The sequence below is a fragment of the Micromonospora sp. M61 genome, assembly GCF_018070245.1.
In the GTDB taxonomy this organism is placed as follows: domain Bacteria; phylum Actinomycetota; class Actinomycetes; order Mycobacteriales; family Micromonosporaceae; genus Micromonospora; species Micromonospora zamorensis.
Genome location: NZ_JAGPYA010000018.1, coordinates 7125 through 113935, shown reverse-complemented (window position 1 = coordinate 113935; position 106811 = coordinate 7125). Strand labels below are relative to the sequence as shown.

Below are 106811 nucleotides of genomic sequence, written 5' to 3'. Positions count from 1 at the left end.
GCTCTACTTGAGCTGGCCTGCGGTTAGGCCGGCCTGCACCTGTCGTTGGAACGCCACGTAGATCGCGAGGACCGGCAGCACCGCGATGCTCAGCCCGGCGAACAGCCGCGCGTAGTCGCCGGCATACCCCTGGCTGACCGAGAGCGCGAACAACCCCTGCGCCAGCATCCACTTGGAGTCGTCGCCCTGCATCAGCACCTGCGGCAACAGGAACTGATTCCAGTGGCTCAGGAAATTGAAGATCGCCACACTAATCATTCCCGGACGCGCCATCGGCAGCATCACCCGGAAGAAGAGCCGGAAGTGACCGCAGCCGTCGACCATCGCGGCCTCCGCCACAGTGGTCGGCAGGGTCCGGAAGAACGCGGTCAGGAAGAACACCGTGAACGGCAGCGAGTAGGCCGCGTACACCAGGATCAGGCCCTTCCAGGTGCCGAAGAGGCCGGCGTTGCGGACCACGAAGAAGAGCGGCACCAGGGCGAGGAACACCGGGAACATCAGGCCGCCGACGAACAGGTAGTAGACGACCTGACGGCCGCGGAACTCGTACCGCGCGAAGACGTACGCGGCGGTCGCGCCCATCAGCATGGTGAGGCTGACCGAGCCGGCCACCACCACGAGGCTGTTGAGGAAGTACCGGCCGATGTGCGCGCCCGTCCAGGCCCGCGCCCAGTTGTCCCAGTGCAGCGCGCCGGGGAGACCCCAGGGGTCGGACAGGATCTCACCGTTCGTCTTGAACGAGCTGATGAACATCCACAGCAGCGGCAGTACGGTGAGCAGGCCCCAGAAGACGAGGAAGCCGTGCGAGAGGACGTTGGCCAGGCCGAGTTCCCGCCGTACCGGGCGGTCCCGTGTGGCGACCGGGGTCGGGGCGTTCACGGTGGGCTGATCCAGAGTGGTCACGAGTACTCGATCCGTTCGCGCCGGCCGACCCGCAGCGACAGCACCGCCACCGTGAGGGTCAGGAAGAACATCACCACGCCGATCGCCGAGGCGTAGCCGAACTTGGTCTCGCTGCCGAAGGCGGTGTCGTACATCCGTACACCGATCACGTCGGTGGAGAAGTTCGGCCCGCCGTTGGTCATCAGCTGCACGAGGATGAACCCGTCCAGGGCGAAGATGGCGAGGTAGACCCAGGCGACCTGGATGGTGTCCCAGAGCAGCGGCAGCGTGACCCGGCGCAGGGTGGTGAACCGGGACGCGCCGTCGAGCAGCACGGCCTCGTAGATCTCCTTCGGCACTGCCGACATGGCGGCCCCGAACAGCACGACGTAGAAGCCGACGTTGCTCCAGACCATCACCGCCAGCACGCACCAGAACGCTGTCGCCGGGTCGCCGAGCCAGGTCGGCGCGGGCAGGCCGACCGCGCGTACGGCGCCGCTGAGCAGACCCTGGTTGGGGTGGTACACCTCTTTCCAGAGCAGCGCGATGATCACCACGGAGAGCACCTGCGGGAAGAAGTACACGGTGCGGTAGAGCGCCCCGCCGCGTACCCCGGTCACCCCGGCTCGGCCCTTGCGCCCGCCGAGGGCGAGCATGCTGGCGAAGAAGAGCCCGAGCACGATGGTCAGCACCGGCACCAGGCCCAGCAGGATCGCGTTGTTCTTCAGCGCGTTCCACACGTAGTCGTCGTGCCAGAGGGTCCTGAAGTTCGCCAGGCCGACCTGGTTGGCGTCGGCGGAGTAGCCGAGCCAGTCGGTGGTGGAGATCTGGAACGCCTGCAGGTACGGCGAGACGACGAAGAACACGTACAGCAGCACCGGCGGCACCAGGAACGTGACGATCAGCGGCCACTTGCCATGTCTCACGAGGGGACCTTTCCGAAGGGGGTGCGGCCGGTGGGGGCGGAGAGCTCCCCCACCGGCCGGGCGGTCAGGCCGCTCGCTTGTACTTCTTGATCGAGCTGTCCTGGGCGATCGAGTCGGCGCCCTTCTGACACTGGTCGAGGAACTCGGCGGGGCCGATCCGGCCGCTGAAGAACTCGCCGCAGGCCGCGTCGACGAGGTTGCGCTCCAGCTTCCGGTAGTAGTTGTTGTAGACCCAGTTGAAGCCGTTGGCGCCGGACGCGTCGAGCGCCTTGACCACGGTGGTCAGCCCGTACGGCAGCTCGACGCCCTCGGTGGCGCCGGCGACCACGGTGAGGCTGGCGACCTTCTTCGTGAAGTCCTGGGCGCCCTTCTTGGAGAGCATGGTGCGGAAGTACTCCAGGCCGCCGGCGAGGTTGCGGGCCTTGGCCGGCACCATGAACGGCTCACCGGCGGTGCCCCGGATCGCCTCGAACGGCAGTTTGTCGCCGCTGCCCAGGCTCGGCGTCGGCGCGATGGTCATGTTGAACCCGGCCGGGGTGACGTCCTTCTGCTCGCTCTCCAGCCAGGAGCCGCAGGAGATGAAGGCGGCCTTGCCCTGGCACCAGGCGGTCTGCGACTGCTTGTGATCCAGACCGGACGAGCCGTCCAGGATGTACTTGTCCTTGACGATCTGGTGCCAGGCGTCCGCGGCGGTCCGCATCGACTCGGACTTCCACGCGTTCGGTTCCAGGTTGTCGATGGCGGTCGCCACCGAGGGGCCACCGAGCTTGATCGCGGTGGCGATCACCGGCCAGCTCATGTAGCGCGGGTGCAGACCGGCGTACGTCCACGGGGCGATGCCGGCGGCCTTGATCTCCTTGCAGAGCGCGATGTGCTGGTCCCAGGTCTTCGCGTACTCCCAGGAGCGCTCGGTGAACAGCTTGCTGGAGTGCCAGATGCCGTACGCGGTGTACGTGTAGTTGAGCACCAGGAACTTGCCGTCGTACGAGCCGACCTCGACCGCGCCGGGCAGCAGGGTGTCCCGGACCGTCTTGCCGGGGACGTCGAGGCTCGGCGCGGCGAGCAGCTCGCCGAGGTCGGCGATGGCGTTCTGACTGACCAGGCCGTTGAAGTCGATCTGGCCCGCACCGGAGTTGTTGACCACGTCCGGCGGGGTGCCGTCGACGAAACGCGGCTGGAGGGTCTTGCTGATCTCCTGCGTGACGGAGTGCTTGACCTTGGCCTTCGGGTACTTCTCGGTGTACATGGCCTCGTGGGCCTTTGCGTACTCCTCGCCGAACCCGCCGCCGAAGATCACCACCTCGAGTGGGGCGTCCTCCTTCACGCCGAGCGGGTTCTGGGCGCTCTTGGTGCCCTGGTAGGTGCTGGTGTCCTTCTTGTCACCACCGCCTCCGGTGGCGCAGCCGGTCAGCAGACCGGCGGCGGGGGTGGCCAGCAGGCCGGCGGCAGCGGTGCGCCGCAGAATGTCACGCCTGTTCATCGAGTCTCCTCGGGTCGGGTCGGGCGGACCGCCGATGTCAGGGGGACGGCGGCCGCCGCGCGAGGCACGTTGATTCTCTTCAGTTCATGCTCTGTTACTGAAGAATTTCTACGACAGCCGGCCCCGGACTTCAAGTCCTGACGGTCGAACCGTTATCGCCACCGGCGGCGGTCGGGTCGCCTAGCCTGGGGCGATGCGCCGTCTGCGCGAGCTGGCCGAGCGCACCCCGGCCGGGCGGGAACGGTACGTCGACCTGCTTCGCGCACTCGCGATCGCCATGGTCATTATCGGACACTGGGCCGTCACGGTCATCGAGCGCGACGCCGACGGACAGACCACCGGGCACTCCGCGCTCGGCGATCTGCGGTGGGCGTACCCGTTGACCTGGCTGGCCCAGGTGATGCCCGTCTTCTTCCTGGTCGGTGGCTATGCCAATGCGGCCTCACTGACCAGGCTGCGGGCCCGCGGCGGCGACGCCGCCGGCTGGCTGCTCGACCGCAGCGCCCGGCTGGTCCGCCCCACCAGCGTGCTGCTGCTGGTCCTCACCGCCGCGGCGGCGGTCGCCTGGCTGGTCGGCACCGACCCGACCCGGATCCGCGAGGTGTTCTGGTTCGCCACCATCCCGCTGTGGTTCCTGGTCGCCTACCTGGCGGTGGTCGCGCTCACCCCACCGATGTACGCGCTGCACCGCCGCTTCGGCCTGGTCGTCCCGCTGGTGCTGGTCGCCCTGGTCGGCCTCGGCGACCTCGGCCGGCTGACCGGGCCGGAGGAGTGGAGCTACGGCAACTACCTCTTCGGATGGCTGGCCGTCCACCAGCTCGGCTTCGCCTGGCACGACACCCGCGTCGCGCCGCCGACCGCCGGTCAGACCGGGCCGCCGTCCACCGACGCAGCCGGGCCGTCGACACACGAGCATCCGGGGGTACGCCGAACACTGCCCGTCTCCCACCGGGCCGGCCTGATGTTCCTCGTCGGCGGGCTGGGCGCGCTGGTGCTGCTCACCGTGCTCGGCCCGTGGCCGGTGGCCATGCTCAAGGTGCCCGGCGAACGGCTCGACAACGCCTCGCCACCCAGCCTCGCGCTGCTGGCCGTCGCCGCCGGTCAGCTGGGCCTGATCCTGCTGCTCCGAAACCCGGCGGAACGACTGCTGCACCGGACCCGCCCCTGGCAGGTGGTGATCGGGGTCAACCTGGTGGTGCTGACCGTCTTCCTCTGGCACCTCACCGCCGTGATCCTGCTGATCGGGGTGCTCGACGCGACCGGGACGCTGCCCACCCCGGCGGTCGACTCCGCCGGCTGGTGGGCGTGGCGGCTGCCCTGGCTGCTGCTGCTCACCGTCGTCCTGTCGGTGCTGGTCGTCATCTTCGGGCCGGTGGAGGCGCGCAGTGGCCGGCACCGCACCGCTGGGCGGGCCGGCCGGTTCCGGGCCGCGTTGACCGTCGCCGGATACGCCGCAGTGGTGGCCGGGCTGCTGATCAACAGCACGACGGCGGCCCGCGCCCCGGAGCCGCTCGGCACCCCCGTCCCGGCGCTCCTGGCGTACGCGGCCGGGGCGGGCGTGCTGCGACTGCTCAGGTCGGGGTGGGGACCCCGAGGTTGACCCCGTCCGCCGCTCGACCGGCGGCCTCGCCTGGTGACCAACTTGCCCGGGTGTAAAGCGCACCCCGTCCTCGCCGTGGGCGTGCGGGATCACCGAAGAGCGAGGATTCCGACCGCCCAGGCCGACGGGTCAGGCTGGCTCGGGCCCTGCGCTCCGATCGGTACGATCCGACGGTGCCCGAATTCCCCGACCCGCCACGATCAGGGCCGGTGCGCACCCGGCCCGTGCTCATCGGGCCAAGTGTTCCGCTGCCCGCCGGGGCCCCGGACACGTCCGCGGTGATCGACGGGATCGAGGGATGGGTGGGCGCCGACCCGCTGCGCCAGCTGATCGACCGCTTCGGCGGCAGGTGGCCGGCCGGTGACCTCACCGACATGCTCCGGTTCCTCGACGACTTCTCCGCCGAACACTGGGACTTCCGGGGTGGCCAGGAGAGGCCCGACGCCCGGGAGCCGGATCTCGATTCCGGCACCGTCGAGCTGGTGCACGCCGCCGCCGCCGCGCTCGGGCTCGTCCGACCCGTGCCACCAGCCCGGCCCGCGTACGCCCACCTGGTGGTGCTGGGTGGTCTGGCGCACGCCTGCCTGCGCCGCGTCGCGTACGCCGCGCGCCTGCTGGACGGTGGGCTGGGGGTGACCGGCGAAGTGGCGGTGCTGGGCAGCTTCCGACCGCTCTCCGACCGGGAACACCGAATGTTGGCCGAGGCGGGGGTGCCTGGCTGCCTGACCGAGGTGGACGCCCTGGACGCGGCGGTCCGGCTGGCGTTCGGGGTGAGCACCCCGGCAGTCGAGGACGGGGTCGACGCGGATCACCCGCACCATTCCTGGTCGTCGCGCACCTATCTCCCGGCGGGTCTGCCACCGGTGCGGGTGCTCGCCGCGCCCTCCAGCGAACCGCACCGACGGCGTGCCCACACCGCGGACACCCAGCGGTTCTGGGCCGGGCACGTCCGCCTCGCCCCCGACGACGCGGTGCTGCTGGTGACCGCGCCGATCTACGTGCCGTTCCAGCACTGCGACGCGCTGCGCACCCTGGCCGTGCCGTACGGCTGCGGCATCGACACGGTCGGGGTGGACCCCGGTCTGGTCGACCTTGATCTGCTGCCGGAGCCGACGCTCAGCCCCGGCCGCTACCTTCAGGAGATCCGCTCGGCGATCCGCTCGATGCGCGCCCTGCACCAGGAGCTGACCGCCGGCTGACCGCCGTGGAGGGCCGGCGCACGGCGGGTCGCCGCGCACCGGCCCCGTGGACCGTGGTCAGTTCACGTAGACAGCGGCGTTGCCCTTGGTGCTGTCGCGCACCGGGGAGTAGGTCGCCGAGAAGTACGCAGTGCCGAAGCAGAGGGACGGACCGGAGAACTTGGTGAACGGCTGGTTGGTGAAGGTGATCGAGTTGGTCGTGTTGACCGCCGCGCCGGTGAGGCTGTTGGTGCTGGTCCGGTAGACGCAGGTGATCGTGCCGAGCAGGGAGCTCAGCACGACGGTGCTCTGGACCGGCGCAGCCGTGGTGCCGGTGATCTTGACGACGCCGGCGCTGGTGACGGAGGTGGCGTACGGCAGGTTGTTGAGAGCAATGCTCTGCACCCCGGTGGTGCCGAACACGTTGGTGGTGCAGCTGCCGAAGCTCTGGGCGGTGAGGCTCTCGGTGGCGGTGCCCGGGGCGGTCGGGTTGGTCAGCACCTTCGCGCTGAAGCTGGACGCGGCGCACCTGATCCCGGTGGTGCCGGAGGTGGAGTTGTAGAAGGTGGCGTTGGTGCCGGTCTTGAGGCTGGCCTGGATGACGTCGTTGACGGCGACGGCGGTGCCGCCGGCCGTGGGGTAGGTCAGCACGTTGCCGGCGAGCGCGGCCGACGGGTCGGCGGAGGCTGGCGTGGCGGCGACGAGACCGGTCAGCAGCGCGAGGGCCACGAGGCCCCCGCCGATTCTTCCGTACCTGAGCATGGTTTTTCCTTCCGCGGTGGGACGGGAATGAGCGGACCGCACGGGCGGTCACCGCCGGGCGGGGACGCCCGGGCGGGGATTGGGGCCGTCCGTAACGGACGGCGGTGGTGGAGGGTGCCGGGCGGCCGTCGGGACCGGCCGGCGGTGGTGGCGGAGGCCGGGCGGCGGTCAGGGCCGGCCGACGGTGGTGGAGGTGCCGCCGTTCAGGTGGCGGGCCAGCGTGGCGCACTGCGACGAAATCGCTTCACCTGCGCCTTTTCGGCCTTGGGAGGGCGCTCGTGTTCGGCGATAATGACAGCCATCGAGCCCTCCTTCGACGAGTCAGGGCGATCATCCGGGGAGATCACCATAGGTGACGGGACAACAACTGAGCGTGGAGAAAGTTATAAACCCCGGAGGGTCGTAAAGTCAACGCATCAAAGGCGGTCAATGAGTTGACCACGCAGAGCCAGCCGCACCCGGCGCCGGTGCCCCTCCCGGGCGCGCGTCCCGGCCGCGACCCCGACCGCGCGATCAAGCGCGGCCCGCGCCGGGTCTCCGCCGAGGCGGTGGCCGCGACCCAGCGCGACCGCCTCTTCGACGGGCTCGTGCACGAGGTGGCGACGAAGGGCTACGACAACGCCCGGGTCAGCGACATCTGCCACGCCGCCGGAGTGACGCGGCCCGCCTTCTACGCCCTCTTCACGGGCAAGGAGGACGCCTTCCTCGCCGCGTACCGACACGGCATCGCCGTGGTGTCACAGCTGATGGACAGCGCCTACCACGAGGCGGGCCCGGCCTGGCCGGACGCCGCCCGCGGTGCACTGCGCACCCTGCTGGAGGTGCTGGCGAGCGTGCCCGCGTTCGCCCGGATGGCGCTCGTCGAGGTGGACGCCGCCGGCCCGGACGCCCGCCGGGAACGGGACGCGCTGCTCGGCAGCTTCCGCCGGTTCTTCGCCGAGGCCGGCCCGGGACCGGCGGTCAGCGGGGTGGACCGCGACGCGCTGGTGTCCACAGTGGTCGGCGGTGTCTACGCCACCATCCGCGGCCGCGTGGCGCAGGGTCGGGCGAACGAACTGCCGCAGTTGTTGCCGGTGCTCACCTACGCCTCCATCGCGCCGTTCCTTGGCACCGAAGGTGCGGCTCGGGCGACCCGGCCAATACGCCCGGACGACGGCCCGAGCACGGCCGCGCCCTGCGTGCCGACCCTCCAGCCCTGATCACACGGTCGGAAACCGCAGCGGTTTTTCACTTTAGACGCATTTCACAGATACCGCGTAACCGGCTGCCGCTACACGCTGTTGACCCGCCCTTTACTCGGCGGTAACTTCGGCTCTGCGCCTCGATACGCAGCACCCCGGGTCGCAATTCCCATTGTCACCGATGAATGATCTCTAAGGAGAGCCCCATGTCGGAGGAGACCGCACACATCGAACCCGGTCCGCCGCGCAGCGGTGTGCGCTGGCGCCGGTTCGCCGCCGCGTTCGGCACCGTCGCGGCGGGCGCCGCCGGCATGATCGTGCTCACCGCCCAGGGCGTGCTGGCCGCGCAGTTCGCCATCTCGGGCATGCCGTTCACCGTCACCGCCGACAAGCTCACCGGCACCGGGTTCGAGCAGTTCGCCACCCTCGACCAGATGATCCCGGACAGCCCCAACCAGGGCGACACCGGCGGGCAGGTCCTGGTGATGGTCTCGGCGATCGACAAGGCGGAGCTGACGAACCTCTGCCAGAGCATCAACCTGGGTGGCGTCTTCCTGAAGATCACTGCCGGCAACGGCGACAAGCCGGTCAGCGCCCGCACCCTGGTGGTCGACGGTGACGAGATCGCCGGCAACGCCGCCTTCAAGAACATCGACATCGGCCAGGATGCCAGCACCCTGGACAAAGTGCCCGGCGTGAAGGGCAACCCCGGCGTCTTCTCCCAGCAGGCGGACTCGATCGTCATCGAAAACCTGCGGCAGAACAACTACGCCACCACGGCCGCCGTCTTCAACCTGCCCAACCTGCGCATGGCGTTCACCCAAGACGGGTGCTGACGTGAGCGCAAAACGACACCAGGCTGCGCCGGCCGCCCGCGGATCCCGCGGGCGGTGGCGCCGCTGGCGGCGGGGCCGTCCCTTCACCGCCGCGGTGCTGATCGCCCTCGGCGGCGCGGAGATGCTGGTGACCCTGCGCGCGCCGCTCGGGGTGCTGCTGCACGTCGGGCCGCAAGGGCTCGCCGCGTACCTGGTGCCCACCGTCCTGGTGCTCTGCGGGGTGCTGCTGATCGCCAACCCGCAGCAGAGGGTCTTCTACTCACTTGTCACGCTGGTGCTCGGGCTGGTCTCCTGGTTGACCTCGAACCTGGGCGGCTTCGTCATCGGGATGCTGCTGGCCCTGCTCGGCGGAGCGCTCGCATTCGCCTGGACCCCGGACAAGAATCGCCCGCCGGTCGTCGCGGCGGAGCCCGAGGCACCGGAGCCGAGGGAGCCCGACAACGACGCCGACACCGTGCTGCTGCCCGGCATGCAGACGCCGGACCCGACCCCGGCCGACCGGGGCTGACTCAGCGGGCGGTGTCGGCGACCGCCTGCGCGAAAACCTCGGAGCGGTGCTCGAAGTTGCGGAACCGGCCGTAGCTCGGCGCCGCCGGGGACAGCAGCACGACCCCGCCGGCCGGGGTCACCTCGCGGGACAGCCTTACCGCGTCCACCAGGTCGTCGACCAGTTCGGTACGCACCTTGGGCAGGCCGGCGAGCGCCTCGACGATCCGGGTGCCGCTGTCCGGGATGCCGATCACCGTCAGCTCCCGCTCGACCAGGTGCTCGGCCAGCGGCGTGTAGTCCAGACCTCGGTCGGTGCCCCCGACGATCACCGTCAGCGGCCGTCCGTCGTACGCGTCGATCGCGTGCATCGCCGCGTACGGGCTGGTGGCAAGGGTGTCATCGACGAAGGTCAGCCCGGACGGGTCGGTGATCTCGGTGAGCCTGTGGGCCAGCCCCTGGAACTCGGCGACCGCGACGGCGAGGTGGTCCTTGCCGGCCACCACGTCCATGCCGAGCGCGTCGAGCACGGCGAGCGCGACACACAGGTTGCCCTCGTTGTGCCGTCCGACCAGCGGCAGTACGGCGCGCGGGAACAGCGCCTGGTCCCCGAGATGGAACCAGGGCATGCCGTCGAGGCCGGGGGCGACGTGGGTGGTGTCGGGGTGACCGGCCCGGACCGCCGGCAGCTCACCCAGCTCGGCGGCGAGCCGGGGGTCGCCGCCGTTGACCACGATCGTCTGCGGGTTGTGGGCCAGCAGATTGAGCTTGTCGCGGTAGTACTCCCGCTCACCACCGTGCGCGTCCAGGTGCTCGGGGAAGAGCGCGGTGACCACCGCCACCCGGGGCGAGTCGGTGAGATCGCTGCACTGGTAGCTGGACAGCTCCAGCACGTACAGCTCCGCGTCCGGCAGGTCCAGGGTCGGCACCCCGATGTTGCCGCCGAAGACGTTCGGCCGGCCCATCGCGGTGAGCAGGTGGCTGATCAGGCTGGAGGTGGTGCTCTTGCCCTTGCTGCCGGTGACCCCGACGGTGCGCGCGGCGTGGTCGGCCATCCACAGCGCGGTGCCCTGGGTGACCATGACCCCGCGTCGGCGCAGCTCGACCAGCCACGGGTGGGTCTGAGGCACGCCCGGGGAGCGGACCACCACGTCGGCGGCGGCCAGCCGTTCAAAGCCCGCTTCACCGGTGACCAGCGGCGCCGCCTCGGCCAGGGGGCCGTCCCAGGGCAGCGACAGGAAGTTCGCGCTGTCGTCGACGGCGACCAGCTCGGCCGGGCCGTGCGCCGCGATGGCGGTCACAGCGGCCCGGCCCTCCCGACCGGTGCCCCAGACGGCGACGGTACGTCCGCGCAGGTCAGACAGGCGCACAGGGCTCTCCTCGGGGGTCGCGGCGGCGGCAGGGCGGGCCCGGTCCGGACACGGCCGGACGAACCAGGGCCTAGTATGGCGTGTGCCCAACGAGCAGCTCCGGCGGATGGACGCCTTCACCTTTCCGTCCTACTCGATCGACTTCGCCACCGGCGAGGTGTTGTTCGACTACGCCCTGACCGGCCCGACCGGCGAGCAGCGATTCACCGAGGTGATCACTCTCCCGCTGCCGGCCGAGCCACCCTCGGACGAGACGGTGGCGACCCTCGGTCGGGTGCTGGAGGTGCTGCACCTCGTCGCCGGCGTCAGTTACTACAAGGCTGCCGCGCCGCCCCGACTCGTGCTGCCGGCGCCGCTGGGCGCGGCCACCGTCGACTACGTCACGGCCGTCTACACCAAGGGCCTCGCGGAGTACGCGTACCGCAACCAGCTGCCGCACGTGCTCCAGCTGCGCCCGGAGGTGCCGGCCGGCTCACCGGAGCCCCCGCGCGTGTACGACGACTCCGACCGTCGCCCCCTCTCGGCGGTGGGTGGCGGCAAGGACTCGATCGTCAGCCTGGAGGCGCTGCGCCGCGCCGAGCTGGACCCGGTGCCGTTCTCGGTCAACCCGAACCACGTGATCGTCGCGGTGAACGAGGCCTCCGGGCTGACCCCGCTGGCCGCCCGACGGCGGCTCGACCCGGTGCTCTTCGACCTGAACGCGGCCGGCGCGCTGAACGGGCACATCCCGGTCACCGCCATCAACTCGCTGATCGCGGTCGCCACCGCGGTGCTGCACGGGCTGGGCCCGGTGGTGATGTCCAACGAGCGCTCGGCGTCCGACCCCAACCTGGTCTGGGACGGCCACGAGATCAACCACCAGTGGTCCAAGGGCGTCGAGGCGGAGGGGCTGCTGCGGGCGGCGCTGGCCGAGCACGCCGGCCTGACCGAACCGTACTTCTCGCTGCTGCGCTCACTGTCGGAGCTGCACATCGCCCGGCTGTTCGCCGAGATCACCCGGTACGACGACGTGGTGACCAGCTGCAACGCCGCCTTCAAGCTGCACGACGCGAGCGAGCGCTGGTGCCGTAACTGCCCGAAGTGCCGGTTCGTCTTCCTCGCCATGGCGCCGTTCATGTCCCGCGAGCGGGTCACCCACATCTTCGGCGGCGACCTGCTGGCCGACCCGCAGCAGATCCCCGGCTACCGCGAGTTGCTGGGTGTGGACGGGCACAAGCCGTTCGAGTGCGTGGGCGAGGTCGAGGAGTCGGTGGTGGCTCTCGGCCTGCTCGCCGAGCAGGACCAGTGGCGCGACGCCCCGGTGATCCGAGCCCTGGTCGACGCCGTCCCGGCGACAGCCTGGTCGGCGGTGGCCCACTCGGACGTCTTCACTCCCGGTGGCCCCAACCACATCCCCCCAACCTACGCAGAAACCCTGATCCCCCTCCCCTAACCCCACCCCTCGCCCCGCTTCACCCCGCCCCGCCCCGGTGATCAAGAAGTTTGCGTCAGCAGGACTGGGATTTCTGACGCGAATCTCTTGATCAACATGGCTGGTCAGGGGGTTCGGACTGCTTCGAGGGCCAGTAGGGCTACGTGTAGGGACAGGCTGGCCTCTACCGAATCCAGGTCGACGTCGAGGATGCGGGCGATGCGGGCCAGGCGCTCGTAGAACGCCGGCCGGGACAGGTGGGCGGCGGCTGCGCCCGCGGTCTTGTTGCGGCCCTGCTCCAGGTACGCGCGCAGGGTGTCGAGCAACTGCTCCCGGGGGTGGCGGGCGTCGTATTCCAGCAGGGCGCCGAGTTCACGTTCCACGAAGGTCTGCAACCGGGGCTCGTCGCGGAGCAGGTGCAGCAGCCCGGCCAGCCCGACGTGCGGCAGGCGGAAGATCGGCAGGTCCCGCCGGTCCTGCCGGGCCGCCTCGGCGATCTGCCGCGCCTCGACCAACGACCGTCGGGCCTCGCGCAGGCTCCCCACCCCGGACCCGGCGGCCACGATCACGGCACCCGGACCAGCACCGCGGTGCACATCGACAGCGAACGGCGTAGCTGACGATTCGGTGCCGGCCGTCGACCGGGGCACGTCGCCACCGGAGGTCGCCCGGCTGGCGGCGGAGTCGAGGCGTACCCGACGGAGTGCGCCGGCGAACGCGGACAGCGCGCGGTCCTCGGCGGCCGGGTCGGTCAAAGCCAGCAGCACGCCCACCGAGTTGTCGTCGACCGCGCTGGTCAGCGCGGTCAGTTTCGCCTCCCGCAGTGCCTGGCCGACGGCCTCGGACAGGTCCCGCAGCCGGGCCTGACCCGCCTCCGGGCCGCTCTCCCCGACCGGGTCCTCGACCCGGTGTCGGACCATCACGCCGACCAGGTGCCGGCGGTCGAGCACCACACCGAGCGCCTTGGCCCGCAGCGCGACCTCGTCCACCGGCCGGGAGTGGTCGAGCAGCGCGGTGAGCAGGGTGCGGTGGATCTGCCGTTCCAGCCCTTCGGCGTCGCGGCGGATCAGCCGGCCCAGCGCGAGGGTGGACGCGGCCCGCTCGATCAGGATGGTGAGGCGGGTGGGCGGGCCGGCGGCCGGCTCACTGGACCGGGCGCCGGGAACGTCGCCGCTGGCCGGCCAGCGCAGCAGCAGGCGACCCCAGTCCTGCCCCCGCGCGCCGACGGCCGTGACCAGCCAGCCGTTGTCCGGGTCGTACGCGGTGCGCCCGGTCGGCCGGATGCGCCGGGAATGCTGCTCCCAACTGTCCAGCAGCAGCTCGGCGCTCTCGCCCGCCGGGTCGTACCCGAGCACCTGCCGGGACAGGTTCTCCAGGACCACGGGGCAACCGGACAGCTCGGCGGCCTGCCGGATGACCTCGGCGGCGTCCGCGCCCTCGACGGACAGGTCGTTGAAGCGCTGGTGGATCTCCTCGGTGGCGCGCAACTCGGTGAGCTGCGCGTCGACGATCAGCGCGTGCACCGCCTCGGTGATCCGTACGAACGGGGTGGCCCGGCGCAGCTCCACCAGGGGCAGCCCGCGCCGCTCGGCGGCGGCGACCATCACCCGGGGAACCCCGCTGACGTAGCGACGGCCCAACTCGACGACGAGCCCGGAGACTCCGACGTCGGCGAGGTCGCCGATGAACGCGCGCAGCCCCGCGTCGTCCCCGGGCAGGCCGATGCCGGTGGTGAGCACCAGCTCACCACCACCGAGCAGGGTGGCGATGTCCGGCACCTCGGCGACGTGCACCCAGCGGACGGGACGGTCCAGCCCCGCGTCTCCGGCCACCACGCGCGGCGCGAAGTGGCGGACGGGGTCCAGGGCCAGGACCTCACGGACGGTAGGGAACACGGCCGACACGCTACCGTCCGTGACGCCGGATCTCGACTCGCCGCAGCCGAGGCCGGTCCGCGGCTCAGCCGCCGAGGCCGGTCCGCGGGCTCAGCCGCTGAAGCCGGTCAGCGGCTCAGTCGACGCCGAACTCCATCGCGGCGCGGTCGAGCGCCTCGTCCTCGGGGGAGGCGACGCCCCGCGAGGCGATGGCTTCCGCGCCGCCCTCCGGCATGGCACCGATCAGCCCGGTGGAGGCTGCCTGCGCGGCGCCGATCATCCGCTGTGGGGCCCCACCGCCGACCATGCCGAGGGAGGCGTACTGCTCCAGCTTCGCCCGCGAGTCGGCGATGTCCAGGTTGCGCATGGTGAGCTGGCCGATCCGGTCCGACGGGCCGAACGCCGAGTCCTCGGTACGCTCCATCGACAGCTTGTCCGGGTGGTAGCTGAACGCGGGGCCGGTGGTGTCCAGGATCGAGTAGTCCTCGCCCCGGCGCAGCCGCAACGTCACCTCGCCGGTGACCGCCGTGCCGACCCAGCGCTGCAACGACTCGCGCAGCATCAGCGCCTGCGGGTCCAGCCAGCGGCCCTCGTACATCAGCCGGCCGAGGCGGCGGCCCTCGTTGTGGTAGTTCGCCAGGGTGTCCTCGTTGTGGATGGCGTTGACAAGCCGCTCGTACGCGGCGAAGAGCAGCGCCATGCCGGGTGCCTCGTAGATGCCCCGGCTCTTGGCCTCGATGATCCGGTTCTCGATCTGGTCGGACATGCCCAGGCCGTGCCGGCCGCCGATGGCATTGGCCTCCAGAACCAGGTCGACGGGGCTGCCGAACTCCTTGCCGTTGATCGTCACCGGGCGGCCCTGGTCGAAGCCGATGGTGACGTCCTCGGTCGGGATCTCCACCGACGGGTCCCAGAACCGGACGCCCATGATCGGGTTGACCGTCTCGATGCCGGTGTCGAGGTGTTCGAGGGTCTTCGCCTCGTGCGTGGCGCCCCAGATGTTGGCGTCGGTCGAGTAGGCCTTCTCGGTGCTGTCCCGATACGGCAGGTCGCGTTCGAGCAGCCACTCCGACATCTCCTTACGCCCACCCAACTCGGTGACGAAGGCGGTGTCGAGCCACGGCTTGTAGATGCGCAGCTGCGGGTTGGCCAGCAGGCCGTACCGGTAGAAGCGCTCGATGTCGTTGCCCTTGAACGTCGAGCCGTCGCCCCAGATCTGGACGTCGTCGGAGATCATCGCCCGCACCAGCAGGGTCCCGGTCACGGCCCGGCCGAGCGGCGTGGTGTTGAAGTACGCCCGCCCGCCCGAGCGGATGTGGAAGGCGCCGCAGGTCAGCGCTGCCAGGCCCTCCTCGACCAGGGCGGCGCGGCAGTCGACGAGTCGGGCGACCTCGGCGCCGTAGCTGAGCGCACGACCGGGCACCGAACCAATGTCGGGCTCGTCGTACTGGCCGATGTCGGCGGTGTAGGCGCAGGGGATCGCGCCCTTGTCGCGCATCCACGCGACCGCGACCGAGGTGTCGAGGCCGCCGGAGAAGGCGATGCCGACACGTTCGCCGGTGGGCAGGGAGGTGAGAACCTTGGACACAGGGAAGATTATGCGTCAAGACGCATGGCCATGCAAATAGAAGCGGATTACGCCCCGCCGAAAGGTGGGTCGTCGCGGCCCAGCTCCCAGAACGCCACGGCCGCGGCGGCTGCCACGTTGAGCGAGTCCACCCCGCGTCGCATGGGGATGACCACCCGCACGTCGCTGGCCGACTGGGCCGCCGCGGTGAGGCCGGGGCCCTCCGCTCCGAGGAGCAGCGCCGCCCGCTCCCGCTGCGCCGGGGTCAACCGCTGGATGGGTACGGCGTCCGGGGCCGGCGTCATGGCGAGCACCGTGAATCCGGCGTCCCGCACCTGATCCAGGCCCGTGGGCCAGGGATCGAGCTTCGCGTACGGCATCGCGAAGACCTCGCCCATACTGACCCGCACGCTGCGGCGGTAGAGCGGATCGGCGCAGGACGGCGACAGCAGCACCGCATCGATGCCGAGCGCGGCGGCTCCCCGGAATATCGCCCCGAGGTTGGTGTGGTTGTTGACGTCCTCCAGGATCAGGACACGGCGCGCGGCGGCGAGCACCTCGGCCGCCGTCGGCAGCGGCCGGCGGTGGAACGACGCCAGCACCCCCCGGTGTACGTGGAAACCGGTGGCTCGTTGCAGCACGTCCTGCGTCGCGGCGTAGACCGGCGCGTCGCCGGTGTCCAGGTCGGCGAGTTGGTCGACCCGCTTGGCGTCGACCAGGTACGACCGGGCCGGGTAGCCCGCGCGCAGCGCCCGGCGCAGCACCAGCTCCCCCTCGGCGATGAACAGGCCGTGCGGCGGCTCCCAGCGGGTGCGCAGTTCGACGTCGGTGAGCGCGCGGTAGTCGGCGATCCGGTCGTCGTCGGGGTCGGTGATCTGGTGGACGGGCACCCGACGATTCTGCCGGACGGCCAGCCCCGCCCTCCGACGCCCGCCCGGCGGGGTGGTTTGTCCCTAGAAGAAGGGAAATGACCGGCGGAGCATCCGACCGGACGGGAAGGATCAGCCGGGTGAGCGCAGACCACACCGCCCCGGGCGAGGCCGGTGCCCTGCCCCGGCGCCCGACCGTCGCGGACCACATCGTGTCCCGGCTGGCCAGCTGGGGTGTGCACCGCTACTTCGGCTATCCCGGTGACGGCATCAACGGCATGACCTCCGCGCTGCAACGCACCAACGAGCGGGCCCAGTTCATCCAGGTACGGCACGAGGAGACCGCCGGTTTCGCCGCCTCCGCCCACGTCAAGTACGGCGGCGGACCGCTGGGGTGCGCCCTCGTCACCAGCGGGCCGGGCGCCATCCACCTGCTCAACGGCCTGTACGACGCCAAGCTCGACCACCAACCGGTGGTCGCCCTGGTCGGGCACACCGCGACCACCGCCGAGGGCGGCGGCTACTACCAGGAAGTCGACCTGCTCGCCCTCTACAAGGACGTGGCGGCGGCGTTCCTGGCCCAGCTCGACCACCCCGCGCAGGTGCGCCACCTGGTCGACAGGGCATGTCGTACAGCGTTGGCCCGGCGTACCGTCACCGCCCTGATCCTCCCCCTGGACCTCCAGGACGAGCCGGCCGTCCCGGACCCGCCGCACGCGCACGGCTACTACCAGACCAGCAACGCGCCGAGCAGCACGCCGACCGTACCTCCGGCGGCGGACGTGCGCCGGGCGGCCGAGGTGCTGCGTGGCGGGCAGCGGGTGGCCATGCTGGTCGGGCAGGGCGCTCTGGGCGCGCGCGACGAGGTCCGCGAGATCGCCAACCGACTCGGGGCCGGTGTGGCCACGGCACTACTCGGCTTCACCGCCGTCGACCACCGCGAGTCGTGGGTGACCGGCGCGATCGGGCTGCTCGGCACCCGACCGAGCTGGCAGCTGATGACCGGCTGCGACCGGCTGCTGATCGTGGGCAGCAACATGCCGTACTCGGAGTTCTACCCGCCGCCCGGGCAGGCCCGCGCGGTGCAGATCGACCTGGACGGCACCCAGCTCGGGTTGCGGTACCCGACCGAGGTGAACCTGACCGGCGACGCCCGCCCCACAGTGCGGGCCCTGCTGGACGAGCTGGGCCCCGGCCCCGGGCCGACCGCCTGGCGGGCGGAGATCGCCGACAACACCTCGGCGTGGCGGCGGGTGCAACGCGACCTGGCCGAGCAGACCGCCGACCCGGTCAACCCGCAGTTGCTCTTCCACACCCTCAATGAACGCCTGCCCGACGACGTGATGCTCGCCGTCGACTGCGGCACCACCACCGCCTGGTACGCCCGACACATCCAGGTCCGCCCCGGGATGCTGGCCAGCCTGTCCGGAACGCTGCTGTCCATGGGCGGCGCCATGCCGTACTCGCTGAGCGCCAAGTTCGCCCACCCGGACCGGCCGCTCGTCGCGCTGATCGGCGACGGCGCCATGCAGATGAACGGCGTCAACGAGCTGATCACCGTGGCCAAGTACTGGCGGAGCTGGGCCGACCCACGGTTCGTGGTGCTGGTGCTCAACAACCGGGACCTGGCGTTCGTCAGCTGGGAACAGCGCTCCAGCGAGGGGACGCCGATGTTCCCGGACAGCCAGCAGTTGCCGGACATCGCCTACCACCAGTGGGCGGAGGTGCTCGGGCTGCGCGGCGAGCTGATCGACTCGCCGGAGCAGATCCCCGGCGTCTGGGACCGGGCGCTGTCCGCCGACCGGCCGGTGGTCATCAACGCCCTGGTCGACCCGGCCGAGCTGATGCTCCCGCCGCACTTCACCGCCGAGCAGGCCCGCAAGACCGCGGCGGCGGTGCTGCGCGGCGACACCGACTGGGCCGGGATCGTCCGACGCGGCCTACCGGCCACCCTCGCCAGCTACCGCCCCCGCCGCCGCGAGCGCTGAGACCGTCAGCCGCGACGATCGAGCCAGCGTTGCAGGGCCGAGCGGGGGTCCTGGGTCGGCTGCTGCTGACGCTCCGGGACCACGGGGCGCTGCACGGGGCGGCGCGCGTCGCCGGCCAACTCGCGGCTGGGTGCGGCGAACGCCTTCTCCGGCTGGCCCTTCACAGCGGTGGCGATGACCCGGGCGACCGCGTCGATCACCTTGCTCTGCACCGCGGAGCCCACCGAGTCGGCCGGGTCGTCCGGGTTGGCGGCGATGCCGGCCACCGCGACCTGCGGGGTGAAACCGACGAACGTCTCGGTCGAGTTCTGCTCCGAGCTGCCCGTCTTACCGGCCACCGGCCGGCCGTCGAGGATGTCGTTCACACCGGTCGCGGTGCCGCCGTTGCACTGCCCGAACGCCGACTGCTGGCCCACCGGGCAGCGAGCGGCATCGGTCGCGGCACGGGCGACGTCGACGTCGATGACCCGCTTGCAGGACGGCTGACCGACCGGCACCTTCGCACCGTCCGCGTCGGTCACCGAGACCACCGGCACCGGTGTGCAGTAGGTGCCCTCGGCGGCCACCGTGGCGTACGCGTTGGCCAGGTCCAGCGGGGTGGTGGCGGCGACGCCGAGGGTGAACGACCCCCAGTTCGCGGCGTTGTCCTTGGCGAAGGCGGCGTCCGTGTCGGCCCGGAAGGTGATGCCGAGGCGCTGCGCCATCTCGACCACCTTGTCCTGGCCGACCTGCTCGGCCAACCACACGAAGTAGGTGTTCACCGAGCGGCCGAAGCCGTCCCACATCATCCGGTACCCGTCCATCCAGTCCGGGTTGGCGTTCGCCGGGCACCAGCGGCCCTCACAGCTGCCCGGCCCCTCGGCCGCGTACCGGGTGGGCAGCTTGGCGGGCGCGTCGAAGCCGGTGGAGAGGGTACGGCCCGACTCCAGCGCGGCGAGCATGGTGAACAGCTTGAACGTCGAGCCCGCCTGGTACCCGTCGACGCTGGCGCCGCCGGAGATCAACGGGTTGACGGTGTTCGGGTGGTTCGCCTGCCCGGCCGGGTTGTCGGCCAGGCTGTAGTGCCGGTTGACCGCCATCGCCAGCACCTGCCCGGTGCCCGGCTGGACCGCCGCGATCGGCAGGGCGCGCTTGTTGTCGTATCCGTAGACCTTGGTGGCCTGCTGCTGCGCGGTGGCCTGGATCTTCGGGTCCAGCGAGGTGACCACGGTGTAGCCCCCCGACCGCAGGGCCTGCTCGCGCTCCGCGACGGTGGCGCCGAACGCCGGCTGGGTCAGCCACCACTGCCGCAGGTAGTCGCAGAAGTAGCCCCAGTCGTCGTGGCCCTGGGAGACCGCCGTGCAGCCGTTGGGCTGGGCGGTGGGGTGCAGGGTCAGCGGCTCGGCCTTGGCCTGGGCGGCCTGCGCGGCGGTGATCGCGTTGGTGGCGACCATCGAGTCCAGCACGTACGACCGGCGGGCCAGCGCCTCGGCCTTGTCGCCGCTGATCGGGCTGTACGCGTCCGGGGACTGCACCAGGCCGGCGAGCAGGGCCGACTCGGCGAGGGTCAACTGCGCCGGCGGTTTGCCGAAGTAACGCTGGCTGGCCGCCGCGATCCCGTACGCGCCGGAGCCGAAGTAGGCGATGTTCAGGTACCGGTCGAGGATCTCGTCCTTGCCGAGGCTCTTGTCCAGCGCACTCGCGTACCGGATCTCCTGGATCTTGCGCCCGAAGGTGGGGTCGGTGGCGGCGGCGCGCTCCTCGGCGGTGCGGGTGGGGTCGGTCTTGAGGACGTTACGGACGTACTGCATGGTCAGCGTCGAGCCGCCCTGCTCGGTGCCGCCGCCCTTGACGTTGGCCACCAGTGCCCGGGCGAGGCCGCGCAGGTCCGCGCCGCCGTGGTCGTAGAAGCGCCGGTCCTCGGCCGCCACGATCGCCTGCCGCATCACCGGGGCGATCTCCGACAACGGCACGTCGGTGCGGTTCACGTCGTAGAACGTGGTGATCAGCGTCTTGCCGTCGTTGGCGTACAGGTACGAGCGCTGCGGCGTGGCGGGGGTCTTCAGCGAGGCGGGCAACGCGGCGTACGACCCGAGCGCGGCGCGGGCGCCGAGCCCGAGCAGCAGGTTGCCGGGCAGCGCGGCGACTGCCAGGACAAGCCCGGCCAACACGCCGGCGAGCAGCACGGTGAACAGCCGCGACAGCGGCGAGCGGGGGGCGGCCATGCTCCCCAGGATTGCCACGAAAGCCGCCAACCGACCACCCCCACCCCGCGATTGTCACCAACTTCACGCCCCCCAACCAGCCAACCCCCACCCCTCTGCCCGGTGATCAAGAGGTTTGCGTCAGCCGAGGCACCATTTCTGACGCAAACCTCTTGATCACCGCAGCTGGGCGAGGGCCGAGGGCCCGCTGGGTGCGTTAGGGGTTTGGAGTGCTCAGGCTGGCGCTGGCGGCATCTCTCGCGGTTTCACGGGGCATCAGGCGGCCGGAGCGGTAGCCGATGCCGATGCCGGCGATCAGCACGAAGATCGCGCCGAACGTCTGCAGCGAACCGATCAGGGCGCCACCGAGGCCGAGCAGCGGCGCGGCGATGATCAACATGACGCCGTCGCCGAGGCTGAAGGTGCCCGAGCGGGCCACCGCCCATCCGGTGAGGAACCAGCCGACGCTGTAGAACGTCGCGCCGAGCAGGACCAGCGACCGCGCGGTGGTGCCGAAGACCGGCGTCTGCTCGGCGAGCCCGGCGAACGGCAGCATCAGCACGGTGCCGGCGATGCTGACCAGCAGCCCAGCGGCGGCCACCCGGCGGCTGCGGGTCGCGGCCAGCAGACCGGTGAGGGCCAGCAGCGCGAGCAGGCCGAGCCAGACCGCGGCCACCCAACCGATCAGGTACACGGCCTGGCCGTCGGCCGGATAGGGGTCGTTGCCCACCCCTCCGTCACTGGCCATCGCCACCGCGCCGTAGAGGATGGCGTACGCGGGCAGCAGCCACACCGCGGCCCGCGCGAACCGACGTATCGACCAGGCCCAGGTGGCGTTCGTGGCCGGGGCGCCCGGGCTGGGCTCGCCCACGAACGGCAGTACGCCGAACCCGCCTCCGCTGCGCCTGGAGCCCAGCGGGGCGACCGGGTCGTGCGCGCCGGGCACCGGGGCCGAGGACCACATCCGATTCGCCGGATCCTTCATGCGTCACCTCGCTCGTCCACGAGCGGTGCGAGACGCGCCGGGGCGCCCCGATTGCCTGGTCACCACCCGTCCTAGGACCGATCGTGGCAGGCGTCGGAGCGCCCCATGAGACTTTCTCGTATTAAGGCCGTGATCAGCCGCGTTCCCGCTGGTCGGCCGGGTCCTCGGTCAGGCTGGCCGGGGACCCCGGCTCCGGGGCGGGCAGCCCCTGCGGCTTGTTGCCGCCGGTGGCCTGCGCCTCGGCGACGCGTACCTCGTCGTGGATCTGCTGGGCGGCGTCCGCAGCGGCCTGCGCCGCCTCCGCGGCCTCGCGCTGGACCTGGCTCGCGTGTTCGGCCGCCTCCGGTGCGGGCAGGTCCCCCACCATCTGGCTCAGCCCGCCGAGCGCGCCACCCATGCCCTCCAGGGCCTTGGTCAGCTCGGCCGGGACGATCCAGACCTTGTTGGCGCTGCCCTGGGCGATCTGCGGCAGGGCCTGCAGGTACTGGTAGGCGAGCACCTTCTGGCTCGGGTTCGCCTGGTGGATCGCGTCGAAGACCGTCCGGATCGCCTTCGCCTGACCCTCGGCCTTCAGGATCTGGGCCTGCCGGTCACCGTCGGCCCGCAGGACCGCCGACTGCTTGTCACCCTCGGCGGTGAGGATCACCGACTGCTTGTGGCCCTCGGCGGTGAGGATCGCCGCGCGACGGTCACGCTCAGCGCGCATCTGCTTCTCCATGGAGTCGCGGATGCTGGCCGGCGGCTCGATCGCCTTGATCTCGACCCGGGTCACCTTGATGCCCCAGCGGCCGGTGGTCTCGTCCAGCACGCCGGAGAGGTGCCGGTTGATCTCGTCCCGGCTGGTCAGCGCGCGCTCCAGGTCCAGCGAGCCGATCACGTTACGCAGCGTGGTGACGGTCAGCTGCTCGATGGCCTGGAGGAAGCTGGAGATCTCGTAGGTCGCCCGGACCGAGTCGACCACCTTGAAGTAGAGAACGGTGTCGATCGAGACCACCAGGTTGTCCGAGGTGATCACCGGCTGCGGCGGGAAGCTGACCACCTGCTCGCGCATGTCGACCTTGGTGCGCACCGCGTCGACGAACGGCACCAGCAGGTTGAGGCCGGGGCTGAGGGTGCGCTTGTACTTGCCGAGCCGTTCCACCACGTCCTGGCGCTGCTGCGGCACGATCCGCACCGCCTTCGCCAGCGTTATCACGGCGATCAGCGCCACCGCGATCACCAGCACCCCGATTATGGTCATTCAGTTCACCCTCTCGCTTCCGGCAGCTCGCCGGCGGAAGAAACGTCGTCCTGCCAGACCAGGGCGGTCGCGCCCCGAACCTTGATCACTCGAACCCGTTGACCAGGTTCGTAAAATTGCGTCGTGTCATATGAGCGGGCGGTCCACAGCTCGCCGTCGATCTTGACGAGGCCGTGCTCAGCGTCGACCCGTTCCAGCACCAGCGCCGTGGAGCCCTCGATCGCCTCCACGCCGAACGGCTGCTCGCCGCTGTCGAGCGCGGAACGGCTGTGCCGCCGGATGACCGGCCGGACCACCACCACGCTCAACGCCGACACCACAGCGAAGACCAGCGCCTGCACCGCAACCGGCGCACCCAGGGCGGCGGCACCGGCGGCGGCGAACGCCCCGGCCCCGAACATGATGAGAAAGAGCGTCGTCGTGAAGATCTCGGCGACCGCCAGCACCACACCTAATACGATCCACACCACCGCGTCCACCCCCTGATCGTGACACGCGAATGCACGAACAGCCCACCTCTCATGATCAGCAGGCTCGCCGAAATGGACTGGCCGGCCGAAACACCCCCGGCTAGGGTCCGCTCCGAGCCACCGATCGAGGAGAGATTCCCTTGACCCTGCTGCCCGCGACCGGCCGACAGATCGACACCCAGGTCACCCAGGCGCAGATCGACGGTCGCACCCCGTCACTGGTGCTGGGCGTGGTCCGTGACGGCGCGCTCGTCCACCTGGCCGCCGCAGGCGAGCACCCCCGCCCGGACGCCAACCTGCAGTACCGGGTCGGCTCGATCAGCAAGACGATGACCGCGTCCCTGATCATGCAGCTGCGCGACGCCGGCCGGCTCAGCGTCGACGACGAGTTGGAGAAGCACCTGCCGGGCACCGTTGTCGGCTCGCTCACCCTGCGTCAGCTGCTCGGGCACGCGAGCGGCATGCAACGCGAACCTGAGGGCGAATGGTGGGAACGGGCAGCGGGCACCGACCTGGCCACGCTGCTCGCCGGCCTGACCGCCGACAAGATCGCCTATCCGCCGCACACCGCGTACCACTACTCCAACCTGGCGTACGCGCTGCTCGGCGGGGTGCTCGAACGGCTCACCGGAACGCCCTGGGCCGACCTGCTCAACGACCGGCTGCTCGGCCCGCTCGGAATGCGCCGCACCACGTACGCGGCCACCGAGCCGTACGCCCGCGGCTACGTCGTACACCCCTGGCACGGCACGCTGCGGGAAGAGCCCCGCACCGACACCGGCGCGATGGCCCCCGCCGGGCAGCTCTGGTCGACGATCGAGGACCTCGGCCGCTGGGCCGCCTTCCTCGCCGACCCCGACCCGTCGGTGCTGGCTGCCGGGACGCTCACCGAGATGTGCGCGCCCGTGGTGATCAGCGATCTCGACTCCTGGACCGGCGGGCACGGCCTGGGGCTGGAGCTCTACCGGGACGGCGAGCGCGTGTACGTCGGGCACGGCGGCTCGATGCCCGGGTACGTGGCCGCCCTCGTGGTGCACCGGCCGACCCGTACCGCCGTGGTCGGCTTCGCCAACTCGTACGGCTTCCCGATCACCGGGCTCGGCCGCCGAATGCTGACCACAGTGCTGGACGCCGAGCCGGCGTTCCCGCAGCCGTGGCGGCCGGCCACCGCCACGGCTGGTGCCGAGTTGACCGAGCTGACCGGCCGCTGGTGGTGGATGGGCACCTCGCTGGACCTGAGCTGGGACGCGGGTGACCTGGTGGCCCACGTCCGCGGTGAGCGGGTGAGCCGGTTCACCGCCGAGGGAACGGACCGCTGGCGGGGACGCTCCGGCCCGGAGAACGGCGAGATCCTCACGGTGCGGCGCGACGACAGCGGGCGGGCGGTGGCCGTCGACATCGCCACGTTCGTCTTCACGCGCAGCCCCGACGAGATTCCCTGACCCACCGGACGGGTCAGCCGGCTCAGGGGGCTTCGGTGACGAAGTCGATGAGGCGTTCCATGGCGTTGATCAGGGGGGTCTCCACGTCGGCGAAGCTGTTCACCCGGGACAGGATGTGCCGCCACATGTCCGCCGGCTCGGCCACGCCGAGGGCCGCGCAGACCCCCTCCTTCCACGGCCGCCCCGGCGGCACGACCGGCCACGCCGCGATACCCAACGCCGCCGGTTTGACCGCCTGCCAGACGTCCACGTACGGGTGGCCGGTCACCAGCACGTAGGGCGAGTTCACCCGGGCCACGATCCGGCTCTCCTTGCTGCCCGGCACGAGGTGGTCGACGAGCACGCCGAGTCGTCGGGTCGGGCCGGGGCCGAAGTCGCGTACGTCGGCGTCGAGGGCGTCGATGCCGTCCAGCGGCTCCACGACGACACCCTCGATCCGCAGGTCGTCGCCCCAGATCCGTTCGACCAGCGCGGCGTCGTGGATGCCCTCCACCCAGATCCGGCTCGCCTTGGCCACCTGCGCGCGGACGTTGTCCACCGCCACCGAACCGGACGCGGTGCGTCGACGGGCCGCCGGCACCGGCGCGCGGGTGGGGCGGCGCAGCGTCACCGGGCGGCCGTCGAGCAGGAACGCCGCCGGCAGCAGCGGGAAGTTGCGCCGTCGGCCATGCCGGTCCTCCAGCACGACCGCGCCGGCCTCGAAGCCCACCACCGCTCCGCAGAACCCGGAGTCGGCGTCCTCGACCACGAGATCCGTTTCGGCGTCCACCTCGGGGGTGACCTTCCGCCGCCGCCAGTCCCCCGCCAACACGTCCTCGCCGTATCGCCCCGCCATGTCGATCACGCTAAACCCCGAACCCCCGCCCGCACCCGTCCGACACACCGCCCAACCCAGCCCTCGCCGATCATGGAGTTGTGGTGCCTGACAAAACGGTTCCAATCACCAGCTACCGCCCACCACAACTCCTTGATCGACGCGGAGGAGGGAGGCAGGCCGGGCGGCGGGAGCGGCAGCCGAGACAGAGCCGGTCGTGACCACGTACCCTTTCGGCATGTCCACCCCCGCAACGGGCGCGGCCACAGTCGCGCCGCGCCGGTCGAGCCGGTTCGTTGCCTGGGTGCGCGCGTGGCGCGCCGGGCTGGTGCCGTACGACGAGGTCGCCGACGCCATCGCCGGCAACGAGGAACATCTCGTTGCGGACGCCCCGGGCACCTGGACCGACGTCCCGCTGAGCGCCGCGCTTCCCACTCTGGCCAAGCTCTCACCGGACGAGATCCGCCTGGTGCTGCCCGCGCCGGGCGACCCCCGAGGGCTGCCCGGCCCCGGTGACTTCGCCGGCGCGGCGCTGGTCACGGGTGAGGCGGTGGTGGCCGGCGGGCTCGGGTTGATCCCGGAGGTCCGCTCGCACACCTCCGGCTCCGGGGACTGCTTCGAGACGGTGCTGTGGCGGGTCTACCCGCTGCCGGCCAACGCGCCCGCCGCGTCACTCTCATTGCCCGGCGCCGCCGAGGCGGAGGCCGAGCTGGCCGCCGCGCTGGCCGAGACGACCGCCGCGCTGACCCGCCTCGACGTGGCCCAGTGGCGGCCCGAGCTGGCCGGTGCGCTGGCCGCGCTGCGCCGGCCCGACGGCGCCACCGACCTGCCACCGGGCTTCGACCCGCGGGCCCGGCGGCTCTTCGCCCGGGCCGCGGTGCTCGACCGGGTGCTCGCGCTGGCCGGGCACGCCGCCCCGGGCGGGGCGATCAACAACTACGAGGCGCAGCAACGGGACGCGGCTCTTCGCCCGTTGACCGCGGCCTGCCGGCAGGCGCTGGTGGCCGCCTGCAACGCCCCCCTGCGCCCCTGACCGGAGCCTCGCAACACCGGTTGGGGTTTGGTCAGACCTCGTCGAGCAGGTCCGCGACCGAGTTGATGATCCGGGACGGGCGGTACGGGTAGCGCTCCGCCTCAGTGCGGCTGCTGATGCCGGTGAGCACCAGGATGGTCTCCAGCCCGGCCTCCAGGCCGCACAGGATGTCGGTGTCCATCCGGTCACCGATCATCGCGGTGCTCTCCGAGTGTGCGTTGATCGTGTTGAGCGCCGAGCGCATCATCATCGGGTTCGGCTTGCCGACGAAGTACGGCTCCACCCCCGTCGCCTTGGAGATCATGGCGGCGACCGAGCCGGCGGCGGGCAGGGCGCCCTCCACGGAAGGACCGGTCACGTCGGGGTTGGTGCAGATGAACCGGGCTCCGTCGTTGATCAGTCGGACGGCCTTGGTGATCGCCTCGAAGCTGTAGGTGCGGGTCTCGCCGAGCACCACGTAGTCGGGGGCGAAGTCGGTGAGCACGTAGCCGACCGCGTGCAGCGCCGTGGTCAGCCCGGCCTCACCGATGACGTACGCGGTGCCCCCCGGCCGCTGGTCGGCGAGGAACTGCCCGGTGGCCAGCGCCGACGACCAGATCGACTCTTCCGGCACGTCCAGTCCCATCCGGCTCAGCCGGGCCGTCAGGTCGCGCGGGGTGTAGATCGAGTTGTTGGTCAGCACCAGGAACGGCTTGCCGGAGGTGCGCAGCCGGTTGATGAACTCCGGTGCGCCGGGCACCGGCTGGCCCTCGTGCACCAGCACGCCGTCCATGTCGGTCAGCCAACTCTGCACGGGCTTGCGGTCATGCATGATGATCCTCAGAGGTCAGGGGCGGCGGGTCGGCACGCAACAGACGGTGGCGCAGGTGTCCCACATCGGCAGCTCGCCCAGGCGGCGGCGCAGCTGCGCACCGTCCGGGTCCGTCCGCTCGGTGACCAGCTCACGCACCATGGTCACGAAACGCGGGTCGGTGCCGGGGGTGTCGGCCCGGACGAAGTCCAGGCCGAGCTGCTTGGCCGTCTCCAGTGCCTCGGTGTCCAGGTCCCACACGACCTCCAGGTGATCGGAGACGAACCCGATCGGGCTGACCACCACGCTGGTGGTGCCGCTCTGGGCGAGGGTGGCCAGGTGGTCGTTGATGTCCGGTTCCAGCCACGGCACCTGCGGGGGGCCGGAGCGGCTCTGCCAGACCAGGTCGTACTCCAGCTCGGGCGCGGCGGCAGCGGCGACAAGGCGGGCGGTCTCGCGCAGCTGCGCCTCGTACCGGCCGCCGTGCGGGCCGGCGTTGGCAGCCATCGAACTGGGGATGGAGTGGGCGGTGAAGACCAGCCGGGTGGTGTCCCGCTTCGCCGGGTCGAGCTGGCCCACGGCCGCCCGGACCGCGTCGGTGTGCGGCTCGACGAAGCCGGGGTGGTCCCAGAACTGGCGCAGTTTCTCGATCACCGGCGCGTCCGCGCCGACAGCGGCCCGGGCGGCGGCGATGTCCTCCTGGTACTGCCGGCAGGACGAGTAGCCGCCGTACGCGCTGGTGACGAAGGCCAGCGCCCGGGTGACCCCGTCGTCGCGCATCTGGGTCACCGTGTCGGCGAGCATCGGGTCCCAGTTGCGGTTGCCCCAGTAGACGGGCAGGTCGAGACCGTGCGCGGCGAAGTCGGCGCGGACGGCGGCCAGCAGGTCACGACACTGCTGGTTGATCGGGGACACCCCACCGAAGTGCTGGTAGTGCTCGGCGACCTCGGCCAGCCGCTCGGGCGGCACGCCTCGGCCGCGGGTCACGTTCTGCAGGAACGGCATCACGTCCTCGGGCCGCTCCGGCCCACCGAAGGACACCAGCACCACCGCGTCGTAGGACATGGGGTCATTCTCACCCCTCGGCCTGGACCGCCCGGCGACGCCCCCTGGTCCGGCCGCGCAGATCACGCGAACGGCTGTCGGGAGCGTCGCCGGGGAGAAGCGTCAGGGACCGTCAGGAGCCGATGGCGTGGTATCCGCCGTCGACGTGGACGATCTCGCCCGTGGTGGCCGGGAACCAGTCGGAGAGCAGCGCCAGGCAGGCCTTGGCGGCGGGCTCCTGGTCGGTGAGGCTCCAGCCCAGCGGGGCCCGGTCGGCCCAGGCGTCCTCGAACTGGTCGAAGCCGGGGATCGACTTGGCGGCGATGGTCCGCAGCGGCCCGGCGGCGACCAGGTTGCTGCGGATGCCCTGCTTGCCCAGGTGCATGGCCAGGTAGCGCGACGCCGACTCCAGGCCGGCCTTGGCCACGCCCATCCAGTCGTAGACCGGCCACGCCTTCGTCGCGTCGAAGGTCAGACCGACCACCGCGCCGCCGGGCGACATCAGCGGCAGCGCGGCCATGGCCAGCGACTTGTACGAGAAGGTGGAGACGTGCAGGGCGGTCGCCACGTCCTCCCACGGAGCGTCGAGGAAGCCGCCGCCGAGGCAGCTCTGCGGGGCGAAGCCGATCGAGTGCACCACACCGTCGAGGCCGTCGACGTGCTCGCGTACCCGGTCGGCGAGGCCGGCCAGGTGCTCGGTGTTGGTGACGTCCACCTCGATGACCGGGGCGGGCTCGGGCAGCCGCTTGGCGATCCGCTCGACCAGGGAAAGCCGGCCGTAGCCGGTGAGCACGACCTGCGCGCCGTTCTCCTGGGCGAGCTTCGCCACCGAGAAGGCGATCGAGGCGTCGGTGATGACACCGGTGACGAGCAGCCGCTTACCGGCGAGCAGTCCGGACATGCAGTGTTTCCTCCGTACGTTGTCGAGGAGCGCTGATCAGTGGCCCATGCCGAGGCCGCCGTCGACCGGGATGACGGCGCCGGAGACGTACCCGGCGCTGTCGGAGGCCAGCCAGGTGACCACCCCGGCGACCTCGTCCGGGCTGGCCATCCGGCCGGCCGGGATCGACTTGCGGATCTCCGCCTTGCGGTCGTCGGACAGACCCGCGGTCATGTCGGTGTCGATGAAGCCGGGCGCCACCACGTTCGCGGTGATGTTGCGGCTGCCCAGCTCCCGGGTGATCGAGCGGGCCACGCCGACCAGACCGGCCTTGCTGGCGGCGTAGTTGACCTGCCCGGCGCCGCCGGCGAGGCCGACCACCGAGGAGATGAAGATCATGCGGCCCCACTTGGCGCGGAGCATCTTGCCGGAGGCCCGCTTGGCGACCCGGAACGCGCCGGTGAGGTTGGTGTCCACCACGTCGGTGAACTGCTCCTCGGTCATCCGCAGCAGCAGCGTGTCGGCGGTCATGCCGGCGTTGGCGACCAGCACCTCGACCGGGCCCAGCTCGGCCTCGACGGCGGTGAACGCGGCGTCGATGGAGGCGGCGTCGGTGACGTCGGCGCGGACGGCGAACAGGCTGCCATGCTGGCCGGCTCCGCCTGCGCCAAACCCCGGCTCGGCTCCGCCGGCGCCGGGCACTCCCCCACCCCGGTGGGTGACCGCCACCCGGTCGCCCTGCTTGGCGAAGGCCTGCGCGATGGCCAGGCCGATTCCCCGGTTGCCGCCGGTCACCAGCACGGTACGGGCCACTGTTCCCCCTTGCGAATGGTCAGCACGGACGCGTCGGAGCCTAGGCGTTACCGGCAGGTAAGCGCTAACGGGAGTCGCGTCACACCGGGGTACGACACCGGGATCAACCCCTGGTGGCACGCCCTGGAGGCAGCCGAACCGTAGCCTTCCGGTGGTGAACCGGCAACCGATCGCCGTGGCCCTGCGGGCCCTGCGGCACACAGTGCTGGGCCGCGACGTCCCGCCCGGCCGACGGCTGCTGGCCCGCTGGCCCGGGCTGGACCGGTACGCCACCCCGGTCGGGTTGCTCGCCGTGCTCGGTCTCTTCCTGATCACGCTGACGGTGGAGAGCGAGTGGGGCCTGTCGACGCCGATCGCCCTGCTGTTCGCGGCGATGACCGTGGCGCCGCTGCTGGCGTTGCCTCGGCGTCCGCTGCTGGCCTGGCGACTGACCGTGCTGGCCCTGTCGATATGCACGTTCAACGCGCCGGCCGACCAGGCCTGGCCGTGGACCCCGCCGCTGGCGCTCGGGTCGATCGCGGTGCTTGCGGTGGTCGTCGCACGGGTCGACCGGCCGGTGCTGGTCTGGGTGGTGGCGATCAGCACGGTGCCGGTGCTCGGCCTGGTCGACCCGGACAACCGGGTGCCCGTCCTGCTCCTGCTCGGCGCGCTGGCGATCGTCGGCGACCTGATCCGACGCAACCGGTTGTCCCGGCACGCCCTGGCCGCGCAGACCGAGCAGAGCGAGCGGGAGCAGGAGCGCCGCGCGGTGCTGGAGGAACGCACCCGGATCGCCCGGGAGATGCACGACGTGGTGGCCCACCACATGTCGCTGATCGCGGTGCAGGCGGAGACCGCCCCGTACCGGCTCACGGACGTGCCCGCGCCGGCCGCCGCGGAGTTCGTCGCCATCGCCGCCTCGGCCCGCGACGCGCTGACCGACATGCGACGGTTGCTGGGGGTGTTGCGCAGCGAGTCGTCCGGGCCGCAGACCGCGCCGCAGCCGGACCTGGCCGACCTGGACGCCATGGTGGACGCGGCACGCCGGGCCGGGCTGCCGGTGACCCTGGACGCCGGGCCGGTGGACGAAGGGCAGGTGCCCGCGCCGGTCGGGTTGGCCGCGTACCGCATCGTGCAGGAAGGTCTCGCCAACGCGGCCCGGCACGCAAGCGGCGCCGCGGTGCGGGTCACCGTCCGCGCCGGTCGCTCCGGTCTGGAGGTACGCGTCGAGAACTCCCCGGCCGACGTCCGACCGACCGCCGACGGCAGCCCCGGGCACGGGCTGACCGGCATGCGGGAGCGGGCCACCTCGCTGGGCGGTACGTTCACCGCCGGGCCGCTGCCCGACGGGGGTTACGCGGTGGCAGCCGAACTGCCGTACGACGGGGAGGGCGGGGACGCGTGATCAAGGTGCTGATCGCCGACGACCAGGCGATGGTCCGGCAGGGCTTCGGCGCGCTGCTCGCCGCCCAACCGGACCTGCTGGTGGTGGGTGACGCCGCCGACGGCGCGCAGGCCGTGGCGGCCGCCCGCCGGCTCGACCCGGACGTGGTGCTGATGGACGTGCGGATGCCGGTCATGGACGGGCTGGAGGCCACCCGCAAGCTGCTCGGTGACCGTTCGGCGCAGCGGCCCCGGGTGCTCATCCTCACCACCTTCGACCTGGACGACTACGTGTACGAGGCGCTGCGCGCCGGGGCCAGCGGCTTCCTGCTCAAGGACGCGCCGGCGGCCGATCTGGTGCAGGCGGTGCGGGTCGTGGCGGCCGGGGACGCGCTGCTCGCCCCCGCGGTGACCCGCCGGCTGATCGCCGAGTTCGCGGCCCGCCCGGACCGCCACCGTCCGCGCCCCACCGACCTGGCCGGGCTCACCCCACGGGAGACCGAGGTGCTGCGGTTGATCGCCCGGGGTCGCAACAACGCGGAGATCGCCGGTGACCTGGTGGTGGCCGAGCAGACAGTGAAGACGCACATCGGGCGGATCCTGGCCAAGCTGGGGCTGCGCGACCGGGCCCAGGCCGTGGTGCTGGCGTACGAGACGGGTCTGGTGGCCGCCGGCGAGTAGCCCCGCGGAGCCAGCCCGCAGACGGCTCCCCGGGACGACGACCGAGCCCCACCCACCCGCGCACTCTCCCTCCGGACGACATTCCGGAGGGAGAACGTGATGCGACGACGAGGTGCCAGCCGGGTGGCGGTGGCCGCGCTGCTCGGCGTGAACCTGGTCCTGCCGACCCGACCCGAGCCGGTTGCTACGGCGGGGTTCGTCGAGGCGTACCCGGTCATGGCGGCGGCGATGCGCGCGGCCGGGCCGCCGTACGCGGACTGGGTGGCCGACGGACGCCGGTTCCTGACGTTCGACCCACGCGGCGACGGCCGGGCGGTCGAGGTGCTCGGCGACCTGGCCGGTGCGGACCGGATCGCGGTGCTGGTGCCGGGGGTGGGGAGCACCCTGGCCGACTTCGACCGGGGGTTGGGCGGGGTGGCCCGCCGGGCGCCAGCGGTGCAGGCCGGGCAGCTCTACCAGGAGCTGCGGGCGACCGAGCCGGCGGCGCGGGTCGCGGTGCTGGCCTGGCTCGGCTACGACCCGCCCGACGGGGTGCTGACCGCCGCCGGTGGCGTCAGCGCCCGGCGCGGTGCGGACGGGCTGGCCACGCTGCTGCGGGAGCTGGCCGTACGGCGTCCGGCGGCGACGATCACGCTGGTCGGGCACAGCTACGGGGCGTTGGTGGTGTCGCTGGCAGCGGCGGACGCTCCGGCCCAGATCACCGACGTGGTCAGCCTCGGTGGCGTGGGCGCCGGGGTGCAGCGCGCCGACGACCTGCCTGGCGGGCGGCGGTTCTGGGCGGCCGAGGCGCCCAGCGACTGGGTTCGTCGGGTGCCGTCGGTGCGACTGCTCGGCCTGGGCTTCGGCCGTCGCCCCGGCGACCCGGCGTTCGGTGCCCGCCTCCTACCGGCGGGTGGGGTGGACGGGCACGACGGCTACCTGGTGCCGGGCAGCGCCGCGCTGGTCGCGGTGGCGGCGGTGGTGCTGGGCGGCGTCGGGGTCGGGGACGCCCGATGAGCCGGGACCGTGCCGTCGACGCGTTGCGGGCGTACGCCATCGGCGGGGTGGTGCTGGGGCACTGGCTGGTCACCGGGCTGGTTCTGACCGGCGACGGTGGGCTGCATCAGGCCAGCCCGCTGACCGCCCTGCCCGGTCTGGCGCCGCTGACGTGGGCGTTGCAGACGCTCGGATTGTTCTTCTTCACCGCCGGGTTCGGCTCGACCCGGTCCCTCGCGCACCACCGGGGAGGCGCGGGCGGTTGGCTGGCCCGTCGGCTGCGTCGGCTGCTCCTGCCCACTGTGGCGCTGTTGGGGGTGGGCGCCGCCGTGCTGCTCGCCGCCACCGTCGCCGGCACCTCGGACGACACGCTCACCGTGGCGTTGCGGCTGGCGATCAGTCCACTGTGGTTCCTGGTGCCGTTGGTGTTCCTGGTCGCGGTGACCAGCCCACTGCGCGCCGCCGTACGCCGCTGGGGTGTGGCCCGGTGCGTCGCGCCGGCTGTCGCCGCGGTCGCGGCTGTCGACCTGGCCGTCCGCCTGCTTCCGGCCGGCACCGAGGTGCCACCGGTCACCGTGCTGGCGGCCTGGGCGGTGCCGTACCTGCTGGGCGTGGCGCACGCCGACGGGCAGCTGGACGGTCGTCGGGCGGCGGGCATGGTGGCGGGCGGGGGAGCCGTCGCGCTGGGGGCGCTGCTGGCGCTGGGCTACCCGGTGAGCGCGGTCGGCGTGCCCGGGGCCGGTGTGTCCAACCTGAACCCGCCGTCGCTGCTGGCAGTGGCGCTGGCGGTCACCCAGGTCGGGCTGGGGCTGCTTGCCCGGCCGGCGCTGGAACGGCTGCTGGACCGGCCACTGCCGGGCCGGGCGGCGACCGAGGTGAACCGGCAGGCGGTCCGGATCTATCTGTGGCACCAGCCGGTGCTGGTGGCGGTGACCGCGCTCACCGCTCGCAGCGGGCTGACCCTGCCGGGTCTGCACACCGTTCCGGACGGCCCGGGCTGGGTGCTGGCGCGGCTCTGCTGGTTGCCGCTGCTGGCTGCGGTGCTGGTCACGGTGGTGCGGACCGGCCAGCCGCGGGCGCGGCGCCACCCGGGAGGTGGAGGGGTCGCCGGCCGGTCGGCCGAGTGCGTCCGGGCGACACCGCGGGTGTACGATCATCGACGTTCCGGCCCGCCCGACCTGCAGGAGGTGATCGCTGTGCGAGATAGCGATCCTCCCAGTCGTGGCCGGGCCGATGGTCAGCCCCGCTGAGCCACGACTCAGTCTGGTGAGCTGACCCAGCTCCGCTCCCCCACCGCTTCGGCCGACGCCGAGGCGCGTGTGCCGCGCCGTCCGATTCGCCGACGGTCGCCGGGAGCCGCCCGGTCACGACTTCGTGTGCGCGTCCCCACCCCCTGCGGTCCGCCCCCGCACGCGGACCGTCCAGCCGCCACCCGGAGCCGTCCATGAGCCGCTACGTCGCCCCGCTGGGCTTCACCCTCGCCGCCGTATGGGTGGCCATCGTCTTCGTGCTCGCCGGTGGCGGTCACTGACCGCTCCGGATCGGCGACGGCTGGAGCTGCCCCGTGCTGGTGCCGGCGGCGGTCGCTGACCACCGCCGGCCCGTCGTTCAGAGCATCCGGGACGACCACAGCAGGCTGAGCGCGCCCGCGCAGAGCGCCAACAGCAGCGCGAACCCCGCGTACCACTGGGTCACCTCACGCGGCTCGGTGCGGAACCCGATCGAGCTGCCCATGTCCTGGTAGACCTGCTTCAGCTCGCTCACCGAGGCCGCCTCGTAGAAGTAGCCCTCGGTGGTCTCGGCAAGCTCGGCGAGCGCCATCCGGTCCACCGGCACCCGCTGCAACTGCCCGCCGATGTCGACCTGGCCCGTGTCGGTGCCGAAGGCGATGGTGGAGACCGGGACGTTGGCCGCCTGCGCGGCGGCCGCCGCCTCCTCCACCGCGCGACCGGAGGTGCGGAAACCGTCGGAGAGCAGCACGATCCGTGCCGGTGGGATGCCCGCCGCGCCATCGGCCGGCACCGACCGGATCGCCTCCAGGCAGGTGAACACCGCCTCGCCGGTCGCGGTCGCCTCGGCCAGCACCAGCCCGTCGATGGCACTGGTCACCGCGTCCCGGTCCTTGCCCGGCGGCACCAGCACGTTGGCCGCCTTGGCGAACGACACGAGGCCCAGGTTGTAGCTCTCCGGCAGCTCACCGACGAACTGCTTGGCCGCCTCCTGGGCCGCCTCCAACCGGTTCGGCGCCACGTCGTCGGCCTGCATCGACAACGACACGTCGATGGCGAGCATCACCGTGGCCCGCTCCAGCGGCTCCTTGGTGTCCACCGCCGGCCGGGCCAGCGCGGTGGCCAGCACCAGCAGGCAGAGCAGGAACGCGGTCGCCGGGACGTGCCGTCGCCAGCCGAGCCCCTTCGGCGCCACCGTACGCAGCAGGTCCACGTTGGTGAACCGCATCGCGTACGCCCGGCGGTGCAGCTGCCGCCAGATGTAGAACGCGGCGAGCGCGAACACCGGCAGCACAGCCAGCAGCCACCACGGTTGCATGAAACGGATCATCGTGTCGTCCCCCGGGTGCGGGCGTGCCGCTGCGCGGCCACGAATCGCACCATGTCCAGCAGCCAGTCTCGGTCGGTACGCAGACGCAGGTGGGCCGCGCCGGCGCCACGCAGTGCGGCGGCGATCGTGGCCCGTTGGGCGGCGGCGGCATCAGCGTAGCGCTGCCGCAGTCGAGGGTCGGCGGTCTGCACCTCGTGCAGCTCGCCGGTCTCCGGGTCGACCACCGGCAGCACGCCCACGTCGGGCAACTCCAGCTCCCGAGGGTCGATCACCTCGATCGCCAGCACGTCGTGGCGGACCCGGAGCTTGCGCAACGGACGGGCCCACTGCTCGGCCGGCGAGAGGAAGTCCGACACCACCACGGCCACCCCGCGTCGACGGGGCGGACGGTTGAGCATCTCGATCAGGGCGCCCAGATCACCACGACCGGGCTGGATGGTGGTGCCGGCGACCGTACGCAACAGGCCCTGCGCCTCCTTGCGACCGGAACGGGCCGGCAGGCGGGTGAGCACCCCCGGCCCGGCCGGTGGCGGCGTGCCCCGCCAGCGTCGGGCCGGGGCGGACGCGCCGCCGCCGGTGCCGATCACGGCGCCGATCCGGTTGCCGCCGCGCACCGTCAGGTGGGTGATGGCGGCCGCGGCGGCGACCACCACCTCGCGCTTGAGCCACTGCCCGGTGCCGAAGTCCAGGCTGGCGGACAGGTCGAGGGCCAGCCAGGTTTCCAGCTCCCGGTCGGCGACCGTACGCCGGACGTGCGGAGTCGTGGTGCGTGCGGTGACCGGCCAGTCCATCCGGCGCACGTCGTCGCCGGGGCGGTACTCCCGTGACTCCCCCGCCTCGCTGCCCGGTCCGGGCAGCAGGCCGGCGTAGTCGCCCTGGAGCAGACCGTCGAGCTTGCGGGTGACGAGCAGTTGCAGCCGGGACAGCACGGCCTCACTGCGGTCGGCGAGGGGGGCGGGACGAGGGGTGGGTGAGGTCACGGCCGCTGCCCGGGCCAGCCAGCGCCCGGCGGCGGCGCGGTCGACGACGGGGTGGCCTGCTGGCGGGGAGCGACCGCCGGGAGAGGGATCGTCGACATCACCCGGTGCACGATGTGGTCGGCGGGCACGTCGTCGGCCAGCGCGTCGTAGCTGAGCACCAACCTGTGCCGCAGGATGTCCGGTGCGATGTCCTGCACGTCCTGCGGCAGGGCGTAGTCGCGTCCCCGCAGCAGCGCCAGGGCGCGGGTGGCCCGGACCAGGCCCAGTGAGGCGCGCGGGCTGGCCCCGTACTGGATCAGTTGCGCGACGTCGGGCATCCCGTGCTCGGCCGGGGCGCGGGTGGCCAACACCAACCGGACCGCGTAGTCGACCAGGGCGTTGTGCACGAAGACCTGGTCCGCCTTGCGTTGCAGGGCGATCAGCTCGGGGGTGTCGAACACCGCGGTCGGCTCCGGCGGGGACACGCCCATCCGGTAGACGATCTCCCGTTCCTCCGCGTCGGTCGGGTAGCCCACCACGATCTTCATGAGGAACCGGTCCCGCTGCGCCTCCGGCAGCGGATAGACGCCCTCCTGCTCGATCGGGTTCTGGGTGGCCATCACCAGGAACGGCTCGGGCACCCGGTGGGTCTCCCCACCGATGGACACCTGCCGCTCGCTCATCACCTCCAGCAGCGCCGACTGCACCTTCGCCGGAGCGCGGTTGATCTCGTCGGCGAGCAGGAAGTTGACGAAGACCGGGCCCAGCTCGACGTCGAACTTCTCACTCGACTGCCGGTAGATCCGGGTGCCCATGATGTCGGCCGGCACCAGGTCCGGGGTGAACTGCACCCGGGCGAAGGACCCGCCGACGACCTTGGCGAGCGTCTCCACGGCGAGCGTCTTGGCGACCCCGGGCACCCCTTCGATCAGGCAGTGGCCCCGGGCGAGCAACGCGACGAACATCCGCTCCACCATCCGGTCCTGCCCGACGATCACGCGTTTGATCTCGAACAGCGCCTTCTCCAGCAGAGTGGCGTCCTGCGCGGGCGTGGTCACCGGCGCAGGCGTCTGCGGTGCCGCCCCGTTCGGCGTCGGGGCGTCGGGCATGGTCGGCTGGGCCACCGGTCCTCCACAGCGTTGGTCGTCGTCGCGGCTCGTGCGGTATCAAGACTCGCACGCCTTGCTGAGTGTCGAGGTGGGGAGAAGCCGATTTTTGCCGCGCCGTCCCCGGCGGCCGAATCGTGCGTCGCGGGCGTGCACGGACCGGCCCGCCGCGTGTACGATTCACCCCGTCGCCGGGCGGCTCCCCCCGTGGTCGCCCGGCGATCAAACTTCCTCTCCCGCCGCCCTAGACTGGCCGGGATGAGCATCCCCTCCCCCGCCGACGAGGCCCTGGTCTGCTCGGCCCGGGGCTGCCGCGCCGCTGCCATCTGGGCCCTTGAGTGGAACAATCCGCGGCTGCACGACGCCGATCGGCGCAAGACCTGGCTGGCCTGCGACGAGCACCGGAGCACTCTCGGGGGGTTCCTGGACGCTCGCGGCTTCCTGCGTGCCGTCACTCCGGTGCCCGGATCGCCTACGCTCGACGTGTGAGCGGCGACCCACCGGCTTCCCCCGGCCCCACCTCCCCGTCCTGGCCGCCCACCCCGGCCCCCGAACCCGGCGTCGAGCCGCCGCCCGGTGCGTTCCCCGCACCCGGCACGCTCGGCCCGGAGCCCGCCGCGCCCGACGTCTCCTGGCCCGCCCCACTGCCACCGGCGGCTCTGCCACCACCCGACCACCGGCCGCAGCCCGGCGCCGACCAGCGGGCGCCCGACCTGCCGGCACCCGGCCTCCTGCCACCCGCCCCCTCCGGCCCGCTGTCCACTGGCGCGCCGGTGGGGCGAGGGCCGCTGGAGCCCTGGCCGGACACGGTCAACTGGCAGCCGATCTGCACCGACCTGATCTGGGTGGAGCTGATCCGGCTGGGGGTCGTGGTCGCCATCGGGCTGGCGGTGACGGGAGTGGGCTGGGCGTTGAGCGGCCACTGGCTGTTCGGGCTCGCCGTCGCCGTCGTCGTGCTGCTCGGCGTGTGGCGGGCCATCGCGATCGTCCGGGCGGTGCGAGCCTGGGGGTACGCCGAGCGGGAGAACGACCTGCTGGTCCGGCACGGGCTGCTGGTCCGGCGGCTCTCCATCGTCCCGTACTCGCGGATGCAGTTCGTCGACGTCAGCGCCGGGCCGTTGGAACGCGCCTTCGACCTGGCCACCGTGCAACTGCACACCGCAGCGGCGGCGAGCGACGCCCGGGTGCCCGGGCTGCGCCCGGCGGAGGCGTCCCGGCTGCGCGACCGGCTCACCGCGCTCGGCGAGGACCGGGCCGAGGGCCTGTGAGCGGGAGGAGTGAGCCGGGGTTGCGAGCCCCGCAGTCGCGAACGAAAGGCGACTCTGTGAGCGCGAGGAGTGAGCCGGGGTTGCGAGCCCCGCAGTCGCGAACGAAAGGCGACTCTGTGAGCGCCCGCGCCAGCAGCCGCCGACCGCGCCGAGGGCCGCTCCGATGAGTGACGGGCCCGCCGAGCCGAGCACCGTGCCACCCACCGGCCCGACGCCACCGGGTCCGGTGCTGCCCGCTGGCGCGCCAACTACTGGCGCGGCACCGCCGGGGTCGATGCCGCCGGGGGCGCCCGCGCCGTGGCCGGCACCGGCTGGCGGTGCCGAGGGTGAGCCCCGGCAGCGACTGCACCCGCTCAGCCCGGTCCTGCACGGCGCCAAGTCACTGGTCGTGGTGATCGCCGGGTTGTCCTGGTCGACGCTGTCCCGGGTGGGCTTCGGCTGGTTCGCCGCCATGGTGGCGGTGCTGGCTCTCGGCGCGACAGTGCTGTCGGTGGTGAGCTGGTACAACACCGGCTACCACGTGGTCGGCCGCGAACTACGGGTGTACGAGGGGCTGCTCTGGCGGCGTACCCGGGCCATCCCGTTGGAACGACTGCAGGCCGTGGAGGTGGTCCGACCGCTGCTCGCCCAGCTCACCGGTCTGGCCGAGCTGCGCCTGGAGGTGGTCGGCGGGGGCAAGACGGAGGCGCCGCTGGCGTACCTCGGGGTGGCCGACGCGGCCCGGCTGCGCGAGCGGCTGCTGGCATTGGCCGGGCGGGTCGCGCAGGCACCCGCCCCGGAGCACGCGGGCGCCGTGGTGCTCCCGGGAGCGGCGGCGCCGACGGCGGCCGCGCCGGGCCGGCCACTGCACGCGGTACGCAACCAGAGTCTGCTGATCAGCCAACTGCTCACCCCGCAGGCGTTCCTGCTCCCGTTCGGTGTGGCCTTCGTCGTGGTGCAGTTCCTCACCGCGGGGTCGTGGTCGTTCGTCGCGGTGGCGAGCACGCTGACCGCGATGGCCGGCGTGCTGCTGCAACCGGTGCGGCGGGTGCTCGACGACTGGAACTTCCGGCTGGCCCGCGACGGCGGCACGCTGCGGGTGCACAACGGCCTGCTGGAGACGCGGGCGCAGACCGTGCCGCTGGCGCGGGTGCAGACCGTACGGGCCACCTGGCCGCTGCTCTGGCGGATGAAGGGCTGGCTGCGGCTGCGCCTGGAGGTCGCCGGCTACTCCGTCGCGGAGGCTGACGATCGCAACCGGCCCGACCGGCTGCTGCCGGTTGGTGACCTGCCGACCGCGACGATGATCGTCGCGGAGGTGCTTCCGGGGGTACGCCTCGACGCGCTGGCGCTGAGCCCTCCGCCGACCCGGACCCGGTGGCTGCACCCGCTGGGCCGTCGCGCGTTCGGCGCGGGGCTCTTCGACGAGGTCTTCGTCACCCGTTCCGGGCGGCTCACCCGGCAGGTGGTGATCGTGCCGTACGCCCGCATCCAGAGCGTGCGGGTGGTGCAGGGGCCGATCCAACGCCGACTCGGGTTGGCCTCCGTGCACGCCGACACCGCGGGCGGTTCCGGTGCCACCGCCCAGGACCGCGACCTGGCAGAGGCCTGGGCCCTGGCCGCAGACCTGACCACAAGAGCCCACCAGGCCCGCAACCCCACCTGACCTCAACCCCGCACTCCACCTCACCCCCGCTCCACCTCGGTTGATCATGAAGTTATAGCCGCGACACGCCGTCGGGGCGGGCGCTAACTTCATGATCGACGGGAGCTGGCGGGGCCGTACGCCGACCCGGGGCGGGCCGGGGTGGGTCAGTGGTCGGTCTTTGTGGGTTCGCGTGGGGGGCGCTGGGTGGTGGGTGGGTGTTCGGCGTCGTCGTCGGGGGCGGTGGCCTGCCTTGGTGGTTCCGTGCGGGGCGGTGGGGGTCCGGCCTTCGGGTGGCGGACGCGCCAAGCCGCCCAACCACGCTCGGCCAGACCGACCACCAGGAAGGTCAGCCCCACGTACGCCCAGCCGACCAGCACGTCGATCACGTAGTGCTCACCCGAGTAGACCAGGGTGAAGGTCATCGCCAGCGGGTACGCGAGCAGCAGCGGCCACCAGCGACGGCGGGTGCTGGTCAGGAAGAACAGCACCACGAACAGCGCCCACGCGGTGTGCAGCGACGGCATCGCGGCAACCGGGTTGGAGGCGATCTGGCCGGCGTTGAGGACGTTGCCGGCACCGTGCATGCCGAACGCCTTCCAGCCCCGGGTGGAGATCCGGGCGACCTCGGTGAGCAGCCCGTTCTGTGCTGCCCACCACGGCGGGGCGGCCGGGTAGATGAAGTAGGTGACCAGGCCGGCGGCGCAGAGGAAGCCCCAACGCCGCATGTATGCAGCCCAGCGGTGCCGGTCGCGTAGCCAGAGCACCGCGGCGGCGGCCAACGCCACCACGAAGTGCGAGAAGTACACCCAGCTCGCCGCGACGTCCCACCAGTGCACCTGCGGGTGGTAGAGGTGCTGCTGCAACCAGACGGTCGGCACCTCGCCGCCGGTGGCCCAGCCGAACATGAACCGGTCGGCGACGATCAGCTCCATCGCGTGCGGGGTGGCCCCGTTGTCGGCGAACCCGCGTGACAGGTTGTACACGACGAACAGCAGCACCACCGGCACCCAGTCCCGGGCGAAGCGCAGGTGGCTGCGCCACGGCCGGTCGCTGTTCCAGGCGATGGTCGCGAGCCAGATCCAGACGAAGGCGTACGCGGGGTCGGTGGGCAGCCCGATGGCCAGCCACGCGGCCACGAAGGTGACCGCCCAGACGGTCATCGCGACGACACGACGACGACCCCCGTCCGGGGACGCGGGCGGGTCGGTCCGGGCGGGGGGCTGGGGGTCAGTCACGACGGCCATCGTCGTCAAGGTTAACGACGGTCGCGGCATCGACCGACGGGGACCACCCGGCGAAGCCGTGCACAGGTGGGCGGCGGTCGACGCCGGATGCCCGGGCAGGGGCCCGGCGGGATATCCGGGCGGGTGCTCGGCGGGCTCGGCGAGCACCTAGGCTGACGACCATGCAGGAGCAGCCCGAGCCGGCCTTCGCGCCGGGTCTGACCGCCCAGGTCGAGTTGACCGTCACCGACGCGGACACCGCCCAGGCGGTCGGTTCCGGGGACGTGCCGGTGCTGGGCACTCCCCGGGTGCTCGCGCTGGCCGAGGCGGCCACCGTCGCGGCGACGGCTGTCGAGATGCCCCCCGGGTCGACGACAGTGGGCACCCGGGTCGAGCTGGAGCATCTGGCGCCGACCGTGGTCGGTCGGACGGTCCGGGCGCAGGCGCTGTTGGCGACCGTCGACGGTCGCCGGTTGTCGTTCGAGGTCACGGTCAGCGACGGTGACCAGACGGTGGCCCGGGGCCGGGTGGACCGGATCATGGTGGACCGGCAACGTTTCGTCGAGCGCGCCGGGCGTGCGTCGTGAACGCCGGTTTCGTCGAGGTCGCCGACCGGGTGCACGTGCTGGCCGAGCCGCTGCTGCGGGTCAACGTCACCCTGGTCGTGGGCGACGACGAGGCCCTCCTGGTGGACACTCTGTCGTCGGCCGCCCAGGCCACCGACCTGGCCGCCGCCGTCCGGGCGGTCACTGACCGCCCGTTGACGCTGGTCAACACCCACCACCACTACGACCACTGCTTCGGCAACGCCGTCCTGGCCGGCGACCCACCCCGTCCGGTGTACGCGCACGAGCTGGCCGCCGCCGCCCTGCGCCAGGACCCGGAGCGGCTGCGTCGGGAGGCGTACGAAGAGGTGCGCACGGAGCACCCGGCGCTGGCCGCCGAGCTGGCCGAAACCCCGCTGCTCGCCCCGACGCACACCGTGCAGACGGAGACGGCACTCGACCTGGGTGGCCGGCGGGTGCTGCTGCGGCACCCGGGGCGGGGGCACACCGAGGCCGACCTGGTGGTGCACGTGCCGGACGCCGACGTGTTGATCGCCGGGGACCTGGTGGAGCAGAGTGGCCCGCCCGCCTTCGAGGACTCGTACCCTCTGCGGTGGCCGGACGCGGTCGCGGACCTGCTGCGGCTGACGACCGCGCGCACGGTGGTGGTGCCGGGCCACGGCGACCCGGTGGACGTCGATTTCGTCCGCGCCCAGCACGCCGAGCTGGCGAAGCTGGCCTGGCTGATCCGGGCCGCGCACACCGGCAGCGCGCCTCCGGAGCGGGTGGCCGCCGAGGCTCCCTTCGGTGCGCGCGCCGCCCTGATCGCCGCCCGGCGCGGCTACCGCGAGCTCGACGGCGAGGCCTAGCTCAAAAAATCGACGGCGAGGCCCGGCTCGGGAAGCGGCGTTCGACGTCGGCGCGGGTGGGCATGGCGGTGGCGCCGCCGGGTGATTCGCAGACCAGGCCCGCCACCCGCAGTGCGAACGCGACCCGTTCGACCCAGCCTGCCGGGGAGTCCGGTTCGCCGCCGACGAGCAGGTCGGCGATCAGCGCGGCCATCACCGAGTCACCGGCACCGGTGGCGTCGATCGCGTCGACCTTGGGGGCCGGCACCCTCACCGGGTCGGCGTCGGCAGCGGCCAGCACCGCGCCGGCCGCGCCGAGGGTCACCACCACCGTGGCGGCGCCCAACTCACGCAGGTACGCCGCCACCCCCTCGACCGGTTCACCCGGGTAGAGCAGCCCGGCGTCGGCGGCACTCAGCTTGACCAGGTGCGCGCCGGCGGCGAACTCGGCCACCACCTCGCGCAACCCTTCCAGCGCGGCCGGCCCGTCCAACAGCCGGGGACGCACGTTCGGATCGAGGACCCGCAGACCGGTGGCGAGCGACCAGGCGTGTCGGGCGGCGGCGAGCGTGCGGGGTTGCAGCAGCACGATGGAGCCGCAGTAGAGCACGTCCGCGCCCTCCAACTGCGCGAGATCCAGGTCGTCGGGGCCGAGCAGACCGTAGGAGACCGGCTCGCCGTAGAAGCGGAAGTCGGGTTCCGGTCCGGCGTACGTGACCACCGCGAGAGTGGTCGGCGCCGCCACCGTGACCGCGCCGGCCACCCCGACGTCGACAGCGTTCAGGAAGGTGCGGATCCGACCGCCCAGCACGTCGTCGCCGAGCGAGCCGACGAACTGCGCCGCGCCACCGAGGCGGGCCACGCCCACTGCGACGTTGAGCGGCCCACCGCCGATCGCCTGCCGGTAGACGCGCTCCCCGTCACACTCGCTGTCGAGCAGGTCGACGAGCGCCTCGCCGAGCACCACCGCGTATCCCATGCCGATCCTCTCGTCGTCGCCAACCGCCACCGGGCGTCGTCCGCCGGGCCGACCGCCGTGGCATCAGGCTGGCACAGCGGGCCACCCGGCGGGCGGCGAAGGCGACGCAACGGCTACCCCGGCCGGTGGATCGGCCCGTCGAGCGCCGCCAGTGGGCGGCCGGTGCCGCCCCACCGGGCCGCGACGATCTGCGCGGCCACACTCACCGCGGTCTCCTCGGGTGTACGACCACCGAGGTCCAACCCGATCGGCGAGGCGAGCCGGGCGAGCTGCGCCTCGGTGAGCCCTGCCTCGCCCAGCAGCTTGAGCCGGTCGTCGTGGGTGCGGCGCGAGCCCATCGCGCCGACGTACGCCAGCGGGTGGCGCAGCGCCAACTCCAGCAGCGGCACGTCGAACCTCGGGTCGTGGGTGAGCACGCACACCACCGTCCGCTCGTCGACCCGACCGGCGTCCACCTCGGTACGCAGGTAGCGGTGCGGCCACTGCACCACCACCTCGTCCGCCTCGGGGAAGCGTCGCACGGTGGTGAAGACCGGCCGGGCGTCGCAGACGGTGACCCGGTAGCCGAGGAACGCGCCGATCCGGGCGACGGCAGCGGCGAAGTCGATGGCCCCGAAGACGATCATCCGAGGCGGGGTGGCGTACGCGGTCACGAAGAGGCTGACGCCGGAGCCCCGGCGCTGCCCGGAGTATCCGTACCGGAGCATCCCGCTGTGCCCGGCGGCGAGCAGTCCGAGGGCGTCGGCGCTGGCGGCGTCGTCGAGCCGATCGTCGCCGAGCGAACCGATCGGGTGCTGGCCGCCGGCCAGCACCAGCCGCCGGCCAAGTCGCCGGGCCGGATCGGTTGGCTGCGTGCCCGGAGAGTTGCCGCCCAGTGGGTTCTCGGCATCGGCCAGTGCGCCGCCGGCATCGGCCGCCACGCAGGTGACCACCGCCGCCGGTTGGGCGGCCCGGCGGGCGGCGGCGACCGCGTCCAGCCCGGGCAGGGCACCGGGGTCGACGCGCTCCACGAACACGTCGAGGACACCGCCGCAGGTCAGGCCCACCGCGTACGCGTCGTCGTCGCTGATTCCGTACCGGATCAGCTCGGGTGCTCCGGTGGCGAGCACCCGGCGGGCCCGTTCGTAGAGATCCGCCTCGACGCAGCCGCCGGACACGCTGCCGGTGACAGTGCCGTCGGCCGCGACCAGCATGGTCGCGCCGGGCGGCTGCGGCGCGGAGTGCCAGGTGGCCACGACGGTGGCCAGGGCGACCGGCTCGCCGGCGTGGCAACGGCGGTGTGCCTCGTCGAACACGTCCGGCACCCGCTGCCGCCTCTCCGTCACGTCGTTTCCGTACGCAGGATATGGCGTGCACCGACCGCCGACGGGTCTTTTGATGCATCGAGGAACGACTATTGCATTGTGGCGGCGGGGCGTGATGGGATGACGCGTACCGGGCGGTGCGAGGGCTGCGGCACCACCGGTTGCCGGGTTCGTCAGACGCGAGGGCAACGGTCCAGGACAGGACCGTCGACGGCGCACGTCCACCGGCCGATTCCCGCCGGGGCAGGTCGCCGTGACCGTCGCACCGCGCACGACAGCGGTGCGATCACGCCACATCCCACCCGATTTCGGCGGGGCGGCCTGGGCTGCGCGCCTCGCGAGTCAGGAGAACCCGTGAACCGTTCCCGTACGGCCGCACTGCTCACCGCGGCCCTGACCCTCGCGCTGGGCGCCGTCGCCCTGGCGTCCAGTCCACAACCGGCCGCCGCGCACGGCACGGCGATGACCCCGGGCAGCCGGACCTACCTGTGCTGGCAGGACGGCCTCAGTTCGACCGGTCAGATCACGCCGACCAACCCCGCGTGTTCCGCTGCCGTGGCGCAGAGCGGGGCGAACTCGCTCTACAACTGGTTCAGCGTGCTGCGCTCCGACGCCGGTGGCCGGACCACCGGCTTCATCCCGGACGGGCAGCTCTGCAGCGGCGGCAACTCCGGTTACCGCGGCTTCGACCTGGCCCGCACCGACTGGCCGCTGACCCACCTGACCGCCGGGGCACGGCTGGACTTCCGCTACAGCAACTGGGCACACCACCCGGGCACGTTCTACTTCTACGTGACCAAGAACAGCTGGAGCCCGACCAGGGCGCTGGCCTGGAGTGACCTGGAGGAGCCGTTCCTCACGGTGACCAACCCGCCGCAGCGCGGGTCGGTCGGCACCAACGAGGGGCACTACTACTTCAGCGGCAACCTGCCGTCGGGCAAGAGCGGCCAGCACATCATCTACTCCCGCTGGGTCCGCTCGGACTCGCAGGAGAACTTCTTCGGCTGCTCCGACGTCGTCTTCGACGGCGGCAACGGCCAGGTGACCGGCGTGAAGGGCGGCGGCTCGACGCCGACCCCGACGCCGACCACCCCGACGCCCGGGCCGACCGACCCGCCGCCGACGACCACCCCGCCGCCGGCGGGTGGCGACTGCATGGCCGTCTACAAGGTGAGCAGCGCCTGGCAGGGTGGCTTCCAGGGCGAAGTCACGATCATGAACCACGGCAGTACGCCGTTCAACGGCTGGACCGCGAGCTGGACCTGGCCCAACGGGCAGTCGATCAGTCAGATCTGGGGCGCGACACAGACGTCGTCCGGCTCGTCGGTGACGGCGACAAATGTGGCCTACAACGGCACTGTCGCACCGGAAGGCACCACGACGTTCGGCTTCCTGGGCAGCACCACAGGAACGAACGGCCTCCCCACAGTCACCTGCGCCCGCCGCTAACCCCCAAACCCACTACCACCACCCCCTGAAATGATCAAGAGGTTTGCGTCACCGGAACCGCTCCGGATGACGCAAACCTCTTGATCAACAGGGTCGGGCCAGGGTCAGCGGACCATGGAGCCCACCACCGGCTTCGTGAGCAGGGCGGACTGGTTTCGCTGGATGCCCGGGTCGAGGGTCTTCGCCACGAAGATCGCATGCCAGATGCAGAAGATCAGCACCGTCCACACCTTGCGGGAGTGGTCGGCCTCCTCCCGCTTGTGCTCGTCGAGCAACCGCAGCGCGTACGACAGGTCGAGCAGGTCGCCCGCGCCCGAGGTGCTCAGCACGTGCCGGGCCCACTCGTACATCTCGCCGCGCAGCCACACCCGGGTCGGGGTCGGGAAGCCCAGCTTCTTGCGGTTGACGATGGCCGGCGGCACAACACCCTGCAACGCCTGGCGCATCGCGTACTTCGTCGCGTCGGAACGCGGCGGCAGCTTCAGGTCCACCGGGATCTTCGCCGCGACGTCGAACACCTCGCGGTCGAGGAACGGCACCCGCACCTCCAGCGAGTGCGACATCGAGATCCGGTCGGCCTTGACCAGGATGTCGCCGCGCAGCCAGGTGTAGAGGTCGACGTACTGCATCTTGGTGACGTCGTCCAGCTCGGTGCACTCGGCGTAGATCGGGGCGGTGACGTCGGTGTAGCGCACCGAGGGGTCGTAGCGGCGCATCAGGTGCTGCTTCTCCTCCTCGGTGAACATCCGGGCGTTGCCGTAGTAGCGCTCCTCGATCGGGGTGGTGCCACGCTCCAGGAAGCTCTTGCCCTTGACGCCCTGCGGGATCGCCTTGGAGACCGCGCGCAGGCCCTTCTGCACCCCGCCGGGCAGGCCGTTGACGGTCCCCAGCGACAGCGGCTCGCGGTAGATCGTGTAGCCGCCGAAGAACTCGTCGGCGCCCTCACCGGAGAGCACCACAGTGACGTGCTCGGCGGCCTTCTTGGCCACGAAGTAGAGCGGCACCAGCGCCGGGTCGGCCACCGGGTCGTCCAGGTGCCAGACGATCTTCGGCAGCGCGTCGATCATGTCCTGCGGACCGATCTTGGTGGGGATGGTGGTGACGTCCAGGTGCCGCGCCGACTCCTGGGCGACGTCGATCTCCGAATACCCCGGTACGTCGTAGCCGACGGTGAACGTGAGGATGTTCGGGTTGAACTCCCGAGCCAGCGCCACCACCGCTGTCGAGTCGATGCCACTGGACAGGAACGAGCCGACCGGCACGTCGGAGCGCATGTGCATGCGCACGCTCTCCCGCAGCGTCTCCCGGATCTCGTGGTAGAGCTTCTGCTCGTCGTCGACCGGCGCCGGCCGGAACACCGGCCTGTACCACCTACGCACGTCGATGCGCCCACCCGGCGTCCAGTTCAGGTATTCCCCCGAGCCGATCCGGCTGATGCCCTTGTGCAGGGTGCCGGGCTCCGGGACGTACTGCAGCGTCAGGTAATGGCTCAGGTTGGCCGTGTCGACGCCCGCATCGCCCTGGTAGTTGCTGTGCGCGAACGGCAGCAGCGCCTTCTTCTCCGACGCCAGGTAGAGGCCGTCGGCGGTCTCCAGGTAGTGCATGGGCTTGATGCCGAAGTAGTCGCGGGCACCGAACGCGCGCCGCTCCTGCCGGTCCCAGATGACGAAGGCGAACATCCCCCGCAGCCGGGTGAGCACCTGCTCGCCCCAGAAGTGGTAGCCCGCCACGATCACCTCGCCGTCGCCGGCGGTGGCGAACTGCGCGCCGAAGTTCCTGATCAACTCCTCGCGCAGCTCGATGTAGTTGTAGATCTCACCATTGAAGGTGAGCAGGTAACGGCCGTTCGCGTAGGGCAGCGGCTCGTGACTCGACGCGACGTCGATGATGGCCAGCCGCTTGTGGGCGAACACGCCGTCCGCGTACCGGCCGGAAGCGTCGCCGACCACCTCGACCCCGGTCTCGTCGGGGCCGCGGTGGTGCAGGCATTCCAACGCTCCGGCGATGTGGTCGCGATGCGCGGCGGCGTTACCGTTCGCGCTGAAGAAGGCCAGAAGTCCGCACATGGTGGTCATCTTTCCACGCGCGCTGTCGGCCCGTCGCAGCCGTCCGTCGATCCGCCCGCCGGGGGCGTCGCCACGAACCGGGCGCGCGGTACCGTCGGGATCAGCAACGAAGCGGAGGGAGCGGCGCAATGACCGAGGGACAAACCGACGGTACGCCGACGGACGGCACGGAATCGCACGATCCGGACTTCCCGGAGGCCTTCCTGTCCTTCATGCGGCAGGGCTGGAGCGACACCGCGCTCCCCGTGGCGCCCCGGCCGGAGACGCCCAACTACGCCAAGAGGCGTGCCGCGCTCTCCGCGGCCTTCCCCGGCGAGACACTGGTCATCCCCACCGGCACCGAAAAGGTCCGCGCCAATGACACGGACCACCCGTTCCGGCCGGGCAGTGACTTCGCCTACCTGACCGGCGACCACGACGCCGACAGCGTGCTGGTGCTGCGCCCGAACGGCTCAGGGCACGACGCGACGCTGTACATGCGACCCCGATCGTCCCGGGAGACCGACGAGTTCTTCCGCAGCCGCAACGGCGAGCTGTGGGTGGGCCGGCGGCACACGCTCAGCGAGAAGTCGACCGAGCTGGGCCTGCCCACCGCCGACCTGACCGGCCTGGAGGCGACTCTCGCCGACCTGGCGCCGGGGCGTACCCGGGTGTTGCGCGGCTTCGACGCCCAGGTGGACGCGGCCGTCCGCGCCTACGACGGCCCGCGCGCCCAGGGGCAGCCGGCCCGCGACCGGGAGCTGGCGATCGCCATCTCGGAGATGAAGCTGGTCAAGGACGAGTGGGAGATCAGCCAACTCCAGGACGCTATCGACGCCACCGTACGCGGCTTCGAGGACGTCGCCCGGATCCTCCCGGCGGACCGCGCGGTCTCCGAGCGCCTCCTGGAAGGTGTCTTCGCGCTGCGGGCCCGGCACGACGGCAACGACGTCGGGTACAGCTCGATCGTCGGCGCCGGCGAGCACGCCACGATCCTGCACTGGGTGCACAACCACGGCGCCACCCGACCGGGTGACCTGCTGCTGATGGACATGGGTGTCGAGGGCCGAAACCTCTACACCGCCGACGTGACCCGGGTGCTGCCGGTGAGCGGGCGGTTCACCGCCCTGCAACGCCAGGTCTACGACATCGTGTACGCCTCGCAGCAGGCCGGCATCGAGGCCATCCGCCCCGGGGTGAAGTTCAAGGACGTCCACCTGACCTGCATGCGGGTGCTCGCCGAGGGCCTGTCCGAGCTGGGTCTGCTGCCGGTGAGCGTGGACGAGGCGATGGACGAGAAGTCGACGGTCTACCGGCGGTGGACGCTGCACGGCTTCGGCCACATGCTCGGCATCGACGTGCACGACTGCTCGAACGCCCGCAAGGAGACGTACCGCGACGGCGCGCTCGGCGAGGGCTACGTCCTCACCGTCGAGCCGGGGCTGTACTTCCAGCCGGAGGACGAGCTGGTCCCCGCCGAGCTGCGCGGCGTGGGCATCCGGATCGAGGACGACGTGCTGGTCACCTCGACCGGCGCGGTGAACCTCTCCGCCGGGCTGCCGCGCACCTCCGACGAGGTGGAGACCTGGCTGGCCGAGCAGCGCGAGGCGGGCCCCCGCCTGCCCGGCTGACCACCGCACCAGCCCTCACGCACCAGCCCTCACGCACCGGCGTCGCCGCCAGCCGACCAACGGCCCGGCGGCGCCGGTGTGCCGTCGTCGACCAGGCCCTCCGGCCCGGGCGCGCCGGTGTGCCCTTGTCGACCAGGCCCTCCGGCCCGGGCCGAGCGCCGGTCCCGGCGCCGCCCGACCCAGACTCACCTCTCGTGATCCACTCGCCTTCACGGAAACCGGGCTGTCCAGGGCACACGGACCCCGCGTCTTCCGTGAACCCGAGTGGATCAACCCCTCGGCGCGCCTGCCGCATGGACGGCGGGCGGCACGCAGGCCAGGTGGGCAACGTCCGTTCCCGCGACGGTGGTGACATTCACCCGCCCGAGTCGGCGTTTGCGCTGCTCACACCCTTTTCACCAACCCGGACCGCTTGCCCGCCGTCATCCGACCTGCGCCGAATGCGGGGTTATCTCGGATACGTCCGCATCGCGAAGATGGTTCTCATACGGTGGGGATCAGAGGCTGCAACCGATTTGTAGCTGGTCGTGGCGCCTCAGGCGGTGCGACCCCGTCTGGTAGCAGGAAAGGGCGGAAGGCTCTGATGTCCAACGACGTAACGAGTACCGACGGCGGGGCCTCGACAGCTCCGCCGGCACGACGACGGCGGGCGCTGTGGGTCGCCGGCGTGGCCGGGCTGACCGGTGTGGTCGGTCTGGCGGCCCTGGGCGGCGTGGCCGCCAGGGATGACAAGCCCAAATCCGACCAGGTCTCCGACGCGCAGCCGTCGACCAACCGGCAGAACGTCAGCGACGCTGGCGGCGCGGACGAAGGCGGCACCAAGGAAGCCGACGCTCGGGACGACGAGTGGAGCGGCGACGACTGGAGCGGCTTCGACGACCGGTCCGGCAAGGACGACAAGCGCCAGGACGACAAGCGCGACGAGAAGGACCGCACCAAGCAGGTCCCCTGCGACACGGACAAGCTGATCCAGGCCATCACGTTCGCGAACAACGAAGATGGCGGCGTACTGGAGTTGGCCAAGGGCTGCACCTACACCCTGACCCGCAACCAGGACGGCAACGGCCTGCCGGTGATCACCCAGCCCATCACCCTGAAGGGCGAGCACACGACCATCGGCCGTGAGGCCACCGCCGACTACTTCCGGATCCTCAACGTCGGCCCCGGGGGGCACCTCACCCTCAAGGGTCTGAGCATCAGGGGTGGTCAGACCCTTCAGTCCTCGATGGCCGCCGACCCCGCGACGGTCTGGGCGCCGTACTCGGCCCTGGTCCGGTCCACCGTGGCCGGCCCGGCAGCGAAGCCGGCAGCCACAACGGCGGCGAAGCCGGCAGCGACAACGGCAGCCAAGCCCGCGGCAACAACGGCGGCCAAGGCCGGAGCCAAGCCCGGAGCGACAGCGGCAGCGAAGCCCGCAGCCAAGCCCGCAGCGAAAGCGACGGCGAAGGCGGCAGCCGCCAAGCCGATCGCCGCGGAGGCAAAGCCGGCGGGGGCCGGGACTGCGGTGCCTCTGGTCGAGCAGCCAGGGTTCACCGACGGCGCGGGGGTGCTGGTGCAGCCCGGTGGTCGCGCGGAGATCCTGGACAGCGAGTTGCTCTACAACCAGTCCGGTGGCAACGGCGGCGGCCTGGCCAACTTCGGCAGCACCAGGCTCAGCAAGACGACGGTGGCGCACAACACGGCCTTCTTCTTCGGCGGCGGCATCTTCAACGCCGGGGTGCTCCAGGTCGACGAGTCGAAGGTGAAGGACAACACCGGGATCATCGGCGGCGGCGGTATCGCCAACGGCGCGGCCGGGATCTTCACCGACAGCGTCGACGGTGGCTCGGTCTGGGTCTACAAGAGCGAGATCACCGACAACGAGACGCTCGGCTTCGGCGGTGGCGTGCTGGACGTCGAAGGCACCACGACCCTGCACTACACGACGGTCAGCGGGAACACCGCGGTCCTCGCGGGCGGCGGCGTGGCCGTGGCCGACAGCCAGCTCACCCTCAAGGACGCCACGGTGGTCAGCAACAGCACCGCCGGTGTGGGTGGCGGTGTGGCGGTCACCTTCGACAGCGTCGCGACGATCGAGAACAGCAGGATCAACGACAACACCGCCGGGTTCTTCGGCGCCGGCCTCTACAACGAGGACAGCGTCACCACGTTGCGCGACAGCGAGGTGGTGGGTAACCGGGCCGTCGGTCCGTTCGCCCGCGGCGGCGGCATCTTCAACACCGAGGGGAGCGAGGTGACGCTCCACCGGACCAAGGTGGCGCACAACTTCTCCACCCTCGCGCCGGGGGGAATCTTCAACAGCCTCGGCGGCACGGTGACGCTGGACGACGAGTCGGCGGTCACCGCCAACCGCCCGACCAACTGCTTCAACGTTCCGGACTGCTTCGCCTGATCGGGTGGGGCTGAACCACATAGAGGGCGCGCCCCTCCGAGCCGGTCACGGTTCGGAGGGGCGTACCCATTTGGGCAGGTCACGGGCCCGTCGGTCGGCTTGGGCGGTGGTGTGTCCGTACGGACCCCTCCCGACGCAACATGAACCTAATGTGGGCTTCTTTCGGATAAGCCCGCGAGGCGAGGAACCTTCTCATACGGTGGTTTTGGGAGCTACAACCGATTTGTAGCAGGGGACGCCCGTCTGACGGCGGCGACCCTGTCTGGTACGAGGAGAGGGCAGAGAGCTCCGATGTCCAACTACCTAACGAACAACGAAGCCTCCGGGCGGGCGACGGCCAAGCGCCGCCGCAAGCTCTGGCTCGCCAGTGGCGTAGCCGGTTTGACGGGCGTGATCAGTCTCGCGGCGGTTGGCGTCGCGGGCAGCGCCGGAGCCGTCGGCCTGAACTGGAACACCGCGCAGGTCAGCAAGGACGGTGACCAGCGGGGTGACGAGGCGCGCGACTGGGACAAGGACAAGGACCGAGACAAGGACAAGGACAAAGACAAGGACCACGAGCGCGGGAAGGAGGTGCCCTGCGACACCGACAAGCTGATCCAGGCCATCGTGTTCGCCAACAACAAGCACGGCGGCGTGCTGGAGCTGGCCAAGGGCTGCACCTACAACCTGACCCGCAACGACTACGAGGGCAACGGCCTGCCGGTGATCACCGAGCGGATCACGCTCAAGGGCGAGCACACCACGATCGTCCGCGACGCCACGGCCGACTACTTCCGGATCCTCAACGTCGGCAGCGGCGGGCACCTCACCATCAAGGGCCTGACCATCAAGGGCGGCCAGACCCTCGAGCGGTACCTGCCCATCGAGCCGGCGGCGGTCTGGGCGGCCTACTCGGACTCCGAGGCGCTCGCCGCGCAGGTGAAGGCCGGCGTCCCGCTGAACCAGGCGCTCACCACGCGGCAGGCCAACCCGAAGGCGGCGCTCAAGGCCGCGCCGAAGGCCACGCTCAAGGCCGCGCCGGCCGCTCAGGGGGGCGTTGTCACGCCGCTCGTCGAGCAGCCGGAAGACACCGACGGTGCCGGCATCCTGGTCCAGCCGGGCGGCACCGCCGAGATCCTGGAGTCCGAGGTCGTCCTCAACCAGTCGGGCAACAACGGCGGCGGCGTGGCCAACTTCGGTACCACGAAGATCTGGCACAGCACCGTCGCCCGTAACACCGCCTTCTTCTTCGGTGGTGGTGTCTTCAACGCCGGCCTGCTCAAGGTCGAAGAGTCGAAGATCACCGACAACACCGCCGTCATCGGTGGTGGCGGTATCTCGAACGGCGCCGCGCGGATCTTCACCGACGACGTCGACGGCGGGACGGTCGAGCTCAAGAAGGCCGAGATCAAGGACAACGAGACGCTCGGCTTCGGCGGTGGCCTCCTCGACATCGAGGGCAACACCACGGCGTACGAGACCAAGTTCGTCTCGAACACCGCGGTTCTCGCCGGTGGCGGTATCGCGGCGGCGGACAGCCAGCTGAACCTGCACAACGTCTCGGTCGAGAAGAACAGCACCGCCGGCGTCGGTGGCGGTGTGGCCATCGCCTTCGACAGCGCGGTCACGTTCGAGAAGAGCAGCATCAAGGACAACACCGCCGGCTTCTTCGGCGGCGGGTTGTTCAACGCCGACAGCGTCACCACGCTGCGCGACAGCGAGGTCGTCGGCAACCGGGCCATCGGCCCGATCGGGGTCGGCGGCGGCATCTTCAACATCTTCGGCCAGGTCAACCTGTCGAAGACGAAGGTCGCCCACAACTTCTCCACCTTCGAGCCGGGCGGTGTCTTCAGCTTCTTCGGAGAGGTGAACGTGGACGAGAAGTCCGCCATCACCGCCAACCGTCCGACCAACTGCCTGGCCATCCCGGGCGGCACCATCGAGAACTGCTTCGCCTGATCACCCTCGGGTGACGAGGGCACAGCACCCTCGGGTGACAGCACAACTCCAGCACAACGGACCGGACCGGCCCCCTTCCGCACCACGCGGAAGGGGGCCGTTTCACGTTCACGTCACTACTTCTGAACGAACACCGCCACGCTGCGCGCCGGGACGCTGAACGTGCCGGCCGTCCGGTCGAACGAGGCGGTACGCAGCACCGGATCGGCCGAGTCGACCAGCACCGGGTGCAGTGCCACGTTCGCACCGCGCAGGTCGGTCACCGTCTGCTTCGCCGTCTCCGGGGTGCTGTTGAAGACGACGGTCAGCGACTTCCACGACCCGCCCAGCCCCCGGGCGTCGAGCGTCATGGTCAGCACGCCGGGCGTCTCCTGCTCCCCGGACAACGGGAATGCCACCCGCCGCTGCACCTGCTCGGCGGTGGCCAGCCCGAACACCGGCGACGACGCCCGGATGCGCAGCAGCTCGGCGTACCGGGCGTCGGTGGTGTTGATGGCCGCGCAGTCCGGCACCAGCGCCGGGTCCGCCAGCAGGGGCTTGGCGTACGACCACTTGTCCTCGTTGTCCTGCGCGGGCGGCAGACCGGCGCCGAACCCGTTGCCCCGCTCGCAGCCCCACCGGATCTGGTTGAACCAGTCTCCGGAGTTGTACGAGTTGCGGTCCAGTGACTTCGACCGCAGCCGTTCGGTGCCCGCGGTGACGAACCCGATGCCCTGCCCCAGCACCACGGTGCCCAGCGCCAGCACCTGCATGCGGGAGCGGTCGGTCGCCGAGGTGGCCTGCGGCAGTTTGTAGGCCAGCGCGTCGTACAGGATCTCGTTGTCGTGCGCGTCGACGTAGGTGACGGCCTCCCCCGGAGCGGCGGTGTAGCCGGCCGGGGAGCCGTTGTAGTCCACCTGCGCGCCGGTGACCTGCCGTCCGGCGGTGTCGGTGAACCGGTACCCGCGCAGGTTGCCGGTGAGCCCCACCTTGATCAGGTCATGGGCGTGCAGCAGGCGCGCCTTCTGCTCCGCCGCCGACCCGTTGACCGCGTCGCCGTTCGGGTCGGTGTAGAGCCCGGACGCGAAGCCCTGCACGCGGGGGTTGGTGTCGAACGGTCCGCCGCCGCGTACCGCGTCGCGCAGCCGGTCGTTGAAGGTGCCGATGCCGGTGCCGGCCATGTTGGCCTGGGTGGCCTGGACGAAACGGGCGTCGCCCGCGACCTCGCCGAAGTTCCAGCCCTCGCCGTAGAGCATGATCGCCTTGCCGTCGACGCCGTCGCGGGCGACGGTCAGCCGGTCCAGGGCGCTGCGGACGGCGAGGATGTTCGCCTTCGGGTGGTGACCCATCAGGTCGAACCGGAAACCGTCCACCTTGTACTGCTTTGCCCAGGTCACCAGTGAGTCGACGACCAGCTTGCCCATCATGGCGTGCTCGGGCGCGGTGTTGGCGCAGCAGGTCGAATTGGCAACCGTGCCGTCCTCCAACAACCGGTGGTAGTAGCCGGGCACGACCTGGTCGAGCACCGACTTGTCGTCGACACCGGCGGCCGAGGTGTGGTTGTAGACCACGTCCATCACCACCCGCAGCCCGGCGCCGTTCACCCCGGCGACCATCCGCCGGAACTCGGTGGTCCGCGCCGCACCGGCCGGGTCGACGGCGTAGCCGCCCTCCGGGACGGTGTAGTGCAGCGGGTCGTACCCCCAGTTGTAGCCGTCGGTTTCGGCGACCGCCGCCACGCACTTCTGCTGTTCCGCGGAGTCCGGCGGGAGCGCCGCCAGGTCGCAGGCGGGCTGCCGCTGGTCGGCCCGCTTCTCCGGGATCGTCGCGAAGTCGAACGCCGGCAGCAGGTGCAGGTGGGTGACACCGGCGTCACCAAGCGCCTTCAGGTGGGTCATCCCGGCGGTCTTCGGGTCGGTGAAGGCGAGGAACGTTCCCCGCCGCTCGGCCGGCACGGTCTCGTCGGCGATGGAGAAGTCGCGTACCGACAGTTCGGAGATCTGCGCCTTCGCCGGGGGCACCGGCGCCGGTTTGCGCAGCGTCCGCCAACCCGCCGGGGCCAGCGCCGCATCGTTCAGGTCGACCAGCAGGCTGTGCGTGGAGTCCGCGGCGAGAGCCACCGAGTACGGGTCGGTCACCGACGCGGTGACCATCTTCTGCACCGCCGGCTGCCACGCCCGCACCTGGTACCGGTAGTACTTGCCGACCCAACTCTGGTTGCCGCGCGCCGACCAGACACCGGTGCGGTCGTCGCGGCGCATCGGCACGGTCCTCGGCGCGGCGGTGGGCGAGTCGAACACCTGCAACGCCACGGTGCGCGCGGTCGGCGCCCACAGCGCGACGCTCGGCGTCCGGCCCGCGAACGTCGGCCCGAGGGTGGCGTCGGTGGCCCGCGCGTACACGTCGTCGAGAACGCCGGGGATCTGCACGCCGGTCGCCGCGAGCAGGGCACCCTCCGCGTCGCGCTCGGTCACCAGCACCTGCCCCCGCAGCGCCGCCGGGACCTTGGCCAGGTCGCCCCGGTCCAGCGCGAAGCTACGGTACGACCACAGGTGCGGGAACGTCGTGCGCTGGGCCTCGGTGAGCCCGTTGCGCTGCGCCCGCAACGGCAACGTGGTGTACGTCCCGGTCAGTTCCCCGTCGACCACGCCGACCCCGCCCTCGGGCGCGACGACGAGCGCGTACGTCCTGCCGTCGGTCGGCGGGGTCTGCCACGCCACCGTGGACCGGTCGATCCAGTGCGCCTTCTGCTTGCTGATGTCGGTGTCCGCGTTGACGCTGGTCGCCGTGGACGGCAGTAACCGGCCCGGCGTGGCGGCGAGCAGCCACACCTCCCGGCCCGCGCTGGCGAAGTCGAGCCGCTGGTCGTCGGGCAGATCCTTGGTGTCGCCCTGGTGGATGACGTAGTTCAGCCCGGTCGCGCCGGGGGCCAGCGGCACCCGGAACACCGCCCCGAACGCGTCAGTGCTTGTGGGCTTCAGCGGCGCGGACCACTCGGTCGGGTTGGCCGCGCCGTCCCACAGGTGCAGGCCCCAGCCGTCGTAGTTGCCGTCGGCCCTCCGATAGTGGATCACCGCGGTGCCGTCCTCGACCGCCGGATCCGGTTCACCGGTGGCCGCCTGCCTGCTCGGGTAGACCACCGGGTCACCCTGTTTGAGCCAGACCTCGCCGGTTGCCGTGACGTCGACGCTGCGGTCCTGGGCGACGTCCTTGTTGCCGTCGGAGTCGACCACCACGAAACCCACGGACTTCGCGCCCGGCTTGAGTTTCACCCAGGCGAACCGGCCGTAGGCGTCCTCCCCGGCGAACGGCTGCCCCTTGGGCCACTCGGTGACGTACGCCGGGTCGATGTCCCCCCAGGCGTACAAACTCCAGTCGTCGTACCCACCGGCGGGGCGTTGGTAGTGCACCACCGCCCACTCCCGGGACTTGCCCTGTGCCGGCGTACCCACGATGGCCGTGGACCGGGCGGTCGCGGTGCGGCCCCGACCGTCGCGGACCACCGCCTTGTACTCGACGCGGGTGCCGCCGGCCAGGCCGGTCAGGTCGTGCTGCACGGTGTACGGCGCGTGGTCGGCGCTGCCCAGCAACGTCCACCGACCACCCGCGACCCGGGCGGCGACGGTGACGGTGGCGAGCGGGTCACCGGTCACCTGGGCGGTGACGGCGGCCCGGGTGGCGACCAGCGCGTCCGGAGCCGGGCTGGTGATGGTGATGCGCGGCGCGGCGACCGGGCGCGCGACGGGCGTGCCGGCCCGGTGCACCACCGCCGACAGCGGGGGCACGGTCAGGCTCAGCTTGCCGTCGGCGCCGGCCGTGGCGGTCTGGCTGCCGCCGTAGATGCCGGTGAAGGTGGCGCCGGCCGACCAGGTGTCCACTGTGACAGTCTGCGCGGTGTCGGCGTTGTTCACCGCCACGACGTACTCGGTCCGGTCCGCGGGGGCGATCCGGGAGGCGGCGAAGACGCCGGGGCCGTCGGCGGCGTACCTGGTGACCTGCACACCGTCGCGCAGCGCGGGGTGCGCCTGGCGCAGCCGGCCCAGCTCGGCGATCGTCCGGTACAGCGGGTGGCTGGTGTCGAACTGGTCGCTGGCGTGGGTGCGGTCGGTGCCGAGCAGGTCGTCGTCGAGATAATCGGGGGTCTTCGAGGCGAACATGTCCTGCCGGGCGTCCTTGTCCCCACCGGGGCCGGTGAAGCCCTGCTCGTCGCCGGAGTAGACGACCGGTTGTCCACGGGTCAGGAACATCAGCTGGTGCGCGAGCTGGTCGCGGCGCAGGTGACTGGCCGGGTCGGTGCCACCACCGGCGACGAACGACCCGATCCGGCCCATGTCGTGGTTGCCGAGGAACGTGGTGAGCCGGCCTGCGTCGGTGTCCCGGGCGGCGTAGAGGTCGTCGCGGGCGTACACGTCGGCGAGCGCCTTCGCCGAGCCGGCACCGGCGGTGTAACCGCGCGCGGCCTCCTGGAAGGCGAAGTCGAGGGTCGCCGGCAGGCCACCCTGCCGCACGTAGCTGGAGCTGATCTCCGGGTCGGCGCTGTAGACCTCGCCGAACATGAAGAAGTCCTTCTTGCCGGCCTTCTCGGCGGCCCGCTCGATGCCCTGGCTGAACTGCGGCCAGAAGTCCATGTTGACGTGCTTCACGGTGTCCAGCCGGAACCCGTCGACGCCGGTCGCGCCGATCCAGTCCCCGTACGCCCTGGTCAGCCCCTGGACCACCTCGGGACGCTCGGTCCACAGGTCGTCGAGGCCGAAGAAGTCGCCGTACTCGCTGTTCTCACCGGCGAACGTGGAGTCGCCCCGGTTGTGGTACATGGTGGCGTCGTTCAGCCAGGCCGGGACCTTGACTGTCGCGTCCTTCGGCTCGGCGAAGGTCGGGGTGTACGGGAACGACTCCTGGTCGACCGGCGGAAACGCGCGGCTGCCGTCAGCGTAGTTGCGGTCCTCGAACGCCCGCCCCTGCGCGTCGGTGTACGGCGAGGTCGCCTTGTCCACGTACGCGTACTTGTCCTCGGCGTACTTGATGACGTCGGCGGTGTGGTTGACGATCACGTCGAGGTAGATCTTGATGCCGCGCTGGTGGGCGAGCTTGACCAGGCGCTTCATCTCCTCGTTGGTGCCGAAGTGCGGGTCCACCTGGGTGAAGTCGGTGATCCAGTAGCCGTGGTAACCGGCCGAGACGTCGTCGCCGGAGCCCTGCACCGGCCGGTTCTTGAAGATCGGGGCGAGCCAGATGGCCGTGGTGCCCATCCCCTGGATGTAGTCCAACTTGTCGATGACGCCCTTGAGGTCACCGCCGTGGTAGAAGCCCTTGTCGGCCGGGTCGAGCCCGGTCCGCAGCCGGTCACCGGTGAGGCCGCCCCGGTCGTTGCGGGGGTCGCCGTTGGCGAACCGGTCCGGCAGGACGAAGTAGAACTGCTCGGCCCGGGCGAAGTTGTCGCCGGCCTTCAGCAATGCCTCGGCGGAGGGTTCGTTGCTCCACTGGGCGGCGCCGCCGACGGCGACGGGGACACCGGCGGACGTCCGAGGGGCCGCGGCGGCGGCCGGGGGCACGGCGATCGAGGTGCCGACGAGCGTCAAGGTGAGCAGGGAGACGAGGGCCAGGGTGGTGCGCGGTTTCGGCGGGGGTGTCATCGACGCCTTCCTCTGGTCGCTGATTGGCCGCACGCTAACCCTTGCCGAAACATTCTGCAATACCTTGCAAACACTGTCGCAACACAGCAGAGTCTTTGCGGAAACGCGGCTCAGAGCCCGCCGCAGCGCACCCCGTCGACAGTGCACAGCCGCGGCGTACCCGACGTCCGCTCCATGTGGAACCGCAACGACACCGACCCACCGGGCCGCACGTCCACCCCACTGACGTACGTGAAGCCGTCGCCGGACTGCCGCACCGTCCCCTGCGGAACGCCCTCCACCCAGGCGGTCACGAACCGTCCACCGGAGAACTCAAGCCGCACCGTCCAACCACGGCTCTGGGGCGACGCGTTGACCATCGACACCTCGCCGATGAATCCCCCGTCGAAGCTCTGCACCACCCGGTACCGGCCAGTCACCGCCGGCTGCACCTGCGCCGCCCGACTCGGCGACCGCGTCACCGTCGGCCGACCCGTCGACCCGACAGACGGGGCGACCGACGGCGACGGCGTCGCGGCCCTCGGGGGCAACCCGCTCGCACGCGCGGACAACCCCGGCAACGCACCTGCCGGCGACGACGCCGGTGCGGGTTCGCTCGGCGCGGCCTCCGCCGACGGCAGCGGCAACGCCGGCGGCGCCGACGCGCCGTCCGGGGCCGGATCAGGCCCCCGGTACGTGCCCAGGGCCACGAAGAGCAGGACCACCATCACGACGACACCAGCGCCCACGACGATCCAGGGCGACGACACGATGGCGACCGGACCGGGCGACAGTCGCGGGAAGCGACGCATGCCGGACATGTACCTCCCTCAGCGGACCGTCCGGGCAGCGTAGCGACCGGCGGGCGGGCCGGGAAGCGCCGCCGCCGCACCCACGGCCCGAAACCAGCTCAGCCGAGCCGGCAGTCGATCCCGTTGATCGTGCACCGGCGCGGCCGCTCCGCGGACTCACCCCACCCGAGGCGCAGCCGCAGCGTCCGCGAACCACCCGGGTCCAGCGAACGGGTCCCCTGCAACACGAACTCGCCGTTGCCGCGCCCCCGCACCGAGATCCCCTCGTCGTCAGAAATGCGCAGTGCCCACAGGTCGTCGTCGAACGTCAACTCCACCACCCAGTCCACCGACCGGCTCGACTCGTTCGCGATCGACAGCACCGCCGCGTCCCCGTCCCGGCCGTTCGTGCCGACCTCGTACCGGGCGCTGACCGTCTTCGCCACCAGGGGCGTCGACACCGCCGGGGCGCTCGTCCGCCCCGGCGTCGGGGAGCCGGTCACGCTGGCTCGTGGCGACGGCGTCCGACTGCTGCGCGACGGCCGAGGCGACACCGAACGCCGCTCCACACCAGCCGGACTCGGCCCACCGGTCGCCGACGCCGCAGCCGGCACGGTCGGCAGGAACACCGGAGGCGCGGCCTGCGGTCTGGCGTCGCGCTCCCTGGTCCGGAACGACAGCAGCGCGATCACCAGGAGCACCACCAGCGCACACACACCGAGCAGCACCACGATCCACGGCACCGATGCCAACACCCGAGCCGCCCGCGTCCCCGTCGCACCGTCCGGCCGCACCGCCATCAGGTCTCCCCTCGTCCCCCACCGACGCGACAGCGTAGCCAGCACCAGCCAGACCGGAAACCAGGCGGGTACGGATCCGGCCGACCGGCCGACGCGCCACGGAAAACGGCCCGCCCCGGCGGACGTTCCCGCTCGGTCAGGCCGTCCGGACGACAGTGCAGATGAGCGGCCCCTCGTCCGAGGTCCGCAGCAGATAGCGATACCGCTCCCCCGGCACCGACTGCCCCCGGCTGTCCAGGAACTCCCACTCCACCGCCACCATCGTCAACAGCGCGGACAGCGGCTGCACGTCCTCGATCCGCGCATGCGCCGCGATCAGCTCCCGCTCCTGGTAGTCGGGTGCGGCGCCCACGAAGGACAACGCCACCGCCGCCGGTGACGTGAACGAGAAGCTGTAGGTGTCGGCCACCACCAACCCCGGCAGGGCATAACAGCCGGCGAGAACCGGCAGGTCGCCGGAGGTCAGCGCCACGCCGTACCGGTCGAAGAAGTCGGCCAACGTGTCGAGATTCGTGGGAGCGTTCACGGCAAGGGCAATTGCCGGTCACCGGCCAGGTCAAACCTCAACGAGGCGGTACACGTACCTCAATCTCCGAACCCAGCCTGGCATCGTTGGCCAGACCCAGGTCGTCCCCACTCCAGAACCGCCCCGGGTCGTACCAGTTCGGACGCCGCCCCGCCGGCAACAACCCCATTGCCTCGTAGGTCACCGCGACCACCTCGGCGCAGTACGCAGTCTCCAGTGCCCGATCCCGCTCCGCCGGGGTGGACGGGGTCGATCCGGTCGACGTTGACTGTGGTGCCGGCCGGCCAAGGTGCGACAACGCCAGGCGGCCGAGCTGCGGCAGCGCAAGCTTGCCGGGGTGCGGCAGAGCCGGCACCCGACCACGCACCCACCGCCACGCCAACTGGGCCGTCGACGGGAACGGCGTGCCGTCCAACCGCGCGATCGTCCGCAGCACCGCCCGCTCCATCTCCCCGTCGGCCGGCGGGTCGAGCTGCCGCAGCCAGGCCCGCTGACCGTACCGGTTGGCCCACACGCCGACCGCGTCCCGCAGGTCGTGCAACTGGACCCCACGCTGGTGGGTGCCCGACCACAGATCGGGCAGCGACCTGCCCAGCTCCGCGTGCCACATCAACGGCGGCATGTCGTCGAGCACCACCGCCATCCCGACGTGGTTGACCGGGCTGTTGGTGGTGAACTGGATCGCCCGGTCCGGCACGCTGCGACCCCGGAACACCCACACGTCACCGGTGCGGGTCAACTCGACGGCCTCATCCAGGCTGATGCTCATGAGGGTCTAGCCTAGGCCGATGCGGCAACGAATGCGGTGGTGGAAGGTTCTCGGGCTCGCCGGCCTCGCCGGCGTCGCGGCTTCCGGCGTGGTCATCGCGCGCGCTGAACGGCGCCGACGCGCGTACACCCCGGAGGAGATCCGGCAGCGGCTGCTGGAACGACACGCCCAGGCCGGCGACGCCACGAAGCCCAGCGACCCCGCCTGACCACCCACCCCTGTGGATCGTCGACGGGGCACCTGAGCAGGCGCATGATCGATATCATCGGGGCATGACGACGCCTGTCGCACAACGGCCCTTCGTCCTGTCCCCTCCTGCCGCGCCCGTCGAACGGCACGGCAACGTCGACCTGCACCTGCCCACCCGCACCGACCCCGCCCCCGCCGTCGTGGTGGTGCACGGCGCCCCACTGCCACCCGACGCAGCCGACCCCCGCGACTGGCTTCTCTACCGCGGCTACGGCGCACTGCTCGCCGACAGCGGCGTAGTCACCGCAGTGATCAGCTACCAGGTAACCGACCTGTCAGCCCTCCCCGCCGCGGCCGACGACATCGCCGCGATGGTCGAGCAGGTCCGCGCCGACCCGCGCGTCGACCCCGAGCGGGTAGTGCTGTGGTTCTTCTCCGGCGGAGGCCTCTTCGCAGCGGACTGGCTGCGCGCGGCACCACCATGGCTACGCGGGATCGCGCTCACCTACCCGCTGCTCGTCCCCTTCCCCGGCTGGGTGGTCGACCCCCGGTTCCTGCCCGTCGACGCACTCGACTCCGGTGCGCACGTCCCTCTGGTGCTGACCCGGGCCGGACGGGACATCCCACCGGTCCTGGCCGGGATCGAAGCGTTCCTGCCAGCGGCGACCGCCCACGGCTGGCCGATACAGGTGATCGAAATACCGGACGGTCAGCACAGCTTCGACATCCTCGACCACAACCCACAGTCGGAGGCCGCCGTCGTGACCGCCCGAGACGCAGTCCTCGACCTGCTGAAGGCGACCTGACCCACTCCGCAGGTCTGTCGGTCCGCGGTCCGCGGTCGGCGGTCGGCGGTCGGCGGTCGGCGGTCGGCGGTCGTCCAGATCTCCCATGATCATGCTCGATCCAGGTTGTAGTGGCCTCGTTGGCGCCGGACGGGGCCTGTTTCCTGGATCGAGCGCGACCTTGGCGTGATGCGTCGCGTTTGACGTCCCCGGCGTGACTGTCCGGATCACCACCCCGGTCAAGATCCGCGCAACATCAGGGAACTTGCTGCCTCGCCGCGGCGTGAGGCAGCAGTTTCCCCGAAAGTGCGCGGATCTTGGATTGTCGGCGCCCGGAGTTGCGGGGTGTGGCGTCCGGTTCGGCGGATCCGTCCGTGGGGCGGGTGTCCGGTTTCGGCGTGCGTGTCCCGTGGTCGGGGCCACCCTGGGGGCGGAATCGTGGGCCGGGCGGGGTCGTTATACCTGGCATGCCACCGCGACTTTCGGGTCGTGGGGCGAGGGCGCGGCGGCCGCCGGGAACACCGGACCGGCCGCCCCGGTTACATCCCCCGGAGCACGCAGGCCGAAAGCCCGGCGGAATGACTCGCCGGCCCGGCCGGTTACACCCCGAGCCGCGGGCCTGAGCCCGGCGGAATGCGTCGCCGGCCCGGCCGGTTACACCCCCCGAGCCACACAAGCCGGGGCCAGGTGGAATGACCCGCCGCCCCGCACCGTTACACCCTTCCCCGACGCCGGCCCCTGTGGCCGCCGGGCAAGAACCTCCAAAACTTTCCCCCCTTGCACGTGCGGCACGCCCACCCCCCGGGCGTGCCGTGCACCCCCAATCGCAGAGGAGCACGCCATCATGCGTACCGATCTGATTCGTAAGACCGCTCTGACCGCTGCTGGTCTGGCCTTCACCGGCGGCGCGATCGTCGGACCCGTCACCGCCGCGTACGCCGCGACCGATGCCAAGCCCACTACTCAGACGCAGTCTGATCGCAAGCCTTCTGGTGAGCGTCAGCTGGGCGTGCGCTACGAGGCGCAGCCGAACTTCTACTACTGCGGGCCCGCCGCCGCCCGTAACGCCCTTTCCGTGCAGGGCAAGGACATCAGCGTCGACGCGATGGCCAAGGAGATGGGCACCACCGAGGCCGGCACCAACTCGATCAACGACATCACCCCGGTGCTGAACAAGGAGACCGGTAAGAACGACGCCTACCGGTCCGTGGAGATCAGCACCCCGGACGCTGACGCGAAGCAGACCGACAAGCTGCGCGCCGACATCGTCAAGACTGTTGACGACGGCCGGGCCGTGGTCGCCAACATCGCCGGCACCACGACTGACACCGACGGTGCTATCCACTCGTTCGAGGGCGGGCACTACATCAGCGTCGTCGGCTACCGCGACAACGGTCAGATCGTGAAGATCGCCGACTCCGCCGACCCGAACACCGCCTCCTACGAGGTCACCGTCGAACACCTCGCCGACTGGATCGCCACCCGCGGCTACGCCACCAGCTGACCGCGACCGACACACCGAAGGGCCGGACCCCACCACGGGGCCCGGCCCTTCGGCACGTCCAGGTCAGGTGTCGCTGTGGGCGCGCGCCGGCTCGGTGTCGGGCGCCGAGGGCTCGGTGTCGGGCGCCGGCTCGGTGTCGGGCGCCGAGGGCTCGGTGTCAGGCGCCGGGGGCTCGGCGGCCTCCAGCCGATGGGCTCGTCGGCGCAGCCACCAGGTGCTGGCGAGGCCGGCGAGCACGGCGAGGACCAGCCCGGCCCAGGAGATGTCCTTGAGCCAGTGCTCGGCCGCCCGGCCCACGGTGAACAGCAGGTAGGTGGTGCCGAACGCCCAGACCAGCCCTCCGGCCGCGTTGGCCAGCAGGAACCGCCGGTACGGCACGTGCAGCGCCCCGGCGAGCGGCCCGGCCAGGATCCGCAGGAGTGCCACGAAGCGACCGAAGAACACGGCCCAGACTCCGTACCGGGCGAAGCTCTGCTCCGCGCGGGCAAGTTGGGCGGGGCCAAGGTGACGGGGGAAACGGCGACCCAGTCGGGCGAGCAGTGGACGGCCACCCCGGCGACCCACGGCGTACCCGATGGAGTCACCGACGATCGCGCCGGTGGCCGCGGCGGTGGCCACCCACTCCGGTTCCACCACGCCGGTGGCGGCGAGCAGGGCGGAGCTGACCAGGACGATCTCGCCCGGCAGGGGCACGCCCATGCTTTCCACGCCGATCACCCCGCCGACGAGCAGGTAGACCGCGATCGGCGGCAGCGACTCGAGCCAGTGCTGGACATCGAACACGGTGACCCCTTCCGGCCGGCCTCGAACCCTACCTGTGGCGGTCCGATCGCACAGTGCACCGCGGCGGCGGCCCGGTTCAGGTGGCACGACCCACGTCCCGCAGGGCGTCCTAGGAGGCTAGGGGTGGTGGTGGACCGTGGAAGGCGCCAGCCGGGTTGCAGAACTAGCAAGACGGACGTACGGTTTTGTTGAGAGCGGAATCGGCGGTAAGTGTCACCTAACCTCGGCGCCCCCCCGACCGGTGCGACAGACTGCTCAGGACTACTCACGGTCGCTGGTGTGAAGGAGTACGACGTGGCGAGCCTCGACACCTTCGGTGCGAAGACCCAGCTACGCGTCGGAGACGCGAGCTACGAGATTTTCAAGATCGACAAGGTGGACGGCCACGCCCGGCTGCCGTACAGCTTGAAGGTCCTGCTGGAAAACCTGCTGCGGACCGAGGACGGCGCGAACATCACCGCCGACCACATCCGTCAGCTCGGCGCGTGGGACTCCACCGCCGCCCCGAGCGTGGAGATCCAGTTCACCCCGGCGCGGGTGCTCATGCAGGACTTCACCGGCGTGCCCTGCGTGGTCGACCTGGCCACCATGCGCGAGGCGGTGCGAGACCTGGGCGGCGACGCCAGCAAGGTCAACCCCCTCGCCCCGGCCGAGCTGGTCATCGACCACTCGGTGATCGCCGACCTGTTCGGCCGCGAGGACGCGTTCGCCCGCAACGTCGAGCTGGAGTACGAGCGCAACAAGGAGCGTTACCAGTTCCTGCGCTGGGGCCAGACCGCGTTCAACGAGTTCAAGGTCGTCCCGCCGGGCACCGGCATCGTGCACCAGGTCAACATCGAGTACCTGGCCCGCACCATCATGGAGCGCAACGGCCAGGCCTACCCGGACACCGTGGTCGGCACCGACTCGCACACCACGATGGTCAACGGCCTGGGTGTGCTGGGCTGGGGCGTCGGCGGCATCGAGGCCGAGGCCGCGATGCTCGGCCAGCCGGTCAGCATGCTGATCCCCCGGGTGGTGGGCTTCAAGCTGTCCGGCGAGATGCCGGCCGGCACCACCGCCACCGACCTGGTGCTGACCATCACCGAGATGCTGCGCAAGCACGGTGTGGTCGGCAAGTTCGTGGAGTTCTACGGCCCCGGCGTGGGCGCCGTGCCGCTGGCCAACCGGGCCACCATCGGCAACATGTCCCCGGAGTACGGCTCCACCGTGGCGATCTTCCCGATCGACGCGGAGACGATCCGCTACCTGGAGCTGACCGGCCGCGACGCCGCTCAGGTCGCGCTCGTCGAGGCGTACGCCAAGGAGCAGGGCCTCTGGCACGACCCGGACGCCGAGCCGGACTACTCCGAGCGCCTGGAGCTGGACCTGGGCTCCATCGAGCCGTCGCTCGCCGGCCCGAAGCGCCCGCAGGACCGGGTGCCGCTGGGCGCCGCGAAGACGCTGTTCCGCTCCGCGCTGACCGACTACGTCGCGGACGACTCCGTCGGTGAGCGTGACCTCAAGCCGGGCGTACCCCGCGAGGAGCTTCCGCGCGGCGCGAATGGTCCGGCCGACGAGGCCAGCGCCGAGTCGTTCCCGGCCAGCGACCCGCCGGCCAACGAGTTCAGCGACCCGGCCGACGAGCCGCGCGACCTGGAGACCGCCGCGGTCGGTGCCGGCGGTCGCGCCAGCAACCCGGTGCGGGTCACCGGTGCCGACGGTGTCGAGTACGAGCTGGACCACGGCGCCGTGGTGATCGCCGCGATCACCTCGTGCACCAACACGTCCAACCCGCAGGTGATGATCGGTGCCGCGCTGCTGGCCCGTAACGCCGTCGACAAGGGCCTGACCAGCAAGCCGTGGGTGAAGACCACCCTGGCGCCCGGCTCGAAGGTCGTCATGGACTACTACGAGCGGGCCGGCCTCACGCCGTACCTGAACAAGCTCGGCTTCAACCTGGTCGGCTACGGCTGCACCACGTGCATCGGCAACTCGGGCCCGCTGCCCGAGGAGGTGTCCGCCGCGGTCAACGAACACGACCTGTCGGTGGTCTCGGTGCTCTCCGGCAACCGGAACTTCGAGGGCCGGATCAACCCGGACGTCAAGATGAACTACCTGGCGTCCCCGCCGCTGGTGGTCGCCTACGCCCTCGCCGGCACGATGGACATCGACCTGGCCAACGAGCCGATCGGTGAGGACACCGAGGGCAACCCGGTCTACCTGCGTGAGATCTGGCCGAACAGCGCCGAGATCCAGGACGTCATCGCCCAGGCGATCGGCGCCACCGGGTTCAGCGCCGCGTACGCCGACGTCTTCGCCGGCGACGAGCGGTGGCAGTCGCTGCCCACGCCGACCGGTGACACCTTCGCCTGGGAGAACGACTCCACCTACGTGCGCAAGCCCCCGTACTTCGAGGGCATGCAGCAGGAGCCGAGCCCGGTCGTCGACATCGCCGGTGCCCGGGTGCTGGCCAAGCTGGGTGACTCGGTGACCACCGACCACATCTCGCCAGCCGGCTCGATCAAGGTCGACTCCCCTGCCGGCACGTACCTCGCCGAGCACGGCGTACCGCGCCACGAGTTCAACTCGTACGGCTCCCGCCGGGGCAACCACGAGGTGATGATCCGGGGCACCTTCGCCAACATCCGGCTGCGCAACCAGCTGGTGCCCGGGGTGGAGGGCGGCTTCACCGTCAACCACCTCACCGGCGAGCAGACCTCGATCTACGACGCCTCCGTGGCCTACCAGGAGGCCGGCATCCCGCTGGTCGTGCTGGCCGGCAAGGAGTACGGCTCGGGCTCGTCGCGGGACTGGGCGGCCAAGGGCACGATGCTGCTGGGCGTCCGGGCGGTCATCGCCGAGTCGTACGAGCGGATCCACCGCTCCAACCTCATCGGCATGGGCGTGCTGCCGCTGCAGTTCCCGGTGGACGTCACCGCCGAGTCGCTCGGCCTCACCGGCACCGAGACGTTCACCATCACCGGGGTGACCGCGCTCAACGACGGCGAGACCCCGAGCACCGTGCAGGTCAGCACCGACACCGGCGTGGAGTTCGACGCCGTGGTGCGGATCGACACCCCCGGTGAGGCGGACTACTACCGGCACGGCGGCATCCTGCAGTACGTGCTGCGCCGCATGATCGCCAACTGATCGCGTACGGCTGGTCGAGGGCCGCTCCCGCTCCGGCGGGGGCGGCCTTCGCCGTTCAAGTCGAGGAAGGCTCGCGGTCAGAGCGGGAGCGCGAGGGCAGCCAGCCGTTGGTCTATCGCCGCATCCACTTCCCGGACATCGTAGCCACGTAGCCGCCGTCGCAGGCTGGCCGCCCGCAGCGCGTCTCGCGCGGCAGCCCGTGACACAGCGCTGTCAGTAGCCAGAGCCCCATCGACCTCGGCAAAGAGGTTCTCGACCTGACGCATGTCATAACCGCGCAGAGCAACGACGAACGGCAATTCCATGTGGCGACCATATCGGTCGCCGGCTGCGCCCAACAGGGATGCGCGACAGGGACTCTCATCCGCTCGCGGATGAGGTCGTCGGCCCGGTCGATCACGGCCCGGCGCCCGACGGGGTGGGCCCTCAGCGCAGCCGTAGCGCGACCGCACGGGCCTCCTCGTCGGTGAGGGGCAGGAACCAGAGGAAACGGCGGACGATGGCGACCGGATCGGGGCCGCCCGGCTGGCCGCGCAGGTCGCGGATCGCCCGGCGGGAGAGGGGCCACACGGCGGACAGTCTTGCTGCTGAGATTGGTGTCGATCCGAAGACGGCCGCGAAGTGGGCGAGCACGGGACGAATTCCACAGACGCGTCATCGCGCCCGGGTCGCCGAGGTGCTCGGTCGGAATGTCGAAGAGCTGTGGCCGGACGTGTTGAAGCGCCGGACGCCGGCCTGGTTCCGGCCCTGGGCCGAGATCGAGCGTGAAGCGGTGTCGCTACGGTCGTTTCAGCTCGCGTGGATACCTGGCCTTCTTCAGACGAAGGCGTACGCGCTGGCGACGCTTGTCGGCGAGGCGTTGACGCCCGCCGAGGCCGACGATCTCGCCGAGGCTCGGCTGAGCCGGCAGGCCATCCTGCGACGGGAGCGCCCGCCCCTGCTCGTCGCAGTCCTCGACGAGCGAATCCTCCGGCGCACCCTCAATGGCGACCGAGCCATGATGCGGGAACAGTGCGAGCGGCTGACCGAGCAGGCCGCCCTGCCGAACGTGTCGCTGTTCGTCGTGCCCGCCGACGTCGGCATGTACCCGGGCCTCGGTGGACCGTTCACCGTCGCGGACATGCCGGACGGGGCGCGGGTCGCGCACGTCGACAGCCAGGCACAAGCGCAACTCATCGACCGAGCGGCCGACGTTGCTACGCTGGATCGACGGTGGGAGCGCATTCGCGACGGCGCCCTGTCGCGTGCCCAGTCCCTCAATTTCATCAGAGAAGCGGCGGCATCATGGACCTGACCGGCGCTCGGTGGCGCAAGAGCACCAAGAGTGGCAACAATGGCGGTGACTGTGTCGAGGTGGCCGACAACCTCGCGGGCGTCATCGGCGTACGTGATTCCAAGGACCCGGCCGGTCCGACGCTCGCCTTCGACCCGACGGCCTGGGCCCGATTCCTGATGATGGCCAAGCGGGGCTGACCCCACTGCCCTACCCGGCGAGTTCGTTGGCCCGGTCGAGCAGCGCACGGCGTTCGGCGGTCGAGCCGACCATCGCCGCGGCCTCCCTGAACAGCGCGGCGGCCCGCAGCCGGTCACCCTGCCGGGCGACCAGGTCGGCTCGCACCGCCACGGCGAGCGGGTTGCCGTCCAGCCCTCCCCCGGCCTGCACCGCGTCGAGCAGGCCCAACCCGGCGTACGGCCCGTACGCGTAGCCGTGGGCGACCGCGCGGTTGAGCGCGATCACCGGTGAGGGCCGGATGCCGATCAGCGCGTCGTAGGCCCGTGCGATCGCCGGCCAGTCGGTGGCGTCGGCGGACGGTGCGGTGGCGTGGCAGGCGGCGATCCGGGCCTGCCAGGCGTACGGCCCGTCGTGGCGTACCCGAGAAAGGGCGTCCAGTCCCTCGGCGATGGCCGCACGGTCCCACCGCGCGCGGTCCTGCCGTTCCAGGGTGAGCAGGTTGCCTGCGGCGTCCCGACGGGCTTCGCGGCGGGAGTGCTGGAACAGGAACAGCGCCAGCAGCGCGGCCACCTCGGACTGCTTCGGCATCAACCGGTCGAGCAGCCGGGCCAGCCGAACCGCCTCGTCGGCGAAGGCCGGCTCGCCGTCGACGACGTAGCCCCGGGTGAACAGCAGGTACAACACGGCGAGGACGCCGGGCAGCCGCTCGGTCAGCGCCGGCCCGCTGGGCACCCGGTATGGAATGCCGGCCTGCGCTATGCGGGTCCTGGCCCGGGTGAGCCGTCGGGCCATTGTCGACTCGTTGACCAGCAGGAGTCGAGCGATGTCGCCGGTCGGCACACCGCAGACGGTTCGCAGCGTCAGCGCCACCCGGGCGTCGATCGCCAGCGCCGGGTGGCAGCAGGTGAAGATCAGGCGCAGTCGGTCGTCCACCACGTCCTCCGGCACCTCCGGGTCGGGCTGCCCCTCGGGCGGCGTGAGCAGCGCCAGGTCGTGCAGCTTGCGACGTTCCACAGTGGCCCGTCGCAGCACGTCGAGCGCCCGGTTGCGAGCCACCGTCATGAGCCAGCCGCCCGGGTTGGCCGGCACACCGTCGGCGGGCCAGCGCTCCAGTGCGACGGCCAGCGCCTCCTGGGCGCAGTCCTCGGCCAGCGCCCAGTCCCCGGTCACCCGGATCAGGGTCGCGACGATCCGGGGGTACGCCTCGACGCTGGCGTCGCCGACGGCCTGCGCCGCCGCAGCCGCTACCGCGCCGGCCGGTGCGGGCGCTCCCGCGCCGGCCGGTGCGGGCGGGCGTACCGGCCGGCGCTGCGGTGTGGACAACTCGTCAGGCGGACAGGTCCGCGAACGGGCGCAGTTCCAGCCGCCCTTCGTGGGCCATCGGGTGCGTCCGCGCCACCTCGATCGCCTCGTCCAGGTCCGCGCAGTCGAGCAGGTCGAAGCCCACGATCACCTCCATGGTCTCCGCGAACGGCCCCTCGGAGACGAGCAGTTCACCGCCGCGTACCCGGACCGTGGTGGCCGCGGTGGTCGGAGCCAGCACGTTGCCGGTGAGGCGGCGACCACGGGCGTCGTTCTCCGCCACCCACTTGTGGATGTCGGGGAGTTCCGTCGGGTCGTTGTCCGGCTCGGTGTCGCTGCAAACGAACATCATGTACTTCATCTGGTCGCTCCCTGGTTTCTCGGGGTGTCGCCAGCATGACGTTCGGGCGGGAGCGTTCCGGACACCCTTCCGCAAAAAATCTCGGTCAGTTTCCTCCGGCGGCGCGGCGGCGGGCCTCGCGGGTCTTCATGGCGTGCTCCATCAGCGTGACGAGCACCTCCTTGCTGGACTCCCGCTGCCGGGCGTCGCAGAGCAGCACCGGCACACCCGGATCCAGGTTCAGCGCGGTCTGCACTTCGTCGAGCCGGTACGACCGGGCGCCCTCGAAGCAGTTCACCGCGACCACGAACGGCGTGCCCCGGCCCTCGAAGTAGTCGATCGACGGGAAGCAGTCGGCGAGCCTACGAGTGTCGGCCAGCACCACCGCGCCGATCGCCCCCAGTGCCAACTCGTCCCAGACGAACCAGAACCGGTCCTGGCCGGGTGTGCCGAACAGGTACAGCACCAGGTCGTCGCTGATGGTGATGCGGCCGAAGTCCATGGCCACCGTGGTGGTGGTCTTGCCTTCCACCCCGGACAGGTCGTCGATGCCGACCCCCGACTCCGTCAGCACCTCCTCGGTGCGCAACGGTCGGGTCTCGCTGACCGCGCCGACCATCGTGGTCTTACCCACGCCGAATCCACCTGCCACCAGGATCTTGATCGCGGTGGGCAGTGGGGGGGCTCCCGCCGGCCGGTCAGAGTGCCCGTAGTCCATTGATTACCGCCTCGAAGATGCTGTTGTCGGGAAGACCGGCCGTGGTCTGCGGCTCGCGGACCTGGACCAGGCTGCGGGCCGCCAGATCACCGAGGAGCACCCGAATGGTGCCCACCGGCAGGTCGAGATGGGCGGCTATCTCGGCGACGGACTGTATGCGCTGGCACAGCCCGATGATCGCCAGATGTTCCGGGCCGATACCGACCTCCGGCGTGACCTCGGCTCGGGTCGCGGTGACCAGGGAGATCAGGTCGAACGTGCCGGTGACGGGGCGGGCCCGACCGCGCGTCATGGCGTACGGGCGCACGACCGGACCCGCATGGTCGTCCACCCACTGATGGTCCGCTGCCTCACCCTGCACCGTCATGCCGCTACCTCTCGCTGGCCGGCTGCTCAGGTCCCCGGGACGGGGATGCGACGTACTTGCCGACGCGGGTGACGAGCATCGCCATCTCGTAGGCGATGAGGCCGACGTCGGCCTCATCGCTGGCCAGCACCGCCAGACAGGCGTTGCGGCCGGCCGCGGTGACGAACAGGAACGACGACTGCATCTCGATGATGGTCTGCTGCACCTGCCCGCCACCGAAGCGCTTACCGGCGCCCCGGGCCAGGCTCTGGATCCCCGCCGCCATCGCTGCGAGGTGCTCGCCGTCGTCCCGGCTCAACCCTCGGGAGGCGGCCATCAACAGGCCGTCGCTGGAGAGGGCGACCGCGTGCTCCGCCTGTTTCACCCGGCCCACCAGGTCATCCAGCAACCACGTCAGGTCGGCACTCGAAGCCGTCTTCTGGGCCACTTCGTCGTCCTCTTCTCGCCCGGCGTTGTCGCCGTACTCGTCTGGGGTTGACCGTCACGCTGCGCGGAGACCGCATCACCGGCAGCCGGTCAGGTCACGTCCGGATCCTCGGCCGGCTCCGGCGTCGCTGCCGGTTGGGCGTCGGAGGCGCCTCCCAGCAGCCGCGCCGCGTCGGTCCGACCACGCCGCGTGCCGGTCTGGTAGGAACTCATCATCTTGCGCACCTGCTCCGGCTGGCGTACCACGTCGTCGTGGTCGCTCTCCGTCGCGGGCTCGTCGCGCAACTCCGGCGCAATGCTCGCCTGCCGGACCCGGACCGGCAGGCCCGCGTTCGTCCGGTCCGCCTCGGCACGCTCCGGTCCGGGCCTGTCGTCACCGTTAACGTCCGACTCCATGGGGTCCGTGCCGGCCGTCGGCCGGGCGCCGTTGACCGCGGGCAGGCCGGTGGGCAACGTCGGGCCCTCCAGGGCCGGCTGCCCCTGGGTACGCCGGACCCGCGTGGGCAGCTCCGGCGTCCCGGTGGCCGGCGTCCCGGTGGCCAGCGTCGTCCGCCGCCGGGTGGGCAACGCCTCCGCCTCGGCACCGTCGGCCTCATCCGTCCCGGTGGCGATCCGCGCCTCGGTCGTGACCTGCGGTGTGTCCGAGTCGGGCGTTCCCGGTGCCGTCGGCCGCGCGGCCAGCGCCAGGGTGGCCGGGCGGACACTGTCGGAGGGGGCGGTCGGCCGCGCGGGCAGCGGGATCGCCGGCGAACCGGTCCGGATCCCGCCGGAGGTCTCCGCGTCCGCGGCCTCCGGGATCAGCTCCGCCGGGATCAGCACGACGGCCGTGGTGCCGCCGTACGCCGACTCCTTGAGCCGGACCCGCACGCCGTGCCGCTCGGTCAGCCGGCTCACCACGTAGAGCCCGAGCCGCGCGGCGTTGGCGAGGTTCAGCTCCGACTGGTCGACGATGCGGTCGTTCGCGGCGGCCAGGTCGTCCTCGCTCATGCCGAGGCCCCGGTCCTCGATCTCGATGGCGAAACCGTTGGCCACCAGCTGACCGCGAACCTCCACGGTGGTGTGCGGCGGGGAGAACGAGAGACCGTTCTCGATCAACTCGGCGAGCAGGTGGATGACGTCACCGACCGCACGGCCGGCCAGCGAGACCGGGCCGAGCGGCAGCACGTTGACCCGGGTGTAGTCCTCGACCTCGGCCACCGCGCCGCGCACCACGTCGACCATCGGCACGTTGCGCCGCCAGGCCCGGCCCGGAGTCGAGCCGGAGAGGACGATCAGGTTCTCCGCGTTACGCCGCATCCGGGTGGCCAGGTGGTCGACCCGGAACAGATCCTCCAGCTCCTCCGCGTCGTGCTCGCGCCGCTCCATCGCGTCCAGGAGGGTGAGCTGGCGGTGCACCAACGCCTGGGTACGCCGGGCCAGGCTGAGGAAGACCTCGCGGACGTTGCGCCGCAGCTCGGCCTGCTCGACGGCGGTACGCAGGGCGGTCTCCTGCACCGCGTTGAACGCCTTGCCGACCTGGCCGACCTCGTTGTTGCCGAAATCGAGGGGAGGCGCCTCGGTGGCCACGTCGACCTCCTCGCCGCGACCCAGACGCTCCACCACCCGGGGCAGCCGCTCGTCGGCGAGCTGCCAGGCGGCCTGGCGCAACCGTTCCAGCTGACGCAGCAGGGCCCGGGCCGTGGTGATCGAGACGACGATGGAGGCGATGACGGCAAGCAGACCGAGGCCGGCGGCGAGCACCAGCCGGATGACAACCCAGATCGCGACCGGGGTGGCCCGCTGGACCAGCGCGTCCCCACCGACCAGCACGACGGCCTCCTGCTCCTCCAGAGCGGGAGCGAGGGCAGCCTGCCAGTCGTCGGCGGCGACCGGCAGAGGGGCGTTGGGTCGAGCGCTGGCGACCAGGCGGTCCTCAAGCGCTTGAAGCTTGGTGAAGGCCGGTCCCTCGGTCATCTGGAGGTACCGCTGGCGGTCGGCCTCGGGCAGTTCGGCCAGGGCCTCGGAGACGAGGAACCGCTGCGCGCCCACCAGGTGCGCGAACTGGGCTGCCTCCTTGTCGCTGATTCGACCCGCCGCCGCGACGCCGGCGAAGAGGGCGTCCTCCTGCGACATCAGCTCACGCACGCGGAACAGCTGAGTGAGGGTGACGGTGTCCTTGGCGATCTGCTCGTCGTCGAGCTGACCCATGGCCCCGTAGACCCGGAAGAGCCCATCGAGGACCTCGGTGTACGCCGCCGCCGCGCCAGCCCGGTCCACCGTGCCGGCGACAACGGCCTCCCGCATCTGGCCGAGCCCATCCAGCCGGGTGATCACCGCGTCGATCCGCGTGATCAGCTCGTCGCTCGACGCGAATCGGGCGCGCCAGTTGCGGGACGCCTCGGCGAAGGCGGCGGACTCCTTCTCGCTGCGCTCGTGCTGGGCCTGCAGCTGCTGCACCATGCCCGGGTCGCGGCGTCCAAGGTAGGCCACCGACAACCGGCGCTCCCGCTGGAGCTCGGTGAACAGCGATTCACTGGGTTGGGCGACCTGCGCGTCAAGCGTCTGCACACCGAGCACGTTGAACCCGTCGCGCAGGGTCACCCACGCCGCGAACGCCCAGAGCGCGGCGAGTGAGACCAGCAGGGCCACAATCTTGGTGCGCAAACTTGCACTGCGGGAAGCCATCCCACCCGTCCCTCGACCGTTTCGATTGGCTGAATGAGCCCAGCCCCCGGCCCGGCGCACGCTAGCAGTGTCCGGAATTTCACTCAAGCGATGCAGTCCAGCGGCTTGCTGGCATATGGGCGGAACCGTTCACCCGTACCGCAGCCGCCGCCCGGGCAGCCACCACCGCCGCTCGTACGATCAGTACCGGATGGTAGAGGTCCTTGTCATGCCACAGTGGACTCTCAATGGCCTCATCTTGCATTGTGGACAGACGGTGAGCAGCGGCGACCGTTGCGTCACGAGTCGTGGATGACGGCGGCACTGCCAGCAACACCAGCAGGCCGTAGGCGGTCTCCTCCGCCGTGCCCTGCCATCGTCCCCACGAACCGTCGGCCCGCTGATTCTCGAGCACCCACGAGACGGCCCGCCGCAGCGCCGCGTCGGCCGACGGACCGCCGTACTCCCGCAGTGCGAGCACCACGCAGTAGGTGGCGTAGTAGGGCGAGGCGTGCCAACGGTCCGTCCATCGACCGTCGGTGTGTTGGTGGTCGATCAGCCAGCCGGTGAGCCGGCGCAGCACCGGTGCCGCGGCCGGGTCGTCGCCGCCGAGGCATCGCCCGAACGCCTCCAACACGTGCGCGTTCGTGGTCACCGACGCGCCGTCCTCGCCCTGCCAGGTGCCGAAGTGCTCCCCGGTGTCGAACCGCCGCAGGCACGTCGGATCGGTCGGGTGACCCAGGAGGGCCAGCGTGTAGAGCGTCACCGCCGTCGTGTCGGCGTCGGTGGGCAGCCCCGGCCCGGTGGCCGCACCGTCCGGCCCAAGGGCGTCGCGCAGCCCGGTAACCAGTTGCGCCGGCGCCGTCGGGAGCACACCCGCCCGTGCCAGGGTGCTCAGCACCCACGACCGTTCGAACACGGTGATCGGTGTGGCACACGGAACCGCTCCGCCGTGCTCGCCGAGCGCCCGGGTCAGGTAGTCCAGCGCGCCGGATTGAGTACCGTCGGGGTCACCGAGCCACGCGGCGGTGGCGGCCGGCGAGGCTCCGACCGGGCCGGCGGCGGTGGCGGTGACACCTGCCGCTTGCCGGGCGGCCGGCCCGAGGATCTCCAGCGCGTGCAGCAGCTTCGGCGGAATCGGCCGACCGGATCCGACCAGCAGGCGTACCCGGTCGAGTCGCTGCCGATCCATGCCCGCGGGCATCGGCGGCGGGCCGACGCCTCGCCAGTGGGCCAACCACGTCGGCGGGTCGGCGAGGTGGTCGGCGATCCGGTCGACCATTGCCGGGACGATCAGGTCGGCGGCCGGCAGGTCCGGCACGGGACAGGTCGAGGGGCCGGCCAGCCGGTCGAACAGCAGGCGTAGCGCCCTGTCGATCGCGTCGTGCACCGCCGCCGGGGACCAGCCCACCGGCTCGTCGTTCAGCGAGGCCGCGAGCAGCCCCTCCACGGCGCTCAGGGTGGGTACCAGGGCGTACCCTTCCGGCCCGCCCCAACCTCCGTCCGGGCGCTGCCCGGCGAGCAGGTACTGGATCCGGTCGGCGTGTCGGGGCAGCCAGGGTGCCAGGGAGACCAGACGGGCAGTCTCGTACGGCGACGCGGATGTGCGACCGGACGGGTGCCGGCTCAGCTCGGCCATCAGCTCGTCGACGGCGCGCGTCGACCCGGAATCCTTCGCCCCGCCGGGGTCCCGGGTCAGTGCCTCGGTGCTCACGACACACCCCAGAAGTCGGTGCTCCGGTAGAAGCCTGTGGTGTAGCCGAGCTGTCGGGTCAGGTATGCCGCCTCCCTCGGGGAGTCGGCCCGCAACTCGCCGAGCAGGTCGGTCGCCTCCGTGACCAGGCGCGCCAATTCCTGCTCCACCACTGCCCGGTCCTCCACCAGCATGATCGCGTTCAGGTCGTCCCAGCGGAGGTCCCGCTCGTAGGTGCTCAGGTCGTTGACCAGTCGAAGAGCGCGTTGCACCGCGTCACTGGCGAGGACCAGCCGGTTGAGCCCCGCCTCCGTGTCGGCCCCGCCGGTGCGAATCCAGTGCACGACGTTCACGACGGTGCAGGCCAGGTTGTCCGCGTTGTTCAGGTACTCGGTGAGGGTGGGCCGCGGCTGGAGGTTGTCCCGCATCGCCGTCTTCCACTGCCACTCCTGCCGCATCGCGTGCAGGGTCCGCCGGGCCGCCGCCCGCCACACCCCGCCCAGTTCGGCGAAGGCCGGCTCGGCGGCCAGGTCGGCGAGAAGATCGGCGAGGAGGTGACCCAGCGGGTCGTCCGTCGTCGCGGCCGCGCCGTCCGCGACGAGAAGCTGCTGGCGCACCAGTCGGTCAAGCGCATCGGCAGAGGTGGCCAGCCGGTCCACCTGCCAGTCCAGCGCGAACCCCCAGAGCACCGCCCGGTTGGTCAGACGCAGCTCGGCTGCCTCGCACCAGGGCGCGCTGAACGCGATGGCCAACGCGATGCTGCTGGTCAGAGCGCCATCGAAGGGCCCCTCGGCGAAGAGGTCCGGATGGGCGGCCAGGCACCGTTGCAGGTCACGTTGGCCCTGAGCGGCCAGGGCACAGACGCGCCCGTGCTCGGCGGCCTGCTGAAGTGCGTCCTCGACCACTTGTCGTTGTGCCACCCGCTAGGCCAGGGCCGGTTGCCGATGGGGGGTGAGCAGCAGCGGCACCCGTTCCCCTGGTCGGAGCGTCGCGGCGAGCCGCGGCGATGGCAGTCCGGGCGTGCAGAGCCGGAACCGGAAGCGGCTGAGCAGCGTCGCCATGATCAGTGGCGCCTCGACCTGGAAGAAGTACTGGCCGATGCACTGGTGGGCGCCGCCCCCGAACGGATAGTAGGCGTACCGGTGGGCGCGCCGGGGGGCGTCGGGGGCGAAGCGCTCCGGATCGAAGACCGTCGGCCGATCCCAGAAGCGTGCCAGCCGATGGGTCACGTACGGACTCAGGATGATCGTGTCACCGGCCCTGACCCGGGTGCCGCCGATGAGGTCGTCGGCGATCGCGGTCCGCGGCACCAACCAGCCGGATGGGTAGGCGCGAACGAGTTCGTCCAGCACCATCCGGGTGTAGCGCAGCTCGCCAAGCTGTTCGCGGCTGATCACGTCCCCGGGGCCGACCACACGATCAATCTCCGCGTAGAGCCGCGCGGCGACGTCGGGCAGTTGCTCCAGCAGCGGGAAGATCCAGGTGAGCGCCGTGTAGGTGGTCTCGGTGGCGGTCACGAAGATCGACACCAGGTCGTCGCGTACCCGCTGGTCGTCGACCTTGTGGCCGTGCGCGTCACGGCCCCGGGCCAGCGACGCGACGAAGTCGTCGCCTCCGTCGTCGCGGGATCGCTCGGCACGGACCAACGGCAGGATAATGCTGTCGATGTTCCGGACCGCCCGACGCAGTGCGCGGTCGCCGGGCATCGGCACGGCGTCCGGCAGGAACGGGATGAGCAGCCGGAAGCGCAGTGCGGTCGCCACGGTGTTCTGTTCCGCGACGATCCGCACACCGTCGGCGACGGGGATCTTGTCGCCGAAGAAGACCCGGATGACGGCCTGGCAGATGATCCTCGAGATCTCGCTGGCCGCGTCGACCGGTTCGCCGTTTCGCGCCGGGACGTTCAACTCGTCGACCGCATCGCTGATCGCCCGGCTCAGACCGTCCACCACCGAGTCGATCCGCTTCGCGGTGAAGTGCGGCTGGAGCCGTCGGCGACTCGCCTCCCAGTCCGGGCCTTCGGCGAGGATGCCGTCACCGGCGATCTTCTTGACCGACTTCCACAACATGCCGTCGCCGGCCCGCGTGTAGTTGGCGGCGTTGTCGCGCAGCACGTGCTGGACGTGTGCGGGCTCGACGACCAGGTACGGCCGGATAGTGCCCAGGTTGAGTTTGACGACCTGCCCGGGCGACTCGTCGGCAAGCCCGACCAACGTGCCCAGTGGGTCCCGGAGCAGCTTGGGAAAGGTGCGTCGCAGGGTGGCGACGTGCGGCTGGCGGTACGCGGGGGCGGTCGCCTCAGCCATCTTTCACCTGCACGGATCCGTCCTTTCCGGCGGCACAGCGGGTTGCGCTCCGTGCTGCCTTGTTGATGGCGCGTGACCATCCGGGCGAGCATCCCATTCATGAAACTGCTTTGCCATGGGACAGATCTAGAGAATTTCTCGCGTTGAGGGGACGACAGCCGTGCCGGATGCGGGCCGCGTGGCCGACTCAAAAGATTGCGCAGGTGAAGCCCCACGTCGGGCGGCATGCGGGCCGACCTGGGGATGGGCGTGAAAAAGGCCACATTGACATGTTGCTGCCAGTATGGGCGGAGTCACCGATCGTGGTCTGACCCCACTGTCGGCACACGAAGCCAGGCGCGTCGTGGGGCGCTGTGCCAGGCTCAGGAGCATGGACGACAAGACCATCCTGAACCGGATCTCCGAACTGGTCGACGAGGAACACAAGCTGCGCGCGGACGCCCAGGCCCACGAGGCGGGCACCGAGGGCGAGGCCAGCGAGCGACTGCGCGCCCTGGAGGAATCCCTCGACCAGTGCTGGGACCTGCTGCGCCGTCGGCGGGCCGCCCGGGAGACCCACGGCGACCCGGACGCACAGGGCGAACGCCCCAAGCCCGAGGTGGAGCGCTACCTGCAATGACCGACGCGGCGGGTCGGGCGGTCCGACCGCCCGACCCGCTCTGATCAGCGGATGCCCGCCTCACGCAGCAACTCCCCGGTCAACGTGCCCGGGTCGACCTGCTCGGCGGGCAGACCCCGGGCCGCGAACCAGGTGCCGACCACCCGCACATCGCGGGCCAGGAACTCCGGCCCCTGCGGGTTCGCCACCACGTCGACCACCTGCGGCAGGTCGATAACGACCAGCCGCCCCTGGTGCACGAGCAGGTTGTACGGCGACAGGTCGCCGTGCGCGTAACCGGCCCGGGCCAGCACCCGCAGCGCCTCCACCATCTGGGCCCACAGGTCGCGCAGCTCGGTCGGGCCGGGTCGCAGCTGGGCCAGCCGGGGCGCCGCCTCCCCCGACTCGGCGTCGCCGACGAACTCCAACATCAGCTCGGTGCCCCGCAGCTGCACCGGGTACGGCACGGCGATCCGGTCGTGCCCGGCACCGATCTCCCAGAGCCGGGCCAGGGCGTCGAACTCGGCCGCGGCCCACTGCCCGGCGATCATCTGTCGGCCGAACGCCGTCCGGCCGGCCATCGCCCGGTTCTCCCGGGACCGGCGCACACGGCGGCCCTCCAGATAGCCGGCGTCCCGGTGGAACAGCCGGTGCTCGGGGTCACGGTAGCGTTTGACCGCCAGCAGGCACGACCGGTCGGTGTCGGGCACCGCTCGGCGCACCAGGTGGACGTCCGCCTCCTTGCCGGTCTTGAGCACACCCAGCTCGGTGTCCCGGGCGGCCAGCTCGGTGACCAGCCATTCCGGGTGCGGCTCGGGCCCGTGCACGGCGTCGTCCCAGGACGACCAACGCTCGCCGGTGTCCGGGTCAGGCTCGGTGTCGGGGTCCGCGGGCGGCTCGGTGGGCCGCCCGCGCTTCAGAAACTGTGATTCGTCGTCGTCAAAGCGGCTCTTGCCGCGGCTCCGGCGCTCAAGCGCCGGAAAGTCGTGATCGCGCACTGTGGTGAGGTTCCCTTGGTCGAGGCTGAGATAGGCAGCTGGAAGCGACCTGCGAAGACGGCCATGACCGACCTCCTCTCCACGACCGGGCCCACGCCCGGGATGCACGATGCGCTGACAATGCTCGCGGCCCCACGGCAGCCGGTCAACCGAATTACCGAGCCGCCGTCGCGCGGTCGGACCAAGATCCACGCAACATCCCTGATGATGCTGCCTCGTGGCGCGCGGAGGCAGCACCATCAGGGAAACTGTGCGGATCTTGACGCGACGCAAGGCGGCGCAGACGGCGTGACGCGGCGCAGACGGCGTGACGCGGCGCGCGGCGCGGGCGTCAGCGGGCCAGGACTGTGGCGACCGCGGCGATCAACCCGTCCACTGTGTGGCTCGGCGCGAACCGGCCGTCGGTCCAGGTGCGCCCCCGGTGCAGCCAGACGCTGGGCAGCCCGACAGCGGCGGCACCGCCGATGTCCGCCTCCGGGCTGTCGCCGACCACCCAGGCGCCCCGCAGCGGCATCCGGACCCGCTGGGCGGCGAGCGCGAAGATCCGCGGATTGGGCTTGCTGACGCCGGCTTCCTCGGAGATCACCCAGTCCGCGACGTACTGGTCCAGGCCGGTCCGGCGAATCTTGGCGTCCTCGACGCGTACCGTGCCGTTGCAGACCACCACCGGCACCCAACCGGCGTCGTCGGCGATCCGCAGCGCGCAGGCGGTCAGCGGGTCGAGCCGGGTCTGCGCCACCACCCCGTCGTGCAGCTCCTCCACCAGGTCGATCGAGGGGATGCGCAGCTCGTAGCGGTCCCGGATGGCGTCGGCGAGATCCCAGCGGTCGGTCAGACCGTCGGCGTCGATCGAGAGCAGCCAGTCGATGTCGGTGTGGGGCGCGCCGATGCCGTCCAGGAAGCGCTCACCCCAGCGGCGGAACGGCCCGGCCCGATCCAGCAGGGTGTTGTCCAGGTCCAGCAGGAGCAGTGGCACTCGGGCACCCTACGGGACCGACGTGTTCGCCAACAGGTCCGGCGGGTATCCACCTGACGACGGGTTCAGCCGGACATCGACACCCGGGTGCCGCCCTGGTTCGGCAGGCGATCGGCGAGCATCGAATGGGCCGCCCGGGTGGCCGCGAGCACGGCGGGATCCAGGGTCGCCACCAGCACCTCCGTGCCGTCGTCGGCGCCCCGGGCCAGCACCCGGCCCTGCGGGTCGTAGATCGCCGCGCCGCCGTTGAACCGCCACGGGTCGACGCCGCCGACCGCGTTGGCGAAGACCACGAACATGGTGTTGTCCAGGGCTCGGGCGGCGTAGTAGAGGTCCCGGCGGTGCTCGGAGCCGGCCAGGTATCCGCTGGGGCACAGGTAGCCGTGCGCGCCGTCGAGGGCGGCGGCCCGGCCGTGTTCCGGGAAACAGCCGTCGTAGCAGATGCCCAGCCCGAGCCGCCAGTCGTCGACGAGCAGCGTGGCACCCCGGTCGCCCGCGCTGAACAGCTCCCGTTCGTCGCCCCAGAGCTGCTGCTTGTCGTACCCGATCCGCACCTCGCCGGTCCGGTCGATGACCAGCGCGGCAATGGTCCGCCGGCCGTCCGGGTGTCGGGCTGCGGCGCCGACCAGCGCGGTGACACCGGCCTCGCGCGCCGCGGCGCGCAGCGGGTCGAGCCGGGAATCCGCGACCGCACCGGCCGGGTCGGCCGCGACGTCCGTGCCGACCGGGTCGGCGGCAAGGCTCGGCGGGTGGTACGCGCAGAGGAACAGCTCCGGCAGGACGGCCACCCGGGCGCCCTGGTCACCTGCTCGGCGGACCAGGTCGGCGGCGGTGACCGCGTTGCCGGCGACGTCACCCGGCGTCGGGGTGGCCTGAACGGTGGCCACGGTCAGCGGGGCGGTGGGCACGGTGTGCGGCGGGGTCACCAGGCGAGGGTAGTCGGCGATATCCCAAGCCGTACGTACGGTTTGCATGCCCTGGGTTGACCTGCGACGATCGACGCGTGCCCAGAGTAAGCCAGGACCAGCTCGACGCGCGTCGGCGGGAGATCCTCGCCGCTGCCCGGGCGTGTTTCGCCCGGCTCGGCTACGAGGGGGCGACCGTACGCCGCCTTGAGGAGGCTACCGGCCTGTCCCGCGGCGCCATCTTCCACCACTTCCGGGACAAGGACTCGCTCTTCCTGGCCGTCGCCGAGGACGACGCCGCGGCGATGGTCGAGACGGTGGCCCGCAACGGCCTGGTGCAGGTGATGCGCGACCTGCTCGCCCGCGCCGTCTCACCGGACACCACCGGTTGGCTGGGCAGCCAACTGGAGGTCTCCCGCCGCCTGCGCACCGACCCGGCGTTCGCCCGTCGATGGGCCGAGCGGTCCGCCGCTATCGCCGAGGCGACCCGGGACCGGCTGGCCCGCCAGCGCGACGCCGGGGTGCTGCGCGAAGACGTCCCCATCGACGTGCTGGCCCAGTTCCTGGAGCTGGCCTACGACGGCCTGGTGCTGCACCTGGCCATGGGCCGACCGGCCGGTGACCTGGGCCCGGTGCTCGACCTGGTCGAGGAGGCGGTCCGCCGCCACTGACCGCCCGTACACCCGACTGCCGACCGTGGCGAGGCTGCTCCACAATGGGGCCGCGCATCCCTCCGGTGACAGGAGCAGTCGATGATCGTCCACGCCGCGTCCGGCGACACCTGGGGCATCTCCGGCCCGACCTTCCTCCGGTACTACCTGGTGGCAGCCGCTCTGGTGGTGGCCGTCGCGGTGTACCACCGGGTCCGTCTGGCGGCCGCGTCGACCGCTGCCATGACCGCCGATCCACTCGGGCCGCAGCAGGTCGCATACCTCAACGGTGGACCCCGACTCGCCGTACACGCCGCGTTGGGCGGACTGCGCGGCAGCGGCGCGATCGGCGTGCGGCCGGACCGTCGACTGACCACCAGCGGGGTCGCGCCGACCGGGCTCACCCCACTGGACCAGGCCGTCCACTGGGCCGCCCATCAGCACGCCCGGGTCGGGGACCTGCCGCAGGACGAGCGCGTACGTGCCGCGCTGCACCAGATCCGCAACGGCCTGGAGCAGCGGGGCCTGCTGACCGACGACGCGCAACGCGCGCGTGCCCGCTTCTGGACCACGATCCTGATCGCTCTGCTGGGCCTCGGCGTGCTCCGGTTGGTCTCGGGTCTGTTCAGCGGTCGCCCGGTCGGTTACCTGCTGCTGACCCTTGTTGCGCTCCTGATCGTCACCTTGGTGCTGCGCCGGGCGCCCGTGCTCACCCGGGCCGGTCGGTCCACGCTGCGCGGTGTACGCCGCGAACACACCCACCTCGCTCCGGCCTCCACGCCGTCCTACGCCACCTACGGAGCTGGCGGCGCGGCGATGGGCGTGGCCCTGTACGGCACCGCCTCACTCTGGGCGCTCGACCCCGGCTTCGCCGAGCAGGCCGAGATCCAGCGCCAGGCCGCCTCCGGCAGCGGCTGGACGGCCGGCTCCGACGGATCGTCCGGAGGCGACAGCTCCGGTGGAGACGGCGGCAGCTCCTGCGGCGGTGGTGGCGGCTGCGGCGGTGGCGGGGGGTGCGGCGGATGACCGGCCCGTCCGGAGTTGGCATCGGCTGGCGTCCGGAGATCGCCGGCTTCGTGGCCGAGCTCCCCGGCCTGCGCTTCGTGGAGGTGGTGGCCGAGGGGGTGGCCTCGTCCGGGCCGCTCCCGGCGGGTCTTGCGCAGCTGCGGGAGCGCGGCGTGACTGTCGTACCCCATGGGGTGCGGCTCTCCCTCGGTGGCGCCGAGCCGGTCGATCCGGCCCGCGTCGCCCACCTGGCCGCTGTGGCGCAGCAGGTCGACGCCCCGCTGGTCAGCGAGCACATCGCGTTCGTCCGAGCCGGCGGCCTGGAGGCCGGGCATCTGCTCCCGTTGCCGCGCAGCCGGGAGGCGGTCGACGCGATCTGCGCCAACGTGGCGCGGGCGCAGGCCGAACTGCCGGTGCCGATCGCGCTGGAACCGATCGCCGCGTTGGTCGAGTGGCCCGACGACGAGCTGGACGAGGCGGACTTCCTCACCGAGATCCTCGACCGGACCGGCGCACTGTTGCTGCTGGACGTGGCGAACGTGCACGCCAACGCCCGCAACCGGGGCACCGACCCGCTCGCGTTGCTGGACCGTCTGCCGCTGGACCGGGTCGCGTACGTCCACGTGGCCGGCGGCGCCGAGCACGGCGGTTTCTACCACGACACCCACACCGATCCGGTGCCAGCGGCGGTGCTGGAGCTGGTCGGCGCGCTCTGCGCTCGACAACGTCCGCCGGCGCTGCTGCTGGAACGGGACGGCCACTATCCACCGGCAGCCGAGCTGCGCGCCGAACTGGACGCCCTGGCCGCCGCCGCGGGCTTCCCGGCCGTGACATGACCGAGCCACGCGACGACAGCGGCAGGCGGTCGTCCGGCGATGTCGGCGGGCTCGCCCAGCGACAGGCGGAACTGGTCGCGACGCTGGTCGCCGGAGGGCCGCCGCCGCCAGGCTTCGCACCGGCCCAACTGGCCGCCACCCGGGCGGCCCTGGGACGCAAACGTGCCGGCGAGGTGGCCCGACACTGGCCACTGCTCGCCGCCGGCCTCGGCGCCGCCTGGTCGACGACCTTCGCAGGCTGGGCAGCCGGGCGACCAACCGCCGGGTCGTTGCGCGACGGTTGGGACCTGGCCCGTGCGATGCGCGAACAGGGCGCGCTGCCCCCGGCCGCCGCCGAGGAGCTGGCCGTCCGGGAGGCGCGCCTGCGCTACGACGGGCTCGGGGCGCCACGTCCGCGCCGGATGCCGGCCGTGGGCCGCGCCGGCGGCGCCGTGGCGGTGCAGATCGCCGGCCGGGTACGTCTGCTGCGCCCCGCCTCGCGTCCACCCACAGTTGGTGGCGACGGTGTGTCGGATGCGGCAGGATCGACCTTATGGATCTAGGCCTGACCGACCACGTGTACGTCCTCACCGGCGCCTCTCGCGGCCTGGGCTTCGCGACCGCGCAGTGCCTGGTCGCCGACGGGGCACGGGTGGTCCTCTCGGCACGGGACCCGGACGCCGTGGCCGCCGCCGCGCAGCAGCTCGGCGGTCCCGAGCATGCCGTCGGGCTGACCGCCGACCTGGCCGACCCGGAGACCCCGGAGCAGCTCGTCGTCGCCGCCCGGGAGCACTTCGGCCGGCTCGACGGCGCGCTGATCTCGGTCGGCGGGCCACCGGCGGGCAACGCCGCCGCGATCAGCGACGAGCAGTGGCGGCAGTCCTTCGAGACCGTCTTCCTGGGCACGATCCGCGCGGTGCGTACGGTTGCCGCCGCGCTGCCCGAGGGCGGTGCGATCGGGCTGGTGCTCTCCACCTCGGCCCGGGGCCCGGTGCCCGGCCTCGGCATCTCCAACGGTCTGCGGCCCGGCCTGGTCGGGGCGGCGAAGGACATCGCCGACGACTACGGCCCGCGTGGCGTACGAGTGGTCGGGCTACTGCCGGGCCGGATCCTGACCGACCGCAACCGGGAGCTCTTCGCCGCGACCGGCGACCCGGAACGCGCCCGCACCGAGGCGGAGGCCTCCATCCCGCTGCGTCGCCTCGGCGATCCCGCCGAGTTCGGCCGGGTGGCCGCGTTCGTGCTCTCCCCCGCCGCGAGCTACCTCACCGGGATCACCCTCCCGGTCGACGGCGGCGCGCTGCGCGGGCTGTGACCCCCGCCGGGGGCCGACCTGGCCGTGCCGTGACGCCGCCCGAGCGGGCCCAGCCCGACCACCCGGCCGTTGATCGACTCGGCCTTCAGGAAACCGGGCGGTCGATGCGGCCAGGACACCCCGACTTCCAGGAACCCGAGTCGATCAACGCGCGGCACACCGGACGTCCGGGACCCGGGGACCAGGCCGATCATCACCCGCCGGCGACGCCCGACACGGCCCAGCCGACCCAGGCAGAGCTGACGACGCCCGACACGGCCCAGCCGACCCAGGCAGAGCTGACGACGCCCGACACGGCCCAGCCGACCCAGGCAGAGCTGACGACGCCCGGGACAGCCCAGCCGACCCGGGCGGAGCTGGCGGCGGCCCGGACGACTCGTCCGACCCGGGCGGAGCTGGCGGGGGCCGCTGACCGGACCATCCCCGACGTCCTCGCGCCGGGGTTGGCGGTGCTCTTCGTCGGCATCAACCCCGGCCTCTGGTCGGCCGCAACCGGCTGGCACTTCGCCAGACCCGGCAACCGGTTCTGGCCCGCGCTGCACCGGGGCGGGTTCACCACCCGGCTGCTGCACCCCAGCGAACAGGACGAGCTGCCCACACTCGGGCTCGGCATCACCAACATGGCCGCCCGGGCCAGCGCCCGCGCGGACGAGCTGAGCAGCGAGGAACTCCTCGACGGTGCCGCGATCCTGACCGACAAGGTGGGCCGCTACCAGCCGCGTTGGGTGGCGGTGGTGGGGGTGACCGCGTACCGGATCGGTTTTCAACGGCCGAAAGCCACCTTCGGGCCGCAGCCGGAGTCACTGGCCGGCGCCCGGCTGTGGGTGCTGCCCAACCCGAGCGGCCTGAACGCGCACTTCACCCCGGTCACGCTGGGCCTGGCGTTCGCCGAGCTGCGAGTGGCGACCGGCCTGCCCGAACGGCGCTGACCGCGACGGATCTCGGCCCGGTGCCCGCGGGACGTCAGTTGGCCGCGGCGGGCGGCAGCACCTCGTCGGCGCGGTAGGTGCCCAGCGGCATGACCACCGGCTCGGGCCCGGTCGCGTCGACGAACGGGGTGGGCGAGTCGGCGACCGCGAACTGGGTGCGGTACAGCTCGGCGTAGAGCCCGCCGACGGCTACCAACTCGTCGTGCCGCCCCCGCTCGACGATCCGGCCGCCGTCGAGGACGAGGATCTGGTCGGCGTCGCGCACGGTGGAGAGCCGGTGTGCGATCACCAGGGCGGTCCGCCCGGTCAACGCCACCGACAACGCCCGTTGCACCGCCGCCTCGCTCTCCGAGTCCAGATGGGCGGTCGCCTCGTCGAGGATCACGATCGACGGCGCCTTGAGCAGCAGCCGGGCAATCGCGATGCGCTGCTTCTCGCCGCCGGAGAACCGGTAGCCGCGTTCCCCGACGGTGGTGTCCAGCCCGTCGGGCAGCGCCCGGACCAGGTCGGCCACCTGCGCGCCGGCCAGTGCGGCCCAGATCTCGTCGTCGGTGGCGTCGGGCTTGGCGTAGCGCAGGTTCTCGGCGATCGTCTCGTGGAACAGGTGCGAATCCTGGGTGACGACACCGATCTCGTCCCGCAGGGAGGCGAGCGTCGCGTCGCGTACGTCCACCCCACCGACCAGCACCTGGCCGTCGGTGACGTCGTAGATCCGGGAGATCAGCATCGACAGGGTCGACTTGCCGGCGCCGGACGGGCCGACCAGCGCGACCATCTGCCCCGGCTCCACGCTGAACGAGACTCCCTTGAGCACCGGCTCGTTGACAGTCCGGTCCAGTGTGGCGACCTCCTCGAGGGAGGCGAGGGAGACCTCGGCGGCGCTCGGGTAGCGGAACCGCACGTCGCGGAAGTCGACCCGGCCGGTGCCCCGGGGCACCGGCACCGCGTCGGGCTTCTCCACGATGCCCGGCTTGAGGTCGAGCACCTCGAAGACCCGGTCGAAGGAGACCAGGGCGCTCATCACGTCGACCCGGACGTTGGACAGCGCGGTGAGCGGGCCGTACAGGCGGGTGAGCAGCAACGCGAGCGTCACGACGGTGCCCGCGCTGACGCCGCCGGTCACCGCCAACCAGCCACCGAGACCGTAGGTGAGCGCCTGCGCCAGCGAGGCGACCAGCAGCATCGCCACGAAGAACGTGCGGGAGTACATCGCGGACTGGATGCCGATGTCGCGGACCCGCTCGGCCCGGCCGGCGAACCGGCCGGCCTCGATCTCGGGCTGACCGAAGAGCTTCACCAGCAGCGCGCCGGCCACCCCGAACCGCTCGGTCATGGTCGCGTTCATCTTGGCGTCGAGGTTGTACGCCTCGCGGGTGATGTCGGCCAGCCGCCGACCGACCCGGCGGGCCGGAATGATGAAGATGGGCAGCAGCACCAGTGACAGCGCGGTGATCTGCCAGGAGAGGGTGAACATCACCGCCGCGGTGAGCACCAGTTGGATGACGTTGCTGACCACACCGGACAGGGTGGAGGTGAACGCCCGCTGGGCGCCGAGCACGTCGTTGTTGAGCCTGCTGACCAGGGCGCCGGTCTGGGTACGGGTGAAGAACTGCAACGGCATCCGCTGCACGTGGTCGTAGACCCGGGTGCGGAGGTTGAAGATGATGCCCTCGCCGATCCGCGCCGAATACCACCGCTGGGCCAGGGAGAGCAGCGCGTCGGCGACCGCCAGCGCGGCGATGAACAGGGCCAGCCGCACCACGAGCCGGCCGGCCTCGGTGCCACCCCGGTTGATCGCGTTGATCACGTCACCGGCCAGCACGGGGGTGGCCACGCCGATGATGGCGGCCAGCACCACGGTGGCCAGGAAGACGATGATGTCGCGCCGGTAGGGCTGGGCGAAGGCGACGATGCGGCGGGCCACCCCGTGCTTCAGTCGGTGGGTGGAGACCTCGTCCCGGTTGCGCATCGACCGGAGCATGCTCCACCCGGCCATGCCACCTCCGGACATCGGGTTGGACATCGCTCACCTCCGGGTCGTCGGGCAGACCGCGCCGTCAGGTCAATTCTCCCGACGACTGTGACAACCTCGGTCGTAACCCGGATCTTCCCGCGCGGTCCTTACCTATTCTCCCCGGCCGGCCAGGTCGCGCAGCCGACGGGTCTGCGCCTCGCGCTCGGCGCGCTGCTGGTCGGCGTGCGACCGGCCGGCCGCACCGGCGAGCAACGCCTTGATCTCCACCACCGCGTCGCGGGCCCCGGAGAGTAGGCCAGCGGTCAGGTCCTGGACCGCGCCGTCCAGCTCGGCTGGTGGCACCACCAGATTGGCCAGCCCGATCCGGTCCGCCTCGGCGGCGTCCAACCGGCGGCCGGTGGCGCAGATCTCCAGCGCCCGCGCGTAACCGACCAGCTCGACGAGCCGTTTGGTGCCGGCCAGGTCGGGCACCAGGCCGAGGGTCACCTCGGCCATCGACAGTTTCGCGTCGGCGGCGAGGACACGCAGGTCACAGGCGAGGGCGAGCTGGAAACCCGCACCGATCGCGTGACCCTGCACGGCCGCCACGGAGATGACGTCCGGCCGGTGCAGCCAGGTGAAGCCGCCCTGGAACGCCGCGATGCGCTCGGCGCACTCCTGCTCGGGCAGCGTGGCCAGCTCCGCGAACGAGCCCGGGCCGGACGCGCCAGCCACCGCGAGGTCGAGGCCGGCGGAGAACGCACGCCCCTCGCCCCGGACCACCACCACCCGCACGTCGCCGGGCAGGTCGCGGGAGAAGTCGCTCATCGCCTGCCACATGGCCGGCGTCTGAGCATTGAGCACGTCGGGCCGGCACAACGTCACCGTGGCGACCGGCCCGTCGCAAGTCAGCCGGACCCCGGTCGCCTCGGCGGTCACCGGACGGCCCGGGGAGCGGCGGTGCTGGACGACGCTGAGTGGCGGGTCACGCCTTCTTGCGGCGCCGGGCACCACCGCGCTGACGCAGCTGCACCCCGGACTCGGTGAGTACTCGGTGGATGAACCCGTAGGAACGGCCGGTCGAAGCCGCCAACGCGCGGATGCTCTCCCCCGAGGTGTACCGCTTTACCAGGTCCTTGGCGAGCGTCTGACGCTCGGCTCCGACGATCCGGCGACCCTTCTCAGTGCTGGTGGCTGTGCCAGTGGCTGCCATGCTGTGTCCTCACGTCCCAGACTGTGCGGTTCGGATACGGTCCCACCTATTAGACCGCCTCGAACGATCATGCGCCAGATATCAACTCTTCGCCAACCGACACGCTATGCAATGTCAGCTTCCCGATAGAGTGATCCTGGCGATCGGCCCCCGCGCTGCCTCCGGGCGTACCACCGCGGCACGGTGACGCCTGCCGACGACCCGTAGCCTTCGGTCGTGATCGACCTGTTGAGCACCGCGGGCGGAGCAGCCGTGGTCTTCGCCGCGACCGACATCGACGACATCGTCATCCTGACCCTGTTCTTCGTCGCGGCGCGCACCACCGGTCGACCCCGCCCTTGGCAGATTGTCGCTGGTCAATACCTTGGAATCGGTGCACTCGCGCTGGCCAGCGCGGTGGTCGCGGCGGGGCTGCTGGTCGTGCCGGACCCGTGGACGGGGTTGCTCGGCCTGCTGCCGATCGCGCTGGGCGTACGCGCGCTGCGCGCCTCTGACGACGACGTCACCCCTGCGGTCGTCACCGGAACGCTCGGTGTGGCCGGGGTGACGATCGCGAACGGCGCCGACAACGTGGCCGTCTACGTACCCGTCTTCCGGGCCCTCGGCGCGGCCGACAGCGCGGTGTTCCTCCTGGTCTTCGTGCTGCTCATCGCGCTGTGGTGTGCCGCCGGCGCCTGGCTGGGCGGGCACCCCCGGGTGGTCCGGCTGGTCGAACGCGCCGGCCACTGGCTGGTGCCGACCATCTTCATCGGCATCGGCGTGCTGATCCTGGTCAGCTCCGGTGTGCTCGGCCGGCTGGTCGACCTGCTCGGCTGAGGACGGCCCGGTCGACCGCCCGCAGGACGCGACGGCAGGGCCGGCGGCAGGCCGGGCCGGTCAGGCCAGCTCGACCAGTTCGAGCAGGTCGTCGCTCCAGGCGTCCTCGTCACCGTCGGGCAGCAGGATCGCGCGGTCCGGCTTGAGCGCGAGCACCGCGCCCGGGTCGTGGGTGACCAGGACGATCGCACCCGGGTAGTTGGCGATCGCGTCGAGCACCTGCTCCCGGCTGACCGGGTCGAGGTTGTTCGTCGGCTCGTCGAGCAGCAGCACGTTGGCGCCGGAACAGACCAGGGTGGACAGCGCCAGCCGGGTCTTCTCGCCACCGGACAGCACCCCGGCCGGCTTGTTCACGTCGTCACCGGAGAAGAGGAACGCACCGAGGATCTTGCGCAGGTCGGTGTCGGACTGCTCGACGGCGGCGGCGCGCATGTTCTCCAGGACCGTCCGCTCCACGTCCAGCGTCTCGTGCTCCTGGGCGTAGTAGCCAAGCCGCAGGCCGTGACCCGCGTGCACCTCGCCGGTGTCTGGGCTGAGCAGACCGCCGAGCATCCGCAGCAGGGTCGTCTTGCCGGCGCCGTTGAGCCCCAGGATGGCCACCCGGGAGCCGCGGTCGACCGCGACGTTGACGTCGGTGAAGATCTCCAGCGAGCCGTACGACTTGGACAGGCCGGTCGCGGTGAGCGGAGTCTTGCCGCACGGCGCGGGGCTGGGGAATCGCACCTTGGCCACCCGGTCGGAGACCCGCACCTCCTCCAGGCCGGAGATCAGCTTTTCGGCACGGCGGGCCATGTTCTGCGCGGCCACGGTCTTGGTGGCCTTCGCCCGCATCTTGTCGGCCTGCGCCATCAGGGCGCCGGCCTTCTTCTCCGCGTTGGCCCGCTCCCGGCGTCGGCGACGCTCGTCGGTCTCGCGTGCCTCCAGGTACGCCTTCCAGCCCAGGTTGTAGACGTCGATGACCGACCGGGTGGCGTCGAGGAACCACACCTTGTTGACCACCGACTCCAGCAGGGCGCCGTCGTGGGAGATCACGATCAGGCCGCCCTTGTGGTTGGCGAGGAAGCCGCGCAGCCAGGTGATCGAGTCGGCGTCGAGGTGGTTGGTCGGCTCGTCGAGCAGCAGGATGCCCCCGCCGTTCTCGCCCGCGTCGCGGAACAGGATCCGGGCCAGCTCGATGCGGCGGCGCTGACCACCGGAGAGGGTGCCGATGGTCTGCGCGAGAGCCCGGTCCGGGAGGCCGAGGTTGGCGCAGATCCGGGCGGCTTCGGCCTCGGCCGCGTACCCACCCAGGGCGGCGAACTGGTCCTCCAGCGCGCCGTAGCGACGGACCAACTTGTCGCTGGCGTCTTCGGCGAGGCGAGCCTCGACCTCCTGCATCTGCGACATCAGGACGTCCAGGCCGCGTGCGGAGAGCACCCGGTCGCGACCGGTCGCCTCCAGGTCGCCGGTGCGCGGGTCCTGCGGGAGGTAGCCGATGGCACTGCGCTGGTCGATCTGGCCGCCGTACGGCTGACCCTCGCCGGCGAGCACCTTCAGCGTCGTGGTCTTGCCGGCGCCGTTGCGACCGACCAGGCCGATCCGGTCACCAGGCTGTACGCGCAGCGTGGTGTCGGACAGCAGGATCCGGGAACCGGCACGCAGTTCCAGGCCGGTGGCAGTGATCATGTTTTCGGGCTCGCTCTCGGGGTCTGGAAGGCTGACTCGGGGCACGCGAAACCGCCGGCGGGCTCAAGGGGCCCGACGGCGCGGGGCGGTTCAGCCTTCGCAGCGCAGCACCCGACAAGTGTACCGGGCGTCGCTGGGCGGACCGCCCGGATTACCGATCAAGATCATCGGGTACCGGAAGCGCTGTCCGGACCCGGTCCGGCATTTACAGGACAGAACGACATTCAGACGACATTCACCGGCATACGGCGATCGGGGTCAGCATGGAACTCAACGAGCGGGCCGAGCTCGACACCTCCCAGGTCAACGACCGGGGTCGGGGCGGTGGAGGGGGCGGTGGCCTCGGCATTCCACTTCCCGGCGGCGGTGGTCGCGGCGGGCTGATCGGCATCGTGGTGGCTGTGCTGGTCGCACTGCTCGGCGGCGGGTTCGGCCTGAACGCGATGACAAACGGCGACGAGGGCGGGCAGGCCGGCGGCACCGACCTGGAGCAGCTGTGCTCCACCAAGAACCCCGACCGCTTCGACGACCTGCGCTGCCGCAACCTGGCCTACGTCAACAGCATCCAGGGCTACTGGCAGGAGGCGTACCCGGAGTTGGGTAAGGGCAAGTACGAGCCGACCGACACCAACTACTTCCAGGCCGCCGTGAACACCGGCTGCGGTCAGGCCGACTCGGGCGTCGGCCCGTTCTACTGCCCCGCCGACCGGCAGGTCTACATCGACCTGGCCTTCTACGAGGAGCTGGCCTCCCGGTTCGGCGCCAAGGGCGAGTTCGCCCAGCCCTACGTGCTCGCCCACGAGTACGGCCACCACGTCCAGAACCTGCTCGGCACCAACGAGAAGGCCGGCCAGGGCGACCAGAGCGGCCCCCGCTCCGCCTCCGTGCGGCTGGAGTTGCAGGCCGACTGCTACGCCGGCGCTTGGGCCAAGCACGCCACCGAGACCAAGGACAAGACCGGCCAGGAACCGCTGTTCAAGTCGATCACCCCGGGCGACATCACCGAGGCGCTGAAGGCCGCCGAGGCGATCGGCGACGACAGCATCCAGGAACGCTCCGGCGGGCAGGTCAACCCGGACTCGTTCACCCACGGCACCTCGCAGCAGCGGCAGCGCTGGTTCCAGCAGGGCCACGACAGCGGTGACCCGAAGACCTGCGACACCTTCGGCACCGACCAGCTCTGACACTGGCCCCGGTCGCCGTTCGCGTCGATCATGGAGTTGTGGTGCCCGATATGGGCGGACGAGCGACCTTCGTCCACCACCACAACTCCATGATCGACACGGGCGGGGCGGGCGCGGGGGGCTCGGCGCGGGGCTGGGTCAGTTCAGCCTCGAGACCTGGTAGTGCGCGATGAGCCAGTCGTTTCCGGCTCGGCTCAGCAGCACGCCCAGGTGGACCGTCAGCGCCGGGCGGTCGGTGAAGCCGAACTCCACCTCCAGGTAGCCGAGGACCAGGTCGTCGGCGAGACGCCGGGTCTCCCGGATCTCATAGGCGGCGGTCAGGCCGAGCGGCTGGGCGGCGTAGTACGCCGCAACCCCGGCACGGCCGACGGCGTACGGGTGCAGCCCCTGGAAGATCGCGTCTTCGGTGAAGTACGACGCGACCCGGTCCGGTTCGTGGGCGTCGACCGCCGACTTCCACCGGTCGAGGACGGTACGCAGGATCTGCGCGTCGGACATGATGCTCTCCCTGAGGTGTTGCGGCCACGGGTTACCGGGGCGATGCGCCCATCCTCGGACCGTCAGCACATCAGCAGACCAGGAACGCCGGTTTCCCTCCGTCGAGCGCCGAGGTCAGTCGGGTGCCGGGTCGCGCAACCTGATCCGCACCGCACGAGCCGCGGCGACCGCTGCGACGAGCACCGCGTGCCGAGGCTCCGGCACGTCGAGCAACCGCTCGGCCCGCAGCGGCACGAGCGGAGCCAACCGCCGATCGGCCAGCACAGTGTCCACCGCTTTCCGGTCGCCGCCGCAGACCATCGCCGTCAGCGCCGCCGCCTCCGGCAACAGCAGGCGTACGGCCAGGTCCGCCGCATCACCCAGCGCCGCCTTGGCCTGGTTGTCGCGACGCCGGGCGAACCGGTGCTGGGACCATCCCCCAGCCGCAGTGCGCCCCTGCACGTAACGGGTGTCCACCTTGGAGACGACAAGGTCGGCGCCCTCGGCCACGCCGACGGCCACCGCGCCCTTGCGGGCCAGCAGCAGGCCGATCCGGCGGGGCGTCACGGCGGCGGCCACGAACCCGGGAACGTCACCGCTGACCGGCGCGCCGGGTGGGGCGTACAGCTCGGCGGTGGCCCCGTCCGCGGCGGTGAGCAGCAGGCCGTACTCCCGCTCGGTCGTGGTGTGCGGGCCGTGCCGGTCGGCGAAGCCCTCGACCCAGCGCCCGACGCGGGCCGGGTCGACCTCCACCCACCGGCCTCCCCCGGCTGCGGGTCGACTGGTCACCGCCCGACCGTACGGCACGACAACGCGGATCGGGCGGTCGGGCGCGGCGCTCAGCCCGGCAGCAGCGCGACCACCGCCAGCGCGGCGATGAGCGCGCTGGAGACCAGCCCGGTAATCAGCCGCCCGCGTGGCCCGGTCAGGGCCCGCCCGACCATCGTGCCGCCGCCCGCGACGAGCAGTTGCCAGCTCGCCGACGCCAGGAACACACCGGCCACGAACAGCGTCGCCGCGCCCGGACCCGCGTCGGCGGTGTCCCGCCGACCGAGCACCAGCGCGCTGAAGTACAGCACCGTCATCGGGTTCAGCAGGGTCAACCCGAGCAGCGCCGCGTAGGCCCGCCCGGGCGTGCTCAGACCCCGCCCGACGGGTGCCGTCGGCGTCCGCCGCGAGCGGTGGGTGGACCAGGTTCGCCACAGACCGTGCGCGGCGAGACCGAGCAGGACGACGGCGGCGACCACCCGCAACGGCCCGGCGACCGGCGCGATGATCCCGGCCAGGCTGGCACCCCCGAGCGCGGCGGCCGCCGCGTAGAGCCCGTCGGCCGTCGCCACGGCGAGCGCCGCGGCCGCACCGACCCGAAACGAGGTACGCGCACTCAGGCCCAGAATCAGGATCGCGATCGCGCCGACGGGGATGGCGACGCCGTAGCCGGCCACCAGACCGGCCAGGAACGCCCCGCTCACGGACGTCGGTGTCGGGTCGAGGCCCGTCCCCGGACCGGCCGCTGTCGACGCACGGCGGTGGCCGCACGGACAGGAACCTGCATGGGGTACGCCTCAATCACACGCGCATCCTGCGCGCCGAACCCACGCCCGCGCCACCAAATTTCCGCGCCCCCGCGCCCCCGCGCCCTCGCGCCCTGCCGCCCCACGTCCCCGCGCCGTGCACCCCGCACCCCGAGCCGTTCCGGCGCTGTCCCAAGCCCTCCTCGCGAGGGCTGCGACCAAGATTCGTGCAACTTCGGGGATGTTGCTGCCTCCGAGACGCCGGAGGCAGCAACATCGCTGATGTTGCGCGGATCTTCGACCTGGCGTGGGCCCGAGGGATCGTGCTCGATCCTGGTTTCAGTGGCCTCACCGCGTGCCGACACCACTACAACCGGGATATTGCGCGGACCTTGCCGGGTGGGCCGATGCGGCGCACGCGCGGCAGGGGCGGAACGCGTCGAGCGCGACGCCCCGCAGGGCATCGCGCTCGACGGGCAGAGCCGACCGGAGTCGGCTCAGACGTTGAAACCGAGGGAACGGAGCTGGTCCCGACCCTCGTCAGTGATCTTGTCCGGGCCCCACGGCGGGAGCCACACCCAGTTGATCCGGATGTCGTTGACCAGGCCGCCACCCGGGCCGGTGGTCAGCGCCTGCCGGGTCTGGTCCTCGATCACGTCGGTCAACGGGCAGGCCGCCGAGGTGAGCGTCATGTCCAGGGTGGCGACGTTCTCGTCGTCGACGTGCACGCCGTATACCAGACCCAGGTCGACGACGTTGATCCCGAGTTCCGGGTCGACGACGTCCTTCATGGCCTCTTCGATGTCGGCGATCATGGCCTTGCTGACGCCGGCCGTCGGTGCGTCGCCGGCCTCCGGCGTCGCGGTGGCGTCGGTCGTCACGGAGTCGACCTGCGACGCCGCGACGGCGTCACCGGCCTCCGGCGTCGCTTCGGTAGCCGTGTTCTCGCTCATGCCGTCCCTCCGCTTCGCTCCGTGACGCCGACAGGCGCCACGGTGCTGCAACAATGATTGGCTCGCTGACGCTCGATCACGCCTTCACCTCCGGGCTCGCGCCCACCCCCGCGCGTGCCGCGGCGTCCTTGAACGCCATCCACGGCAGCAGTGCGCACTTGACCCGGGCGGGATAACGGGCCACACCCGCGAAGGCCACCCCGTCACCCAGCACGTCCTCGTCCGGCGTGACCTGGCCACGTCCGGACATCAACTCCACGAACGCCTCGTGCACCTCGAATGCTTCCCGGGCACCCCGACCGCGCAGCAACTCGTGCAGGACGCTCGCCGAGGCCTGGCTGATCGAGCAACCCATGCCGTCGTACGAGATGTCGTGCAGCACAGTGCCGTCGGTGGCCACCCGGACGGTGACCTCGTCGCCGCAGGTCGGGTTGACGTGGTGCGCCTCCTCGACCCGGTCGCCCGAGTCTTCGGCGTCGCGCAGACCGCGCCCGTGTGGGCGCTTGTAGTGGTCCAGGATGATCTCCTGGTAGAGCTGGTCGAGCTGCATCAGTCGAACACCTTCCGCACCTGCTCCAGACCGGCCACCAGAGCGTCGATCTCCTCGGTGGTGGTGTAGAGGTAGAACGAGGCCCGGGTCATGGCCGGGACGCCGAACCGGCTGCACACCGGCTTGGCACAGTGGTGACCCACCCGCACCTGCACGCCGAGCGAGTCGAGCACCTGACCCACGTCGTGCGGGTGCACGTCGCCGAGCGCGAACGAGATGGTGCCACCCCGGCCAACCGGCACGGTCGGGCCGAAGATCCGGAGGTCCGGCACCGAGCCGAAGGCGTCCAGCGCGTACGCCGTCAGCTCCTTCTCGTGCCACTGGATGGCCCGCATCCCGACACCGGTCAGGTAGTCGACGGCAGCGCCGAGCGCGACCGCCTCGGCGATCGGCGGGGTGCCGGCCTCGAACCGGGCCGGCGGGGCGGCGAACGTCGATCGGGCCATGGTGACCGTCTCGATCATCGAGCCGCCGCCGAAGACCGGTGGCATGGCCGCGAGCAGCTCACCCCGGCCCCAGAGCACACCGATGCCGGTCGGGCCGCACATCTTGTGGCCGGTGAACACGATGTAGTCGGCGTCCAGGTCGACCACGTCGATGGGCAGGTGCGGCACCGACTGCGAGCAGTCCAGCAACAGCAGCGCGCCCACCTCGCGGACCCGCGCGGTGATGCGGGAGGTCGCGTTGACAGTGCCGAGGATGTTCGACACGTGCACCAGCGAGACGATCTTCGTCCGTTCGGTGACCAGGTCCTCCAGGCCCGACTCGTCCAGTCGGCCCTGGTCGGTGACGGGGAACCAGCGCAGGGTCGCGCCGGTCCGTTCGCAGAGCAACTGCCACGGGACGATGTTCGAGTGGTGCTCCATCTCGGAGATCACCACCTCGTCGCCGGGGCCCAGGCGGAACCGCGGGTCCGCGTCCGGGCGCAGCGAGGCGTTCGAGAAGGCGTACGCCACGATGTTGATCGCCTCGGTGGAGTTCTTGGTGAACACCACCTCGTCGACGCTGGGCGCGTTGATGAACGCGGCGACCTTCGCCCGCGCCCCCTCGTACGCCTCGGTGGCCTCGGTGCCCAGGGTGTGCACCGACCGCGAGACGTTGGCGTTGTGTCGCGCGTAGTGCTCGTCGAGAACGTCGAGCACCTGGCGGGGTTTGTGCGAGGTGTTGGCGCTGTCGAGGTAGACCAGCGGGTGCCCGTTGACCTCGCGATCCAGGATCGGGAAGTCGGCGCGTACCCGGGCCACGTCGAAACGCGGCACGTCGTCGTACTGCGGCATCCCCTCGGGGATCGCGATGCTGGTCATCTCGGCAGCGCCTCTCCCGCTCAGGCCTTGGCCGTGCCGGCCCCGGCGGCGTACCGCTCGTAGCCCTCGGCCTCGAGCTTGTCGGCCAGCTCCGGGCCGCCCTGCTCGACGATCCGGCCGGCGATGAACACGTGCACGAAGTCCGGCTTGATGTAGCGCAGGATCCGCGTGTAGTGGGTGATCAGCAGCACGCCGGTGTCGCCGTCGTCGCGGACCCGGTTGACGCCCTCGCTGACCACGCGCAGCGCGTCCACGTCGAGGCCCGAGTCGGTCTCGTCGAGGATGGCGATCTTCGGCTTGAGCAGCTCCAGCTGGACGATCTCGTGTCGCTTCTTCTCACCACCGGAGAAGCCCTCGTTGACGTTGCGCTGGGCGAACGCCGGGTCCATCTGGAGGCGCTCCATCGCGCCGCGCAGCTCGCCACCCCAGGTGCGCAGCTTCGGTGCCTCGCCGTCGATGGCGGTCTTCGCGGTGCGCAGGAAGTTGGCCACCGAGACGCCGGGCACCTCGACCGGGTACTGCATGGCCAGGAAGAGGCCGGCGCGGGCCCGCTCGTCGACAGTCATGGCGAGCACGTCCTCGCCGTCGAGGGTCACCGTGCCGCCGGTGATCTCGTACTTGGGGTGACCGGCGATCGAGTACGCCAGGGTGGACTTGCCGGAGCCGTTCGGGCCCATGATCGCGTGGGTCTCGCCGGACTTCACGGTCAGGTCGACGCCGGCCAGGATCGGCTTGAGCTCACCCTCGGGCAGCTTGACCGACACCTTCAGGTCGCGGATCTCCAGGGTGCTCATTATCGGGTCACTCCATTACTCGGCGTCAGGCTGAGGTAGATGTCGCCGTCGCGGACTTCGACGGGGTAGACGGGGACGGGTTCGGTGGCGGGCAGCCCGGTCGGTTCACCGGTGCGCAGGTCGAAACGCGAGCCGTGCAACCAGCACTCCAGCGTGCAGCCGTCGACCTCACCCTCGGAGAGGGCGACCGCGGCGTGCGAGCACTCGTCGTACACGGCGTAGAAGTTGCCGTCCTCGCCGTGCACCAGGGCGATCGACGTGCCGTCGACGTCCGCGCTGATGGCGGTGCCCTTCGGTACGTCCTCGGTGGAGCAGATCCGGATCATCAGGCGCCCGCCTTGGTCAGCCGGGCCTCGATCGCGTCGCCCAGGCGCTCGCGCAGGGAATCCACCGGGATCTTGTTGATCAGCTCGGCGAAGAAGCCGCGGACCACCAGGCGGCGGGCCTCGCTCTCCGGGATGCCCCGGGCCATCAGGTAGAAGAGCTGCTCGTCGTCGAAGCGGCCGGTCGCGCTGGCGTGGCCGGCGCCGGCGATCTCGCCGGTCTCGATCTCCAGATTGGGTACGGAGTCCGCCCGAGCGCCTTCGGTGAGCAGCAGGTTCCGGTTGATCTCGTACGTGTCGGTGCCGGTCGCCTCGGCCCGGATCAGCACGTCGCCCACCCAGACGGTGTGCGCGCTCTCGCCCTGCAGGGCGCCCCGGTAGCCGACGTAGCTGCGGCAGTCCGGCACTGAGTGGTCGACCAGCTGCCGGTGCTCCAGGTGCTGACCGGAGTCGGCGAAGTAGACGCCGTACAGCTCGGCCTCGCCACCCCGACCGGTGTATTCGACGCTGGTGAACTGCCGGACGAGGTCACCACCGAGGGTGACCTGGATGTGCACGACCCGGGCGTCGCGGCCCAGCTTCACCTGGATGTGCTGCGCCTGGACCGCGTCGGAGGCCCAGTCGGCGATCGTGACCAGGGTCAGCTTCGCGCCGTCGGCGACGAACACCTCGACGTTGTCGGCCAGCGTGGCCGAGCCCTCCTGGGAGAACACGACAGTGGCCTCCGCGAACCGACCCACCTGGACCTGGGTCCGGGCAAAGGCCAGCTCCTCGGGGTACGCGCCCAGCAGCCGGACGATCACCGCGTCGGACACCACCGCGTCGGCGGCCACCTCGACCAGCGCGACCCGCGCGGCACCGCCGTGCGCCAGCGCGCTGATCCGGTCGGTCGGCACCGGCGCGGACGCGACGCTGGCGTCACTCGGCTCGACGAGCCGCACCGACACCCCGGCCGGCAGGTCCGGGTGCTCGATGGTGACGCCCCGGCCGGTGGCGGCGGAGGTGTCCGCCGTGGCCAGGCCGCGGAGGCGCTTGAGCGGGGTGAAACGCCACTCCTCCTCCAGGCCGGTGAGGGCCGGGAAGTCGGCGACGTCGTACGAGCGCAGCGCCTGCGACTTGGTGCTGGGTGGCGCGGAAGCCTGGGTAGTCATTTCGTCCTTGGTCTGTCTGTTCCGTGGCGACGAGGTGGGGTCCTGGTGTGGCGGGCCGAGGTTCCCGGCCCGCCACGCGGGAGCGGCGGCGTCAGCCGACCGCGCCCTCCATCTGAAGCTCGATCAGGCGGTTGAGCTCCAGGGCGTACTCCATCGGAAGCTCCTTGGCGATCGGCTCGATGAAGCCACGCACGATCATGGCCATCGCCTCGTCCTCGCTCAGGCCCCGGCTCATCAGGTAGAAGAGCTGGTCGTCGCTGATCTTGGACACGGTCGCCTCGTGACCCATCGACACGTCGTCCTCACGGATGTCGACGTACGGGTAGGTGTCCGAGCGGGAGATGGTGTCGACCAGCAGCGCGTCGCACTTGACCGTGCTCCGGCTGTGGTGCGAACCCTCCAGCACCTGCACCAGACCCCGGTACGAGGTGCGGCCGCCGCCCCGGGCGATCGACTTGGAGATGATGGTCGAGGAGGTGTGCGGCGCGGCGTGCACCATCTTGGCGCCGGCGTCCTGGTGCTGACCCTCACCGGCCATCGCCACCGAGAGCACCTCGCCCTTGGCGTGCTCGCCGGTCATGTAGACCGCCGGGTACTTCATGGTCACCTTGGAGCCGATGTTGCCGTCGACCCACTCCATGGTCGCGCCCTCGTGGCAGACGGCGCGCTTGGTGACCAGGTTGTAGACGTTGTTCGACCAGTTCTGGATGGTCGTGTAACGGCAGCGCGCGTTCTTCTTGACGATGATCTCCACGACTGCGCTGTGCAGCGAGTCGGAGGAGTAGAGCGGCGCGGTGCAGCCCTCGACGTAGTGCACGTACGCACCCTCGTCGACGATGATCAGCGTCCGCTCGAACTGGCCCATGTTCTCCGTGTTGATCCGGAAGTAGGCCTGCAGCGGGATCTCCACCTGCACACCCTTCGGCACGTAGATGAACGAGCCACCGGACCACACGGAGGTGTTCAGGGCGGCGAACTTGTTGTCGCCGACCGGGATCACCGTGCCGAAGTACTCCTTGAAGACGTCCTCGTGCTCGCGCAGCGCCGTGTCCGTGTCCAGGAAGAGAACTCCCTGCTCCTCAAGGTCCTCACGGATCTTGTGGTAGACGACCTCGGACTCGTACTGCGCCGCGACACCCGCGACCAGCCGCTGCTTCTCCGCCTCCGGGATGCCCAGCCGGTCGTACGTGTTCTTGATGTCCTCCGGCAGGTCCTCCCAGCTGGTGGCCTGCTTCTCGGTGGACCGCACGAAGTACTTGATGTTGTCGAAGTCGATCCCGCTGAGGTCCGCGCCCCAGGCCGGCATCGGCTTGCGGCCGAACAGCCGCAGGCCCTTCAGCCGCAGGTCGAGCATCCACGCCGGCTCGCTCTTCTTGGCCGAGATGTCCCGCACCACCGCCTCGTTGATGCCGCGCTGGGCAACCGCCCCGGCGGCGTCCGGGTCGGACCAGCCGTACTCGTACCGACCCAGGGCCGCGAGCTGCTCTTCCTGGGTCAGGGGCTGGACGATCTGCTCGGTCATCTATCTGTCCTCACAGTGGTGACGGGATTACCGGATTGAACACGGCCCGGCTGGGTCGGAATGTGCGTGGTGCACACCCCGTCGCCGTGCGCGATGGTGGCCAGGCGCTGCACGTGGGTGCCGACCAGACGGGAAATCACCGCGGTCTCGGCCTCGCACAGCTGGGGAAACTCGGCGGCCACGTGCGCCACCGGGCAGTGGTGCTGGCAGAGCTGACCGCCGGAGGCGATCGTGGTCGCATTGGCAGCGTAACCCTCGGCGGTGAGCGCCGAGGCGAGTGCCTCGGCGCGCGCGAGAGGGTCCTCGCCGGCGTCTTCCATGGCCGCTCGACAGCGGGATTCCAGGGCCGACACCTGCTCGGTGGCGAACGCCTCGACCGCGTCCGAACCGCCGCTGCGGGCGATCCAGCGCAACGCGGCGGTGGCCATGTTGTCGTAGTGGTGTGTGCCACAGCGCACCCGGGCGGCCTCGGTCAGCATGAACACCTTGGCCGGACGCCCTCGCCCGCGGCTGCCCTGCACGGTCTGCTCGCGGGCGTAGACGTCACCGTCGGCGAGCATCGCGTCCAGGTGGCGCCGGATCGCCGCCGGGCTGAGCCCCAGGGCCGCGCCAAGCTGAGCGGCGGTGGTCGCACCCCGCTCCAGCAGCAACTGGGTGACCCGGTCCCGGGTGGAGATCTCGGTCGCCGTGCCGGCGCCGAGGGCAGTCGAGGTGGTCGTGACGAGCGCGGACGCGGACGCGCCGACGGCCGGAACAGCCGCCGACTGGTGCCCTGAGAGCGCCGCCGCGTTTTTCACAACGCCAACGTTACGTAATTACCCGGAGGGTCGCAAACCCGGGCCCCGGTGATCCGAACCACCGAGCCGACGGAGTCGGACGAACCTCGATCACTACAGTGCGTAGGATTTGCGGCGTGAACCGAATCGTCCGTCCGGTCTCCGGCATCCTGCTGCGCCGCCTCGCGCTCGCCTCGATCATCGCGAACGTGGGCATCGTCGTCACCGGCGGGGCCGTCCGGTTGACCGCCTCGGGCCTCGGTTGCCCCACCTGGCCCCGGTGCACCGACGATTCCTACGTCACCACGCCCGAGATGGGCGTGTACGGGGTGATCGAGTTCGGCAACCGGATGCTGACCTTCGCGGTGGGCCTCATCGCGCTGGCCACCGTGCTCGCCGTACTCCTGCACCGACCCCGCCGACCCGGGCTCCTCGCCCTGGCCGTGGCGGTCTTCCTGGGCATCCCCGCCCAGGCGGTGATCGGTGGCATCACCGTGCTGACCAACCTCAACCCGTGGGTGGTCGGGCTGCACTTCCTCGCCTCGATGGCGGTGATCGCCGCCGCGTACGCCCTCTGGCGGCGCATCGGCGACCCCGACGGCCCGCCCGTGGCCGTGGTGCCCGCACCGCTGCGCGCGCTGGCCCGGGTCACCACCGGCGTCACCGTCGCCGTGCTGGTCGTCGGCACCTGGGTCACCGGCAGCGGCCCGCACGCCGGCGACCACGGCGCCGCCCGCAACGGGCTCGACCCGGAGACGATCTCGCAGGTGCACGCGGACGGCGTCTTCCTGCTGATCGGGCTGTCGGTGGCGCTGATCTTCGCGTTCCGCGCCGTCGGCGCACAGCGGGCCACGCGCGCCGCGATCGTGCTGGTCGCCGTGGAGCTGGGTCAGGGCCTGATCGGCTTCGTGCAGTACTTCACCCACGTGCCGGCGATCCTGGTCGGCGCACACATGCTCGGCTCCTGCCTGGTGCTGCTGGCCGCGCTGTCGGTGCAGTGGTCGACCCGTGAGCGCCGCCCGGTCACCCCGGCAGCAGATGTCGCAGCGACCCACGCCGAGGAATCCGTCCCGGTCACCGCCTGACCCCAGGGCGCGGTCCCGCGTCCCGCGCCGCCGGTCCGAGCCCTCCCGCGTCGGGCGTCCGGTTCTGCGCTTCCGCAAGGAGCGGCCGGACGACGCCTGCTATCTGCCGCCCGGCGCCCCGCGCCTCGCGCACCCAGGCCAAGATCCGCGCAACTTCGGGGAAAGTGCTGTGTCCCGGGGCCCTGAGGCACCAACTTCACCGAAGTTGCGCGGATCTTGGCGGTGG

Annotated in this window: 97 protein-coding genes; 38 read left to right on the top strand and 59 right to left on the bottom strand. The window is 71.4% G+C overall.

The window, feature by feature from the left end; genetic code table 11:
* Nucleotides 1-3: 3 nt before the first annotated feature.
* From KBX34_RS13225 to ngcE, 3 genes are all read right to left on the bottom strand, one after another.
* On the bottom strand, nucleotides 4-903 hold the full coding sequence (locus KBX34_RS13225) for a carbohydrate ABC transporter permease (RefSeq protein WP_210925151.1): 900 nt from the start codon (nucleotides 901-903) through the stop codon (nucleotides 4-6).
* On the bottom strand, nucleotides 900-1808 hold the full coding sequence (locus KBX34_RS13220) for a carbohydrate ABC transporter permease (RefSeq protein ID WP_088949155.1): 909 nt from the start codon (nucleotides 1806-1808) through the stop codon (nucleotides 900-902). The genes KBX34_RS13225 and KBX34_RS13220 overlap by 4 nt, the downstream gene beginning before the upstream one ends.
* Before the next feature lie 64 nt (nucleotides 1809-1872).
* Complete coding sequence (gene ngcE / locus KBX34_RS13215; protein WP_141910369.1) at nucleotides 1873-3288, bottom strand: N-acetylglucosamine/diacetylchitobiose ABC transporter substrate-binding protein; 1416 nt, start codon at nucleotides 3286-3288, stop codon at nucleotides 1873-1875.
* Nucleotides 3289-3481: 193 nt separating this feature from the next.
* Between ngcE and KBX34_RS13210 the strand changes: the two genes are divergently transcribed.
* Together KBX34_RS13210 and KBX34_RS13205 are read left to right on the top strand one after the other, a co-directional pair.
* Entirely contained in the window at nucleotides 3482-4888 is a 1407-nt protein-coding gene (locus KBX34_RS13210; RefSeq protein WP_210925150.1) for an acyltransferase, read from the top strand.
* Nucleotides 4889-5097: 209 nt separating this feature from the next.
* Nucleotides 5098-6087: a hypothetical protein gene (locus KBX34_RS13205; protein WP_307871387.1), complete on the top strand. Its 990-nt coding sequence runs from the start codon at nucleotides 5098-5100 to the stop codon at nucleotides 6085-6087.
* A 57-nt stretch (nucleotides 6088-6144) separates the two neighbouring features.
* Here the strand turns inward: KBX34_RS13205 and KBX34_RS13200 are convergent, their stop codons facing one another.
* Nucleotides 6145-6828: a Tat pathway signal sequence domain protein gene (locus tag KBX34_RS13200; protein ID WP_210925149.1), complete on the bottom strand. Its 684-nt coding sequence runs from the start codon at nucleotides 6826-6828 to the stop codon at nucleotides 6145-6147.
* A 434-nt stretch (nucleotides 6829-7262) separates the two neighbouring features.
* Here KBX34_RS13200 and KBX34_RS13195 point away from each other — a divergent pair, with 434 nt between their 5' ends.
* The 3 genes from KBX34_RS13195 (at nucleotide 7263) to KBX34_RS13185 (ending at nucleotide 9353) form a co-directional block, all read left to right on the top strand.
* Nucleotides 7263-8027 (top strand): TetR/AcrR family transcriptional regulator, encoded by a 765-nt coding sequence (locus tag KBX34_RS13195; RefSeq protein ID WP_210925148.1) that lies wholly within the window; start codon nucleotides 7263-7265, stop codon nucleotides 8025-8027.
* Nucleotides 8028-8215: 188 nt separating this feature from the next.
* Nucleotides 8216-8845, top strand: coding sequence for a DUF6230 family protein (locus KBX34_RS13190; protein ID WP_088949160.1), 630 nt, complete (start codon nucleotides 8216-8218; stop codon nucleotides 8843-8845).
* Between the two features lies 1 nt (nucleotide 8846).
* Nucleotides 8847-9353: a DUF6114 domain-containing protein gene (locus KBX34_RS13185; protein ID WP_099855657.1), complete on the top strand. Its 507-nt coding sequence runs from the start codon at nucleotides 8847-8849 to the stop codon at nucleotides 9351-9353.
* 1 nt (nucleotide 9354) lies between these two features.
* Here the strand turns inward: KBX34_RS13185 and murD are convergent, their stop codons facing one another.
* Complete coding sequence (murD, locus tag KBX34_RS13180; RefSeq protein WP_210925147.1) at nucleotides 9355-10701, bottom strand: UDP-N-acetylmuramoyl-L-alanine--D-glutamate ligase; 1347 nt, start codon at nucleotides 10699-10701, stop codon at nucleotides 9355-9357.
* Nucleotides 10702-10783: 82 nt separating this feature from the next.
* Here murD and KBX34_RS13175 point away from each other — a divergent pair, with 82 nt between their 5' ends.
* A complete protein-coding gene (locus KBX34_RS13175; RefSeq protein WP_210925145.1) occupies nucleotides 10784-12133 on the top strand; it encodes a hypothetical protein in 1350 nt (449 codons plus the stop codon).
* A 104-nt stretch (nucleotides 12134-12237) separates the two neighbouring features.
* On the opposite strand, the gene KBX34_RS13170 is transcribed toward KBX34_RS13175, so the two are convergent.
* The 3 genes from KBX34_RS13170 to KBX34_RS13160 all read right to left on the bottom strand — a co-directional run bounded on the left by KBX34_RS13170 (nucleotide 12238) and on the right by KBX34_RS13160 (nucleotide 16467).
* Nucleotides 12238-14016: a PucR family transcriptional regulator gene (locus KBX34_RS13170; protein ID WP_210925144.1), complete on the bottom strand. Its 1779-nt coding sequence runs from the start codon at nucleotides 14014-14016 to the stop codon at nucleotides 12238-12240.
* 106 nt (nucleotides 14017-14122) lie between these two features.
* Nucleotides 14123-15574: an argininosuccinate synthase gene (gene argG / locus KBX34_RS13165; RefSeq protein ID WP_088949165.1), complete on the bottom strand. Its 1452-nt coding sequence runs from the start codon at nucleotides 15572-15574 to the stop codon at nucleotides 14123-14125.
* Between the two features lie 47 nt (nucleotides 15575-15621).
* The gene (locus KBX34_RS13160; protein ID WP_231927488.1) at nucleotides 15622-16467 is read right to left on the bottom strand and encodes an RNA methyltransferase; all 846 of its coding nucleotides are present in this window, start codon (nucleotides 16465-16467) and stop codon (nucleotides 15622-15624) included.
* Between the two features lie 95 nt (nucleotides 16468-16562).
* On the opposite strand from KBX34_RS13160, the gene KBX34_RS13155 reads away from it, so the two are divergent.
* Entirely contained in the window at nucleotides 16563-18410 is a 1848-nt protein-coding gene (locus KBX34_RS13155) for a thiamine pyrophosphate-requiring protein (protein WP_210925143.1), read from the top strand.
* 5 nt (nucleotides 18411-18415) lie between these two features.
* Here the strand turns inward: KBX34_RS13155 and KBX34_RS13150 are convergent, their stop codons facing one another.
* From KBX34_RS13150 to KBX34_RS13135, 4 genes are all read right to left on the bottom strand, one after another.
* Nucleotides 18416-20614 (bottom strand): transglycosylase domain-containing protein, encoded by a 2199-nt coding sequence (locus KBX34_RS13150; protein WP_247671757.1) that lies wholly within the window; start codon nucleotides 20612-20614, stop codon nucleotides 18416-18418.
* A 196-nt stretch (nucleotides 20615-20810) separates the two neighbouring features.
* Nucleotides 20811-21578 carry a hypothetical protein gene (locus KBX34_RS13145; protein WP_088949169.1) on the bottom strand — a complete coding sequence of 256 codons (768 nt, stop codon included), beginning with the start codon at nucleotides 21576-21578 and terminating at the stop codon, nucleotides 20811-20813.
* A gap of 133 nt (nucleotides 21579-21711) precedes the next feature.
* Entirely contained in the window at nucleotides 21712-22818 is a 1107-nt protein-coding gene (locus KBX34_RS13140; RefSeq protein ID WP_210925142.1) for an SPFH domain-containing protein, read from the bottom strand.
* Nucleotides 22819-22823: 5 nt separating this feature from the next.
* A complete protein-coding gene (locus KBX34_RS13135; RefSeq protein WP_088949171.1) occupies nucleotides 22824-23297 on the bottom strand; it encodes an NfeD family protein in 474 nt (157 codons plus the stop codon).
* A gap of 131 nt (nucleotides 23298-23428) precedes the next feature.
* Between KBX34_RS13135 and KBX34_RS13130 the strand changes: the two genes are divergently transcribed.
* On the top strand, nucleotides 23429-24730 hold the full coding sequence (locus tag KBX34_RS13130) for a serine hydrolase (protein ID WP_210925141.1): 1302 nt from the start codon (nucleotides 23429-23431) through the stop codon (nucleotides 24728-24730).
* 22 nt (nucleotides 24731-24752) lie between these two features.
* On the opposite strand, the gene KBX34_RS13125 is transcribed toward KBX34_RS13130, so the two are convergent.
* Complete coding sequence (locus KBX34_RS13125) at nucleotides 24753-25565, bottom strand: DUF3097 domain-containing protein (protein ID WP_210925140.1); 813 nt, start codon at nucleotides 25563-25565, stop codon at nucleotides 24753-24755.
* A gap of 217 nt (nucleotides 25566-25782) precedes the next feature.
* Here KBX34_RS13125 and KBX34_RS13120 point away from each other — a divergent pair, with 217 nt between their 5' ends.
* A complete protein-coding gene (locus KBX34_RS13120) occupies nucleotides 25783-26577 on the top strand; it encodes a hypothetical protein (protein WP_210925139.1) in 795 nt (264 codons plus the stop codon).
* A 31-nt stretch (nucleotides 26578-26608) separates the two neighbouring features.
* Here KBX34_RS13120 and KBX34_RS13115 read toward each other — a convergent pair whose 3' ends face one another.
* The 4 genes from KBX34_RS13115 to fabG form a co-directional block, all read right to left on the bottom strand.
* Complete coding sequence (locus KBX34_RS13115) at nucleotides 26609-27388, bottom strand: HAD-IIA family hydrolase (protein WP_088949177.1); 780 nt, start codon at nucleotides 27386-27388, stop codon at nucleotides 26609-26611.
* A gap of 15 nt (nucleotides 27389-27403) precedes the next feature.
* A complete protein-coding gene (locus tag KBX34_RS13110) occupies nucleotides 27404-28432 on the bottom strand; it encodes a ferrochelatase (protein WP_210794325.1) in 1029 nt (342 codons plus the stop codon).
* 112 nt (nucleotides 28433-28544) lie between these two features.
* On the bottom strand, nucleotides 28545-29312 hold the full coding sequence (gene fabI, locus KBX34_RS13105) for an enoyl-ACP reductase FabI (protein WP_210925138.1): 768 nt from the start codon (nucleotides 29310-29312) through the stop codon (nucleotides 28545-28547).
* Between the two features lie 36 nt (nucleotides 29313-29348).
* On the bottom strand, nucleotides 29349-30104 hold the full coding sequence (fabG, locus tag KBX34_RS13100) for a 3-oxoacyl-ACP reductase FabG (protein ID WP_088949180.1): 756 nt from the start codon (nucleotides 30102-30104) through the stop codon (nucleotides 29349-29351).
* Nucleotides 30105-30258: 154 nt separating this feature from the next.
* On the opposite strand from fabG, the gene KBX34_RS34030 reads away from it, so the two are divergent.
* The 4 genes from KBX34_RS34030 (at nucleotide 30259) to KBX34_RS13080 (ending at nucleotide 34372) form a co-directional block, all read left to right on the top strand.
* On the top strand, nucleotides 30259-31488 hold the full coding sequence (locus tag KBX34_RS34030; protein WP_210925137.1) for a sensor histidine kinase: 1230 nt from the start codon (nucleotides 30259-30261) through the stop codon (nucleotides 31486-31488).
* Nucleotides 31485-32147 carry a response regulator transcription factor gene (locus KBX34_RS13090; RefSeq protein WP_210794326.1) on the top strand — a complete coding sequence of 221 codons (663 nt, stop codon included), beginning with the start codon at nucleotides 31485-31487 and terminating at the stop codon, nucleotides 32145-32147. The genes KBX34_RS34030 and KBX34_RS13090 overlap by 4 nt, the downstream gene beginning before the upstream one ends.
* A gap of 99 nt (nucleotides 32148-32246) precedes the next feature.
* Nucleotides 32247-33143 (top strand): alpha/beta hydrolase, encoded by an 897-nt coding sequence (locus tag KBX34_RS13085; protein ID WP_210925135.1) that lies wholly within the window; start codon nucleotides 32247-32249, stop codon nucleotides 33141-33143.
* On the top strand, nucleotides 33140-34372 hold the full coding sequence (locus tag KBX34_RS13080) for an acyltransferase (protein WP_210925132.1): 1233 nt from the start codon (nucleotides 33140-33142) through the stop codon (nucleotides 34370-34372). The genes KBX34_RS13085 and KBX34_RS13080 overlap by 4 nt, the downstream gene beginning before the upstream one ends.
* Before the next feature lie 358 nt (nucleotides 34373-34730).
* On the opposite strand, the gene KBX34_RS13075 is transcribed toward KBX34_RS13080, so the two are convergent.
* From KBX34_RS13075 to KBX34_RS13065, 3 genes are read right to left on the bottom strand one after another with little or no spacing between them, the layout of a single operon-like run.
* A complete protein-coding gene (locus tag KBX34_RS13075; RefSeq protein ID WP_088949185.1) occupies nucleotides 34731-35681 on the bottom strand; it encodes a VWA domain-containing protein in 951 nt (316 codons plus the stop codon).
* Entirely contained in the window at nucleotides 35678-36679 is a 1002-nt protein-coding gene (locus KBX34_RS13070; protein WP_088949186.1) for a DUF58 domain-containing protein, read from the bottom strand. Before KBX34_RS13070 ends, KBX34_RS13075 begins: the two co-directional genes overlap by 4 nt.
* A complete protein-coding gene (locus KBX34_RS13065; protein ID WP_210794329.1) occupies nucleotides 36658-37764 on the bottom strand; it encodes a MoxR family ATPase in 1107 nt (368 codons plus the stop codon). Before KBX34_RS13065 ends, KBX34_RS13070 begins: the two co-directional genes overlap by 22 nt.
* Before the next feature lie 240 nt (nucleotides 37765-38004).
* On the opposite strand from KBX34_RS13065, the gene KBX34_RS13060 reads away from it, so the two are divergent.
* From KBX34_RS13060 to KBX34_RS13050, 3 genes are all read left to right on the top strand, one after another.
* Nucleotides 38005-38235, top strand: a complete 231-nt coding sequence (locus KBX34_RS13060; RefSeq protein ID WP_210925131.1) for a hypothetical protein — start codon at nucleotides 38005-38007, stop codon at nucleotides 38233-38235.
* A gap of 224 nt (nucleotides 38236-38459) precedes the next feature.
* Entirely contained in the window at nucleotides 38460-39014 is a 555-nt protein-coding gene (locus KBX34_RS13055; protein WP_370453096.1) for a PH domain-containing protein, read from the top strand.
* A 163-nt stretch (nucleotides 39015-39177) separates the two neighbouring features.
* Nucleotides 39178-40659: a PH domain-containing protein gene (locus KBX34_RS13050; RefSeq protein ID WP_374223680.1), complete on the top strand. Its 1482-nt coding sequence runs from the start codon at nucleotides 39178-39180 to the stop codon at nucleotides 40657-40659.
* A 146-nt stretch (nucleotides 40660-40805) separates the two neighbouring features.
* On the opposite strand, the gene KBX34_RS13045 is transcribed toward KBX34_RS13050, so the two are convergent.
* Nucleotides 40806-41885 (bottom strand): phosphatase PAP2 family protein, encoded by a 1080-nt coding sequence (locus KBX34_RS13045; RefSeq protein ID WP_247671756.1) that lies wholly within the window; start codon nucleotides 41883-41885, stop codon nucleotides 40806-40808.
* Nucleotides 41886-42046: 161 nt separating this feature from the next.
* Between KBX34_RS13045 and KBX34_RS13040 the strand changes: the two genes are divergently transcribed.
* Nucleotides 42047-42451 (top strand): thioesterase family protein, encoded by a 405-nt coding sequence (locus tag KBX34_RS13040; protein ID WP_088949190.1) that lies wholly within the window; start codon nucleotides 42047-42049, stop codon nucleotides 42449-42451.
* Nucleotides 42448-43278, top strand: coding sequence for an MBL fold metallo-hydrolase (locus KBX34_RS13035; RefSeq protein WP_210925130.1), 831 nt, complete (start codon nucleotides 42448-42450; stop codon nucleotides 43276-43278). Before KBX34_RS13040 ends, KBX34_RS13035 begins: the two co-directional genes overlap by 4 nt.
* A 1-nt stretch (nucleotide 43279) precedes the next feature.
* On the opposite strand, the gene KBX34_RS13030 is transcribed toward KBX34_RS13035, so the two are convergent.
* Together KBX34_RS13030 and KBX34_RS13025 are read right to left on the bottom strand one after the other, a co-directional pair.
* On the bottom strand, nucleotides 43280-44236 hold the full coding sequence (locus KBX34_RS13030; protein ID WP_210925160.1) for a PfkB family carbohydrate kinase: 957 nt from the start codon (nucleotides 44234-44236) through the stop codon (nucleotides 43280-43282).
* 113 nt (nucleotides 44237-44349) lie between these two features.
* Nucleotides 44350-45561: an XdhC family protein gene (locus tag KBX34_RS13025; protein ID WP_307871386.1), complete on the bottom strand. Its 1212-nt coding sequence runs from the start codon at nucleotides 45559-45561 to the stop codon at nucleotides 44350-44352.
* 333 nt (nucleotides 45562-45894) lie between these two features.
* Between KBX34_RS13025 and KBX34_RS13020 the strand changes: the two genes are divergently transcribed.
* Nucleotides 45895-46989 carry a lytic polysaccharide monooxygenase gene (locus KBX34_RS13020; protein WP_210925129.1) on the top strand — a complete coding sequence of 365 codons (1095 nt, stop codon included), beginning with the start codon at nucleotides 45895-45897 and terminating at the stop codon, nucleotides 46987-46989.
* A 104-nt stretch (nucleotides 46990-47093) separates the two neighbouring features.
* On the opposite strand, the gene asnB is transcribed toward KBX34_RS13020, so the two are convergent.
* Nucleotides 47094-49055 (bottom strand): asparagine synthase (glutamine-hydrolyzing), encoded by a 1962-nt coding sequence (asnB, locus tag KBX34_RS13015; RefSeq protein WP_088951893.1) that lies wholly within the window; start codon nucleotides 49053-49055, stop codon nucleotides 47094-47096.
* Nucleotides 49056-49183: 128 nt separating this feature from the next.
* On the opposite strand from asnB, the gene KBX34_RS13010 reads away from it, so the two are divergent.
* The 3 genes from KBX34_RS13010 to KBX34_RS13000 all read left to right on the top strand — a co-directional run bounded on the left by KBX34_RS13010 (nucleotide 49184) and on the right by KBX34_RS13000 (nucleotide 54995).
* A complete protein-coding gene (locus tag KBX34_RS13010) occupies nucleotides 49184-50665 on the top strand; it encodes an aminopeptidase P family protein (protein ID WP_210794334.1) in 1482 nt (493 codons plus the stop codon).
* 583 nt (nucleotides 50666-51248) lie between these two features.
* Nucleotides 51249-53057, top strand: a complete 1809-nt coding sequence (locus tag KBX34_RS13005) for a right-handed parallel beta-helix repeat-containing protein (protein ID WP_210925128.1) — start codon at nucleotides 51249-51251, stop codon at nucleotides 53055-53057.
* Nucleotides 53058-53348: 291 nt separating this feature from the next.
* Nucleotides 53349-54995 (top strand): hypothetical protein, encoded by a 1647-nt coding sequence (locus tag KBX34_RS13000; protein WP_210925126.1) that lies wholly within the window; start codon nucleotides 53349-53351, stop codon nucleotides 54993-54995.
* A 116-nt stretch (nucleotides 54996-55111) separates the two neighbouring features.
* Here KBX34_RS13000 and pulA read toward each other — a convergent pair whose 3' ends face one another.
* The 5 genes from pulA to KBX34_RS12975 form a co-directional block, all read right to left on the bottom strand.
* A complete protein-coding gene (gene pulA, locus KBX34_RS12995; RefSeq protein WP_210925124.1) occupies nucleotides 55112-60607 on the bottom strand; it encodes a pullulanase-type alpha-1,6-glucosidase in 5496 nt (1831 codons plus the stop codon).
* 110 nt (nucleotides 60608-60717) lie between these two features.
* A complete protein-coding gene (locus KBX34_RS12990; protein WP_210925122.1) occupies nucleotides 60718-61407 on the bottom strand; it encodes a cellulose binding domain-containing protein in 690 nt (229 codons plus the stop codon).
* An 89-nt stretch (nucleotides 61408-61496) separates the two neighbouring features.
* On the bottom strand, nucleotides 61497-62177 hold the full coding sequence (locus KBX34_RS12985) for a hypothetical protein (RefSeq protein WP_210794339.1): 681 nt from the start codon (nucleotides 62175-62177) through the stop codon (nucleotides 61497-61499).
* 136 nt (nucleotides 62178-62313) lie between these two features.
* A complete protein-coding gene (locus tag KBX34_RS12980) occupies nucleotides 62314-62703 on the bottom strand; it encodes a hypothetical protein (protein WP_088949200.1) in 390 nt (129 codons plus the stop codon).
* Between the two features lie 37 nt (nucleotides 62704-62740).
* A complete protein-coding gene (locus KBX34_RS12975; protein ID WP_210794340.1) occupies nucleotides 62741-63472 on the bottom strand; it encodes a hypothetical protein in 732 nt (243 codons plus the stop codon).
* Nucleotides 63473-63491: 19 nt separating this feature from the next.
* On the opposite strand from KBX34_RS12975, the gene KBX34_RS12970 reads away from it, so the two are divergent.
* The 3 genes from KBX34_RS12970 (at nucleotide 63492) to KBX34_RS12960 (ending at nucleotide 65950) form a co-directional block, all read left to right on the top strand.
* Nucleotides 63492-63680 (top strand): hypothetical protein, encoded by a 189-nt coding sequence (locus KBX34_RS12970; RefSeq protein WP_088949202.1) that lies wholly within the window; start codon nucleotides 63492-63494, stop codon nucleotides 63678-63680.
* A 64-nt stretch (nucleotides 63681-63744) separates the two neighbouring features.
* Nucleotides 63745-64467 carry a dienelactone hydrolase family protein gene (locus tag KBX34_RS12965; RefSeq protein ID WP_210925118.1) on the top strand — a complete coding sequence of 241 codons (723 nt, stop codon included), beginning with the start codon at nucleotides 63745-63747 and terminating at the stop codon, nucleotides 64465-64467.
* An 823-nt stretch (nucleotides 64468-65290) separates the two neighbouring features.
* Nucleotides 65291-65950, top strand: a complete 660-nt coding sequence (locus KBX34_RS12960) for a C39 family peptidase (protein ID WP_210925117.1) — start codon at nucleotides 65291-65293, stop codon at nucleotides 65948-65950.
* Nucleotides 65951-66013: 63 nt separating this feature from the next.
* Here the strand turns inward: KBX34_RS12960 and KBX34_RS12955 are convergent, their stop codons facing one another.
* Entirely contained in the window at nucleotides 66014-66733 is a 720-nt protein-coding gene (locus KBX34_RS12955) for a VTT domain-containing protein (RefSeq protein WP_307871385.1), read from the bottom strand.
* 279 nt (nucleotides 66734-67012) lie between these two features.
* Here KBX34_RS12955 and KBX34_RS12950 point away from each other — a divergent pair, with 279 nt between their 5' ends.
* Complete coding sequence (locus tag KBX34_RS12950; RefSeq protein WP_210925115.1) at nucleotides 67013-69865, top strand: aconitate hydratase; 2853 nt, start codon at nucleotides 67013-67015, stop codon at nucleotides 69863-69865.
* A 77-nt stretch (nucleotides 69866-69942) separates the two neighbouring features.
* Here the strand turns inward: KBX34_RS12950 and KBX34_RS12945 are convergent, their stop codons facing one another.
* Both KBX34_RS12945 and KBX34_RS12940 read right to left on the bottom strand, forming a co-directional pair.
* The gene (locus tag KBX34_RS12945; protein WP_088949207.1) at nucleotides 69943-70170 is read right to left on the bottom strand and encodes a hypothetical protein; all 228 of its coding nucleotides are present in this window, start codon (nucleotides 70168-70170) and stop codon (nucleotides 69943-69945) included.
* Nucleotides 70171-70291: 121 nt separating this feature from the next.
* Nucleotides 70292-70435: a hypothetical protein gene (locus KBX34_RS12940; RefSeq protein WP_210794390.1), complete on the bottom strand. Its 144-nt coding sequence runs from the start codon at nucleotides 70433-70435 to the stop codon at nucleotides 70292-70294.
* Between KBX34_RS12940 and KBX34_RS12935 the strand changes: the two genes are divergently transcribed.
* Entirely contained in the window at nucleotides 70410-71159 is a 750-nt protein-coding gene (locus KBX34_RS12935) for a helix-turn-helix transcriptional regulator (protein WP_210925156.1), read from the top strand. The two genes, KBX34_RS12940 and KBX34_RS12935, sit on opposite strands and share 26 nt — an antisense overlap.
* A complete protein-coding gene (locus tag KBX34_RS12930; protein ID WP_210925113.1) occupies nucleotides 71150-71338 on the top strand; it encodes a DUF397 domain-containing protein in 189 nt (62 codons plus the stop codon). The genes KBX34_RS12935 and KBX34_RS12930 overlap by 10 nt, the downstream gene beginning before the upstream one ends.
* Before the next feature lie 10 nt (nucleotides 71339-71348).
* On the opposite strand, the gene KBX34_RS12925 is transcribed toward KBX34_RS12930, so the two are convergent.
* From KBX34_RS12925 to KBX34_RS12885, 9 genes are all read right to left on the bottom strand, one after another.
* Nucleotides 71349-72509 (bottom strand): DUF6596 domain-containing protein, encoded by a 1161-nt coding sequence (locus KBX34_RS12925; protein ID WP_307871388.1) that lies wholly within the window; start codon nucleotides 72507-72509, stop codon nucleotides 71349-71351.
* A gap of 136 nt (nucleotides 72510-72645) precedes the next feature.
* On the bottom strand, nucleotides 72646-72981 hold the full coding sequence (locus tag KBX34_RS12920) for a YciI family protein (protein ID WP_088949210.1): 336 nt from the start codon (nucleotides 72979-72981) through the stop codon (nucleotides 72646-72648).
* 85 nt (nucleotides 72982-73066) lie between these two features.
* The gene (locus KBX34_RS12915; protein ID WP_088949211.1) at nucleotides 73067-73678 is read right to left on the bottom strand and encodes an ATP/GTP-binding protein; all 612 of its coding nucleotides are present in this window, start codon (nucleotides 73676-73678) and stop codon (nucleotides 73067-73069) included.
* Entirely contained in the window at nucleotides 73659-74045 is a 387-nt protein-coding gene (locus KBX34_RS12910) for a DUF742 domain-containing protein (protein WP_088949212.1), read from the bottom strand. Before KBX34_RS12910 ends, KBX34_RS12915 begins: the two co-directional genes overlap by 20 nt.
* Nucleotides 74046-74049: 4 nt before the next feature.
* Complete coding sequence (locus tag KBX34_RS12905; protein WP_088949213.1) at nucleotides 74050-74472, bottom strand: roadblock/LC7 domain-containing protein; 423 nt, start codon at nucleotides 74470-74472, stop codon at nucleotides 74050-74052.
* Nucleotides 74473-74561: 89 nt separating this feature from the next.
* Nucleotides 74562-77135, bottom strand: coding sequence for a nitrate- and nitrite sensing domain-containing protein (locus KBX34_RS12900; protein ID WP_210925109.1), 2574 nt, complete (start codon nucleotides 77133-77135; stop codon nucleotides 74562-74564).
* Between the two features lie 79 nt (nucleotides 77136-77214).
* On the bottom strand, nucleotides 77215-78828 hold the full coding sequence (locus KBX34_RS12895; protein ID WP_210925107.1) for a prenyltransferase/squalene oxidase repeat-containing protein: 1614 nt from the start codon (nucleotides 78826-78828) through the stop codon (nucleotides 77215-77217).
* A complete protein-coding gene (locus KBX34_RS12890; protein ID WP_307871384.1) occupies nucleotides 78825-79727 on the bottom strand; it encodes a terpene synthase in 903 nt (300 codons plus the stop codon). The genes KBX34_RS12895 and KBX34_RS12890 overlap by 4 nt, the downstream gene beginning before the upstream one ends.
* Nucleotides 79728-79730: 3 nt before the next feature.
* A complete protein-coding gene (locus tag KBX34_RS12885) occupies nucleotides 79731-81113 on the bottom strand; it encodes a cytochrome P450 (RefSeq protein ID WP_210925105.1) in 1383 nt (460 codons plus the stop codon).
* Between the two features lie 370 nt (nucleotides 81114-81483).
* Between KBX34_RS12885 and KBX34_RS12880 the strand changes: the two genes are divergently transcribed.
* Nucleotides 81484-81732, top strand: coding sequence for a DUF2630 family protein (locus KBX34_RS12880; RefSeq protein WP_088949218.1), 249 nt, complete (start codon nucleotides 81484-81486; stop codon nucleotides 81730-81732).
* A gap of 44 nt (nucleotides 81733-81776) precedes the next feature.
* Here KBX34_RS12880 and KBX34_RS12875 read toward each other — a convergent pair whose 3' ends face one another.
* The 3 genes from KBX34_RS12875 to KBX34_RS12865 all read right to left on the bottom strand — a co-directional run bounded on the left by KBX34_RS12875 (nucleotide 81777) and on the right by KBX34_RS12865 (nucleotide 84611).
* Nucleotides 81777-82709, bottom strand: coding sequence for a serine protein kinase RIO (locus tag KBX34_RS12875; protein WP_210925103.1), 933 nt, complete (start codon nucleotides 82707-82709; stop codon nucleotides 81777-81779).
* A 331-nt stretch (nucleotides 82710-83040) separates the two neighbouring features.
* Nucleotides 83041-83685: an HAD family hydrolase gene (locus KBX34_RS12870; protein ID WP_088949220.1), complete on the bottom strand. Its 645-nt coding sequence runs from the start codon at nucleotides 83683-83685 to the stop codon at nucleotides 83041-83043.
* 65 nt (nucleotides 83686-83750) lie between these two features.
* A complete protein-coding gene (locus KBX34_RS12865; RefSeq protein ID WP_307871383.1) occupies nucleotides 83751-84611 on the bottom strand; it encodes a carbon-nitrogen hydrolase family protein in 861 nt (286 codons plus the stop codon).
* A gap of 77 nt (nucleotides 84612-84688) precedes the next feature.
* On the opposite strand from KBX34_RS12865, the gene KBX34_RS12860 reads away from it, so the two are divergent.
* From KBX34_RS12860 to mug, 6 genes are all read left to right on the top strand, one after another.
* The gene (locus KBX34_RS12860; protein ID WP_088949222.1) at nucleotides 84689-85261 is read left to right on the top strand and encodes a TetR/AcrR family transcriptional regulator; all 573 of its coding nucleotides are present in this window, start codon (nucleotides 84689-84691) and stop codon (nucleotides 85259-85261) included.
* A gap of 81 nt (nucleotides 85262-85342) precedes the next feature.
* Nucleotides 85343-86266 (top strand): TIGR04222 domain-containing membrane protein, encoded by a 924-nt coding sequence (locus KBX34_RS12855; protein ID WP_210925099.1) that lies wholly within the window; start codon nucleotides 85343-85345, stop codon nucleotides 86264-86266.
* On the top strand, nucleotides 86263-87081 hold the full coding sequence (locus KBX34_RS12850) for a DUF692 domain-containing protein (RefSeq protein WP_210925098.1): 819 nt from the start codon (nucleotides 86263-86265) through the stop codon (nucleotides 87079-87081). Before KBX34_RS12855 ends, KBX34_RS12850 begins: the two co-directional genes overlap by 4 nt.
* Nucleotides 87078-87623: a hypothetical protein gene (locus KBX34_RS12845; RefSeq protein WP_210925097.1), complete on the top strand. Its 546-nt coding sequence runs from the start codon at nucleotides 87078-87080 to the stop codon at nucleotides 87621-87623. The genes KBX34_RS12850 and KBX34_RS12845 overlap by 4 nt, the downstream gene beginning before the upstream one ends.
* Nucleotides 87614-88375 (top strand): SDR family oxidoreductase, encoded by a 762-nt coding sequence (locus KBX34_RS12840; protein WP_210925096.1) that lies wholly within the window; start codon nucleotides 87614-87616, stop codon nucleotides 88373-88375. Before KBX34_RS12845 ends, KBX34_RS12840 begins: the two co-directional genes overlap by 10 nt.
* A gap of 317 nt (nucleotides 88376-88692) precedes the next feature.
* Complete coding sequence (gene mug, locus KBX34_RS12835; RefSeq protein ID WP_374223682.1) at nucleotides 88693-89304, top strand: G/U mismatch-specific DNA glycosylase; 612 nt, start codon at nucleotides 88693-88695, stop codon at nucleotides 89302-89304.
* A 34-nt stretch (nucleotides 89305-89338) separates the two neighbouring features.
* Here mug and KBX34_RS12830 read toward each other — a convergent pair whose 3' ends face one another.
* The 3 genes from KBX34_RS12830 to KBX34_RS12820 all read right to left on the bottom strand — a co-directional run bounded on the left by KBX34_RS12830 (nucleotide 89339) and on the right by KBX34_RS12820 (nucleotide 92471).
* A complete protein-coding gene (locus KBX34_RS12830; RefSeq protein ID WP_172862217.1) occupies nucleotides 89339-91315 on the bottom strand; it encodes an ABC transporter ATP-binding protein in 1977 nt (658 codons plus the stop codon).
* A 114-nt stretch (nucleotides 91316-91429) separates the two neighbouring features.
* Nucleotides 91430-92197 (bottom strand): enoyl-CoA hydratase/isomerase family protein, encoded by a 768-nt coding sequence (locus tag KBX34_RS12825; protein ID WP_210925095.1) that lies wholly within the window; start codon nucleotides 92195-92197, stop codon nucleotides 91430-91432.
* A gap of 46 nt (nucleotides 92198-92243) precedes the next feature.
* A complete protein-coding gene (locus tag KBX34_RS12820; RefSeq protein WP_007462679.1) occupies nucleotides 92244-92471 on the bottom strand; it encodes a helix-turn-helix domain-containing protein in 228 nt (75 codons plus the stop codon).
* Nucleotides 92472-92687: 216 nt separating this feature from the next.
* Here KBX34_RS12820 and KBX34_RS12815 point away from each other — a divergent pair, with 216 nt between their 5' ends.
* Entirely contained in the window at nucleotides 92688-93287 is a 600-nt protein-coding gene (locus tag KBX34_RS12815; protein ID WP_210794355.1) for a cadmium resistance transporter, read from the top strand.
* Between the two features lie 60 nt (nucleotides 93288-93347).
* On the opposite strand, the gene KBX34_RS12810 is transcribed toward KBX34_RS12815, so the two are convergent.
* Nucleotides 93348-94952 (bottom strand): ABC-F family ATP-binding cassette domain-containing protein, encoded by a 1605-nt coding sequence (locus KBX34_RS12810; protein WP_088949228.1) that lies wholly within the window; start codon nucleotides 94950-94952, stop codon nucleotides 93348-93350.
* A gap of 263 nt (nucleotides 94953-95215) precedes the next feature.
* On the opposite strand from KBX34_RS12810, the gene KBX34_RS12805 reads away from it, so the two are divergent.
* Entirely contained in the window at nucleotides 95216-96136 is a 921-nt protein-coding gene (locus KBX34_RS12805; RefSeq protein ID WP_210925094.1) for a neutral zinc metallopeptidase, read from the top strand.
* A gap of 138 nt (nucleotides 96137-96274) precedes the next feature.
* On the opposite strand, the gene KBX34_RS12800 is transcribed toward KBX34_RS12805, so the two are convergent.
* The 11 genes from KBX34_RS12800 to KBX34_RS12750 all read right to left on the bottom strand — a co-directional run bounded on the left by KBX34_RS12800 (nucleotide 96275) and on the right by KBX34_RS12750 (nucleotide 105401).
* The gene (locus tag KBX34_RS12800) at nucleotides 96275-96634 is read right to left on the bottom strand and encodes an SgcJ/EcaC family oxidoreductase (protein WP_210925093.1); all 360 of its coding nucleotides are present in this window, start codon (nucleotides 96632-96634) and stop codon (nucleotides 96275-96277) included.
* 114 nt (nucleotides 96635-96748) lie between these two features.
* Complete coding sequence (locus tag KBX34_RS12795; protein WP_210925092.1) at nucleotides 96749-97402, bottom strand: acVLRF1 family peptidyl-tRNA hydrolase; 654 nt, start codon at nucleotides 97400-97402, stop codon at nucleotides 96749-96751.
* A gap of 50 nt (nucleotides 97403-97452) precedes the next feature.
* Nucleotides 97453-98085, bottom strand: coding sequence for a LysE family transporter (locus KBX34_RS12790; protein ID WP_210925091.1), 633 nt, complete (start codon nucleotides 98083-98085; stop codon nucleotides 97453-97455).
* A 539-nt stretch (nucleotides 98086-98624) separates the two neighbouring features.
* Nucleotides 98625-99080, bottom strand: coding sequence for a metal-sulfur cluster assembly factor (locus KBX34_RS12785; protein ID WP_088949232.1), 456 nt, complete (start codon nucleotides 99078-99080; stop codon nucleotides 98625-98627).
* Between the two features lie 76 nt (nucleotides 99081-99156).
* Nucleotides 99157-99630 (bottom strand): Fe-S cluster assembly sulfur transfer protein SufU, encoded by a 474-nt coding sequence (sufU, locus tag KBX34_RS12780; RefSeq protein ID WP_088949233.1) that lies wholly within the window; start codon nucleotides 99628-99630, stop codon nucleotides 99157-99159.
* The gene (locus tag KBX34_RS12775; protein ID WP_099855777.1) at nucleotides 99630-100934 is read right to left on the bottom strand and encodes a cysteine desulfurase; all 1305 of its coding nucleotides are present in this window, start codon (nucleotides 100932-100934) and stop codon (nucleotides 99630-99632) included. The genes sufU and KBX34_RS12775 overlap by 1 nt, the downstream gene beginning before the upstream one ends.
* 20 nt (nucleotides 100935-100954) lie before the next feature.
* The gene (sufC, locus tag KBX34_RS12770; protein WP_210794361.1) at nucleotides 100955-101728 is read right to left on the bottom strand and encodes a Fe-S cluster assembly ATPase SufC; all 774 of its coding nucleotides are present in this window, start codon (nucleotides 101726-101728) and stop codon (nucleotides 100955-100957) included.
* Entirely contained in the window at nucleotides 101728-102054 is a 327-nt protein-coding gene (locus KBX34_RS12765) for a non-heme iron oxygenase ferredoxin subunit (protein ID WP_099855780.1), read from the bottom strand. Before KBX34_RS12765 ends, sufC begins: the two co-directional genes overlap by 1 nt.
* Nucleotides 102054-103202 carry a Fe-S cluster assembly protein SufD gene (gene sufD / locus KBX34_RS12760; RefSeq protein WP_210925089.1) on the bottom strand — a complete coding sequence of 383 codons (1149 nt, stop codon included), beginning with the start codon at nucleotides 103200-103202 and terminating at the stop codon, nucleotides 102054-102056. The genes KBX34_RS12765 and sufD overlap by 1 nt, the downstream gene beginning before the upstream one ends.
* A gap of 91 nt (nucleotides 103203-103293) precedes the next feature.
* Nucleotides 103294-104724 carry a Fe-S cluster assembly protein SufB gene (gene sufB / locus KBX34_RS12755; RefSeq protein ID WP_088949238.1) on the bottom strand — a complete coding sequence of 477 codons (1431 nt, stop codon included), beginning with the start codon at nucleotides 104722-104724 and terminating at the stop codon, nucleotides 103294-103296.
* The gene (locus tag KBX34_RS12750) at nucleotides 104721-105401 is read right to left on the bottom strand and encodes a helix-turn-helix transcriptional regulator (RefSeq protein WP_374223681.1); all 681 of its coding nucleotides are present in this window, start codon (nucleotides 105399-105401) and stop codon (nucleotides 104721-104723) included. The genes sufB and KBX34_RS12750 overlap by 4 nt, the downstream gene beginning before the upstream one ends.
* A gap of 218 nt (nucleotides 105402-105619) precedes the next feature.
* On the opposite strand from KBX34_RS12750, the gene KBX34_RS12745 reads away from it, so the two are divergent.
* Complete coding sequence (locus KBX34_RS12745; RefSeq protein WP_374223679.1) at nucleotides 105620-106585, top strand: heme A synthase; 966 nt, start codon at nucleotides 105620-105622, stop codon at nucleotides 106583-106585.
* The last annotated feature ends 226 nt before the right edge of the window (nucleotides 106586-106811 follow it).

Excerpts from the sequence above, each read along its gene's own strand:
- ngcE (WP_141910369.1), bottom strand. The coding sequence starts at position 3,288 with ATGAACAGGCGTGACATTCTGCGGCGCACCGCTGCCGCCGGCCTGCTG.
- KBX34_RS13210 (WP_210925150.1), top strand. The coding sequence starts at position 3,482 with ATGCGCCGTCTGCGCGAGCTGGCCGAGCGCACCCCGGCCGGGCGGGAA.
- KBX34_RS13200 (WP_210925149.1), bottom strand. The coding sequence starts at position 6,828 with ATGCTCAGGTACGGAAGAATCGGCGGGGGCCTCGTGGCCCTCGCGCTG.
- KBX34_RS13190 (WP_088949160.1), top strand. The coding sequence starts at position 8,216 with ATGTCGGAGGAGACCGCACACATCGAACCCGGTCCGCCGCGCAGCGGT.
- KBX34_RS13150 (WP_247671757.1), bottom strand. The coding sequence starts at position 20,614 with ATGGCCGCCCCCCGCTCGCCGCTGTCGCGGCTGTTCACCGTGCTGCTC.
- KBX34_RS13145 (WP_088949169.1), bottom strand. The coding sequence starts at position 21,578 with ATGAAGGATCCGGCGAATCGGATGTGGTCCTCGGCCCCGGTGCCCGGC.
- KBX34_RS13140 (WP_210925142.1), bottom strand. The coding sequence starts at position 22,818 with ATGACCATAATCGGGGTGCTGGTGATCGCGGTGGCGCTGATCGCCGTG.
- KBX34_RS13125 (WP_210925140.1), bottom strand. The coding sequence starts at position 25,565 with ATGGCGGGGCGATACGGCGAGGACGTGTTGGCGGGGGACTGGCGGCGG.
- KBX34_RS13120 (WP_210925139.1), top strand. The coding sequence starts at position 25,783 with ATGTCCACCCCCGCAACGGGCGCGGCCACAGTCGCGCCGCGCCGGTCG.
- KBX34_RS13115 (WP_088949177.1), bottom strand. The coding sequence starts at position 27,388 with ATGCATGACCGCAAGCCCGTGCAGAGTTGGCTGACCGACATGGACGGC.
- KBX34_RS13110 (WP_210794325.1), bottom strand. The coding sequence starts at position 28,432 with ATGTCCTACGACGCGGTGGTGCTGGTGTCCTTCGGTGGGCCGGAGCGG.
- fabI (WP_210925138.1), bottom strand. The coding sequence starts at position 29,312 with ATGTCCGGACTGCTCGCCGGTAAGCGGCTGCTCGTCACCGGTGTCATC.
- KBX34_RS13085 (WP_210925135.1), top strand. The coding sequence starts at position 32,247 with ATGCGACGACGAGGTGCCAGCCGGGTGGCGGTGGCCGCGCTGCTCGGC.
- KBX34_RS13080 (WP_210925132.1), top strand. The coding sequence starts at position 33,140 with ATGAGCCGGGACCGTGCCGTCGACGCGTTGCGGGCGTACGCCATCGGC.
- KBX34_RS13075 (WP_088949185.1), bottom strand. The coding sequence starts at position 35,681 with ATGATCCGTTTCATGCAACCGTGGTGGCTGCTGGCTGTGCTGCCGGTG.
- KBX34_RS13060 (WP_210925131.1), top strand. The coding sequence starts at position 38,005 with ATGAGCATCCCCTCCCCCGCCGACGAGGCCCTGGTCTGCTCGGCCCGG.
- KBX34_RS13050 (WP_374223680.1), top strand. The coding sequence starts at position 39,178 with ATGAGTGACGGGCCCGCCGAGCCGAGCACCGTGCCACCCACCGGCCCG.
- KBX34_RS13045 (WP_247671756.1), bottom strand. The coding sequence starts at position 41,885 with ATGGCCGTCGTGACTGACCCCCAGCCCCCCGCCCGGACCGACCCGCCC.
- KBX34_RS13040 (WP_088949190.1), top strand. The coding sequence starts at position 42,047 with ATGCAGGAGCAGCCCGAGCCGGCCTTCGCGCCGGGTCTGACCGCCCAG.
- KBX34_RS13030 (WP_210925160.1), bottom strand. The coding sequence starts at position 44,236 with ATGGGATACGCGGTGGTGCTCGGCGAGGCGCTCGTCGACCTGCTCGAC.
- asnB (WP_088951893.1), bottom strand. The coding sequence starts at position 49,055 with ATGTGCGGACTTCTGGCCTTCTTCAGCGCGAACGGTAACGCCGCCGCG.
- KBX34_RS13010 (WP_210794334.1), top strand. The coding sequence starts at position 49,184 with ATGACCGAGGGACAAACCGACGGTACGCCGACGGACGGCACGGAATCG.
- KBX34_RS13005 (WP_210925128.1), top strand. The coding sequence starts at position 51,249 with ATGTCCAACGACGTAACGAGTACCGACGGCGGGGCCTCGACAGCTCCG.
- KBX34_RS13000 (WP_210925126.1), top strand. The coding sequence starts at position 53,349 with ATGTCCAACTACCTAACGAACAACGAAGCCTCCGGGCGGGCGACGGCC.
- pulA (WP_210925124.1), bottom strand. The coding sequence starts at position 60,607 with ATGACACCCCCGCCGAAACCGCGCACCACCCTGGCCCTCGTCTCCCTG.
- KBX34_RS12990 (WP_210925122.1), bottom strand. The coding sequence starts at position 61,407 with ATGTCCGGCATGCGTCGCTTCCCGCGACTGTCGCCCGGTCCGGTCGCC.
- KBX34_RS12985 (WP_210794339.1), bottom strand. The coding sequence starts at position 62,177 with ATGGCGGTGCGGCCGGACGGTGCGACGGGGACGCGGGCGGCTCGGGTG.
- KBX34_RS12975 (WP_210794340.1), bottom strand. The coding sequence starts at position 63,472 with ATGAGCATCAGCCTGGATGAGGCCGTCGAGTTGACCCGCACCGGTGAC.
- KBX34_RS12970 (WP_088949202.1), top strand. The coding sequence starts at position 63,492 with ATGCGGCAACGAATGCGGTGGTGGAAGGTTCTCGGGCTCGCCGGCCTC.
- KBX34_RS12965 (WP_210925118.1), top strand. The coding sequence starts at position 63,745 with ATGACGACGCCTGTCGCACAACGGCCCTTCGTCCTGTCCCCTCCTGCC.
- KBX34_RS12960 (WP_210925117.1), top strand. The coding sequence starts at position 65,291 with ATGCGTACCGATCTGATTCGTAAGACCGCTCTGACCGCTGCTGGTCTG.
- KBX34_RS12945 (WP_088949207.1), bottom strand. The coding sequence starts at position 70,170 with ATGGAATTGCCGTTCGTCGTTGCTCTGCGCGGTTATGACATGCGTCAG.
- KBX34_RS12930 (WP_210925113.1), top strand. The coding sequence starts at position 71,150 with ATGGACCTGACCGGCGCTCGGTGGCGCAAGAGCACCAAGAGTGGCAAC.
- KBX34_RS12920 (WP_088949210.1), bottom strand. The coding sequence starts at position 72,981 with ATGAAGTACATGATGTTCGTTTGCAGCGACACCGAGCCGGACAACGAC.
- KBX34_RS12915 (WP_088949211.1), bottom strand. The coding sequence starts at position 73,678 with ATGGACTACGGGCACTCTGACCGGCCGGCGGGAGCCCCCCCACTGCCC.
- KBX34_RS12910 (WP_088949212.1), bottom strand. The coding sequence starts at position 74,045 with ATGACGGTGCAGGGTGAGGCAGCGGACCATCAGTGGGTGGACGACCAT.
- KBX34_RS12900 (WP_210925109.1), bottom strand. The coding sequence starts at position 77,135 with ATGGCTTCCCGCAGTGCAAGTTTGCGCACCAAGATTGTGGCCCTGCTG.
- KBX34_RS12885 (WP_210925105.1), bottom strand. The coding sequence starts at position 81,113 with ATGGCTGAGGCGACCGCCCCCGCGTACCGCCAGCCGCACGTCGCCACC.
- KBX34_RS12880 (WP_088949218.1), top strand. The coding sequence starts at position 81,484 with ATGGACGACAAGACCATCCTGAACCGGATCTCCGAACTGGTCGACGAG.
- KBX34_RS12855 (WP_210925099.1), top strand. The coding sequence starts at position 85,343 with ATGATCGTCCACGCCGCGTCCGGCGACACCTGGGGCATCTCCGGCCCG.
- KBX34_RS12850 (WP_210925098.1), top strand. The coding sequence starts at position 86,263 with ATGACCGGCCCGTCCGGAGTTGGCATCGGCTGGCGTCCGGAGATCGCC.
- KBX34_RS12845 (WP_210925097.1), top strand. The coding sequence starts at position 87,078 with ATGACCGAGCCACGCGACGACAGCGGCAGGCGGTCGTCCGGCGATGTC.
- KBX34_RS12840 (WP_210925096.1), top strand. The coding sequence starts at position 87,614 with ATGGATCTAGGCCTGACCGACCACGTGTACGTCCTCACCGGCGCCTCT.
- KBX34_RS12830 (WP_172862217.1), bottom strand. The coding sequence starts at position 91,315 with ATGTCCGGAGGTGGCATGGCCGGGTGGAGCATGCTCCGGTCGATGCGC.
- KBX34_RS12820 (WP_007462679.1), bottom strand. The coding sequence starts at position 92,471 with ATGGCAGCCACTGGCACAGCCACCAGCACTGAGAAGGGTCGCCGGATC.
- KBX34_RS12810 (WP_088949228.1), bottom strand. The coding sequence starts at position 94,952 with ATGATCACTGCCACCGGCCTGGAACTGCGTGCCGGTTCCCGGATCCTG.
- KBX34_RS12805 (WP_210925094.1), top strand. The coding sequence starts at position 95,216 with ATGGAACTCAACGAGCGGGCCGAGCTCGACACCTCCCAGGTCAACGAC.
- KBX34_RS12800 (WP_210925093.1), bottom strand. The coding sequence starts at position 96,634 with ATGTCCGACGCGCAGATCCTGCGTACCGTCCTCGACCGGTGGAAGTCG.
- KBX34_RS12785 (WP_088949232.1), bottom strand. The coding sequence starts at position 99,080 with ATGAGCGAGAACACGGCTACCGAAGCGACGCCGGAGGCCGGTGACGCC.
- sufU (WP_088949233.1), bottom strand. The coding sequence starts at position 99,630 with ATGCAGCTCGACCAGCTCTACCAGGAGATCATCCTGGACCACTACAAG.
- KBX34_RS12775 (WP_099855777.1), bottom strand. The coding sequence starts at position 100,934 with ATGACCAGCATCGCGATCCCCGAGGGGATGCCGCAGTACGACGACGTG.
- sufC (WP_210794361.1), bottom strand. The coding sequence starts at position 101,728 with ATGAGCACCCTGGAGATCCGCGACCTGAAGGTGTCGGTCAAGCTGCCC.
- KBX34_RS12765 (WP_099855780.1), bottom strand. The coding sequence starts at position 102,054 with ATGATCCGGATCTGCTCCACCGAGGACGTACCGAAGGGCACCGCCATC.
- sufD (WP_210925089.1), bottom strand. The coding sequence starts at position 103,202 with ATGACTACCCAGGCTTCCGCGCCACCCAGCACCAAGTCGCAGGCGCTG.
- sufB (WP_088949238.1), bottom strand. The coding sequence starts at position 104,724 with ATGACCGAGCAGATCGTCCAGCCCCTGACCCAGGAAGAGCAGCTCGCG.